Origin of the sequence: Neorhizobium galegae (assembly GCF_021391675.1) — a bacterium.
Classification (GTDB): domain Bacteria; phylum Pseudomonadota; class Alphaproteobacteria; order Rhizobiales; family Rhizobiaceae; genus Neorhizobium; species Neorhizobium galegae_B.
In genome coordinates this window covers 181,093-294,364 of sequence record NZ_CP090095.1, presented here as the reverse complement: position 1 = coordinate 294,364, position 113,272 = coordinate 181,093, and the positions used below count along the sequence as shown (strand labels likewise).

The 113,272-nt window shown below is 62.9% G+C and carries 105 protein-coding genes, 1 tRNA gene, 1 other RNA gene and 1 pseudogene (1 of these 108 cut by a window edge); 55 read left to right on the top strand and 53 right to left on the bottom strand.

Going from position 1 to position 113,272, the window contains the following annotated elements; translation table 11 throughout:
• From LZK81_RS01370 to LZK81_RS01350, 5 genes are all read right to left on the bottom strand, one after another.
• Window positions 1–87 carry the 5' end (the start) of an EVE domain-containing protein gene (locus LZK81_RS01370; protein ID WP_233954960.1) on the bottom strand. The gene continues 348 nt to the left of window position 1, outside the view, so only the first 87 of its 435 coding nucleotides appear in the window; the start codon lies at window positions 85–87; its stop codon lies off the left edge, out of view.
• An 11-nt stretch (window positions 88–98) separates the two neighbouring features.
• Entirely contained in the window at window positions 99–470 is a 372-nt protein-coding gene (locus tag LZK81_RS01365) for a VOC family protein (protein ID WP_233954959.1), read from the bottom strand.
• A gap of 70 nt (window positions 471–540) precedes the next feature.
• A complete protein-coding gene (locus LZK81_RS01360) occupies window positions 541–1,236 on the bottom strand; it encodes a helix-turn-helix transcriptional regulator (RefSeq protein ID WP_233954958.1) in 696 nt (231 codons plus the stop codon).
• A 115-nt stretch (window positions 1,237–1,351) separates the two neighbouring features.
• Window positions 1,352–2,329, bottom strand: a complete 978-nt coding sequence (gene nudC, locus LZK81_RS01355; RefSeq protein WP_233954957.1) for an NAD(+) diphosphatase — start codon at window positions 2,327–2,329, stop codon at window positions 1,352–1,354.
• Window positions 2,326–2,733 carry an HIT family protein gene (locus LZK81_RS01350; RefSeq protein WP_046609409.1) on the bottom strand — a complete coding sequence of 136 codons (408 nt, stop codon included), beginning with the start codon at window positions 2,731–2,733 and terminating at the stop codon, window positions 2,326–2,328. The genes nudC and LZK81_RS01350 overlap by 4 nt, the downstream gene beginning before the upstream one ends.
• An 86-nt stretch (window positions 2,734–2,819) precedes the next feature.
• On the opposite strand from LZK81_RS01350, the gene ffs reads away from it, so the two are divergent.
• From ffs to LZK81_RS01330, 4 genes are all read left to right on the top strand, one after another.
• Window positions 2,820–2,916: signal recognition particle sRNA small type (gene ffs, locus LZK81_RS01345), an RNA gene on the top strand.
• A gap of 86 nt (window positions 2,917–3,002) precedes the next feature.
• Window positions 3,003–4,889: a DNA polymerase III subunit gamma/tau gene (locus LZK81_RS01340; RefSeq protein ID WP_233954956.1), complete on the top strand. Its 1,887-nt coding sequence runs from the start codon at window positions 3,003–3,005 to the stop codon at window positions 4,887–4,889.
• 17 nt (window positions 4,890–4,906) lie between these two features.
• On the top strand, window positions 4,907–5,230 hold the full coding sequence (locus LZK81_RS01335) for a YbaB/EbfC family nucleoid-associated protein (RefSeq protein WP_046602891.1): 324 nt from the start codon (window positions 4,907–4,909) through the stop codon (window positions 5,228–5,230).
• Window positions 5,231–5,259: 29 nt separating this feature from the next.
• Window positions 5,260–5,871 (top strand): LysE family translocator, encoded by a 612-nt coding sequence (locus LZK81_RS01330; protein ID WP_046602890.1) that lies wholly within the window; start codon window positions 5,260–5,262, stop codon window positions 5,869–5,871.
• Here the strand turns inward: LZK81_RS01330 and LZK81_RS01325 are convergent.
• Complete coding sequence (locus LZK81_RS01325) at window positions 5,868–6,479, bottom strand: MOSC domain-containing protein (RefSeq protein WP_233954955.1); 612 nt, start codon at window positions 6,477–6,479, stop codon at window positions 5,868–5,870. The two genes, LZK81_RS01330 and LZK81_RS01325, sit on opposite strands and share 4 nt — an antisense overlap.
• 52 nt (window positions 6,480–6,531) lie before the next feature.
• Here LZK81_RS01325 and recR point away from each other — a divergent pair, with 52 nt between their 5' ends.
• Together recR and LZK81_RS01315 are read left to right on the top strand one after the other, a co-directional pair.
• Window positions 6,532–7,137: a recombination mediator RecR gene (gene recR, locus LZK81_RS01320; RefSeq protein WP_046602888.1), complete on the top strand. Its 606-nt coding sequence runs from the start codon at window positions 6,532–6,534 to the stop codon at window positions 7,135–7,137.
• A gap of 196 nt (window positions 7,138–7,333) precedes the next feature.
• Window positions 7,334–8,566: a lytic murein transglycosylase gene (locus tag LZK81_RS01315; RefSeq protein ID WP_233956420.1), complete on the top strand. Its 1,233-nt coding sequence runs from the start codon at window positions 7,334–7,336 to the stop codon at window positions 8,564–8,566.
• Here the strand turns inward: LZK81_RS01315 and LZK81_RS01310 are convergent, their stop codons facing one another.
• Window positions 8,567–10,198: an MFS transporter gene (locus LZK81_RS01310; RefSeq protein ID WP_233954954.1), complete on the bottom strand. Its 1,632-nt coding sequence runs from the start codon at window positions 10,196–10,198 to the stop codon at window positions 8,567–8,569.
• Between the two features lie 241 nt (window positions 10,199–10,439).
• On the opposite strand from LZK81_RS01310, the gene rimP reads away from it, so the two are divergent.
• The 10 genes from rimP (at window position 10,440) to LZK81_RS01260 (ending at window position 21,686) form a co-directional block, all read left to right on the top strand.
• Window positions 10,440–11,030 (top strand): ribosome maturation factor RimP, encoded by a 591-nt coding sequence (gene rimP / locus LZK81_RS01305; protein ID WP_038592094.1) that lies wholly within the window; start codon window positions 10,440–10,442, stop codon window positions 11,028–11,030.
• A gap of 67 nt (window positions 11,031–11,097) precedes the next feature.
• Window positions 11,098–12,714, top strand: coding sequence for a transcription termination factor NusA (gene nusA, locus LZK81_RS01300; RefSeq protein WP_046625423.1), 1,617 nt, complete (start codon window positions 11,098–11,100; stop codon window positions 12,712–12,714).
• Complete coding sequence (locus LZK81_RS01295) at window positions 12,711–13,415, top strand: RNA-binding protein (protein ID WP_038547893.1); 705 nt, start codon at window positions 12,711–12,713, stop codon at window positions 13,413–13,415. The genes nusA and LZK81_RS01295 overlap by 4 nt, the downstream gene beginning before the upstream one ends.
• Before the next feature lie 100 nt (window positions 13,416–13,515).
• Window positions 13,516–16,326: a translation initiation factor IF-2 gene (gene infB, locus LZK81_RS01290; RefSeq protein ID WP_233954953.1), complete on the top strand. Its 2,811-nt coding sequence runs from the start codon at window positions 13,516–13,518 to the stop codon at window positions 16,324–16,326.
• 38 nt (window positions 16,327–16,364) lie between these two features.
• Window positions 16,365–16,790 (top strand): hypothetical protein, encoded by a 426-nt coding sequence (locus tag LZK81_RS01285; protein WP_233954952.1) that lies wholly within the window; start codon window positions 16,365–16,367, stop codon window positions 16,788–16,790.
• Between the two features lie 139 nt (window positions 16,791–16,929).
• Window positions 16,930–17,688, top strand: coding sequence for a 2-dehydro-3-deoxy-D-gluconate 5-dehydrogenase KduD (kduD, locus tag LZK81_RS01280; protein ID WP_046609400.1), 759 nt, complete (start codon window positions 16,930–16,932; stop codon window positions 17,686–17,688).
• A 290-nt stretch (window positions 17,689–17,978) separates the two neighbouring features.
• Complete coding sequence (exbB, locus tag LZK81_RS01275) at window positions 17,979–19,145, top strand: tonB-system energizer ExbB (protein WP_233956418.1); 1,167 nt, start codon at window positions 17,979–17,981, stop codon at window positions 19,143–19,145.
• A gap of 6 nt (window positions 19,146–19,151) precedes the next feature.
• Window positions 19,152–19,658, top strand: a complete 507-nt coding sequence (gene exbD, locus LZK81_RS01270; protein WP_233954951.1) for a TonB system transport protein ExbD — start codon at window positions 19,152–19,154, stop codon at window positions 19,656–19,658.
• Entirely contained in the window at window positions 19,655–20,644 is a 990-nt protein-coding gene (locus tag LZK81_RS01265) for an energy transducer TonB family protein (protein ID WP_233954950.1), read from the top strand. Before exbD ends, LZK81_RS01265 begins: the two co-directional genes overlap by 4 nt.
• Before the next feature lie 52 nt (window positions 20,645–20,696).
• Window positions 20,697–21,686 carry an Ldh family oxidoreductase gene (locus LZK81_RS01260; RefSeq protein ID WP_046609397.1) on the top strand — a complete coding sequence of 330 codons (990 nt, stop codon included), beginning with the start codon at window positions 20,697–20,699 and terminating at the stop codon, window positions 21,684–21,686.
• On the opposite strand, the gene LZK81_RS01255 is transcribed toward LZK81_RS01260, so the two are convergent.
• The 4 genes from LZK81_RS01255 to LZK81_RS01240 all read right to left on the bottom strand — a co-directional run bounded on the left by LZK81_RS01255 (window position 21,683) and on the right by LZK81_RS01240 (window position 25,939).
• The gene (locus tag LZK81_RS01255; RefSeq protein WP_046609396.1) at window positions 21,683–22,954 is read right to left on the bottom strand and encodes an ABC transporter permease; all 1,272 of its coding nucleotides are present in this window, start codon (window positions 22,952–22,954) and stop codon (window positions 21,683–21,685) included. The genes LZK81_RS01260 and LZK81_RS01255 overlap by 4 nt on opposite strands.
• Complete coding sequence (locus LZK81_RS01250) at window positions 22,951–23,640, bottom strand: ABC transporter ATP-binding protein (protein WP_046625674.1); 690 nt, start codon at window positions 23,638–23,640, stop codon at window positions 22,951–22,953. The genes LZK81_RS01255 and LZK81_RS01250 overlap by 4 nt, the downstream gene beginning before the upstream one ends.
• 2 nt (window positions 23,641–23,642) lie before the next feature.
• Entirely contained in the window at window positions 23,643–24,107 is a 465-nt protein-coding gene (locus LZK81_RS01245; protein WP_046625415.1) for a hypothetical protein, read from the bottom strand.
• Window positions 24,108–24,187: 80 nt separating this feature from the next.
• The gene (locus tag LZK81_RS01240; RefSeq protein ID WP_233954949.1) at window positions 24,188–25,939 is read right to left on the bottom strand and encodes an alkaline phosphatase; all 1,752 of its coding nucleotides are present in this window, start codon (window positions 25,937–25,939) and stop codon (window positions 24,188–24,190) included.
• A gap of 472 nt (window positions 25,940–26,411) precedes the next feature.
• Here LZK81_RS01240 and LZK81_RS01235 point away from each other — a divergent pair, with 472 nt between their 5' ends.
• From LZK81_RS01235 to LZK81_RS01225, 3 genes are all read left to right on the top strand, one after another.
• Window positions 26,412–27,035, top strand: coding sequence for a ribonuclease D (locus tag LZK81_RS01235; protein ID WP_046602874.1), 624 nt, complete (start codon window positions 26,412–26,414; stop codon window positions 27,033–27,035).
• 129 nt (window positions 27,036–27,164) lie between these two features.
• Complete coding sequence (locus tag LZK81_RS01230) at window positions 27,165–28,208, top strand: hypothetical protein (RefSeq protein ID WP_233954948.1); 1,044 nt, start codon at window positions 27,165–27,167, stop codon at window positions 28,206–28,208.
• Window positions 28,209–28,507: 299 nt separating this feature from the next.
• Window positions 28,508–30,112: a hypothetical protein gene (locus LZK81_RS01225; RefSeq protein ID WP_233954947.1), complete on the top strand. Its 1,605-nt coding sequence runs from the start codon at window positions 28,508–28,510 to the stop codon at window positions 30,110–30,112.
• Window positions 30,113–30,190: 78 nt separating this feature from the next.
• On the opposite strand, the gene rpsA is transcribed toward LZK81_RS01225, so the two are convergent.
• From rpsA to LZK81_RS01205, 4 genes are all read right to left on the bottom strand, one after another.
• Complete coding sequence (gene rpsA, locus LZK81_RS01220; protein WP_046602871.1) at window positions 30,191–31,897, bottom strand: 30S ribosomal protein S1; 1,707 nt, start codon at window positions 31,895–31,897, stop codon at window positions 30,191–30,193.
• Between the two features lie 144 nt (window positions 31,898–32,041).
• Window positions 32,042–32,692: a (d)CMP kinase gene (gene cmk, locus LZK81_RS01215; protein ID WP_233956416.1), complete on the bottom strand. Its 651-nt coding sequence runs from the start codon at window positions 32,690–32,692 to the stop codon at window positions 32,042–32,044.
• A complete protein-coding gene (locus tag LZK81_RS01210; protein ID WP_233954946.1) occupies window positions 32,682–33,317 on the bottom strand; it encodes a hypothetical protein in 636 nt (211 codons plus the stop codon). The genes cmk and LZK81_RS01210 overlap by 11 nt, the downstream gene beginning before the upstream one ends.
• Window positions 33,314–33,955, bottom strand: a complete 642-nt coding sequence (locus LZK81_RS01205; protein ID WP_046602868.1) for an FMN-binding negative transcriptional regulator — start codon at window positions 33,953–33,955, stop codon at window positions 33,314–33,316. The genes LZK81_RS01210 and LZK81_RS01205 overlap by 4 nt, the downstream gene beginning before the upstream one ends.
• Before the next feature lie 248 nt (window positions 33,956–34,203).
• On the opposite strand from LZK81_RS01205, the gene LZK81_RS01200 reads away from it, so the two are divergent.
• Window positions 34,204–34,593 (top strand): TIGR02300 family protein, encoded by a 390-nt coding sequence (locus LZK81_RS01200; protein WP_037080075.1) that lies wholly within the window; start codon window positions 34,204–34,206, stop codon window positions 34,591–34,593.
• A 169-nt stretch (window positions 34,594–34,762) separates the two neighbouring features.
• Window positions 34,763–34,838, top strand: a tRNA-Ala gene (locus tag LZK81_RS01195).
• 71 nt (window positions 34,839–34,909) lie between these two features.
• On the opposite strand, the gene LZK81_RS01190 is transcribed toward LZK81_RS01195, so the two are convergent.
• The 3 genes from LZK81_RS01190 to LZK81_RS01180 form a co-directional block, all read right to left on the bottom strand.
• Entirely contained in the window at window positions 34,910–35,731 is an 822-nt protein-coding gene (locus tag LZK81_RS01190; RefSeq protein ID WP_233956414.1) for a DMT family transporter, read from the bottom strand.
• A gap of 77 nt (window positions 35,732–35,808) precedes the next feature.
• Complete coding sequence (locus LZK81_RS01185) at window positions 35,809–38,211, bottom strand: PIG-L family deacetylase (protein WP_233954944.1); 2,403 nt, start codon at window positions 38,209–38,211, stop codon at window positions 35,809–35,811.
• An 18-nt stretch (window positions 38,212–38,229) separates the two neighbouring features.
• Entirely contained in the window at window positions 38,230–39,456 is a 1,227-nt protein-coding gene (locus LZK81_RS01180) for an ROK family protein (protein WP_233954942.1), read from the bottom strand.
• Window positions 39,457–39,705: 249 nt separating this feature from the next.
• On the opposite strand from LZK81_RS01180, the gene LZK81_RS01175 reads away from it, so the two are divergent.
• From LZK81_RS01175 to LZK81_RS01150, 6 genes are read left to right on the top strand one after another with little or no spacing between them, the layout of a single operon-like run.
• Window positions 39,706–40,971, top strand: coding sequence for an extracellular solute-binding protein (locus LZK81_RS01175; protein ID WP_233954941.1), 1,266 nt, complete (start codon window positions 39,706–39,708; stop codon window positions 40,969–40,971).
• 15 nt (window positions 40,972–40,986) lie between these two features.
• On the top strand, window positions 40,987–41,940 hold the full coding sequence (locus tag LZK81_RS01170; RefSeq protein WP_233954940.1) for a carbohydrate ABC transporter permease: 954 nt from the start codon (window positions 40,987–40,989) through the stop codon (window positions 41,938–41,940).
• Window positions 41,937–42,779, top strand: a complete 843-nt coding sequence (locus tag LZK81_RS01165; protein WP_046637871.1) for a carbohydrate ABC transporter permease — start codon at window positions 41,937–41,939, stop codon at window positions 42,777–42,779. Before LZK81_RS01170 ends, LZK81_RS01165 begins: the two co-directional genes overlap by 4 nt.
• A 15-nt stretch (window positions 42,780–42,794) precedes the next feature.
• Window positions 42,795–44,309, top strand: coding sequence for an argininosuccinate lyase (gene argH / locus LZK81_RS01160; protein WP_233954939.1), 1,515 nt, complete (start codon window positions 42,795–42,797; stop codon window positions 44,307–44,309).
• Entirely contained in the window at window positions 44,309–45,349 is a 1,041-nt protein-coding gene (locus LZK81_RS01155; protein WP_233954938.1) for an ABC transporter ATP-binding protein, read from the top strand. Before argH ends, LZK81_RS01155 begins: the two co-directional genes overlap by 1 nt.
• Window positions 45,346–46,245: a carbohydrate kinase family protein gene (locus LZK81_RS01150; RefSeq protein WP_233954937.1), complete on the top strand. Its 900-nt coding sequence runs from the start codon at window positions 45,346–45,348 to the stop codon at window positions 46,243–46,245. Before LZK81_RS01155 ends, LZK81_RS01150 begins: the two co-directional genes overlap by 4 nt.
• A gap of 61 nt (window positions 46,246–46,306) precedes the next feature.
• On the opposite strand, the gene LZK81_RS01145 is transcribed toward LZK81_RS01150, so the two are convergent.
• The 6 genes from LZK81_RS01145 to LZK81_RS01120 form a co-directional block, all read right to left on the bottom strand.
• On the bottom strand, window positions 46,307–47,308 hold the full coding sequence (locus LZK81_RS01145; RefSeq protein WP_046602858.1) for an ABC transporter ATP-binding protein: 1,002 nt from the start codon (window positions 47,306–47,308) through the stop codon (window positions 46,307–46,309).
• Between the two features lie 26 nt (window positions 47,309–47,334).
• Window positions 47,335–48,396, bottom strand: coding sequence for a Gfo/Idh/MocA family protein (locus LZK81_RS01140; protein ID WP_233954936.1), 1,062 nt, complete (start codon window positions 48,394–48,396; stop codon window positions 47,335–47,337).
• Between the two features lie 190 nt (window positions 48,397–48,586).
• Window positions 48,587–49,426 (bottom strand): carbohydrate ABC transporter permease, encoded by an 840-nt coding sequence (locus tag LZK81_RS01135; RefSeq protein ID WP_046625399.1) that lies wholly within the window; start codon window positions 49,424–49,426, stop codon window positions 48,587–48,589.
• Window positions 49,427–49,441: 15 nt separating this feature from the next.
• Window positions 49,442–50,392, bottom strand: a complete 951-nt coding sequence (locus LZK81_RS01130) for a carbohydrate ABC transporter permease (RefSeq protein ID WP_046611524.1) — start codon at window positions 50,390–50,392, stop codon at window positions 49,442–49,444.
• 210 nt (window positions 50,393–50,602) lie between these two features.
• Window positions 50,603–51,871, bottom strand: coding sequence for an ABC transporter substrate-binding protein (locus tag LZK81_RS01125; RefSeq protein WP_046602854.1), 1,269 nt, complete (start codon window positions 51,869–51,871; stop codon window positions 50,603–50,605).
• 26 nt (window positions 51,872–51,897) lie between these two features.
• Window positions 51,898–52,812, bottom strand: a complete 915-nt coding sequence (locus LZK81_RS01120; protein ID WP_233954935.1) for an N-acetylmuramic acid 6-phosphate etherase — start codon at window positions 52,810–52,812, stop codon at window positions 51,898–51,900.
• A 208-nt stretch (window positions 52,813–53,020) separates the two neighbouring features.
• Here LZK81_RS01120 and LZK81_RS01115 point away from each other — a divergent pair, with 208 nt between their 5' ends.
• From LZK81_RS01115 to nagA, 4 genes are read left to right on the top strand one after another with little or no spacing between them, the layout of a single operon-like run.
• Complete coding sequence (locus LZK81_RS01115) at window positions 53,021–53,908, top strand: N-acetylglucosamine kinase (protein ID WP_233954934.1); 888 nt, start codon at window positions 53,021–53,023, stop codon at window positions 53,906–53,908.
• Entirely contained in the window at window positions 53,905–54,669 is a 765-nt protein-coding gene (locus LZK81_RS01110) for a GntR family transcriptional regulator (RefSeq protein ID WP_233954933.1), read from the top strand. Before LZK81_RS01115 ends, LZK81_RS01110 begins: the two co-directional genes overlap by 4 nt.
• A 17-nt stretch (window positions 54,670–54,686) precedes the next feature.
• Window positions 54,687–55,718, top strand: a complete 1,032-nt coding sequence (locus tag LZK81_RS01105) for an SIS domain-containing protein (protein WP_233954932.1) — start codon at window positions 54,687–54,689, stop codon at window positions 55,716–55,718.
• The gene (gene nagA / locus LZK81_RS01100) at window positions 55,715–56,875 is read left to right on the top strand and encodes an N-acetylglucosamine-6-phosphate deacetylase (protein ID WP_233954931.1); all 1,161 of its coding nucleotides are present in this window, start codon (window positions 55,715–55,717) and stop codon (window positions 56,873–56,875) included. The genes LZK81_RS01105 and nagA overlap by 4 nt, the downstream gene beginning before the upstream one ends.
• A gap of 2 nt (window positions 56,876–56,877) precedes the next feature.
• Here nagA and LZK81_RS01095 read toward each other — a convergent pair whose 3' ends face one another.
• The 3 genes and pseudogenes from LZK81_RS01095 to LZK81_RS01085 form a co-directional block, all read right to left on the bottom strand.
• Window positions 56,878–58,290, bottom strand: a complete 1,413-nt coding sequence (locus LZK81_RS01095) for a sensor histidine kinase (protein ID WP_233954930.1) — start codon at window positions 58,288–58,290, stop codon at window positions 56,878–56,880.
• Window positions 58,287–58,965, bottom strand: a pseudogene (locus tag LZK81_RS01090) (response regulator transcription factor). Before LZK81_RS01090 ends, LZK81_RS01095 begins: the two are co-directional and overlap by 4 nt.
• 96 nt (window positions 58,966–59,061) lie before the next feature.
• Window positions 59,062–59,571, bottom strand: coding sequence for a DUF1993 domain-containing protein (locus LZK81_RS01085; RefSeq protein WP_046602847.1), 510 nt, complete (start codon window positions 59,569–59,571; stop codon window positions 59,062–59,064).
• 183 nt (window positions 59,572–59,754) lie between these two features.
• Between LZK81_RS01085 and LZK81_RS01080 the strand changes: the two genes are divergently transcribed.
• The 4 genes from LZK81_RS01080 to LZK81_RS01065 all read left to right on the top strand — a co-directional run bounded on the left by LZK81_RS01080 (window position 59,755) and on the right by LZK81_RS01065 (window position 64,038).
• Entirely contained in the window at window positions 59,755–60,825 is a 1,071-nt protein-coding gene (locus LZK81_RS01080) for an ABC transporter substrate-binding protein (RefSeq protein ID WP_046611516.1), read from the top strand.
• Between the two features lie 237 nt (window positions 60,826–61,062).
• Window positions 61,063–62,007, top strand: coding sequence for a Bug family tripartite tricarboxylate transporter substrate binding protein (locus LZK81_RS01075; RefSeq protein WP_046633599.1), 945 nt, complete (start codon window positions 61,063–61,065; stop codon window positions 62,005–62,007).
• On the top strand, window positions 62,004–62,498 hold the full coding sequence (locus tag LZK81_RS01070; RefSeq protein ID WP_046611515.1) for a tripartite tricarboxylate transporter TctB family protein: 495 nt from the start codon (window positions 62,004–62,006) through the stop codon (window positions 62,496–62,498). The genes LZK81_RS01075 and LZK81_RS01070 overlap by 4 nt, the downstream gene beginning before the upstream one ends.
• Window positions 62,499–62,520: 22 nt before the next feature.
• Complete coding sequence (locus LZK81_RS01065) at window positions 62,521–64,038, top strand: tripartite tricarboxylate transporter permease (protein ID WP_046625389.1); 1,518 nt, start codon at window positions 62,521–62,523, stop codon at window positions 64,036–64,038.
• Window positions 64,039–64,086: 48 nt separating this feature from the next.
• Here LZK81_RS01065 and LZK81_RS01060 read toward each other — a convergent pair whose 3' ends face one another.
• The 8 genes from LZK81_RS01060 to LZK81_RS01025 form a co-directional block, all read right to left on the bottom strand.
• Window positions 64,087–65,016 (bottom strand): glutaminase, encoded by a 930-nt coding sequence (locus LZK81_RS01060; protein WP_046602842.1) that lies wholly within the window; start codon window positions 65,014–65,016, stop codon window positions 64,087–64,089.
• Between the two features lie 39 nt (window positions 65,017–65,055).
• Window positions 65,056–65,568: a MarR family winged helix-turn-helix transcriptional regulator gene (locus LZK81_RS01055; RefSeq protein WP_046602841.1), complete on the bottom strand. Its 513-nt coding sequence runs from the start codon at window positions 65,566–65,568 to the stop codon at window positions 65,056–65,058.
• 2 nt (window positions 65,569–65,570) lie between these two features.
• Entirely contained in the window at window positions 65,571–66,254 is a 684-nt protein-coding gene (locus tag LZK81_RS01050) for an ABC transporter ATP-binding protein (protein ID WP_080954406.1), read from the bottom strand.
• Window positions 66,254–67,003 (bottom strand): ABC transporter ATP-binding protein, encoded by a 750-nt coding sequence (locus LZK81_RS01045; protein WP_233954929.1) that lies wholly within the window; start codon window positions 67,001–67,003, stop codon window positions 66,254–66,256. Before LZK81_RS01045 ends, LZK81_RS01050 begins: the two co-directional genes overlap by 1 nt.
• The gene (locus tag LZK81_RS01040) at window positions 66,996–67,973 is read right to left on the bottom strand and encodes a branched-chain amino acid ABC transporter permease (RefSeq protein ID WP_233954928.1); all 978 of its coding nucleotides are present in this window, start codon (window positions 67,971–67,973) and stop codon (window positions 66,996–66,998) included. The genes LZK81_RS01045 and LZK81_RS01040 overlap by 8 nt, the downstream gene beginning before the upstream one ends.
• A gap of 4 nt (window positions 67,974–67,977) precedes the next feature.
• Window positions 67,978–68,901 carry a branched-chain amino acid ABC transporter permease gene (locus LZK81_RS01035; protein WP_233954927.1) on the bottom strand — a complete coding sequence of 308 codons (924 nt, stop codon included), beginning with the start codon at window positions 68,899–68,901 and terminating at the stop codon, window positions 67,978–67,980.
• 9 nt (window positions 68,902–68,910) lie between these two features.
• Window positions 68,911–70,047, bottom strand: a complete 1,137-nt coding sequence (locus tag LZK81_RS01030) for an ABC transporter substrate-binding protein (RefSeq protein WP_233954926.1) — start codon at window positions 70,045–70,047, stop codon at window positions 68,911–68,913.
• A 142-nt stretch (window positions 70,048–70,189) separates the two neighbouring features.
• The gene (locus LZK81_RS01025) at window positions 70,190–71,815 is read right to left on the bottom strand and encodes an AMP-binding protein (RefSeq protein WP_233954924.1); all 1,626 of its coding nucleotides are present in this window, start codon (window positions 71,813–71,815) and stop codon (window positions 70,190–70,192) included.
• Window positions 71,816–72,018: 203 nt separating this feature from the next.
• Between LZK81_RS01025 and LZK81_RS01020 the strand changes: the two genes are divergently transcribed.
• On the top strand, window positions 72,019–72,843 hold the full coding sequence (locus tag LZK81_RS01020) for an alpha/beta hydrolase (RefSeq protein ID WP_046602835.1): 825 nt from the start codon (window positions 72,019–72,021) through the stop codon (window positions 72,841–72,843).
• Here the strand turns inward: LZK81_RS01020 and LZK81_RS01015 are convergent.
• The 4 genes from LZK81_RS01015 to LZK81_RS01000 are packed head-to-tail and all read right to left on the bottom strand — an operon-like array spanning window position 72,840 to window position 76,334.
• Window positions 72,840–73,361, bottom strand: coding sequence for a winged helix DNA-binding protein (locus LZK81_RS01015; protein ID WP_046602834.1), 522 nt, complete (start codon window positions 73,359–73,361; stop codon window positions 72,840–72,842). The genes LZK81_RS01020 and LZK81_RS01015 overlap by 4 nt on opposite strands.
• 56 nt (window positions 73,362–73,417) lie before the next feature.
• Window positions 73,418–74,398, bottom strand: coding sequence for a TRAP transporter substrate-binding protein (locus LZK81_RS01010; protein WP_046602833.1), 981 nt, complete (start codon window positions 74,396–74,398; stop codon window positions 73,418–73,420).
• A gap of 34 nt (window positions 74,399–74,432) precedes the next feature.
• Window positions 74,433–75,746, bottom strand: a complete 1,314-nt coding sequence (locus LZK81_RS01005) for a TRAP transporter large permease (RefSeq protein WP_046611508.1) — start codon at window positions 75,744–75,746, stop codon at window positions 74,433–74,435.
• 3 nt (window positions 75,747–75,749) lie between these two features.
• On the bottom strand, window positions 75,750–76,334 hold the full coding sequence (locus tag LZK81_RS01000; RefSeq protein ID WP_046602831.1) for a TRAP transporter small permease: 585 nt from the start codon (window positions 76,332–76,334) through the stop codon (window positions 75,750–75,752).
• 202 nt (window positions 76,335–76,536) lie between these two features.
• On the opposite strand from LZK81_RS01000, the gene LZK81_RS00995 reads away from it, so the two are divergent.
• The 4 genes from LZK81_RS00995 (at window position 76,537) to LZK81_RS00980 (ending at window position 83,025) form a co-directional block, all read left to right on the top strand.
• A complete protein-coding gene (locus LZK81_RS00995) occupies window positions 76,537–80,163 on the top strand; it encodes a hydantoinase B/oxoprolinase family protein (RefSeq protein WP_233954922.1) in 3,627 nt (1,208 codons plus the stop codon).
• 19 nt (window positions 80,164–80,182) lie between these two features.
• A complete protein-coding gene (locus tag LZK81_RS00990; RefSeq protein ID WP_233954920.1) occupies window positions 80,183–81,391 on the top strand; it encodes a TIGR03862 family flavoprotein in 1,209 nt (402 codons plus the stop codon).
• 110 nt (window positions 81,392–81,501) lie between these two features.
• Window positions 81,502–82,218: a YoaK family protein gene (locus LZK81_RS00985; protein WP_046602828.1), complete on the top strand. Its 717-nt coding sequence runs from the start codon at window positions 81,502–81,504 to the stop codon at window positions 82,216–82,218.
• A gap of 18 nt (window positions 82,219–82,236) precedes the next feature.
• On the top strand, window positions 82,237–83,025 hold the full coding sequence (locus tag LZK81_RS00980) for a YdcF family protein (RefSeq protein ID WP_233954919.1): 789 nt from the start codon (window positions 82,237–82,239) through the stop codon (window positions 83,023–83,025).
• A 17-nt stretch (window positions 83,026–83,042) separates the two neighbouring features.
• On the opposite strand, the gene LZK81_RS00975 is transcribed toward LZK81_RS00980, so the two are convergent.
• Window positions 83,043–83,519 (bottom strand): hypothetical protein, encoded by a 477-nt coding sequence (locus tag LZK81_RS00975; RefSeq protein WP_233954918.1) that lies wholly within the window; start codon window positions 83,517–83,519, stop codon window positions 83,043–83,045.
• A 116-nt stretch (window positions 83,520–83,635) separates the two neighbouring features.
• On the opposite strand from LZK81_RS00975, the gene LZK81_RS00970 reads away from it, so the two are divergent.
• Window positions 83,636–84,292 (top strand): trimeric intracellular cation channel family protein, encoded by a 657-nt coding sequence (locus LZK81_RS00970; RefSeq protein WP_046602825.1) that lies wholly within the window; start codon window positions 83,636–83,638, stop codon window positions 84,290–84,292.
• Between the two features lie 6 nt (window positions 84,293–84,298).
• Here LZK81_RS00970 and irrA read toward each other — a convergent pair whose 3' ends face one another.
• On the bottom strand, window positions 84,299–84,715 hold the full coding sequence (gene irrA / locus LZK81_RS00965) for an iron response transcriptional regulator IrrA (protein ID WP_046603479.1): 417 nt from the start codon (window positions 84,713–84,715) through the stop codon (window positions 84,299–84,301).
• 316 nt (window positions 84,716–85,031) lie between these two features.
• Here irrA and fabA point away from each other — a divergent pair, with 316 nt between their 5' ends.
• Genes fabA through fabI form a run of 3 tightly spaced genes read left to right on the top strand, consistent with a single transcriptional unit; the run spans window position 85,032 to window position 87,629 of the window.
• Window positions 85,032–85,547, top strand: a complete 516-nt coding sequence (gene fabA, locus LZK81_RS00960; protein ID WP_037080143.1) for a 3-hydroxyacyl-[acyl-carrier-protein] dehydratase FabA — start codon at window positions 85,032–85,034, stop codon at window positions 85,545–85,547.
• Between the two features lie 47 nt (window positions 85,548–85,594).
• A complete protein-coding gene (gene fabB, locus LZK81_RS00955; protein ID WP_105440161.1) occupies window positions 85,595–86,818 on the top strand; it encodes a beta-ketoacyl-ACP synthase I in 1,224 nt (407 codons plus the stop codon).
• 4 nt (window positions 86,819–86,822) lie between these two features.
• Window positions 86,823–87,629 (top strand): enoyl-ACP reductase FabI, encoded by an 807-nt coding sequence (fabI, locus tag LZK81_RS00950; RefSeq protein ID WP_046611499.1) that lies wholly within the window; start codon window positions 86,823–86,825, stop codon window positions 87,627–87,629.
• A gap of 3 nt (window positions 87,630–87,632) precedes the next feature.
• Here fabI and LZK81_RS00945 read toward each other — a convergent pair whose 3' ends face one another.
• The 7 genes from LZK81_RS00945 to LZK81_RS00915 form a co-directional block, all read right to left on the bottom strand.
• Window positions 87,633–88,214, bottom strand: a complete 582-nt coding sequence (locus LZK81_RS00945) for a hypothetical protein (RefSeq protein ID WP_233954917.1) — start codon at window positions 88,212–88,214, stop codon at window positions 87,633–87,635.
• 17 nt (window positions 88,215–88,231) lie between these two features.
• A complete protein-coding gene (locus LZK81_RS00940; protein ID WP_233954916.1) occupies window positions 88,232–89,239 on the bottom strand; it encodes a class I SAM-dependent methyltransferase in 1,008 nt (335 codons plus the stop codon).
• A gap of 90 nt (window positions 89,240–89,329) precedes the next feature.
• Entirely contained in the window at window positions 89,330–91,462 is a 2,133-nt protein-coding gene (pnp, locus tag LZK81_RS00935; protein WP_046611496.1) for a polyribonucleotide nucleotidyltransferase, read from the bottom strand.
• A gap of 335 nt (window positions 91,463–91,797) precedes the next feature.
• Window positions 91,798–92,067: a 30S ribosomal protein S15 gene (gene rpsO / locus LZK81_RS00930; RefSeq protein WP_038547700.1), complete on the bottom strand. Its 270-nt coding sequence runs from the start codon at window positions 92,065–92,067 to the stop codon at window positions 91,798–91,800.
• A gap of 151 nt (window positions 92,068–92,218) precedes the next feature.
• Window positions 92,219–93,148, bottom strand: a complete 930-nt coding sequence (gene truB, locus LZK81_RS00925) for a tRNA pseudouridine(55) synthase TruB (protein ID WP_233954915.1) — start codon at window positions 93,146–93,148, stop codon at window positions 92,219–92,221.
• A 12-nt stretch (window positions 93,149–93,160) separates the two neighbouring features.
• Complete coding sequence (rbfA, locus tag LZK81_RS00920) at window positions 93,161–93,568, bottom strand: 30S ribosome-binding factor RbfA (RefSeq protein WP_046602818.1); 408 nt, start codon at window positions 93,566–93,568, stop codon at window positions 93,161–93,163.
• A 176-nt stretch (window positions 93,569–93,744) separates the two neighbouring features.
• Window positions 93,745–95,478 (bottom strand): chemotaxis protein, encoded by a 1,734-nt coding sequence (locus LZK81_RS00915; protein ID WP_233954914.1) that lies wholly within the window; start codon window positions 95,476–95,478, stop codon window positions 93,745–93,747.
• Between the two features lie 335 nt (window positions 95,479–95,813).
• Here LZK81_RS00915 and LZK81_RS00910 point away from each other — a divergent pair, with 335 nt between their 5' ends.
• The 11 genes from LZK81_RS00910 to LZK81_RS00860 all read left to right on the top strand — a co-directional run bounded on the left by LZK81_RS00910 (window position 95,814) and on the right by LZK81_RS00860 (window position 108,166).
• The gene (locus tag LZK81_RS00910; RefSeq protein ID WP_052753441.1) at window positions 95,814–96,143 is read left to right on the top strand and encodes a hypothetical protein; all 330 of its coding nucleotides are present in this window, start codon (window positions 95,814–95,816) and stop codon (window positions 96,141–96,143) included.
• Complete coding sequence (locus tag LZK81_RS00905) at window positions 96,140–96,508, top strand: response regulator (RefSeq protein WP_046625375.1); 369 nt, start codon at window positions 96,140–96,142, stop codon at window positions 96,506–96,508. Before LZK81_RS00910 ends, LZK81_RS00905 begins: the two co-directional genes overlap by 4 nt.
• Complete coding sequence (locus LZK81_RS00900; RefSeq protein WP_046602816.1) at window positions 96,505–98,514, top strand: chemotaxis protein CheA; 2,010 nt, start codon at window positions 96,505–96,507, stop codon at window positions 98,512–98,514. Before LZK81_RS00905 ends, LZK81_RS00900 begins: the two co-directional genes overlap by 4 nt.
• Window positions 98,511–99,026, top strand: a complete 516-nt coding sequence (locus LZK81_RS00895) for a chemotaxis protein CheW (protein ID WP_037080182.1) — start codon at window positions 98,511–98,513, stop codon at window positions 99,024–99,026. The genes LZK81_RS00900 and LZK81_RS00895 overlap by 4 nt, the downstream gene beginning before the upstream one ends.
• Before the next feature lie 24 nt (window positions 99,027–99,050).
• On the top strand, window positions 99,051–100,757 hold the full coding sequence (locus LZK81_RS00890; protein ID WP_233954913.1) for a methyl-accepting chemotaxis protein: 1,707 nt from the start codon (window positions 99,051–99,053) through the stop codon (window positions 100,755–100,757).
• 187 nt (window positions 100,758–100,944) lie between these two features.
• On the top strand, window positions 100,945–102,759 hold the full coding sequence (locus tag LZK81_RS00885; protein ID WP_233954912.1) for a methyl-accepting chemotaxis protein: 1,815 nt from the start codon (window positions 100,945–100,947) through the stop codon (window positions 102,757–102,759).
• A 185-nt stretch (window positions 102,760–102,944) separates the two neighbouring features.
• A complete protein-coding gene (locus LZK81_RS00880) occupies window positions 102,945–104,867 on the top strand; it encodes a HAMP domain-containing methyl-accepting chemotaxis protein (protein WP_233954910.1) in 1,923 nt (640 codons plus the stop codon).
• Window positions 104,867–105,358, top strand: a complete 492-nt coding sequence (locus tag LZK81_RS00875) for a chemotaxis protein CheW (protein ID WP_046602812.1) — start codon at window positions 104,867–104,869, stop codon at window positions 105,356–105,358. The genes LZK81_RS00880 and LZK81_RS00875 overlap by 1 nt, the downstream gene beginning before the upstream one ends.
• A gap of 37 nt (window positions 105,359–105,395) precedes the next feature.
• On the top strand, window positions 105,396–106,259 hold the full coding sequence (locus tag LZK81_RS00870; RefSeq protein ID WP_233954908.1) for a CheR family methyltransferase: 864 nt from the start codon (window positions 105,396–105,398) through the stop codon (window positions 106,257–106,259).
• Window positions 106,260–106,262: 3 nt separating this feature from the next.
• The gene (locus LZK81_RS00865; RefSeq protein ID WP_233954907.1) at window positions 106,263–107,345 is read left to right on the top strand and encodes a protein-glutamate methylesterase/protein-glutamine glutaminase; all 1,083 of its coding nucleotides are present in this window, start codon (window positions 106,263–106,265) and stop codon (window positions 107,343–107,345) included.
• A gap of 116 nt (window positions 107,346–107,461) precedes the next feature.
• Window positions 107,462–108,166 carry a ParA family protein gene (locus LZK81_RS00860; protein WP_046602809.1) on the top strand — a complete coding sequence of 235 codons (705 nt, stop codon included), beginning with the start codon at window positions 107,462–107,464 and terminating at the stop codon, window positions 108,164–108,166.
• Here LZK81_RS00860 and LZK81_RS00855 read toward each other — a convergent pair whose 3' ends face one another.
• From LZK81_RS00855 to LZK81_RS00835, 5 genes are all read right to left on the bottom strand, one after another.
• Window positions 108,167–109,213 carry an NAD(P)-dependent alcohol dehydrogenase gene (locus tag LZK81_RS00855; RefSeq protein ID WP_233954906.1) on the bottom strand — a complete coding sequence of 349 codons (1,047 nt, stop codon included), beginning with the start codon at window positions 109,211–109,213 and terminating at the stop codon, window positions 108,167–108,169.
• 74 nt (window positions 109,214–109,287) lie between these two features.
• Window positions 109,288–110,028, bottom strand: coding sequence for an SDR family oxidoreductase (locus tag LZK81_RS00850; protein WP_233954905.1), 741 nt, complete (start codon window positions 110,026–110,028; stop codon window positions 109,288–109,290).
• Between the two features lie 81 nt (window positions 110,029–110,109).
• Window positions 110,110–110,556 carry an aconitase X swivel domain-containing protein gene (locus LZK81_RS00845; protein WP_046611483.1) on the bottom strand — a complete coding sequence of 149 codons (447 nt, stop codon included), beginning with the start codon at window positions 110,554–110,556 and terminating at the stop codon, window positions 110,110–110,112.
• Window positions 110,556–111,827, bottom strand: coding sequence for an aconitase X (locus LZK81_RS00840; protein ID WP_233954904.1), 1,272 nt, complete (start codon window positions 111,825–111,827; stop codon window positions 110,556–110,558). Before LZK81_RS00840 ends, LZK81_RS00845 begins: the two co-directional genes overlap by 1 nt.
• 10 nt (window positions 111,828–111,837) lie before the next feature.
• Window positions 111,838–113,175 carry an FAD-dependent oxidoreductase gene (locus LZK81_RS00835; RefSeq protein WP_233954903.1) on the bottom strand — a complete coding sequence of 446 codons (1,338 nt, stop codon included), beginning with the start codon at window positions 113,173–113,175 and terminating at the stop codon, window positions 111,838–111,840.
• Window positions 113,176–113,272: the final 97 nt, after the last annotated feature.

The window sequence follows — 113,272 nt, the reverse complement described above, 5'->3', positions numbered from 1 at the left end:
GCACACCTGCATGAAACCGCCGGCCAACCCGCCCCGCACATGGGCGGCGCAGGCGACGGCGATCCAGCACTTCTGCTCGTCGCCCATGACGGCCTCCATCAGTCAGCGCTCATGGAATAGACGCGGAGCCTATGCCCATCGGGATCGGTCACGACGAACGTGTAGCCGAAATCCATCTCGACCGGCGTCTGCAGTACGCGCAGGCCGCGGGCGGACCAGTCGGCATAGATCCTGTCCACGTCGGCGGCAGCGTCATGCCTGAAGCAGATTTCCGTGCCGCCGCACTCACCCCTCACCGACGGTTCAGCCGTGTGGCGCGACCAGAGGCCGAGCTTCATGCCGGTGTTCAGCACGAAGAGTGCAAAGGTCGGGGTTCTTTCCACGGGCTCGGCGCCAAAGAGGGATTGGTAGAAATCGGTGCTGGCGAGCGGATTGTCGACGAAGAGGATGGCGAAATCGGGATGGACCATGTCAGTACTCCTTTTGGTTGGGACTGACCGGAGATTATCGCAGCCTACTGTCAGATAATGGCAGCAGCGTTCATGGCTGGGGCGGAATTCCCTCGGCCTCTCGCCACTCCTTGAGCAGGACCGGCCGGCGGCGCGGATAACGCGTTTCGGTCGAAACCGCGGAGGAAATACGGTCGGTGCGGAAATGCCGGAAGTCCTGCCTAAGCTCGCACCAGGCGATCATGACCCGGACGCTGTCGAAGAAGCCGAGGGCGAATGGCCAGACTTTTCGATGGGTCAGCACTCCTTTTTCGTCTTCATAGGCGAGTTCGAGGATATGTTCGGCGCGGATCGCCCTTCGGATCAGGGCGAGATCGGCTCCGCTCTCGCTTCGCCGCGGCGTGCCGACAAGCAGCGTCGAATTGTCGAGATCCTCTTTGAGGTCCGGCGGCAGGACGGCGGCGATCTTGGCGAGCGCATCGACGGCGCCGGCGGCCAGCCGCGGGTCGGCGGTTTTCGCCACCCAGCGGGAACCGAGCACCAGCGCCTCGATCTCTTCTTGCGAAAACATCATCGGCGGCAGCATGAAGCCGGGCCTGAGCACGTAGCCGAGGCCCGCCTCGCCTTCGATGAAGGCGCCCTGCGCCTGGAGGCTGGCAATATCGCGATAGAGCGTGCGCAGGCTGACGCCGGTCTCGGCGGCGAGTTTCGCGCCGCTGACGGGCTGGCGGTAGCGCCGGAGCGTCTGGAGAAGAGCCAGCAGGCGCTCGGAGCGGGCGACGGTCATTTTGCTGAAACCCTCCGGCCCCATGATAAAGTCGAGCTCGATTCGGCCGGACCGCCCAGCCCTTCGCCTGGGCTCCGGGCGTTCGTCGCTGCAACCGATCCACTGGACCGATTGCTCAGGCTTCGCCTGACCGCTCCTCACCCCACTCGATCCAGTCGCGGAGCAGGCGGTGGGCGATTGCACCCCTGACCGGCGCGAAAAGCGGGGCGTCCGGGCCGGCATCGAGCATGGCGGCGGCCTCGGCGCGTTCGAACCAGCGGACATCGGCCATTTCCTGCGGGTCGATCCTGATCTCGGTGGACTTCGCCTCCGCGTAACAGCCGATCATCAGCGAATGCGGCATCGGCCAGGGCTGCGAGGCATGGTAGCGCACCCGGCCGGTCTCGATGCCGGATTCCTCGAAGGTCTCGCGGCGCACCGCATCCTCGATCGTTTCGCCCGGCTCGACGAAACCGGCGAGGCAGGAATACATGCCCTCCTGGAAATGGTGGCTGCGGCCGAGCAGGCAGCGATCGCGCTCCACGTCGATGGTGAGCATGATCACCACCGGGTCGGTGCGCGGAAAGGTCATGTGCTGGCACTGGGTGCAGACACGCTTGTAGCCGCCGATCCTGGTTTCGGTTGGCGAGCCGCATTTGCCGCAGAATTTGTTGGAGGCATTCCAGTTGAGAAGTGCCACCGCCTGGGCGACCTCGCCTTGCAACTCGCCTTCGATCAGCTGATCGCGGAAGAGGGCGCGGGCCTCGGTCGGCTTGTAGTGGCTTGCCAGTTCTTCCGCCGGGATCAGCATCGGCACGGCGATGCGCGGCTCGCCGGTCTCGTGGTAACCGAGCAGCACGGCGTTGTCGAAATCCGGCTTCAGTTCGGCAAGCTCGTAAGGCGAGAACAGCGGGTCGAGGATCTGGCTGTCGTGCTTCAGGATCAGCCGGCTGCCGGTGAAGGCGAGGATATGGGCGCCTTCCACGGCGAGCGCCTTCTCGACGCAATCGTCCTCACGGTACTCGGCCCGGCGATCCAGCTTGTTGCCGGAAAAAGCCGTCAGCGTGCTCGGTTCGGGATGGGGTGAGTCGGTGTCGAAAAGGGTCGCGGTCATGAAAGGGCTTCAACCAGTTTGTTGAGAAAATCTTGCTTTTGTTGCTCTTCATATGTCACCGGCTGGCCAAAACCCCATATCGGGCCGGGCCAGTTCGGGTCGCCCTCGAACCGGGCGATGACATGGACATGCAGCTGGCGGACGATATTGCCGAGTGCGCCGACATTGATCTTGGTGGCGCCGGTCACCGTCTTCAGGGCAGCGGCCACCCTGTTGACCTCGACCGAGAGCAGCGCCTGTTCGGCGGGCGAAAGATCGAAGATCTCGGTCATGCCGGCGCGTTGCGGCACCATGACCAGCCAGGGCCAGCGGCTGTCGTTCTGGATGCGGAGCTGGCAGAGGGTGAGCACGCTCACAAGATCGGAATCGCGGGTTATCCTCCCGTCCAGTTCGAATTCGCTCAAACTTTCCTCCCTTGTTTTTCTGTTCGATAGCAGTTTTTTACAGGGTTGGCTTGCATTTGGAAGCGTTATTGACGATATGGACGTTGGGAGGTTGGTGGTGGACGAGCCACTCGCCAACCGGGTCAGGTCCGGAAGGAAGCAGCCCTAACGAGCCAGGCACGGGTCGCCGTGCCAGCCTCCCACCCTTTTACTTGTACTACCATCTTGGTCAGCTTCCGGCCCGGTCAAGACCGTGCTCAGGATTGGCCCGCGCAGGCTGGCAGGACTGAATGAGCGATACCGGGCCCACATCTCCAAGCACTCCCGCAGCCAACCCCGCCGCAGGCAGCGGATACCGGGTGCTCGCCCGCAAATACCGTCCCAAGGATTTTTCGGACCTGATGGTCGGCCAGGAGCCGATGGTCCGGACGCTGACCAACGCGTTCGAGACCGGACGCATCGCCCAGGCCTATATGCTGACCGGCGTTCGCGGGGTCGGCAAAACGACGACCGCCCGCATCCTCGCCCGCGCGCTGAACTACAAGACGCCAGACATCGACAAGCCGACCATCGACCTGCGCATCCCCGGCGAACATTGCCAGGCGATCATGGAAGGCCGGCATGTCGACGTGATCGAGATGGACGCCGCCTCGCATACCGGTATCGACGATATCCGCGAGATCATCGAGCAGGTGCGCTACCGCCCGGTCTCGGCGCGCTACAAAGTCTACATCATCGACGAAGTGCACATGCTCTCGACTCAGGCCTTCAACGGCCTGTTGAAGACGCTCGAAGAGCCGCCGGAACATGTGAAGTTCATCTTCGCGACGACCGAAATCCGCAAGGTTCCGATCACCGTGCTGTCGCGCTGCCAGCGGTTCGACCTGCGCCGAATCAGCGCCGCCGATCTGGTCGGCCTGTTCACGACCATCCTGGAAAAGGAAGGCATTCCGGCCGAACCGGAAGCGCTCGCCATGGTCGCACGTGCGGCGGAAGGCTCGGCGCGCGATGGGCTGTCGCTGCTCGACCAGGCAATTGCGCATGGCGGCGGCCAAGTGATCGCGGAGACCGTGCGCGGCATGCTGGGGCTTGCCGACCGCGCCCGCATCGTCGACCTTTTCGAGCATATCGTGCGCGGCGACGTGACGGCTGCCCTTTCGGAATTCACGGCGCAATACGAGGCCGGCGCCAATCCGGTCGTGGTTTTGACCGACCTTGCCGATTTCACCCATCTGACCACCCGTTTCAAATATATCCCTGACGCCGCCAGCGATCCTTCGATCAGCGAAGTGGAGCGCGTGCGCGGCCGCGAATTTGCCGAAGGCGTCGCGGTGAGTACGCTGTCGCGCATCTGGCAGATGCTCCTGAAGGGCATTCCGGAAGTCGAAAATTCCTCGCGCCCGGCGGGTGCGGCCGAAATGGTGCTGATCCGGCTGACGCACGCGGCCCATCTTCCCTCGCCGGAAGATGCTGCCCGAAGGCTTGCCGATTTCAGCAACGGCGACGGCCAGCGGGCACCGGTTCCGAATGGCAGTGGCGGTGGGCGGCCGGTTTCTCCGCCGCAATCGCCAGTGAATGCGCGCGGCACGGAAATGGCGAGCCCGCGCGTTCCTTCCGGCGGTCCGACCGCGATGCTGCAGGCCGTGCCGAATACGACGCCGCGCGAAATGCCCGTCGGCCGCGCGGAAGAACAGCCAGCCGAAAAACCAGTTCCCAAGGTACCCGTCAATTCGATCCAGGATATCGCCGATCTCTGCTCCAAGAACCGCGATCCGCGGCTGAAGGCGCTGCTGCGCAATTTCGTGCGGCTGGTGAAGATCGAGCCGGGCCGGCTGGAGATCAATCTTTCCGGCGAAGCGCCGAAGACCATTGCCGGCGACCTCAAGGCGCGGCTGGAGGAATGGACCGGGATCACGTGGTGGGTGACGCTCAGCAACGAGGCCGGCGAGCCGACGCTGGTCGAATCCGAAAAGAGCGTGCGGGAAGCGCAGTTCACCGACGCCCGCGCCGATCCGGACGTGGCGGCGATCCTTGCCCAGTTCCCCGGCGCCAGGATCACCGACGTGCGCATTCGCGCCAGCGAAGAGGATGAAAGCGAGACCGAGGACCTGCCGGCACCGGCGACCGCGGAATCCGAAGAGGGCGACATCCTGCCCGGCGACGACATCGAACTATAAGAGAAGAGGACAGACAGATGCGCGACATCATGGGCATGATGGGCAAGGTCAAGGAAATGCAGGCCAAGATGGAGCAGATGCAGGCGGAAATCGCCGCTCTCGACGTCGAAGGCACATCCGGCGGCGGGCTGGTGACCGTGCGGCTCAACGGCAAGGGCGACATGCTCGGCCTCAAGATCGATCCGTCCCTGTTCAAGGAAGACGATGTCGAGATCCTCGAAGACCTGATCGTCGCCGCCCACAAGGCCGCCAAGGAGCGCGCCGAGGTGATCGCCGCCGAAAAGACCAAGGAACTGACCGCCGGCCTGCCGATCCCGCCCGGCTTCAAGATGCCGTTCTGATCCTGGTCCGAGGGAATAGGGGAGCTCCGATGACGTTGACGTCACTTCTGGTTTTCGCAGCGGCACTTTTCGTCGCCGCAGGTTCGCCTGGTCCCAGCATAGCCGCGCTCGTGGCGCGCGTTCTGTCCAAGGGTTATCGCGACGTATTGCCGTTTCTCGCGGCGATGTGGGTCGGCGAGGCCATATGGCTTTCGTTTGCGGTCGCAGGCCTTGCCGCCATCGCCGAAAGCTTCCATGCCGTCTTCGTGGCCATCAAGTGGATCGGCGTCGCCTACCTCCTCTATCTCGCTTGGAAGATGTGGTTCACCGAACCTGCCAGCTCCGGCGAAGACCTTCCGGAAAATCGCTCGGTGTTGAAGATGTTTTTCGCCGGCCTCACCGTGACGCTCGGCAACCCGAAGATCATGATGTTCTATGTGGCGCTGCTGCCTTCGATCATCGATCTCGGCGGCGTGACGCTGACCGGCTGGCTGGAACTGGTCGCCGCGATGTTCGTGGTGCTCGTGGTCGTCGATCTTGCCTGGGTGCTGCTTGCCGCCAAGGCCCGCCAGTTCCTGAAGAGCCCCCGGGCCGTGAGGATCGCCAACCGGATTTCGGCCGGCGCCATGGCGAGTGCGGCAGCGGCGATCGCGACCCGCTAGGTCTCGAAAGTAGGCCTCCAGCGGTGGCCTATTGGGGCGGCCAGGAAGCGGGCTCGCTGGGTTTCCGACAGGTTCCTGCCGACGGCCGCCAGCATTTCCGCGATCATGACGCGCTCGCCGGCATAAAGTTGGTGGCGGGCGGGATCGCCAGGCGAGACCATCCCAGACTTGACGACGCGGCAATAGATGCCCGGGCGGGCGGCCCTCACATAGGTCTTCAGGAATTTCGGATCGCCCATCTTCACTGCAAGCGTGTTGCAGGGAGAGCGGGCGCAAGTCGCCTCAAGCACGACTTCGCCTATATGAAAACGGTCGCCGACGGCGACATCGCGGTTGTCGAGACCCTCGACGATCAGGTTCTCGCCGAATGTGCCCGGCGGGAAATCGCGGCCGAGCGCGTCCGCCCACCAGTCCAGCGTCAGCGAGCCCTCAAGCAGGATCGCCTGATCCTCGCCGCCGTGGTGTTTCGTGTTGCGGACCGCATCGCCGACGAGACCGAGGCCGTCGATCATGACGGCGGCATTGACGGCCGACTTGTAGATGCCGGTCTTGAAGCTCTTGCCCGGGAGCCTTTCCGGGCGACCGAGGCAGATGGCGAGAAGTTTCATGAGCGGTCCTTCCGCGATTCCGTTTTTCAAGCATATGGGCTAAAGGGAGAACATGGCAAAGCGAGTCACCGGCCCCGAAATCGAAAAACTCATCCAGCTTCTGGCAAAGGTCCCGGGCCTTGGGCCGCGCTCGGCGCGCCGGGCCGCGCTGCATCTGATCAAGAAGAAGGAACAGCTGCTCGGGCCGCTTTCGGGCGCGATGGGCGAAGCCTATGACAAGGTGAAGATCTGCTCGCGCTGCGGCAATGTCGATACCGTCGATCCCTGCACAGTCTGTACCGATATCCGCCGCGACCAGACGATGCTGATCGTCGTCGAAGACGTCTCCGACCTCTGGGCGCTGGAGCGGACGGGCGCGATGAACACCGCCTATCACGTGCTCGGCGGCACGCTCTCGCCGCTCGACGGCATCGGCCCCGACGACCTCAATATCCGCGGGCTGATCGACCGGGTGAACGAGGGCGTCATCCGCGAGATCATCATCGCGGTCAACGCGACCGTCGAGGGGCAGACCACGGCCCACTATATTACCGACCAGCTTTCGGGCATCGACGTGAAGATCACCAGGCTGGCGCATGGCGTGCCGGTCGGCGGGGAGCTCGATTATCTGGACGAGGGCACACTGACGGCGGCGCTTCGGGCGCGGACGGTGATTTAGCGTTTAAGAGGATCACGATGAGCAAGCTCGCCCCCCTCTGGCCTGCCGGGCATCTCCCCCACAGGTGGGGAGATCGGCAAGACGCGCCGGCATCGGTCCGATCGCAGCGTTCAAGGTGGTCGAGGCGTCGCAACACGTCGATCTCCCCACCTGTGGGGGAGATGCCCGGCAGGGCAGAGGGGGTGCCTTCCGGCACATCGCAGCCTTTCTTTTCCTCATAGCGACAACCCTCCTCCCCCTCCCCGCTCTCGCCCAGAGCCGTCCCGATGTCGAAAAGCAGTTCCAGCGATGGATTGCCGGCGATCTGGGTCCGGTGGCGAGGAAAGCGGGGATTTCCGAGAAGACGCTGAAGACCGCCTTTCAGGGCGTGGCGCTGAACTGGGACCTGCCGGACCTGGTGCCGCCGGGTTCGGAGCCGCCGAAACAGCAGGACCAGAGCCAGGCGGAGTTTTCCTCGCCGGGGGCCTATTTTTCCGAAAAGCGCCTGCAAGGGCTTGCCGCCACCGGCCGCGGGCTTGCCTCCACCTATTCGGCGACGCTGAAGAAGATAGAGGCGGCCTATGGCGTGCCGGGCGAGATCGTCGTCGCCATCTGGGGCCGTGAATCCGGGTTCGGCAAGGCGCGGATGCCCTATTCGGCCGTGCAGGTGCTGGCGACCAAGGCCTTCATGTCGACCCGCAAGGACATGTTCCGTGAAGAGCTGATCGCAGCGCTGAAGATGATCGAGCGGGGTGATGTCGATGCGGCGACAATGAAGGGCTCCTGGGCTGGGGCACTCGGCCAGCCGCAGTTCATGCCGTCGAGCTACCTGAAATATGCCGTCGATTTCGACGGTGACGGTCGTCCCGACATCTGGAACTCGGTGCCGGATGCGCTTGCCTCGATCGCCCACTACCTGCAGAAGGAAGGCTGGCAACGCGGCCGCGACTGGGGGTTCGAAGTGACGATCCCCGCAAAAGTTTCCTGCGCGCAGGAAGGGCCGGATCTCGCCAAGCCCGTCTCGGCCTGGGCTGCGACGGGCATCACCCGCATTTCCGGAAAGGCGTTTCCCGCGGCCGACCTCAAGGCTGATGGCATGATGCTGGTCCCGGCGGGGCGCAACGGGCCGGAATTCGTCGTCACTCCGAATTTCTATGTGATCAAGGAATACAACAACTCGGATCTCTACGCGCTGTTCATCGGCAATCTGGCCGATCGCATCGCGTCGGGCGCAGGACCTTTCCAGGCGCCCTGGGGCGATGTCGGCAAGATGCTGCGCTCCGACGTGCTCGCGATGCAGAAGGCGCTGGTCGCCAAGGGTTATGACGTGGGCAATGTCGATGGCCTGCCGGGTTACAAGACCCGCCGTGCGCTCGGCGACTGGCAGGCAAAGAACGGCCTTGCTCCAACGTGTTTTCCCGATCCGTCGCTCAAGGGAAAAATCAGGTAGTCAGTGGTGCAGGTCGGGCGGCGACTTGTGGAAAATGTCGTCGCTCGGCGGGATCGTCTGACGCTCGATCAACCGGTGGACGCGGGGGCCCTCTTCGCCGCGATGAAGAGTGCGGATCGCGTCCCAGACCTCGGCATCCGCCTGGGTGCGGCGCTGGTTGTGGCGCACGTAGTCGGCCCAGGTGGCGGTGTGATAGGTCTCCGTCCAGATTTCCGGATGTTCCAGATCGCGCATCAGCGCCCATTGCCGCGCGCCATCGCGGATGCGAATCCGGCGTCGCTGCGACATCAGCGCCAGGAACTCCGGCACGTCCTCGTCGGCGATGGTATAGTCCACCAAGGAGACGATCGGTCCGCTGCGCGGCTGCAGGTCGAGGCTCAGCATCGGCACGTTGAAGCGGTTGAGCGGATCGAGATTGGCATCGCTGAACTGCGGCAGCGGCAGGCGCATGCCGACCAGAGCGCCAAGCAACATGACCAGGCTCGACAGCGTCAGCGCGATCGAGACGCCGAACGTATCGGACAGGATACCCCACACCCAGCTGCCGCCGGCAATGCCCCCGAACGTCGCCGTCTGATAGAAGGAAAGGGCGCGGGCGACCACCCATCGCGGCGTCGAAAGCTGCACCGTCGTATTGAACAGCGACAAAGCCAGCACCCAGCAGGCGCCGGGCACGAGGAGGACGATCGCGGTCAGCAGCGTGCTTGAACTCATGGCGATGATCGCGGCACTCGCGGCAAAACCCAGAAAGGACAGGCGGACGATCGATTCGCTCGATAGCTTTTCACGCAGTCGCGAATTGCCCATGGCACCGGCGATCGCGCCGACCCCGAAAGCGCCGAGCATGATGCCGTATGTCAACGGGCCGCCGGAAACGAGATCGCGCGCGACGATCGGCAGAAGCGCCAGGACGGCACTTGCCGAAAGACCGAAGACAAGGCCGCGGAACAGCACATTGAGAATGTTCGGCGACATGAGGACATAGCCGAGACCGGCCGAAAGCGCCCGCATAAGCGTCTCGCGCGGCAGCGCATTGTCGCGGCCTTCCGGTTTCCAGCGGATCAAGGCATAGATCAGGGCGAAATAGCTCATCGAATTGGCAGCGAACGCGGCCGCCGCGCCCGCGGCCGCAACGATCGCTCCGCCGATCGCAGGACCGACGCTGCGGGTGATGTTGAAGCCGACGCTGTTGATCGTCACCGCAGCTGGCAGGACCTCGCGGGGCACCATGTCGCCGACGGACGCCTGCCAGGCCGGGTTGTTGAGCGCAACACCGCAGCCGAGCAAAAAGGTGAATGTCAAAAGCAGCCAGGGCGTCAGGAGGTCGAGATAGGCAAAGAGCGTCAGGGTGATCGAGACGGTGAGCATGAAGAATTGCGCCGTCAGCATCAGGGTGCGGCGGTTGACGTTATCGGCCAGCGCGCCCGCGATCAGCGAAAAGAGCATGATCGGCAACGCCGTCGAGGCCTGGACCAGTGCGACCATGTCTTCGGAATCGGTGATCGAGGTCATCATCCACGCCGCGCCGACGGCCTGGATGAGGCTGCCGAAATTGGAGGCGAGGCTGGCGATCCAGATGGTTCTGAATGTTGGGTGCCTGAAGGGAGCCAGGGTCGATATCCGATCGGGCACTTTGTCCTCGTTCTTTCGTGCGTCGTACCAAACGGTTATAGACCCGGTAGAAGCAAATTCCAGTCGCTGGAGCCCGAGAATATGCGACTCTTGCATTCGGGGGGCTGAAAGCGTATATGCACCCCATATTCTTGATCGTCCGATGAAGAGTGGGCCCCACCGGACCCGCTCTTTTTTGTTAGGCGATCACTGTAACCCAGACATTGGGCCCAGCTATGGGGCAATGATTGCCGGAGAGCTTATGCCGCAAACCGAATACGAGCCGCGGCTCATCATCGAGACCGGGCTTGACCTGAGGGTCGCCGAAATCATCGAGCCCGTCCTGACCGCCATGGACTATCGCCTGGTGCGTGTGAGGATGCTGAACCAGAACGGCGCGACGCTGCAGATCATGGCCGAGCGCAACGACGGCACCATGGATGTCGAGGGCTGCGAAGCCGTATCCGTGGCGATTTCGCCGGTCCTGGATGTAGAAGATCCGATCGATCGGGAGTATCATCTGGAAGTGTCCTCGCCGGGCATCGACCGCCCGATGGTCCGCAAGTCGGATTTTACCCGCTGGCTGAACCATCTGGTCAAATGCGAAACGTCGATCATGATCGACAACCGCAAGCGGTTCCGCGGCAGGATCACCGAAAGCGATGCGGACGGTTTCACGATCGAGCGGGATCAGGTCGCCTATGGCGAGGAACCACGGGTAACGATCCCGTTTTCGGCACTGGCCGAGGCAAAGCTCATTCTGACCGACGATCTGATCCGCGACGCGCTTCGGGCCGACAAGCTCGCCAAGGCGCAGGCCGCGAACCAGAACGAAGAAGCAGAAGACGAATAAACCGAACAGAGACTTGTGCCTTTCCCCAGGAAGGGCCTCATCGTTTGACCTACGGAGACCAACGACAATGGCAGTGAGTGCGAACCGGCTTGAACTTCTGCAGATCGCGGATGCAGTGGCGCGCGAAAAGGTCATCGACCGCGAGATCGTGCTGGCCGCGATGGCCGACGCCATCCAGAAGGCCGCCCGCTCCCGCTACGGTTCGGAAACCAATATCCGCGCCGACATCAATTCCAAGACCGGCGAAATCCGGCTCCAGCGCCTGCTGGAAGTCGTCGATCACGCCGAGGACTACGGCACGCAGATCCCGCTGGCACTGGCGCTCGACCGCAACGTCGATGCCAAGATCGGCGACTTCATCGCCGATCCGCTGCCGCCGATGGATTTCGGCCGCATCGCCGCCCAGTCGGCCAAGCAGGTCATCGTCCAGAAGGTGCGTGAAGCCGAGCGTGATCGCCAGTTCGACGAGTTCAAGGACCGCGTCGGCGAAATCATCAACGGCACCGTCAAGCGCGTCGAATACGGCAACGTCATCGTCGACCTCGGCCGCGGCGAAGGCATCATCCGCCGCGACGAGATGATCCCGCGCGAGAACATGCGCTACGGCGATCGCGTCCGCGCATACGTCTACGATGTCCGTCGCGAACAGCGCGGCCCGCAGATCTTCCTGTCGCGTACCCATCCGCAGTTCATGGTGAAGCTGTTCACCATGGAAGTGCCGGAAATCTACGACGGCATCATCCAGATCAAGTCGGTCGCCCGCGATCCGGGTTCGCGCGCCAAGATCGCCGTCATCTCGAACGATAGCTCGATCGATCCGGTCGGCGCCTGCGTCGGTATGCGCGGTTCGCGCGTCCAGGCGGTCGTCGGCGAATTGCAGGGCGAGAAGATCGACATCATTCCGTGGTCTCAAGATCCGGCGTCGTTCATCGTCAACGCGCTGCAGCCGGCCGAAGTCGCCAAGGTGGTTCTCGACGAGGATGCCGAGCGCATCGAAGTCGTGGTTCCGGACGAGCAGCTGTCGCTTGCCATCGGCCGCCGCGGCCAGAACGTCCGCCTCGCCTCGCAGCTGACCGGCTGGGACATCGACATCATGACGGAAGCCGAAGAGTCGGAGCGCCGCCAGAAGGAATTCAACGAGCGCACCAACCTCTTCATGGACGCCCTCGACGTCGACGAAATGGTCGGCCAGGTGCTGGCTTCGGAAGGTTTTGCCCAGGTCGAGGAACTGGCTTACGTCGATCTCGACGAAATCTCCTCGATCGACGGTTTCGACGAAGACACCGCGACCGAAATCCAGACCCGCGCCCGCGAATATCTGGAGCGGATCGAAGGCGAGATGGACGCCAAGCGCAAGGAACTCGGCGTCGAGGACGAACTGCGCCAGATCAACGGTCTGAACGGCCAGATGCTCGTCGCGCTCGGCGAAGACGGCATCAAGACGATCGAAGACTTTGCCGGCTGCGCCGCCGACGACCTCGTCGGCTGGAGCGAACGCAAGGACGGCGTGACGAAGAAGTTCGAGGGCCTGTTCTCGAAGTTCGACATTTCCCGCGTCGAAGCCGAGAACATGATCGTCCAGGCCCGCCTGTCGGCAGGCTGGATCACCGAAGAAGACCTCGCAAAGGGTGCCCCCGAGCCGGAAGCCGAAGCGGAGGAGGCGGACGCCGTTGAGCAGGAATGATCCCGCTCGCGAATGAGCCGGACCACAATGATGACGGACCTGTCGATGATGACCTGGGCGAGATCGTCGTGAACGACCGTACCTGCATCGTCACCCGTGAGGCGGGATCGCCGGAAACGCTGATCCGCTTCGTGGCTGGCCCGAACGGCCAGGTCGTGCCCGACCTGAAGCGTCAGCTTCCAGGCCGTGGCTGCTGGATCAAGGCTGAACGGTCGCTCGTCGACCGGGCAGTCCAGAAAAAGCTTTTCGCTCGCGCCCTCAAGGCCGAGGCGAAGGCGGATGCGGATCTCGGTGCGCTGGTGGATCGCCTGCTCGCCGCCGATCTCGTCGGCATGATGAACATGGCGCGCAAGGCGAGCCAATTCGTCACCGGCGCGACGAAAGTTGATGCCGCGGTGCGCTCGGGTGCGGCACTTGCAGTGTTCCATGCGGCCGATGCGGCCGCCGACGGAGTGAGAAAAATAGACCAGGCCCGCAAGGCCTGGAAGCTCGGTTCGAATACCGGGGAAGACATTCCGTCCTTTTCGCTCTTCACGAGCGCTGAATTGGACGAAGTGATGGGCCAGAATGCTTTTATCCATGCCTGCGCGCTTGCGGGGCAGGCGGGTGAGGGTGTAGTGAAGCGCGCAAACCTACTTGAACAGTACCGCATGGGCGGTCTGTCCCAGACAAAAGGTGTCGCTGACATGCCGAAACAATGACGCGGTCACCGGCTTTAGCCGGACGCACATCGATATGTACGGATTAAACGACGGGTTCTGATGGCTTCCATCCGTTCCTGTCCGAAGGAACAGGAACGGAATGACCGACAACAAAGACGATAAGACACTGGGCGTAAAGAAGACCCTTACACTGAAGCCATCTGGGATGAGCCAGGGTACCGTCCGCCAGGACATGGGTCGCGGCCGCACCAAGGCCGTCGTCGTCGAGACAGTGAAGCGGCGGCCGACCCGGCCGCTGGATGAAAAGCCTGCAATCACGCCTGCAGCAGCGCCCGCGCCGCGGGTGGTGGAGGCCGTTGCGCAGCCGGTCGCTCCCCAGCGTCCGCCACAGCCGCAGGCGGCTGCTCCCGCGCCGCGCGTCCACCAGCCGGGTTCGCAGAACCAGCGGCCGCAACAGCCGCAGCATGGCCAGCGCCCGCCGCAATCCAATCAGTCGCAGCGCCCGCAGCAGTCCGGCCAGCCGCCGCGTCCGCAATCCAGCCAGCCGCAGCGTCCGCAGCAGCGTCAGGGCGGCGCCGTCCTGCACGATCTGTCCGCAGGCGAGATGGAAGCCCGTCGCCGCGCTCTGATGGAAGCGCAGGCGCGCGAGGTCGTCGAGGCCAAGCAGCGCGCCGAAGACGAGGCACGTCGCCAGGTCGAGGAAGAACGCCGCAAGATCGAGGAAGCCGCCGAGGCTGCCCGCCGTGCTGCCGAACCCAAGGTCGAACCGGTCGAGGCCCCGGCCCCGGCAGAGACACCTGCACCCGCGGTTGCCGAAAAGCCGGCCGAACGCGCCGCTGGCGCCCCTGCCGGCCGTCCGGGCGAAACCCGTCCCCAGGCTCCCCGGCCTGCAGCTCCCGGCGCCGCACCTGCGGCACTGCCGGTTGCCGGTCGCCGCAAGGGCGCCGACGAAGAAGACGAAGATCGCGGCCCGCCGCGTGGCGCACCCGGCCGTGGCCGAGTCCCCGTCGCTGCTCCCGCCAAGGTTCCGGCCCGCCCGAAGACCGAAGACGAACGCCGCCGCGGCAAGCTGACGGTGACCACGGTCAGCACCGACGACGACGGCAATGCCCGTGGCCGTTCGATGGCCGCGACCCGTCGCCGGCAGGAGAAGTTCCGCCGCAGCCAGATGCAGGAAACGCGCGAAAAGGTCATGCGCGAAGTCATCCTGCCTGAAACCATCACCATTCAGGAACTGTCGCAGCGCATGTCCGAACGCGCCGTCGACGTCATCAAGTACCTGATGAAGGAAGGCCAGATGATGAAGCCGGGCGACGTCATCGACGCCGACCTCGCCGAAATCATCGCCGGCGAATTCGGCCATACCGTCAAGCGCGTCTCCGAATCCGACGTCGAAGAAGGCATCTTCAACGTTGCCGACGACGAAGGCGAAATGGTTTCGCGCCCGCCGGTCGTCACCATCATGGGCCACGTCGACCACGGCAAGACCTCGCTGCTCGACGCCATCCGCCATGCGAACGTGGTCTCCGGCGAAGCCGGCGGCATCACCCAGCATATCGGCGCCTATCAGGTGGAACAGAACGGCCAGAAGATCACCTTCATCGACACACCCGGCCACGCCGCCTTCACGGCCATGCGTGCCCGTGGTGCGCAGGCGACGGATATTGCAATCCTGGTGGTCGCAGCCGACGACAGCGTGATGCCGCAGACGATCGAATCCATCTCCCATGCCAAGGCAGCGGGTGTTCCGATCATCGTGGCGATCAACAAGATCGACAAGCACGAAGCCAACCCGGACAAGGTTCGCCAGCAGCTTCTGCAGCACGAAGTGTTCGTGGAATCGCTCGGCGGTGAAGTGCTCGACGTCGAAGTGTCGGCCAAGAACAAGGTCAATCTCGACAAGCTGCTCGAAGCCATCCTGCTGCAGGCCGAAATCCTCGACCTCAAGGCCGATCCGAGCCGGACGGCCGAAGGCATCGTCATCGAAGCCCAACTCGACCGTGGCCGCGGCGCGGTTGCGACCGTGCTCGTCCAGAAGGGCACGCTGAAGCCGGGCCAGATCATCGTCGCCGGCGATCAGTGGGGCCGCGTTCGTGCGCTCGTCAACGACAAGGGCGACCATGTGAAGGAAGCCGGTCCTGCCATGCCGGTCGAGGTGCTCGGTCTTTCCGCCACCCCGGCCGCCGGCGACAGGTTCGCCGTGGTCGAGAGCGAAAGCCGTGCCCGCGAGATTTCCGAATATCGCCAGCGGCTTGCCCGCGACAAGGCGGCTGCCCGCCAGTCCGGACAGCGCGGTTCGCTAGAACAGATGATGAGCCAGCTCCAGAATACCGGCTTGAAGGAATTCCCGCTGGTCATCAAGGGTGACGTGCAGGGTTCGATCGAAGCGATCATCGGCGCACTGGACAAGCTCGGCACCGACGAAGTCCGTGCACGCATCGTTCATTCGGGTGCCGGCGGCATCACCGAATCGGACATCTCGCTTGCCGAGGCATCCAATGCGGCGATCATCGGCTTCAATGTCCGCGCCAACCCGCAGGCACGAACCGCCGCTGAACGCGAAGGTCTCGAAATCCGCTACTACAACATCATCTACGATCTGGTGGATGACGTGAAGCAAGCGATGTCAGGCCTCCTGTCTCCGGAACGTCGCGAAACCTTCATCGGCAATGCCGAGATCCTGGAAGTGTTCAACATCACCAAGGTCGGCAAGGTCGCCGGTTGCCGTGTCGTCGAGGGCAAGGTCGAGCGTGGAGCGGGCGTCCGCCTTATCCGCGACAACGTCGTTGTCCACGAAGGCAAGCTCAAGACGCTCAAGCGCTTCAAGGACGAAGTCAGCGAAGTGCCGATGGGCCAGGAATGCGGCATGGCGTTCGAGAATTACGAAGACATGCGCGCAGGCGACGTCATCGAATGCTTCCGCGTGGAGCATATCACGCGCACGCTGTGACCTCCGGCGAACAGCCCGAACAATTACAGGAGCCGTCCGTGACGTTCGCGGACGGCTCCTGGCATTTTGAGTATGTGATTTCCGATGCGGAACTCGAGGACGGCATCGATCTTGTCGTGCAATACCATTTCGAGAGGCGGCAAAAGCTGATGGGATTGCTGGGGTTTTACGATGCCCTGGCAAAGAGGTTCAGGGAGGCCGGCCCCTCCCCGCTTATCGTTTCGGAAAAACGCGAGATTCGCTCCATCAAGGCTGAATTCGGACCCGATATCATCCGGGCGGAAGGCGACGGCCTGCTGATCGAACTGGGTACCAAACGGCTCAGGAAGTTGATAGCGCTGGGCAACTGGCTGGTTCTTTTCTACGACGGCGGGCATCTGCTTTTGCCCCGGCGAATTTTTCCCGACGACACAACAGCCGAACGCTACATCAGCTATGTTCGTGGCCTGATACGCCGCCGCTAGCGCGCCGCGCATCCAACGCTTTTACCCCGCTTTCGACGTCAACCCGTGACGTGGAAAAAATTTTCAGCTTCTACCGGCGGGCTCGCGACGATAAGCATCTGCGGTATATCTGGATTTTCCGGTTTCTGAGGAGGAAAACATGGCTGTTTCATTCGACCTGACGGGCAAGACGGCGATCGTCACCGGTGCCAATACGGGACTTGGCCAAGCGATATCCGTGGCGCTGGCGCAGGCCGGCGCGGATGTGGCGCTGGTCGGGCGCTCCTCCATGGCCGAAACGGAAGCAGCGGTCAGCGCGGCGGGCGGCCGCAGCCTGTCGATCCAGGCAGACCTTTCGACGCTCGAACCGGTCGATCGGATCATCAGCGAAACGGTCGCATGGACCGGGCGTGCCGATATCCTCGTCAACAATGCCGGGATCATCCGCCGGGCCGACGCGATCGATTTCAGTGAGGCCGACTGGGATGCGGTGATGGACGTGAACCTGAAGACCGTGTTCTTCCTTTCCCAGGCGTTTGCACGCCGGCTGATTGCCGAGGGCAAGGGCGGCAAGATCGTCAACATCGCCTCGCTGCTCTCCTTCCAGGGCGGCATCCGCATCCCTTCCTATACGGCCTCGAAAAGCGGACTTGCCGGCCTGACCCGGCTGCTCGCCTGCGAATGGGCAGGCAAGGGCATCAACGTCAATGCCATTGCGCCCGGCTATTTCTCGACCAACAACACAGAAGCGCTGCGCGACGATCCGGACCGCAACGCGGCGATCCTCAGCCGTATTCCAGCCGGGCACTGGGGCCAGCCGGAAGAGCTCGGCGGAGCCGCAGTATTCCTCGCCTCGCCGGCATCCGACTATGTGCATGGCGTCGTGCTGCCGGTCGATGGCGGCTGGCTGGCGCGCTGAGCGCGTCCAACCGCTTGGTTCCGGGTAACGGAACGCTCATCCCATGCGCGAACGGGGCAATTGCTCTAACACGCATAAATTTGATCGGCATCCCGCAGATTTATTAGTTGCCATTTCTACTCATGTTTATTATCCGGTAGCTGCAACATCGCGAACCCGGCGGCAGTGGCCGGCGGCGTTCCGGTGTCCCGTTTCCGACATTGCCGACCTGCGCCCCGAGCGCTGTCCGCCATGCCGAATAGTCCGGAGTATCGCCTGCCATGCCTGCTGCCCTGAAGCCCGCTTTTTCGATGCGCCAGCCGATCAGGAGCCGGTTACCGATCGCTCTCGCGGCCGTGGTACTGACGGCTTCGGCGGTGATGGCGCAGGCGCCTGCACCGGATACATCGACGCAAGCACCGCCCTCGCCGCAGGCTGCCTCACCTTCCGGCGCACAGCCGACCCAGGCGCCCCCCGCTCCTGCCGCGCAGGCAGCGCCGACAACCTCCCGCACGGCGCCGAACGAGCCGGCAGCCTCGTCGACCGCGGCACCGCCCACCGCGCAGCCGACCAATCCCGCTACCCCGCAGCCGGAAGCTTCCGCCTCGCAACCCGCCGTTTCGACAGGAGCACCGGCGAGCAACACCGCCCAGCCCACGCCTGCCAGCCCGGCCCAAGCACCGACCCAGGCACCGGGGGCACGCCAGCCGATCGACATGTTCACGCAGTTCCTGGAGCCTGAACAGCGTTCGGACCTGCCGCACAACCTTTCGCCCTGGGGCATGTTCATGGCGGCCGACTGGGTCGTCAAAAGCGTGATGATCGGGCTCGCATTCGCTTCACTGATCACCTGGACGGTCTGGCTTGCGAAGACGCTGGAGCTTGCAGGCGCGCGCGCGCGCGCCGCCCGCACACTGAAGGTCATCCGCACCTCCCGCACGCTTTCGGAAGCTGTCGGCGCCACCGGTGGCCGCGGCGGTCCCGCCGCGCTGATGCTGCGGTCCGCGGCAGAAGAAATGCAGCTTTCAGAAGCAGCCCTCGACCATGCCCATGGCGACGGCGTGAAGGAACGGGTCGGCTCGACGCTCTCCCGCATCGAGGCCTATGCCGGCCGGCGCATGTCGCGCGGTACCGGCGTGCTTGCGACGATCGGTTCGACGGCTCCGTTCGTCGGCCTGTTCGGCACGGTCTGGGGTATCATGAACGCCTTCATCGGTATCTCGGAGTCACAGACCACCAACCTCGCCGTCGTTGCGCCCGGCATCGCTGAAGCGCTGCTTGCGACCGCGATCGGCCTCGTTGCGGCCATTCCGGCGGTCGTCATCTACAACGTCTTCGCCCGTTCGATCACCGGCTACCGGCAGCTGCTGGCGGATGCCGCAGCGGGTGTGGAACGGCTGGTGAGCCGCGACCTCGATTTCCGCAAGGTTCCTCCGGGCAGCCGCAAGGCGCCGGTCTCGCTGGTGGCAGGGGGCTGATCAACCATGGCCGGCGGCATCCGCGAACAGCACGGCGACGAGCTTTCCGAAAACCACGAGATCAACGTGACGCCGTTCATCGACGTCATGCTGGTGCTGCTGATCATCTTCATGGTGGCGGCACCGCTGGCGACCGTCGACATCAATGTCGATCTTCCCGCCTCGACCGCAAAGCCCGCCGAACGGCCGGAGGAGCCGCTCTACCTGACGGTGAAGGAAGACCTGAGCCTCAATATCGGCAATGACGCAGTGGGGCGCGAGCAGCTTGCGGCGACCCTCGACCGCGTCACGGAGGGCAAGAAGGACACCCGCGTGTTCCTGCGTGCGGACAAGGCGGTCGATTACGGCCAGTTCATGGAGGTCATGAACCTGCTGCGCGATTCCGGCTACCTCAAGATCGCGCTGGTCGGGCTTGAAACGCTGCCGGCACCGGCGGCTCCGGCCGCGCCGGCGCCCGCCGGAAATGCTCCTGCCGCCGCACCCGCCGTACCGGCAACCGGAGGCAATCCATGAGCCTCGTCGTCTCGCAGACAGGTCCGGGCGGACGCGTCGGCGAGCTGGCGCTGTGGGGCGCTGCCGGACTGCTGATGCTGGCGGTACATTTCGGCGCCGCGGCCTATCTGATGCGCGAACAACCCGAGGTACTCGCCGACAACGCACCGCCTGCAGCGATCATGATCGAACTCGCGCCGGAGCCGGAAGCCGCCAAGACCGAGGAAGAGCAGATCTCTCCTGACATGCAGGAGCAGGAACAGGTGATGAACGAGCAGGCGGAGCCCATCAAGGAACCGCAGCCGGAGCCTGTTGCCGAACCCGTCGAGCAGCCGGTCGAACCGCCGCCGCAGGAAGTCGCCGAACCGGTCGAGCCCGAACCGGTGCAGCCGCCCGTGGTAGAACCGCCACCGGAGCCGGAACCCGAGGTTACCGAAACCGTCCCCGAACCACCGCCGGAACCGATCGAGGAGATCAAGCCGGTCGACGAACAGATGACGGCGGCGCTGGAAAATGTCGAAGTGCCGTTGCCGGCGATGCGGCCTCTGCCGCCACCGGTCGCGGAAAAGCCGCCGGAACAGCCGAAAAAGCCGGAGCCCCGAAAGGAGCCGGTGAAGAAGGTCCAGAAGCCGAAGCAACAGCAGCAGCAGGCCCGTCCGGACATGGCCGAGGCGAAGATCCAGGCCAAACAATCGGACCGCACGGCCGCCAGCCAAAATTCCACGAGCCTCTTCTCTTCGTCGGTCTCGCCGCAGCAGTGGATGACGCGCGTGAGAACGAAGATTGCTCGATACGCCCGCAAATGCCCCGGCAACGGGACCGGCATCGTGACGGTCCGCTTCAGCTTCGACGGCGGCGGCAACATCGGCAGTGTCTCCGTCGCGGGGTCATCAGGCAACGCGTCTATCGACGACTATGTCGCATCGGCTGTCCGGCGTGCTTCGCCTATTCCGGCGCCACCCTCCGGTGTTGCAAGCTCACTCAGCCAGCCGGTAAGATGCGAATAACCGCCTGATTTCCTCGCGGTGTTCGACCCCTGACCTGATCTGGATCTCCAGCATGCACATCACTCTCCCGGAAGCCGAAACGCTCGTTCAGAGCGTATTCGAAACCAATGGCGTTCTTGCCGAGACCGCCCGATCCGTCGCCCATGCGCTCGTGCACGCGGAAGCTGCCGGGCAGTACGGTCATGGCCTCCGCCGCGTTCCCGCCTATATCGGCCAGGCACGCAGCGGCAAGGTGGATGGCAAGGCCAAGGCCGTCGCCACCCGGCCGCGGCCGGCGGTGCTTGTCGTCGATGCGGCATTCGGTTACGCCTATCCGGCCTTCGATATCGCAGTCGCCGAGCTTCCGAAAATCGCCCGGGAACAAGGCATCGCGCTTGGTGCCATCCATCGCTCCCACCATGCGGGCGTCATGGCGCTGACCGTGGAGCGGTTTGCCGAGCAGGGCCTCGTGGCATTGATGTTTGCCAATGCGCCGGCCTCGATGGCCGCCTGGGGCGGCAGGAAGCGGCTGTTCGGCACCAACCCGATCGCCTTTGCGACGCCGGTCGCCGGCGAGGATCCGCTGGTCATCGACCTGGCGCTCTCGACCGTCGCGGCCGGCAAGATCATGGCCGCGCGCCAGAAGGGCGAAAGCATCCCAGAAGGCTGGGCCTTCGACGCCGACGGCAAGCCGACCACCGATCCGCACGCGGCCCACAAGGGCCTGATGGCGCCCTCCGGCGGCGCCAAGGGCGCGGCGCTGGCGCTGATGGTGGAAATCCTCTCGGCGGGCCTGACCGGCTCGAACTTCTCCTACGAGGCAAGCTCGTTCATGGACGAGAAAGGCCCGCCGCCCTCGGTCGGCCAGACGCTTATTGTCATCGATCCTTCCGCAAGCACGGCTTCGGCGGCCGAGCGGATCGCCGAACTCGCGCATGAGATGGCCTCCGAAGAAGGCGTGCGCCTGCCCGGACGGCGCGGCCAGAACGCGCGCCGGAAGGCGATCGAGCAGGGGCTCGATATCGACGACGAGGTTATCTCGGCGATCAAGGCGCTGGTCTAGGCCCGGAGCGCCGCCGCCGGCGACTGGCGGTAGGCGAGAACGGCTGGCACGGCGGACAAGACCGCCGACGCACCAATCAGGATCAGCGCCATGCGCCAATCTTCGCCGGTAAAGCCGACTGGCAGGATGATGCCGCTCTTGACAGTAAACGCGTTGGCGATCAGCCGGGCGGCAGCAAGGCCGGTCAGGAAGCCGAGGCCGATGCCGAGCGTGACCAGCAGGAAGAGCTCGAACCAGACGATTGCAAAAACCGACAGCCGCGGCGCCCCGAAAGCCCGGAGCGCGCCGATCTGGCGCCGACGCTGGCCGATATGGGTGACGGTGACCAGGACCAAGGCTGCCGCCACCAGGCCCTGCGATCCGGCGGCCACGGCGCTCAGCACCATCTTGGCATCGCCGAGCGTTGCATAGAGGCTGGTCAGCACCTCGCCCGGGAAAACCGCGAGCGTATTGCCGTTGCGATATTCCTGGCGGAGCTTGTAGGCATCGGCAATCGTCTTCGGCTTTACCAGGACTGCGGGAAGGCCGGGGGCATCGGAGGCGAAATCCTCGTCGATCGCCGCATCCGCATCGATGGCGCCGTGATGATCGTGATCCTCGTCGGGGTGGTCAGCCGCAGCGACCTCGCCTTCGTGATGCTGTTCATCCTCCTGCTCATGCCCGTGGCCGAGGCCATGGACGTGCCAGACGGCCTGGATCGGCACCAGAATGGCCCGATCCCAGGGCGTTCCCGTCGCCGGCAGCCTGCCGGTCACATGGTACACGACACCCGCATGGGTCTCGCCGCCCATCTGCGCCGTGCCGTGCATGGGCTTGATTTCGGCGCCGACCGGCAGCTTCACGGCCGCCCCGACCACCGCCTCGCCTTCTTTCTCGAACATGCGGCCTGCGGCAAAACCGGAAACGGTGCTCCCGATCAGTGCGCGGGTCGTGCCAACCAAAGGGTAGCCGGCAAAGGAATCGCCGAACCCGACCGGCGCCACCCAGGCGACGCGCGGATCCTTCGAGAGCTTTGCCAACACCCCGCCCGGCATCAGCGGCAACGGTGCCGGTTGCAGGAAGATCGAGGAGAGCACGAGCTGGGTCTCGCTGCCCGCCGCGCCGATGACCAGATCGAACTTGTCGGCGGCGCGGGCGCTGCCGAGCCGCAAGGCGCGTTCCTGCAGCGTGACGGTGACGCCGAGAGCGGTCGCAAGCGCCACGAGAAGCACGACGACGACGGCACCGGCCCAGAGACGGCGCAGATCGGCAAGGATGAAACGGATCATGCGGCCACCTCTTCGCGCAGGTCGTCGGCGACGATGCGGCCGGCGCTGAGCGTGATGCGGCGATCCAGGCGATCGATCAGCCGCTCGTCATGTGAGACGACGATCAGCATGCTTTTCGCCTCTGCCGCCATGTCGAGCAGCAATCGTCCAACCGCCTCGCCCGCCTCCACATCGAGGCTGGCCGTCGGCTCGTCGGCGACGATCACGCCCGGCTTGCGCAGGACCGCGCGGGCGATCGCGACCCGCTGCATCTCGCCGCGTGACATGGTCTCGATCTTCTGGTCCGGACGGGAAAGGCCCACATCCTTGAGGAGATCGTGCGCACGCGCGATCAGCGCCGCATCGGCGACACGCGCCAGCCGCGCCGGCAGAAGCACGTTTTCGACGGCCGAGAGGCCAGGGAAAAGATGAAAATCCTGCATGACGAGGCCGACATGTTCGGCCCGCCAGCGGTCGCGCGCCGTTTCGGACAACCGGCTGATATCCTCGCCGCTCCAGACGACCTTTCCGGAGGTGGGGCGTTCGAGCCCGGTAATGACATTGATGAAAGTGCTCTTGCCGGAGCCAGAACCGCCGGTGACGGCAACGCGCTCGCCCGCTGCGATCACCAGGAAATCGACCAGCAAAACCGGGCTGCCGAGGCCGGGGAACGATTTTCCCAGACCGTCGAGATGCAGGGAAAGCATGGTCATGCAGCCTGATACGCCGCGTCTCGGATCCTCAGAAGGCTGACAAATCCGGTCTCGGGATCCTTCCAGGAGCCAACCTCAAGGGTGCCGCGCACTTCGATCGTTTCGTTCGCCTGGGTGAATGTCTGCTTGCGGTGAAGATAGATGACAATGATGTTGTCGGGCCAGTCCGCGTCGGAGGAGCAGAAGGGGCAAAGCGCCATCGGCACTTCGGTCAGCACGAAGAAAGCGGCCTCGGCCTTCAGCGGCGGCGCCATGAAACCGCGGATCGCCACGTCCCGGCCAGCCAGCTTCTTCACCTTGTCGGAAAATTCGAGGCCCAGAACGCCGTACTTGCCATAGAGTTCGTTAAAACCAAGGTCATCGGCAGCGACAGCGGATCGGGCTGCCGCAAGCAGCGGAGCGGCGGCTGCGAGGCCCAGCAAGCTGCGCCGGCTGAAACCCCGGGGAAAGCGCTTTTCCATGAAACCTCCTGAAACGGTGTTCCCGGCCAAGTCTCGGCCGGGAGCGTTGTTTTACCACGAGTGGGGCCGGCAGCCAGACCTTAGTTGGTCTGCTTGCTGCCGAGGGCGAAGGTATCGGCGAGCACCTTGTAGATGTCGCTTTGTTCCATATAGCCCTTGAAACCTTCCGAACCGGGTCCGGCCGCCTGCAAGACGACGTCATCAACCGAGTGTACGCCGCTGTCGCCGCTTTTCGGGATATTGCCCTGAACGAAGACCGCGCCGGGGACATTCTTGTACTGTTCGTTGACGACATATTCCTTCTTCTCGTTCTGGATGGCCGGAACGAACGGGCCATCCATCTTCGGGCGGAAGGTTTCATAGTGGTCGGGGCCGTTGTTGGCGGCGAGGAACAGGCGGCGCGAGACGTCGATCTTGTCCGGATAACCGTCGCCGTTTTCGTCCTTGTAGTTCGGGAAGCCGGCTTCCGCATAGATGCCGACCTTTTCGCGCATCTCGGTGCCCGGCTTTTCGTCGTCAACCGTGCCGATGATGGAAACGCCATGGGTATGGTCGCCGGTGACGACGATCAGCGTGTCGGGGTTGGCCTTCTGGAACTCGCGGGCAAGGCCGATCGCCTTGTCGAATTCGATGGTATCGACGACGGCGCGGTCCCAGTCGAGCGGATGGGACATCTTGTCGATCGAGGAGGCTTCGACCATCAGGAAGAAGCCGTCCTGATCCTTGGAAAGGCGATCAAGAGCAACCTTGGTCATCGCGACCAGACCCGGCTGGTTCGGATACTTTTCGACGGTACCCTTCTTCAGGAACTCGCGGTCGAGCGTTACGTCCAGATTGCCGGGATGGAACAGGCCGAGCAGCAGCCCATTGGCGTTTGCGCTGGCGGCAAGTTCGTTCTTGTCGGTGGCCAGCGTGTAACCGGCATCCTTGAAGAGGTTGATAAAGTCCTTGTCGTCCTTGCGCTTCGAACCGGCAGTCGCCTGCGGCAGGAAGTAAGCGGAACCGCCGCCGAGCACGACTTCCGGCTTCACGTCGAGAAGCATGCCGACGACATCTGCCTTGTCGTTGCGGTTGCGGGTGTGGGCAACGACGGCAGCCGGGGTGGCGTCTTCGATTTCGGACGTAGCGACGATACCGATCGATTTGCCGGTCTGGCGGCGGAGGGCTTCGGCGATCGTTTCGACCCTCGGATCGTCCAACGGGTCCGGAGTCCGGTCGGCGTAGACGCCAATCGCGTTCACGGCGGTCTTGTGACCGGTCATGTAGGCGGACATCGTGTTGGCCGAGTCGGTGTTGATCGCGTTGGTGGCCGAGGTGCCGACGAAAGCCATGCGGTCGAGGTCGTCCATGGCGAGGCGGGCGTTTGCCTTGCCTTCGGTCATCCCCTTGGACATGATGCGGGCAGCGGTGCGGTGGGCGACCGACAGCCCGTCGCCGAGCAGGAAGATGACGTTCTTGGCCTTCGGGGCAGCGCTCGTGCCGTAGACGTTCCAGGTGACGGTCCTGGTCTCGGAACCGGCCGAAATCTCGACCTTGTAATCGCCGGCATTGGCGAGCGTCAGGCCACGCAGGATGACGGCAGAACCGAGGAGCTTGTCCTTGTTCTTTTCTTCCGCGACGAACTGGACTTCCTTGCCGAGAACGCTCTTGTAGTCCTGGCCGTTGACGGTGATCTTGACGTCTTCCGGCTTTACGACCGAGGTGAACTCAACCTTGAAGTCGAAGGGGGAGCCGGCGAGGATCGTGGCGCGATCCAGCGGATATACGGTGGCGGCTTGGGCGGCCCCGGCAAGCACGGTCGAAACGACCAGGGCGGCAAAAATCTTGCGCATAGTAACCTCACGAAAAATTCAAAGGGAAGGCGAGGTTCGTATATCGGCGGTGCGTGACACACACGTGACGCCAGCCCGGCTGCCGTGAGTCAAACCGCAATGTCTTGAAGGGGGAAATCCTGCTCCAGAAACGGAAAAAGCCTGGCGCGGGAGGAGGGTGCGCCAGGCTTTAAACTTGATCGACAACTGGGAGGAGGAGGATGTTGTCGATCCGTATCGAGCAACACTGGGAGGAGGAGTGCGTCGCTCGATGAGCAAAGATATAGGCTAATCGTTTAATCACGCCAACCCATCCTGCCGCAATGCAGCAATGCGCTGAACGCAGAGCTGAGCAAATGCCCGGGACTGATCCGATCGCTCAATGGAGCCTTTTCGGCCCCTGCTGCGCCGTCCCCTCAAGATCACCATATCGCTCGGGAAAAACGTGGTTTATAGCGAGTTCCGGCAGACAGACGGACGGACGGAGACGGACATGGCAGAGATCAGGTATCACGAAGGCGATATTCCGGCAGCGGATGCGGCGCGTTATACGGGGGCGATCGCCATCGATACGGAAACCCTGGGCCTCGTGCCCCGCCGCGACCGGCTTTGCGTCGTGCAGCTTTCGCCCGGGGACGGTTCCGCCGACGTGATCCGCATCGCTGCCGGGCAGAACGAGGCTCCAAACCTCGTCGCCATGCTTGCCGATCCGACGCGCCAGAAGATCTTCCACTACGGCCGCTTCGATATCGCCGTTCTCTTCCATACGTTCGGCGTGACCACGACGCCGGTGTTCTGCACCAAGATCGCCTCGCGGCTGACCCGCACCTACACGGACCGGCATGGACTGAAGGACAATCTGAAGGAAATGCTGGATGTCGACGTTTCCAAGGCGCAGCAGCAATCCGACTGGGCAGCCGAGGTCCTTTCGCCGGCGCAGCTGGAGTATGCGGCGTCCGACGTGCTGCACCTGCATGCACTGCGCGACAAGCTGAGCTACCGCCTGGTCCGCGACAGGCGTGCCGACCTTGCCCAGGCCTGCTTCGAATTCCTGCCGACGCGGGCGAAGCTGGACCTGCTGGGCTGGGAAGAGGCCGATATCTTCGCCCATAGCTGACGTCCGAAGAGACTCCGCCCGAATATGAGAAAGAGCGGCATAACCTCTAGCTGTCCGGTAACGTTCCGTTAACTGTTCGAATCTAGTTTTGCCCGCGGTATACCTCTCGACGAGACCGGATTTCGGGCCATGTTGCTTCCTACCCAGCAGACTTATGGGCTTGCCGCGACCAACATGATGCAGTCGATGCTCGACAGCATCGAGGAGCAGCGCAAGAAGGACGAAGAACAGCGGACCGGCAAGAAGAGCGACCCGGTTACCGAAGCCCGTATCAGCGCCAGCGAAGACGCCCGGCGCGCCCGCGACAAGATCACCTCCGCCCTTTTCGGCGTCACCAAGACAGACCCCAACGAGCTGAAGATCGAGCTCGTCGACCGGCTGGCTGCCAAACTCGGCATCGATACCGACGAAGCGCGCTCGTCCTACAAGCTCGGAAAGGCGCTGGAAGACGCGCTGAAAGAGATGATGCCGGACGAGATCGGCGAACTCGTCGAAGATCTCGGCCTCGAAGACATCAGCATCTCTATGGATACGCTGCTCTCGGCGATCAAGAACCCTTACGGCGACGACAACCAGCGCCTGATGGACGGCCTCAACCGGAAGGCCAATGGCGGCAAGCTCGACACGGAAGTCGAACGCGTCGTGCAAAGGCTGGAGGATGTCGCCGATCCGAAGACGCTCGAAGAGCTGAAGCTCGGTCCGCAGGGCTACGATCCGACCCGTGTCGAAGATGCCGAAACGCGCGCCGAGCGCCGGGCCGACATCGAGGCGGCCGAAGCCGGCAAGAAACTCGAAGACGTCCAGAAGGTCCAGGACGTCATCGAAAAGAAGAATGACAAGGCGAATGCCGAACCGGCTGCCGATGGCGCAACCGACACGGCATCCGTGGACGATACAGCGCTACTGGCCCTGTTTGCCGCAGCCGCCGAACAGGTCGCCAGTTCCGATACGAGCGAGGCTGCCGACAGCCTCGTTTCCGAGGATAGCTCCAGCAAGGACGAAGCCTCCGACGCCGTCCTGGCGGAAAACGACGCGCCTACCAATGAAATGGCGGCGAATGCGATCGAGGAGCTCGCAGCCGATAACGCCGAGAAGTCCTATGCCGACATCGTGCCGGTGCGAGTGGACGAAATCGGGATTTATGAATTGTTGAAGAAGAAGTTGGCTGCGTAATCCTGCAATAACCCCCAGTTCCACCCTCATCTGCATCGGAATGGATCATTTTCGCTGAGCTGTCGGCGAAAGGTGGAAGTCGTTAGCGAGTTGTTAACCTTTTTGCACCACAGTCATATCTGTGTATCGGCACTGGCGACGCCATGAGGCGTTCCGGTCGCAACGCCGCTCGTTGCGAAAAGACAAGAATCCGTTCAGCCGAGCTGTCCTATCGTCTCTATCAGACATTGGAGCGGACGATGCTGCCCCCGGTTCGTACCAGTTCATTCGTTGACTATCAGACACCTTCGCAGCAACCGATGCTGCGTCAACGGATCGACGTGGCCAATACCGCGGCGAACAGCGGGTTGATCGCTTCCTCGCCGATGTCGGCGGGGCGGCTGGACATTCTCTCGCTTTCGGCTCAGCTCCAGCTCGCCCAGGGTTTTTCCATCTTCGCCGAAACAATCGGCAGGCTGATCAAGGTCCCTCGCCGCGAAGGCGAGGCATTGGCGGATTATGCCCAGCGCCTTTCAGAGGCGGTCAAGGCGATGAACCCGGCCGAAAAGGCGGCCCTCGAGCGCACGCTCAACCAGCTCGTCAAGGGCATTTCTCTGCGCCTGCTCACCGAAATCCTCAACAATCCGGCAGGTCCCGAAGCTGCCCGCGTCGCCATACAGCTGGAGACCGCGCAGCTGCTCGAGCGCGATCTCGTGGCAAAGGCCGTCGTCAGCTCCTACCGGCAGAATGCCGGGGCGGAACAGGTGCCGAGCATCTTGCCGCAGCCGGCGAATGCGGCGCCATCAGCATCCAGCCAGCCTTCCGTGCCTACGGCCGAGGCCGAGGGCCAAGCCGCGCAGCCCGGCGAGGAAACTGCTGTCGACGGAGCGTCGCCTGAGACTATGGCCGCGGAGGCGACTATACCGGATCCGGATGCACCGCGGGTTTCGACGGCAACTTTGAGCGCCACTCCAGGCCCGACCATGCTTTCGGCGGAAGCCGAGGCCTCGCCGACGGCAACCGACACCAATGCATCGCAGATGAGCGCCGAGAACGATCTAGACGCGGCATCTGCGTCGATATCCGCGCAGGAAGCGGCCGAATTCCCGGAGAGCGGGACGCCGGAAATTGCAGCCGCCCGGGCCGACGAAACAGCGGAGGGCCCATCCGCAACGCGCCCGGAGGACGGCCGGCAAACCGCAAGCACCGCCGCGGGCGATCGGCGCATGTCTCAACCCGTCTTTTACGACGGCCCGGCCCTGGCTCGGCTTTCCCAGCGCGGCCTCGAACAGCAGAACGGCGTTCACGGACCGAACGCAGAGAAGCTGGCGAACGGGGCCACGACCACATGGCTCGCGGAGGTGCTTGCCGAGGCCACCAGCGAATTTCTCGACGGCCTGCCGGTCGCGGCAAGGCAATTGCCCGAACAGCAGGCGCTGCTGCAGCTGACCGACAAGGAGCTTTTCGGAAAATCCGCCATTCAGGCGAACGAGGCGGCAAGTGCCGCCGCGACGAAATCCGTGCCGCCAGCCACCGGCGAGCCGGCCAGCACCGGTTCAACGGGCAGCACGACCGGTCCTTCCGCAAGCGCAAGCACCCAAGCCACGGGCGCGACGGAGCTCGCCGAACAGCTCGCTCTCCCGATCGCCATGCCGCATGCCTTTCGCGAAGGTGTTGCCCTGCCCTATGTCGCCTATCCGCCGGAAGAACGCGAGCGGGACCCCGAGGAGCGCAAGACCAAGGCGATTTCGGAGACCGACGAAGACGGCGAACAGCAGCATTCGGCCGGCGAGCAGGCGTTCGGCGAAGAGCGTCCGGACGGGGACCACGCCCAGGACGACGAGGGCGACGACGCTTCGAAGGAAGCCGCCGAAGATGCCGACCGGGCCAACGATCTCTATTGGCGCATGGCCGGCTGGACGTAATTCGATCCATAAAAACTGCGCATGAAAAAACCGCCGGACTTGCATCCGGCGGTTTTTCTATTCTCAAGGAAGCTTCGATTACTCGTTGCTGCCGCGGTTCTTCAGAGCCGCACCAAGGATGTCGCCGAGCGAAGCGCCGCTATCGGACGAACCGAACTGAGCAACTGCTTCCTTCTCTTCTGCGATCTCGAGAGCCTTGATCGACAGCATGACCTTGCGGTCCTTCTTGGAGAAGTTGACGACGCGGGCATCGAAGACCTGGCCGACCGAGAAACGCTCCGGACGCTGATCGTCACGATCGCGTGCCAGGTCGTTGCGGCGGATGAACGAGGTGATGTCTTCGTGGTTGACGAGACGAACCTCTACACCACCGTCGTTGACGGCGATGACTTCGCACGAGACGACGGCATTCTTGCGCAGTTCGCCGGAAGCGGCGGCTTCACCGACCGAGTCCTTGCCGAGCTGCTTGATGCCGAGCGAGATGCGCTCCTTGTCGACGTCCACATCGAGAACGACAGCCTTGACGACGTCGCCCTTGTTGAACTCCTCGATGACCTGCTCGCCCGGACGGTTCCAGTCGAGGTCGGAGAGGTGGACCATGCCGTCAACATCGCCTTCGAGGCCGATGAACAGGCCGAATTCGGTTTTGTTCTTGACTTCGCCTTCGACTTCAGTGCCGGCCGGATGCGAGTAGGCAAATGCCTGCCACGGATTTTCGAGCGTCTGCTTCAGGCCAAGCGAGATACGGCGCTTGGACGGATCGACTTCGAGAACGACCACGTCAACATCCTGCGTCGTGGACAGGATCTTGCCGGGATGAACGTTCTTCTTGGTCCAGGACATTTCGGAAATGTGGATGAGGCCTTCGATGCCCGGCTCCAGCTCGACGAACGCACCGTAGTCGGTGATGTTCGTGACGGTACCGGAAATCTTCTTGCCGACCGGGTACTTGGCGGCAATGCCATCCCACGGATCCGACTCGAGCTGCTTCATGCCGAGCGAGATGCGGTGGGTTTCCTGGTTGATGCGGATGATCTGTACCTTGACCTGCTGGCCGATGGACAGGATTTCCGACGGATGGTTCACACGGCGCCATGCCATGTCGGTGACGTGCAGGAGGCCGTCGATGCCGCCGAGGTCAACGAACGCACCGTAATCGGTGATGTTCTTGACGACGCCGTCAACAACCTGGCCTTCTTCGAGGTTCTGAACGATTTCAGAACGCTGCTCGGCGCGGGACTCTTCGAGAACCGTACGGCGCGAAACCACGATATTGCCGCGACGCTTGTCCATCTTGAGGATTTCGAAGGGCTGCGGGTTGTGCATGAGCGGGGTGACGTCGCGGATCGGACGGATGTCGACCTGGCTACGCGGCAGGAAGGCGACGGCGCCGTCGAGATCGACGGTGAAGCCACCCTTGACCTGGTTGAAGATGACGCCTTCAACGCGCTCGCCAGCTTCGAACTTGAGTTCGAGCTTGACCCAGCTTTCTTCGCGGCGAGCCTTTTCGCGCGACAGAACTGCTTCGCCAAGCGCGTTTTCGATGCGCTCGACATAAACTTCGACTTCGTCGCCGACCTTCAGCGAACCGTCCTTGCCCTTGGCGCCGAATTCCTTGAGCGCGATGCGGCCTTCGACCTTGAGGCCGACGTCAACGACGGCCATGTCCTTTTCGATCGCGGTGACGCGACCCTTGGTGACGTAGCCTTCAGCCAGATCGTTGGTAGCGAAGGATTCTTCGAGGAGGGCTGCGAAGTCCTCCCGCGTGGGGTTAGATACTGCCATGAAATCTCCTGAGGTACCCTATACGGGCCCATACAGCGCCGGTGGTTCGTGTTGCACATGCCCAATGTTCAGGTCCGCCTCCCTCATCGGAATTATCCGGGGGAGGCAATCCGGCGCGGGGACCGAACCTCGGGCTATTCTATTCTAATGCGATTGTCTCTTCAGGGCGGCGTCGATGATGGTCTTCGCTGCCCGAAACGCGGCCTCTATACTCATTTCCGAGGTATCAAGCAAGTGCGCATCGTCGGCGGGCTTCAGAGGGCTGTCGGACCGGCCCATGTCGCGTTCGTCGCGTTTCTTCACGTCGGCAAAGATCGCACCGTAATCCGCCTCGCCGCCCTTGCCGACGATCTCGTCGTAACGGCGCCTTGCCCTCACATCCGCCGACGCGGTGACATAGAGCTTCACTGGAGCATCGGGACAGACGACCGTGCCGATATCGCGGCCGTCGAGCACCGTTCCCGGCCGCCTCAGGGAAAAGGCGCGCTGCGCCTCGACCAGAGCCCGGCGGACGGACGGCATGACCGCGATCTTCGAGGCCGCCTCGCCGATCGCATGGGCGGACAATATATTGCGATCGAGGCCGGCGAGTTCGACCTCACGCGCCATCTTCCCGGCGACCTCTTCATCATCGAGCGGCAAGCCTGCATCGAGCAGCGCCTTGGCGGTGGCGCGATAGGTCAGCCCCGTATCCAGATGATGAAAGCCGTAGGCGTCGGCGATCAGCCGCGACAGCGTGCCCTTGCCGGCGGCTGCGGGACCGTCGATGGCGATGGTGAAAGTGCTAGTCATCAGTGATCCGCTGTGTCCCTTTGCAAAATCGGCGCCATAGCTCGGCGGTGGCGCGATAAGTCAGATAGATCAATGGCATCAGCACAATCAAGCCACTTAGAGGTCCTGAAACATACCGGCCGCGTAATTGGCTGGGGTCCGGCCCCAGCGAGGACAGCCGGACAATATCCCAGGTCATCCAGATATCGAAAACCGGCGCGACGATTGCCAGGAGCGCCAGAAGTCCTGACGAAAAGCGGCGGCAGACGATCTCCGTGACACGCGCCATCGACCCGAGTTCAATGTCGATGGACGCTTTCTCAGCAGCCTCGACAATCCTCTCTTTTAAACGATGGGCGTTACCAGCCAGTACGACATTGACGGCCATGAGACAAAAAATGATCACCAGACCGCCTGCAGCGCTATTGCCGGCGTGCCACCATCGGCCGTTGCCAAACACCACTAGGATGAATGTCGCAAACATGCTGCAAAAAGCAATCATGCGGGCGCGGGAAATAGAGGCGTGGTCCGACTTCGAAATCAGCACGGCCGGCGTGCCCGCGGCTGGTTTGAAAATGATCCCGCCTTCGCCATCCTCCTGCCAATCCCTGCCGCGCCCGGCGCCCTCCGTCCGAACGCCGCCGGTCATGCTTCCCGCATCGCCCCATACTGGCGGACGAGATCCGCCATATCGCCTTGGCCCGGCATTTCATCGAGGCCCGCCGCGACACCTTCCCGGTCCCCGACCGGACGGTTCTGGCTGACCTTCCACTTGCCTTCGATCTCGGCGATCTCGATTTCGATGCCGACGATGCCCTTCAATTGCGCGCGGATGAAATCGTCGGGTGCATCTGTGACGGCCCAGGGCATGGCGCGCTGCCCTTCGTGCTGGCTGGTGATGGCGCTGATCTGCGACAACAGCCAATCCGCGTCCTCGACGATGCGGGCCGGGCCTCTTGCCTGGACGATCGCATAGTTCCAGGTCGGCACGACCTTTCCGGTCTCGCGCTTGGTCTGGTACCAGGAGGGTGTGACATAGGAATCCGCGCCCTGGAAGACGGCGAGAACCGATGATCCGTCGCGAATGTCCTTCCACTGGCCGTTGGCGCGGGCCAGATGCAGGCGCAGCGTTCCTTTTGCCGAGGCTTCGGCATCCAACTGAAACGGCACAGGATTGGCAAGCAGGCCGGAATTGCCGGATGTGACCAGCAGACCTAGCGGATGGGCATGGATCAGCTCGTGCTGGGTTCCGAGATCCTCTTCGCGAAAATGCGGCGGCTGGTACATGCTTTCAACCTCTTTCGGCATCCACCCAAAGCAACAGTGGTTCTACCCGCTGCGGTGGAAATTTTCCCGTCGTGACTAACATAAAGCCTGCGATCGGTCATCGTTTTCCGCCTTATGCGGCTCATGAAAAGTTTGTCTTTGACATCAAAGAGCGCAGGCCTTATGGGGACCGGCTTAGATTTTCACCCTATAAAGCCGCGATCCAAGCGGCGCGCCGAACTATTCGGCCATCCCATGAGGCTCTGACTGTGGCAAAAGCGGAACTCGGAACCAAGCGAACCGACCCCGATACCGGCAAGAAATTCTACGACCTGAACCGCGATCCGGTCGTTTCCCCCTATTCCGGCAAATCCTGGCCGCTGTCCTTCTTTGAGGAGCACAGCGCCGCCAAGAAGATGGAACAGGCCGAGGAGGAGGACGTCCAGGAAGTCGATACCGAAAATCCGGAAGTCGAACTCGTATCGCTCGAAGAGGGCGACGAGGCCGCCAGCGGCGACGATATCCCGGATATCGGCGATGACGACGATGTCGATATCGGCGATGACGACGACGATACCTTCCTGGAAGCCGACGAAGATGAAGACGACGACGACATGTCCGGCATCATCGGCGTGACCGGCGACGACGACGAAGTCTGATCCGATTTTCAAGTTAACGCCCGGCAATTCAATAAAAATTGCCGGGCGGACAAAATACGGCTTGCACTCTCCGTAAACCGGAAGTAATAAGCCGCCACTCCAACGGGGCAGCGCTCAACAAGCGTCCCGCGGGAGTTCCCAGGACCGGAAAATACCGGACCACCCTGATGGGGCTATAGCTCAGCTGGGAGAGCGCTTGCATGGCATGCAAGAGGTCAGCGGTTCGATCCCGCTTAGCTCCACCAATTTTTCTCTGAACATGTAGAATTTGAACGCCCGGGCCGGAACGCCTGCTCGCGTTCGCGCTATCTCCCCATCAAAGTCGGGCGCGGCCGCGACGCCGGTCGAGCCAGGCGGCCCCCTGGAGTGCGGCGAGGATGATGAGCACGCCGATCACCACCCTCACCTCGGGCACCTCGTCGAAGAAGATGTAGCCGGTGACAGTCACGAAAACGATCGAGAGGTAACCGACGGGGGCGAGCACGCTGGCATCGGCGATCCGATAGGCGCGCAGGAAACAATATTGTCCGAGCTGGGCGAGGAAGCCGATACCGAGCAGCGGGATCCAGTCGAAGGGCATGACCGGCTGCCAGGTAAGGACCGCGGGCACGGCGGTGATGACCGCGAGGCCGACCGTGTAGAAGACCATCATCACGGTGGTGTTCTCGTCCTTCAGCGCCCGGGTCTGGATGATCGCCAGCGAACCGAAGACGACCGAGACCAGCACCACCAGAACCTCGATATCGAAACTCGACGTACCGGGCGCCATGACGATCAGCACACCGATGAAGGCGAAGCCGGCGCCGAGCCAGCGGATGCGGCTCACCGTTTCGCCGAGCATGGCGACCGCCATGGCCATGGTGATCAGCGGCCGGGAGAAGCCGACCGCATTGACCATGGCGAGCGGCAGCATGGTGATGGCGAGAAAATTGCTTGTGAGAGCAATCGCGTTGCAGGAGATGCGGAAGATGTTGCGCCACGGGTGTTTGACGCGGCGCATCTCGGCGCGGTGCCGCCAGATCAGCGGCAGGATGAACAACAGCCCGATCATCGCCCGAATGAAGACGAGCTGGAAGGCCGGATAGGTCGCCCCTTGCGCCTTCACCAGCGCCGTCATGCCGCCGGAGACCAGCGTCATGTCGAGAAGCAGCCAGCCGATGCCGGTGCGGGCGTTCGAGGCCCGCTCGGCTTCCGGCTCTGGCGTTGCCTCCGTGCTCACGCCGGCTGCACGAGGTTCGCCATTAGCCGGAAGGCGCCGGGAACGAGCTTGTCGAGCTGGTGGTGCAGCACGAGGCTGGTATGAGTGTGGCGGCCCCTTCCGACGGCGGCGGAGATCAGCGCGCCCTTGAGCGGCTGTTCGTTGGCGTCGTGCATGGCCAGCAGCGGCTCGTAGACGTCATCCCAGCGGGAGACGAAATAGAGGCCGCGCTCCTTGTCCCATCCCTGCCAGTCTTCCGTGCCGATAACGTTCGGCCCCTTGAGGAGGACATGGTCGGGCGCAAGCACGGTGACCTCGGCGCTCGGATCGGTAACCCGCCAGCGCAGCGAAGGCGAGCCGATCTCGACGCGGCGGACAGGGGTTTCGTTCGGGTCCCAGCCATCGGTCGGACGGTGATACAGGGTCACGAGGTGGCCGCCCTCTTCGACGAAGCGGTGCAGGCGCTCGGTGGCGGCGGCAAGATCCTTGCGGATGCCGAAGGCGAAGATGCCGACGACGATCGTGGTGAAGCGCGACAGATCGCCAGAGAGTGCCTGTGCGTCGAGTTCGGTGACGTCGAGGCCCATGCGGGCAAGCCACAGGCCGACGCGATCGGCACCGCCGCCGACATAGCCGATCCGCGCGCCCTCGGGCAGCTTGAGGTCAACCGACAGGATTTTCAGCGTCGCGGGGGCGCGAAAACTGGTGCGGCCGATATGCCGGTAGGCGATCGGCGTGACCTGGAAGGCCGGGTGACCGTCGATCTGGGGTTCGAGCTCGACGAGGCCGGGCTTGGCCGCATCGGTCGGAGAAGCGATCCAGCCGCCATCGGTCTTTTTCATCACCCAGCCGGCAGGCGTCTTGAAGGAGACCGGCGCGTTGACGCCGGAGACATTGGCCTTGATCGGCCATTCCGTCTGTTTCGTGCCGAGGGGCACGAGCAGCGCATCCGGCAGCAGGGTCAGCGACTGGGCGGGCGTTACCGCAAACGGCTCTTCGAGATCGAAAGTGCCGGAGACCGTACGGCCCCCGATTTCTGCCGAGACTTTTACATGCGCGTGGCCGTTGCCGCCGAGCGCCGACCAGGCGGGCAGATAGAGGCCCGAGAGCGGCGCATCCAATGCTGCCGTCAGCGCGAATACGCGGTCGTTTGCGAGCGACTGGACGGAGGACGAGACGCCGGCCGGGAGAACCGGGGCGACATCGACCTTGTGGTTCGAAGCGCCTTCGCCGAGTTCGACGGTGAGCGTCGCAGCGCCGCCGGGGGAGATGACGGAGGGATCGGCATAGGCGCGTTCGAAGATCGCCGCGGCATCGAGAATGGCGGCATCGACTTCCGTCTGCTTGCGGGCGATGCGGTGGCCCTGCAGGGTCGCAAACTCTTCCGGTGCGGCGGAGGTTACGATGTCCAGCCAGCCGGCGGCCTCGGTCAGCGCCCTGATGATCGCATCGCGGTCCGGGAAGGCCGTGCAGGCCACGGCAATGGCGGCGTCCGCGCGGCGAAGGGCCTCCGCCACATTGGCGGGCAGGCCAGCGAAACCGGCAAGGATGGTCAGCGATGCCGGCAGGTCCTCGAGCACCGACTGCTCGGATTTCGAGCGCGTGGCGGAGAGCTTCAGGTGCAGCTGCCAGTCCTTTTCCGGGCGTTTCGGCCAGTGCCCCATGCCCTGGGAGGCATGGTAATAGCGCGACCATTCGCCGATCCGGTCATAGTCCGCGCCGGTGGCCGGATCGCGGCCCTTGGCCAGAACCGTGACCGTCGTATCCGGCGGCGGCACTTCGTCGTCATAGGTATCGCCGCCGCCGGACCAGGCCGGCAGGTAATATTTGGCGACCTTCCAGGGCTTCAGGCCTTCGGTGAAATGTTCCGGATAGGCATTGGGGTCGGCCGCGAGCGTAATCGCCGTCTCGGCGGCCCGCGTCATGGCGCGGTGATGGCCGTGCTGGCCGGGCACGTCGAGGAAGGTCGGGATGACGATGTCCGGGCGTTCCATGCGGTAGGCGCGCACTAGCCGCTCGATGGTGCGGGCCTCGCCCCAGCGGGTGAAGGTGGCGTCGCCATCCTTGGAGAAGCCGAAATCGTGGACCGGGTCGGTGGGGCCGTGGCCGAGCCAGGAGACGTCGCTGTCGATCGCCCGGGCTGCCTCTTCCAGCTCGCGGGAACGGATGACGCCGAGCGGGCCGAGACGTTCGGGACCGAGCGCATTCTGGCCGCCCTCGCCGCGCGTCGAGCAGGCGATGATGACGCGCATGCCGAGGCCAAGGCGGAACCAGGCGAGCATGCCGTTCTGCTCGTCGTCGGGATGGGCGCCGGTGTTCATCATCGTGACCGTCGACTTCAGCCGCGTCAGCTTGCGATGGAGCCGGACGAGCGAGGGATCGGCCATCTGCCGTTCGATGCGTTCGCGGGCGGTCAGCATGAAAGGTTCTCCAATCGGTCAGGCAGGAATGTCGGCAGGCGCGGCAAGCGAGGTCTCCAGCTTGGGCGTCACCATGTCGAAAAGCGGAAGGGCGGCAGCGCCGAGTGCGGCGGTCAATTGCCCCGTCTGGCCGCGCAGCACGCGTGGCAGATCACGTTGCCTGCGGCTGGCGACAGAGGTCGGCAGGTTGCCCATGCGGGCGACGATGTCCTCGATAATGGCATCCGGCAACGCGCCGCCGAGGATGACGGTCTGCGGATCGAGGATGTTTTCGAGCATGGCGACCATCGGGCCGAGATAGGTCGCCGCCTCGTCGATCCATTCCTCGACGACCGGATGGCGGTCGGCGTGCAGCTTTTCGAGATCGGAAAACTCGGTCTCGGAAATACCGACGCAGCTCAGTTTTTCCCGCAGCACATAGGCGGAAACATAGCCTTCCAGGCAGCCGAGCTGGCCGCAGGAGGGACAAGGCCTGCCCTTAGGCACAACGGTGACATGGCCGATTTCACCGGCATTGCCGAAGGCGCCGCGATAGGGGGCGCCATCCTGGATGATGCCGAGGCCGATACCGACGCCGAAATAGATCATGCAGAAATTGGAGATCGCCAGACCCGCGCCGAACAGCCGCTCGCCGACGGCCGCCGCCGTCGCGTCGTTTTCGACGATCACCGCATGGCCGCAGGCTTCGCTGAGCGCCTGGGCGGCATCGAGGCCAGCCCAGCCCGGCAGCGTCGTCGGGCCGACCGAGGTCATGCCGTCGATCTCGAACGGACCCGGCATGACGACGCCGGTGCCGAGAAGCTTTGTGCCGAGCAGTTCGGTGACGGCGGCAAGCTCGGCTGCGAAAGCGGGCAGGATATGCCCCGGAGTGGTATCCTTGAGCGGCGTGATGCGCTTTGCCCGGAGCCCGCCGGAGAGATCGAGCGCCACCGTCACCATGTGATCGGCGGCGATTTCGACGCCGATGGTGGCGCCGCCTTCCGGGTTGACAGCAAACTGGATCGGCGGCTGGCCGCGGCCGGATTTCAGCCGGCCCATCTCCATCAGCAGGCCCTCGCCGGCGAGTTCGTCGACGATATTGGCGACCGCCTGGGGGGTCAGCTGGGTGAGCTTGGCAATATGGGCGCGGCCAAGCGAACCGTGGCGGCGCACCACATCCAGCACGACGCGGCGATTGTGCTCGCGGCTCCGTTCGGGGTTCTTGCCGATAGCCACCGGGTGTGTGCCGATCGTGTGTATGGTCATCTCGCCCACCTTAGGTTGGCAGAATTCATAACGCCGGAAAACGGCATCCCGCAATAGAATAATTCAAGTAAATTATCTTATTGACAAACGACCTCACTCAGGAAAGCGTAAGGGGAGGGCTGAGGCAAAGCGCCGCAGCGCTTGGAAGGGAGGTTCGTCTCCCGAAAACCAATAAACGCGTCGGGCAGCAGGTCGCGTCCGAATGCAGGGAACAATCAGACCCCAAGACCGGTGCACCCGGCGGGGCAAATGGAGGCTCACATGCGCAAGGCAACTTTGTTCGCCGGTCTCGTCGCCGGTTTCAGCACATTCGCATTCAATGCCGCCCAGGCGGTGGAAATCGAATACTGGCAGTATGTCTTCGACACGCGTGTGAAGGCGATGGACCAGCTGATCACCGAGTTCCAGAAGGCCAATCCGGGCATCACGGTCAAGCAGGTCACCTTCCCCTATGCCGACTACCAGACGCGCGTGATCGCCGCCAACATGGCCGGCAATGGTCCCGACGTCATGCAGCTCTTCTACGGCTGGCTCGACAAGTTCGTGGCCGGCGGCCTTCTCGCCCCGCTGCCGAAGGACGCATTCCCGCATGCCAAGATCGAAAGCGACTTCTTCCCGATCGTCAAGGCGATGAAGCGTGGCGACGACTATTACGGCCTGCCGACCGCCGTGCGCTCGCTCGCCCTGTTCTACAACAAGAAGCTCTTCACCGAGGCCGGCCTCGACCCGAACAACCCGCCGAAGACGCTCGACGAATACGTGGCCGCAGCCCAGAAGATCGCCAAGCGCGACGCTTCCGGCAACCTCATCGTCGAAGGTTCGACGCTCGACATGGGCGGCCAGGACCACCAGTGGTGGCGTGAAGTGCTGATCCGCCAGTTCGGCGGCGTTCCCTACACCGACAACGACCAGAAGGTCGCCTATAACAGCGAAGCCGGCGTCAAGGCCCTGAAGTTTTACACCAGCCTGCAGCTCGAAAAGAAGATCGGCGCGGCCGGCTTCATGGACGAAGGCCAGGCGGCCTTCCGCGGCGGCAAGGCCGGCATGACCATCGACGGCACCTTCCGGCTCGGCGCCTTCAAGAGCATCAAGGACTTCGAATGGGGCGTGACCGAACTGCCGGCCAATGCTCAAGGCGTGCGCTCCAACTATGCCAGCTATTTCGCCAACGGCATCAGCGCCAAGGCGAAGGGCGAGGAGCTCGAAGCCTCGAAGAAGTTCCTGGCCTACATCACCTCGCCGGCCGCCATGGACATCTGGCTGAAGACCGTCGGCGAGCTGCCAGCGCTTCGCGCGGCCGCCCTGACGGAAGCGAACCTGAAGGACCCGATCTACGCGCCGTTCCTGAAGGGTCTGGAATACGCTCACACCACGCTCTTCATGGATGAGCAGGGCCAGCGCCAGAACGCCATCGACATGGCAAACCGCGTGCTGCTGCAGGGTCAGTCCGTCGAGGATTCGATCAAGCAGGCCGCCGCGGCCGAGCAGGAAATCATCGACTCGGCCAAGCCGTAAGATACGGAGCCGGTCATGGCAGCGATTGAGCAGCAGGGGGCGGCGTCCGGCCGCCCCGGCGGATCCTCAGGGACATCCTTTGCGGACCGCTTTTCGATGCGGACACGGCGCCTCGTCTGGGTCTGGAGTTTCCTTGCCCTGCCGATCCTCTTCTACGCGATTATCCGCTTCTATCCGACGTTCCAGGCCTTCTACCTGTCGTTCACCAACTGGGACCTGCTGCGGCCGGCGAAATTCATCGGGTTCGCCAACTATATCAAGCTCTTCAAGGACCCGCAGTTCTGGAAGGTGTTCAAGAACACGTTCACCTACCTGATCATCGGCACGCCGATCAGCCTCGTCGCCGCCTTCACGATCGCCTTCTTCCTCGATCGCGTCCGCTTCATGCACAATTTCATCCGGGCTCTGTATTTCCTGCCCTTCCTGACCACGGCTGCGGCGATGGCCTGGGTCTGGCGCTGGTTCTACCAGCCGCCGCCGATCGGCGTCATCAACGACGTGTTCGGCATGCTTGGCATTCCGCAGCAGCCGTTCATCCGCTCGACCGACCAGGCGCTGTTTTCGATCATGGCGACGGCGATCTGGGCCGGCCTCGGCTTCCAGATCATCATCTTCATGGCGGGTCTGCGCGCCATTCCGGGTACGTTCTACGAGGCGGCCCGCATCGACGGGCTCGGCGAATGGGCGATTCTCCGCAAGATCACCCTGCCGCTCCTGAAGCCGACTACCGTCTTCCTCGTGGTGTTCTCGTCGATCGGCTTCCTGCGCATCTTCGACCAGGTCTACAACATGACCACCAACGATCCCGGCGGACCGCTCGGATCGACCAAGCCGCTGGTTCTGATGATCTACCAGACCGCCTTCAACTCCTATGCGATGGGTTACGCGGCGGCGCAGACGGTGGTGCTGTTCACCATCCTGCTGATCGTTTCGCTGCTGCAGCTCTGGATCCTGAGGGAAAAGAAATGAGCGAAGCCACTCGCCTCAGCCACGGCAAAGTCCGCCCCGGCCTGATCGTCACCTGGACCGTGCTGTTCATCGGCGGCCTGATCATGGTCTCGCCGCTCGCCTTCATGTTCTCGACGTCGCTGAAGACGGCCGACCAGATCTACGACCTGCGCCTGATACCCGCCGCGCCGACGCTTGCGAATTACATCGCGGTGCTTGCCGACGGGCGGTTCATGCGCTGGTTCTTCAATTCGACGCTGATCGCCGTTCTCGTCACCGTGTCGAACTGCTTCTTCGACAGTCTGGTCGGTTATACGCTCGCCAAGTTCGAGTTCCGCGGCCGCTATTTCATCTTCCTGGCGATCCTCTCGACGCTGATGATCCCGACCGAGATGCTGGTCATCCCGTGGTACCTGATGTCGAGCCAGCTCGGCTGGCTGGACAGCTACTGGGGCATCATGTTCCCCGGCATGATGACGGCCTTCGGTACCTTCCTGATGAAGCAGTTCTTCGAAACCGTGCCGAACGACTTCATCGAGGCGGCGCGCGTCGACGGGCTCAACGAATTCCAGATCTGGTGGAAAGTGGCGCTGCCCTTGGTGACGCCGGCGCTTTCGGCGCTCGCGATCTTCACCTTCCTCGGCAACTGGACGGCGTTCTTCTGGCCGCTGATCGTCACCACCAGCAAGGAACTCTATACGCTGCCGGTCGGGCTTTCGAGCTTTGCGGTCGAGCAGTCCATCCAGTGGGAAATGATCATGACGGGGGCGGCGATCGCCACCCTTCCCACCCTTCTCGTCTTCCTCGTCCTGCAGCGCTACATCGTCCGCGGTGTGATGCTGGCGGGCCTCAAGGGATAATGCAAGGATAAACCCATGGCGGACATCAACCCGCGCCTTTCCGATACCAGCAAGTTCCCCGATCCGGTCTACAAGGAAACCGTGCTGCGGCCACTCTTCGACGGTGCCAAAAGCCATCATGTCGACGGTTTCCGCCGGATCGACCGCGCCCATCTCGTGATGCTGGTCGAGACCGGCATCCTCGACAAGGAGCTCGCGGGCAAGATCGCCGGCGCATTGGAGGCGATCGACACGGAAATCGATCCATCGACGCTCGTTTATACCGGCGAAGTCGAGGATTTCTTCTTCCTGATCGAGAAGGAGCTGAAGGCCCGCATCGGCGTCGATATCGCCGGACGACTGCACACCGCCCGCTCACGTAACGACATTGATCACACGCTGTTCAAGCTCGGCCTGAAGGGCAAGATCGATGCGCTGATGGGCAAGGCCCGCAAGCTGCTGGCCGCGATGGTCGATGCTGCCGAGCGCGAGAAGGCGACGCTGATCGTTGCCTATACGCATGGCCAGCCCGCCCAGCCGACCACGTTCGGGCACTATCTCTCGGCCGCGATCGAGGTGCTGATCCGCGATGTCGAGCGGTTCGCCGAAGCCCGGAAAATCGTCGACCTGTCGCCGATGGGCGCTGCCGCAATCACGACGTCCGGCTTCCCGATCGACCGCGCCCGCGTTGCCGAACTGCTCGGCTTCTCCGCGCCCCTCAGGAATTCCTATTCCTGCATCGCAGCCGTGGACTACACGACCTCGACCTATTCGGCGATCGGGCTGATGTTCCTGCATCTCGGCCGCCTCATCCAGGACTTCCAGTTCTGGACGAGCTTCGAAGTGGGCCAGATCTACGTGCCGAACGCGCTGGTACAGATCTCGTCGATCATGCCGCAGAAGCGCAATCCCGTCCCGATCGAACACCTGCGCCATCTTGCCAGCCAGACGATGGGCCGCGCCCGGACCGTTCTCGACGTGATGCACAACACGCCCTTCACCGACATGAACGACAGCGAAGGCGAGACTCAAGGGATGGGCTACGAGGCCTTTGCCTCCGCCGGCCGCGTGCTCGACCTGCTCGCCGCGCTGATCGCCCAGATCAGCATCGATCCGGAGCGCGTCGACCAGAACATCCGCCGGTCCTGCATCACCATTACCGAGCTTGCCGATTCGCTGGTTCGCATGGAAGGCCTGTCGTTCCGCGAAGCGCATGAGATTGCTGCAGCAACAGCAAAGAGCGTCGTCGCAGCCAAGGGCGACCTGCCGAATGACGGTTACGAACCCTTCCTCAAGGCCTTCGAACATTCGGCGGGCCGCAAGCCTTCGGTCGATCTCCAGAAATTCAAGGAGATCGTCTCGCCCGAGCATTTCGTCGCCGTGCGCGCCCGTTTCGGCGGTCCCGCGCCTGAGCCGATGAAGGCCGCGATATCAGCCTACCGCGACAAGCTGGCCGCCTTCGAGGCGGAAGCGCGCAAGGCTGCGGAGCATGAGGCGAAGGCAGCCGCTGAGTTGAACCAGAAATTCACCGCCCTGACGGGAGCCCGCTGATGGCGACGATCGAACTTGAAAAACTGGTGAAGCGCTACGGCAAAGTCGAGGCCGTCAAGGGCATCGACCTCTCGATCGCCGATGGCGAATTCGTCGTCTTCGTCGGCCCGTCGGGCTGTGGCAAATCGACGACGCTCCGGATGATCGCCGGGCTGGAGGAGATTTCCGGCGGCACGCTGAAGATCGGCTCTGAAGTGGTCAACGAGCGCGAGCCGAAGCAGCGCAACATCGCCATGGTGTTCCAGAACTATGCGATCTATCCGCATATGACCGTGCGCCAGAACATCGGTTTCGGGCTTTACACGGCAAAGCTCAGCAAGGCCGAGAAGGACAAGCGGATCGAGGCGGCCGGCAAGATACTCGGCCTCGAAGCCCTGCTCGACCGCCGGCCCGCCGCCCTTTCCGGCGGCCAGCGCCAGCGTGTCGCGATCGGCCGCGCCATGGTGCGCGACCCTTCCGCCTTCCTGTTCGACGAGCCGCTTTCCAACCTCGACGCCCAGCTTCGCGCGCAGATGCGCATCGAGATCAAGCGGCTGCACCAAAAGCTGAAGACCACCACCGTCTATGTCACCCATGACCAGATCGAGGCCATGACCATGGCCGACCGGATCGTGGTGATGAAGGACGGCGTGATCCTGCAGGTCGGCACGCCCTCGGAACTCTACGATGCCCCGGTCGACGTGTTCACCGCCCGCTTCATCGGCAGCCCGTCGATGAACCTCGTGCGCGGCCGCCGGACGGGGTCGGGCGTGGAAATGGCACCCGTCGGCGATATCCTGATCGGCGTGCGCCCGCACGACCTGATCGCCCACGCGACGGTCACCGGCAGCGGCGGTTTCACCGTGACGGGAACGGTCTCGGCCGTCGAACCCTTGGGGCCGGAAACGCTGGTGCACCTGGATGTTGCCGACACTCCGATCATCGCGACCGTGCGCGAAAAATTCGTGCCGACGGTCGGAAGCACGCTCACCTGCGAAGCCGCACCGGGCGACCTCTACCTCTTCGATGCCAGCACAGAGAGATTTCTGGGCCGTTCATGATGACGCATGCAGAGACCAGATCCGCGGTGCTCAGCATCGGGCGGATCTATTGCGACCTGATTTTTACGGGCCTCGACCACCTGCCGGTGCTGGGGCGTGAGATCTATGCCAGCGGCATGGAGATCGCGGCCGGCGGCGGCGCCTTCATCGCGGCCGCCCATCTTGCCCATGCAGGCCGCAAGGTGGCGCTTGCCGCCCGGCTCGGCACGGATTCGCTGTCTTCAGGCGTCGAAGAGCAGATCCGGGACAGCGGTGTCGACCTGCGCTTCATCGAACATGCGGAAGATGCCGGGCCGCAGGTGACGGTCGCGGCCGTGGTCGGCCAGGACCGCGCCTTTCTCACCCGCCGCGCCGGGCCTGCGCTTCCCGCGACGCTCGAAGCGGCTCTCGACTGGGACGAAGTCCGCCACCTGCACATCGCCGAATATGCGACGCTGCACGAGATCCCGGACCTCGTTTCCCGCGCCAGGGAAAAGGGCCTGACCGTCTCGCTCGATCCGAGTTGGGATGCGACGCTGATCTATGACCGCGGCCTGCTGCGGGCTTGCGAGGGCGTTGACCTGTTCCTGCCCAATCTCGAAGAGGCCGAAGCGATCACCGGGTCGGCCGATCCCGAAGTCGCGCTCGCCAAGCTGTCGCTCGCCTTTCCGCTCGTCCTCCTGAAGGGTGGTGCCGAAGGCGCCTGGCTGATGTCGAACGGGCGGATGCTGCATGCGCCGGCGGAAACCGTGCCGGTGATCGATACGACCGGCGCCGGCGATGCCTGCAATGCCGGCTTCATCGATGCCTGGCTGAACGAGGCGTCGGAAGAAGCCTGCCTCAGGGCAGGTATCCGCTTCGGCAGCCGCGCTGTCCAGGCGGCCGGCGGCGCCAAGCTGCTTGCCAGCAACGATTAAAGCAATTCCAGGAAAAGTGCGTAGCGGTTTTCCGTCCGGAATTGCGAATGAATGAAGCCCTTCAGACGATCGCCCGGTCGTTGGCGTCGAAGCGGTGCAGGCTCGCCCTGTCCGGCGTCGCGAACACCACGTCGTCGGGCGCATAGGCATGTTCGCCGAACAGGCGGACGGTCAGAAGGCCGGTCGCCTCCGTTTCCAGATAAACGATCGTGTCGGCGCCGAGATGTTCGACATGGATGACCTTGCCCTTCCAGTCGCCGCTTTCGCGCGACAGGGCGACATGTTCCGGGCGAACGCCGATCGTCTTGGCGCCCGATTGGCTGAGCTTCTCCGCCGGGATGAAGTTCATCTGCGGCGAGCCGATGAAGCCGGCGACGAAGACGTTGGCCGGCTTGTTATAGAGCTCCATCGGCGAGCCGATCTGCTCGATCGCGCCGGCATTCAGCACGACGATCTTGTCGGCGAGCGTCATCGCCTCGACCTGGTCGTGGGTGACGTAGATCATCGTCGCCTTCAGGCGCCGATGCAGGCCGGCGATCTCCAGGCGGGTCTGGACGCGCAGCGCCGCATCGAGGTTCGACAGCGGCTCGTCGAACAGGAACAGTTTCGGTTCGCGGACGATGGCGCGGCCGATCGCAACGCGCTGGCGCTGGCCGCCAGAAAGCTCGGCCGGGCGGCGGGCGAGATAGGGATCGAGCGACAGCATGCCGGACGCCTTGGCGACACGGGTGTCGATTTCGGCCTTTTCGGTGCCGGCCTGCTTCAGGCCGAGGCCCATATTATCCTTGACCGTCAGGTGCGGATAAAGCGCGTAGGACTGAAAGACCATGGCGATGCCGCGCTTGGCGGGCGGTGTGGTCGCCATTTCCTGGCCGTCGATGCGGATCGAACCGGACGTGGCATCCTCGAGGCCGGCGATCACCCGCAGCAGCGTGGACTTGCCGCAGCCGGAGGGGCCGACGAAGATCACGAACTCGCCGTCCTGGACCTCCAGGTCGATGCCCTTCAGCACCTCGTTGCTGCCGAAGGCCTTGCGGATGGATTTCAGTTGAAGCGAACCCAAGGGCGTTTTCCTTAAAAACTAGGCTTTTACAGGCGGACGGGCGCGCCGGTGCGCACGCTCTCATCCGCCGCGAGGCAGATGCGCAGCGACTGGACGGCGTCGTCCATGTGCCGCGTGAGATCGATATTTTCGCGGATGGCTTTCAGCACATAGGCCTGTTCGAGATCGCAGAGTTTCTGATGATCCGGCTCGCCGGTCATGGCGAGATCCTCGTCGCGCCGCACGAACTGGCCGTCGGCGCCGGTTTCGGCCGAATGGACGCGGATGACCGAGGTCTTGGTGTGCGTATCGATATCGTCGGACTTCGCCTTGGTGTCGACGAGGATCGAGACCGAACCCTTGGGCGACATGACGTCCTTCACGAAAAAGGCCATTTCCGACATCATCGGGCCCCAGCCGGCCTCGTACCAGCCGACCGAACCGTCCTCGAACAGGACCTGCATATGGCCGTAATTGTACATGTCCGGCGCGACCTCGTCGGTCATGCGCAGGCCCATGCCGCGCACTTCGACGGCTTTCGCATCGGTGATCTGGCACCAGACGTCGACATAATGCACCCCGCAATCGACGATCGGCGAGGTGGTCTGCATCAGCGCCTTGTGGACGTCCCATTTGGCGCCCGAGGACTGCTGGTTGAGGTTCATGCGGAAAACGTAGGGTGGTCCGAGTTTTCGCGCTTCGGCGATCAGCCGCATCCAGGAGGGGTGATGGCGGAGGATATAGCCGACGATGAGCTTCCTCTCGTGCTTCTTCGCAGCCGCGACGACGCGTTCGGCATCGGCAACCGTAGTCGCCAGCGGCTTTTCGACGAAGACGTCGCAGCCGGCCTCGAAGGCCATGACTGCATAGTCGGCGTGGGTATCGGAATAGGTGTTGATCGAGCAGAGATCCGGCCTGGTCTCGTTCAGCGCCTGCTCGAAATCGGAAAACATCGGATAGGCCTCTAGCCCGGCCGGCAGGTCGCGCTGCGAGCGGTTGACGAGGCCGACGATCTCGAAACCCGGGTTGTTGTGATAGGCGACCGCGTGGCTCTTGCCCATGTTGCCGAGGCCGGCGACGAGGACGCGGATGGGGCGGGTGGAGGTCATTTATTTGTCTCCTTGTTTGAGACGGTGTGCTGGGTGGCCCCCTCATCCGCCTGCCGGCACCTTCTCCCCGCTGGGGAGAAGAGGATATGCCGCGGCGTCGCTATTCCCTCCTCTCCCCTTGGGGAGAGGGTGGCCGAGCGGAGCGGAGGCCGGGTGAGGGGGTGCGCCCTCTCCTCAAATGCAAGAACCATCACTTCACCGCCCCCGACGTAATCCCCCGGATCAGTTGCCGCGAGAAGATGACGTAGAGAACCATGACCGGCAGGATCGCCAGCGACAGGGCCGAGAGCACCGCGTTCCAGTTGGTGACGAACTGGCCGATGAACATCTGGGCGCCCAGGGTCACCGTCTTGGTGGCCTCGCCGGGCGCGAGGATCAGCGGGAACCAGAGGTCGTTCCAGATCGGGATCATGGTGAAGACCGCGACCGTCGCCATGGCGGGGCGCACCAGCGGCAGGACGAGGCGGAAGAAGATTGCGTATTCCGAGAGCCCATCAATGCGGCCGGCGCTCTTCAGGTCGTCGGAGACGGTGCGCATGAATTCCGACAGGATGAAGATCGCCAGCGGCAACCCTTGAGCCGTATAGACCAGGATCAGCGAGGTCAGCGTGTTGACGAGGCCGGCGGCGACCATGCCCTGCAGGATCGCCACGGTGCCTAATCGAATCGGGATCATGATGCCGAGCGCGAGGTAGAGCCCCATCAGCGTGTTGCCGCGAAACCGGTATTCGGACAGCGCGAAGGCCGCCATGGCGCCGAACAGCAGGACGAGCGCGATCGAGACGACGGTGACGATCAGGCTGTTCTGGAAATAACCGACGAAATTGCCCTGGCTCAGCACCGTCTCGTAACCGATCAGGCTGAAGGTCGAGGGGGTCGGCAGGGCCATCGGCTCGCGGAAGATCGCGTTGCGGTTCTTGAACGAGTTGACCAGCGTCAGGAAGACCGGAAACAGCGCCACCAACGTATAGGCGATCAACGCCAGGTGGATGAAGGCGGCACGGACGGGGGCGGAGCGGGCTTTCGACATGTCTTGCGCTCCCTTTTAGAACTGGTAACGGCGCATGCGCCGCTGGATGACGAAAAGATAGAGTGCCACGCCAGCGAGGATGATCAGGAACATCACCGCGGCAATCGTCGCGCCCATGGAGCGGTCGCCCATCTGGTTCTGGAAGCCGAAGAAGGTCCGGTAGAGCAGCGTGCCAAGAATGTCGGTCGAGCCGTTCGGGCCGGCAAGCGCGCCCTGAACCGTGTAGACCAGGTCGAAGGCGTTGAAATTGCCGACGAAGGTCAGGACCGAGACGATGCCGATCGAGGGCAGGATGAGCGGCAGCTTGATCTTCCAGAACTGGCTCCAGCCGGTAATGCCGTCGCATTCGGCGGCTTCCAGCACTTCGTCCGGGATGTTGAGCAGCGCCGCATAGATCAGCATCATCGGAATGCCGACATATTGCCAGACGGAGATCAGCGAGACGGCGATCAGCGCGGTTTCGGCCTTGCCGAGCCAGGGTGCAAAGGCCCATTTCAAACCGACCAGATCCATCAGGCTCGGCGCGATGCCCCAGATCGGCGACAGGATCAGCTTCCAGATGAAGCCGACGATGACGAAGGACAGCAGCGTCGGCACGAAGATCGCCGAGCGGTAGAAGGCCGCGAACCGCAGGCCGGGCAGCGACAGCATGGCGGCAATCGCGATGCCGACCGGGTTCTGCACCAGCATATGGATGATGAAGAAGATGACGTTGTTGCGCAGCGCGTTCCAGAAATCGGCGGAAAGGCGCGGATCCCCGAACAGGGTCTGGAAATTGCGGAAGCCCACGAAGGCGAGCTGGCCTTCGACCATGTTGAAGAGCGACAGACGCAGCGTCTCGATCAGCGGCAGGATCATCACCGCGGTATAGACGAGGAAGGCCGGCGCCAGGAAAACGGCGATATGCCAGCGGGTGGGGCGTTTCACCGGCACCGTTTCGATATCGGCAATTTCGGTATCGCTCATGGTTTTGGGTTCCGGTGGTTTGTATTTTCAGAATGACTTCATAGCGGTGCCCCTCATCCGCCTGCCGGCACCTTCTCCCCGTCTCGACGGGGGAAGGGATATGCCGCACCGTTTCCGTGCTTCAAAGGCATCGTGGGGCAAGTCCCCTCTCCCCGCAAGCGGGGAGAGGGTTAGGGTGAGGGGCAGTCTTTGATCGCCAGAGGCGGAGGCTTACTTCGCCGGCTTGTACCAGCTGTCGAGGCCCTTCTGGGTCTCGGCGCCGGCCTGTTCCGGGGTTTCCGTGCCGTTGATGACATTGGCCGAGACGCGCCACATTTCGAGGTCGAGGTTCGGCTGGCCGCGGCCGACGATGGCAGCGCTCGGGCGGATCGTCGGCTTGCAGGTCTGGCGCCAGGAGACGAATTCCTGCGCCAGGTCGTCCTTCATCTTCACCGGCGTCGAGTTCAGGCTGAAGAAGCCCGGCAGGGCGTTGGCGTAGATCTCAGCAAATTCCGGCGAGGCGACCCAGGCGAGGAATTTTTTCGCGGCTTCCGGGTTCTTACCCTTGGCGTTGAGGCCGACGCCGATATCGTTATGGTCGGAAATGTAGCAGGTATCGCCGGCCTTCTTGACCGGCGGCGGGAAGGCGCCCATTTCGAAATCTGCGGCCGCCTTGAAGTTGGAGATTTCCCAGGAACCGGCCGGATAGATGGCCGCACGGCCGAGCGTGAAGAGGTTCTGGCTGTCCGGATAGGTCTGGGCTTCGAAACCGTCGCCGAGATAGGGCTTCCACTTCGCGAGCGCCTTGTAGGGCTCGACCCAGTCGGCATCGGTCAGCTTCTCCTTGCCTGATATCAGCGACTTCCGGCCGTCCTCGCCCTTCCAGTAGTTCGGACCGATGTTGTAGTAGCCCATGGTAGCGGCTTCCCACTGGTCCTTGGTGCCCATGGCGAGCGGGATGTACTTGCCACCCTTCTTGAACTTGTCGAGTATGGCGAAGAATTCATCCTCGGTCTTCGGTACCTGCACGCCGGCCTCCTGGAAGGCCTTCTTGTTGTAGATGAAGCCGTGGATGACGGACGCGATCGGCACGCAGAAAGTCGTCTTGCCGTCATCCGTGGTCCAGGCAGACTTGGCGGTGTCCGAGAAGTTGGAAATGCCCGGCAGGTCGCTCAGCGAGGCGAGCTGGCCCTTCTGGAACATGGCGAGCGACAGGTCGAACGGACGGCAGGTGATGAGGTCGCCCGCGGTACCAGCTTCGAGCTTGGCGTTGACGGCGGAATTGTATTCCGTCGGGGCCATCGGCGCGAAGGTTACCTTGATGCCCGGGTTCTTGGCTTCGAAGGCGGGAATGATCTTCTGCTGCCAGATCGGCAGGTCGTCATTGCGCCAGCTCTCGATGGTGAGCGTGGCGGTCTGTGCGGAAGCTCCGGTGGCAACAAAGCCCGCCGGTGCGAGTACGGTCGTGGCAAAAAGAATGCTTTTCAATATGCGTGTCATGATGTTCTCCCTTTTATATGCGCCTTTCAGGCGCGCTTCATGGAACTCTTGGACGCCTGCAATTCGGCAAGTGCCGTGCGCAGCACATCGTCCGAACGGGCAAGCAAAGTCTTCGCGGCTTCCACATCGGCCGCGCCGGCTGCGAGCAGGACCGCGACCTTGACAGAACCTTCCGAGGCCTCGACCCAGTCACGGGCCACGTCGAAACCGATGCCGGCGATATCGGCCACCATACGGGCAGCGCGGGCACGCAGCTTGCCGTTATCGGCGCGCAGATTGACCATATGGCCGTCATGCACGTGGCCGAGTTTGACGGCAGTCAGCGTCGACAGCATGTTGAAGGCGATCTTCTGGGCGGTCGCGGCACCCATGCGGGTAGAACCGGCGACGACTTCCGGCGGCGTTTCGAGCAGGATCGCCACATCGGCACCTTCGAACAGCTTTGTACCGGCATTGTTGGCCATCGCCACGAGTTTCGCGCCCCGGCGTTTCGCGGTTTCGGCTATGGCGACCGTGTAGGGGGTCGAACCGCTCGCGGACACGCAGATGACGCAATCCGCCGCCTCGATGATAGCGGCGTCCCGCTCGCCGAGAGACGCATCGTCTTCGGGACCGCCGGGCAGGTCAGCTACGTCGGGAAGACCGCCGGCAAACAGGATGGCGATCCGCTCGGGCGGGATGCCGTAGGTGCCGGGGAGCTCCATCGCATCTGCCATCGCTACGAGGCCCGCACTGCCGGCGCCGGCATAGATCACCTTGCCGCCGGATTTCAAAGCTGCAGCGACAAGATCGGCGGCCTTGGCGATTGCTGGAATGGCTTGATCGACAACCTTGGCAGCCACCTGCTGGCCGGATGCGAGAAGCGCAAGGATTTCGGCGGGCGAGAGCATATCGAGCCCTTCCGCTTTCCCATGTCTCGCTTCGGTGGCAGTTGTGCTCATCCGGTTTCTCCCTCTAGTCCAAAATGATGCCAAAAAAATACCAATTGTCCAGAAGGAAAATTAACTTTTATGAACAGATCGATAAGCTCAGCAGAAATTATTGAAAATAATGAAGCAATTTCAAATATATGAAACCTGCTGTTTGAGATTTTTGAAATCACGCTTGGTTATTGGTACTTTTTTGGTATTATCGTCTGCGGAGGTACCCATGGCGGCCTATTTTATCGGAATCGATGGCGGTGGAACGAGTTGCCGTGCGGCATTGGCTGACGGAAATGGCACCATCCTTGGCCGCGGCAAGAGCGGCGCCTCCAATATCCTGACCGATCCCGACACGGCCCTGAAACATATCGCCGAGGCCTCGCGCCTCGCTTTCGCCGAAGCCGGGCTGGAGCCTGAGCTTTCCGCCACCTCCGCCGTTCTCGGTCTTGCCGGCAACAATGTCGGCGATGCGGTGAGTTATGTGCAGGCGCGGCTGCCCTTCAAGCGGTCAGATATCGTGTCAGACGGAGTCATCGCGCTGCAGGGCGCAATCGGCGACGAGGACGGGGCGATCGGCATTGTCGGCACCGGCACGGTCTATATCGCCCGGCATCAGGGCAGGCTTCATTCGGTCGCGGGCTGGGGTTTCCAGGTGAGCGATCTCGGCAGTGGCGCGCGGCTCGGCCAGCTCGCGCTGCAGGAGAGCCTGCTCGCCTATGACAATATCCACCCGATGACCGGTCTGTCCAAGGCCATTCTCGCCGAGTTCGACAACAATCCGGAAAAGGTCGTCGATTTCGCACGGCTGGCGAAACCTGGTGATTTCGGGCGTCATACTCCAAAGGTGTTCGAATTTGCGCGGCAGAGTGACGAGGCGGCGATACGTATCCTCAAGAGCGGGGCAACCGGCATCGACGAGGCTCTCGATGCGGTCAACGGGATCACCAAGGGAAAAGGCCGGCTCTGCCTGCTCGGCGGTCTTGCCCCTCTCTATCCCGAATATCTGGCCGAACGGCACCGCGCCCGACTTTCCGAACCGCTTGCCGATGCGCTGACCGGCGCGGTGGCGCTTGCGGTCCAAACCTATGGGGCGCGGGCGGAGCTACGCGCATGAATCACATGCTCGCCGCCATCCTGCCGCTCGACGGCCTGCAATCGGCCGGCACCGGGCCGCTTTACCGCAAGCTGCGCCAGAGCCTCGAGGAGGCTATCCGCACCGGCAAGCTCGGCCATGGCGACGCCCTGCCGGCCGAGCGCGATCTTGCCGACTATGCCAATGTCAGCCGCGTCACGGTGCGCAAGGCCGTCGACGATCTGGTCAAGGACGGGTTGCTGACCCGCAGGCACGGTTCCGGCACGTTCGTGGTCAAGCCGATGTCGCGTGTCGAGCAGCCGCTGACCCGGCTCACCTCGTTTACCGAGGACATGGCGCGGCGCGGCCTGGTGACGCGATCCGAGTGGCTGGAACGCGGGCTTTTCCACCCCTCCCCCGAAGAGATGATGATGCTGGGCCTCGCGCCCGGGGAAAAGGTCGCGCGTCTCGGCCGCCTGCGCCTCGGCAACGACATGCCGCTCGCGATCGAGCGGGCCAGCATTTCCGCCGATTTCCTGCCCGATCCTTCCGTGGTGACCAATTCGCTCTATGCCGAACTTGGAAAAAAGGATGCCCGGCCGGTGCGCGCCATACAGCGGATATCCGCCTGCAATATGAAGAACCCGGATGCCGGGCTGCTGGCCGTGCCGATCGGCTCCGCCGGCCTTTCGATCGAGCGTGTTTCCTATCTGGCATCCGGCCGGGTGGTGGAGCTCACCCGCTCGCTCTATCGCGGCGATGCCTATGATTTCGTGGCCGAGCTCTCGCTTGGCGAAAACTGACCTTCGAGGACGATGTTATGCTGACCAATATGACGAACATGCGCAAAGAGATCGACGAGATACCGGAAGCGACGGCACGTCTGCTCGACGGTTCGGCGGCCGAGCTTGCCGCTGCCGGCCGTGCGCTGCGCGAAAGGGACCCGGCCTTCCTGATCACCATCGCGCGCGGCTCCTCCGACCATGCTGCGACCTTCATAAAATACGCCGTCGAACTGACCGCCGGCCGGCCGGTCGCCTCGCTCGGGCCGTCGCTCGCCTCGATCTACGGTGCCAAGCTGAAGCTCGACGGCGGTGCGGCGATCGCCATTTCGCAGTCCGGCAAGAGCCCGGATATCGTCGCGATGGCTGAGGCCGCGACCAAGGCCGGTGCCGTCACCGTGGCGCTAACCAATACGCTGCCCTCGCCGATCGCCACCGCTTCGGCCTATGCCGTCAACATCAATGCCGGGCCGGAACTCGCCGTTGCGGCCACCAAGTCGTTCGTCAACTCGATCGTTGCCGGCCTTGCGCTGCTGTCGGAATGGGTCGGTGACGAGGCGCTGAAAGTCGCCATCCGCGACCTGCCGGGGCATTTCGAAAAGGCAGTCAAGCTTGACTGGAGCGAGCTTGCACACGAGCTGGGCGATGCGGAATCCCTCTACATGCTCGGCCGCGGCCCGGCACTGGCGATCGCCAGCGAGGCCGCGCTGAAGTTCAAGGAAACCTCCAACATGCATGCCGAGGCCTATTCGGCGGCGGAAGTGCTGCATGGGCCTGTCGCGCTGGTCGAAAAGCGGTTCCCGGTCGTCACCTTCGCGGCCCGCGATGCGGCGGAAGGCTCCGCCGTCGAGATCGCCGACAGCCTCTCAGTCAAGGGCGCACTCGCCTTTGCGACCTCCGACGAGGTCAAGGACGCCCGCAAGCTGCCTTTCGTGGCGACCGGCCATCCGATCACCGATGCGCTGACGCTCATTCTGCCCTTCTACGGTTTCGTCGAAGCCTGGTCGCGCGCCAAGGGCTTCAACCCGGATGCGCCTGTCGCACTCAAGAAGGTGACCGAGACGCTATGAGTACGCGAAAGGCCATTACCGGCGCCCGCATTTTCGACGGCACTTTATGGCACGAGGATGCCGCGCTGGTTTTTGCGGGCGGCAAGATCGAAGCTATCCAGTCCACGTCCAAGCTGCCGGACAGCATCGAGCGGATCGATGCCGGCGGCGGGCTGATCGTGCCCGGCTTCATCGACCTGCAGGTGAATGGCGGCGGCGGCGTGCTGCTAAACGAGGAGCCGACGGTGGCGGGTCTTAGACAGATCTGCGCCGCGCATGCCAAGTTCGGCACGACGGCGCTGTTGCCGACGCTGATCACAGACACCTACGAGATCACGTCCCGGACGGTCGAGGCCGGCAAGCAGGCGAAGGCCGAAGACGTGCCGGGCTTTCTCGGCCTGCATCTCGAAGGCCCGCATCTTTCGGTGGCGCGCAAGGGTGCGCATGATCCCAAGCTGATCCGGCCGATGGAGGAGAAGGACATCGAACTGATGCTCTCCTGCAGAGGGGTGTTCGATGCGATGATGATCACAGTCGCGCCGGAAAACGTGACGGTTGAACAGGCGGCACAGCTGGCGCAGGCTGGCTTCATGGTGAGCCTCGGCCATACCGACACGACCTACGAGACCGCAAAGACCTACGCCGAGGCGGGTGTTCGCACCGTCACCCATCTCTTCAATGCCATGAGCCCGCTCGGCCACCGCCAGCCCGGCGTCGTCGGCGCTGCACTCGATATCGGCTCGCTCTATGTCGGGATCATCGCTGACGGCATCCATGTCCATCCGGCTGCGATGGGCGTGGCGCTGCGTTCGAAAAACGGACCGGGCAAGATCTTCATCGTCACCGACGCGATGTCGACCATCGGCACCGACATGAAGAGCTTCACCCTGAACGGCCGCGAGATCCTGCGGCAGGACGGCCGCCTGACGCTTGCCGACGGCACACTCGCCGGCGCCGATATCGACATGATCTCGTCGGTCCGGTTTGCCCATGAGGCGCTCGACCTGCCGATCGAGGAGGCGTTGCGCATGGCATCCGCCTATCCGGCGGAAGCGGCCTATCTTGCCGACTGCAAGGGCGCGCTGAAGCCCGGATTTGATGCAGATTTCGTGCTCCTCACCAACGAGCTTAGCATGAAGAGCACCTGGATCGGCGGGGCGAAGGTGCATCAGGAGTAGGCTTAGCCGGCTACCGGAAACCGTATCTCGACCTTCAGACCCCTGCCCTCGCGACCTCCCGCGAGGGTCATCGTCGCTCCGTGCAGGCGGGCGATCTCCTCGACGATCGGCAGGCCGAGGCCGGTGCCGAGCTTGTCGGAGCGGTCTCCGCGTTCGAAACGCTTCAGCACCGACGCCCGCTTTTCGGGCGGGATGCCCGGGCCGTCGTCTTCCACTTCGAGCACCGCGACGCCGTTTTCCGGTGTGACGCGAACGGTCACCTCGGCGCCTTTTCCCGCATAAAGCAGAGCATTGCCGATCAGGTTCTTCATCAATTCGCCGATCAGCAGCGGTTCGGCGGAGACGATGATCTCCCCCTCTCCCTCAAAGCCCAGATCGATGCCGGCATCGGCGGCGAGCGGGACATTGTCGGCCGTTGCCCCGCGCGCCAGCGCCGTCAGGTCGACAACCTGCATCGAGGCGGAGCGGGTGGCCGCATCGATCTTCGCCATCAGCAGGAGCTGGGCAATAATGCGCTCGGCATCCGCCACCGCCTCGTCCGCCTTGCGGGCGGCTTCCTTCACCTCCGCGAGGTCCGCCCCGCGATCGGCAAGTGCCAGCTGGGTGCGGATGATGGTGAGCGGGGTGCGCAGCTGGTGGCTGGCATTGCCGGTGAAATGCCTCAGCGCCTCCAGTGCGCTTTCGAGCCGAACCATGAAGGAATTGACGGTATCGACAAGGCCCTGCACTTCGTTCGGCACCCGCTCGCTGATCGGGTGAAGATCGTCCGGGCTGCGCTCGGCGATCGCCTCGCTGAAACGGTAGAGCGGCCGAAGCGACAGCGTCACCGCCACCCAGACGATGATCGCGGCGCCGACGATCATGAACAGGAGACGCAGCGCCGAGCGGATCAGGATCGTCTGGGTCAGCTGCTGGCGGGCGATGGTGGTTTCCGCGACGGTCACCGTGAACGGCACGGAATTGATGCCGGTCGAGGCGGAGCGGGCAAGCGCGGCGACGCGGATCGGTTCGCCGCGGAACGTGGCATTCTCGAACGCGGCCGCCTGACCTTCCCGACGCGGGATCGACGGAAGCGTCTGATAGCCGGTGATGAATTTTCCGGGTGGTCCGTCGACGCGGTAGAAGACGCGGTCCTGCGCGGCCGAGGTCAGCATTTCCAAGGCCACATACGGGATGTCGACTTCGAGAGAACCGTCTTCGGCAACGATCACCCGTTCGGCGATCGCCAGCGCGGAGCCGGCCAGCACACGGTCGGACACGTCGTTTGCCGTATCGACCGCCTCGTCCCAGGTATCGACCATGGCGATCGTGCCGATCACCGCCGTCGAGGCGAGAAGCCAGGCGAGCAGACGGCGGCGCAGGGAATAGGCGGCAATCGGCGGGACGGGTTGGGCGCCGTGAGAGACCGATGTCATGCCGTCGGTGCCGTGGTTTCGAGATAATACCCGATGCCGCGAGCGGTCTTCACCGTAAGACCGTGCGGGGCGAGACGCCGGCGCAGGCGGCTCACATACTGCTCGATCGCATTGGCGGACAAGTCGTCGTCGAAGCCGGTCAGCGATGCCATGATCGCGTCCTTGGAGACCACCTTGCCGGCGCGCAGGAAGAGCAGTTCCAGAAGCGCCACTTCCCGTGCTGGCAGATCGAGGGTCACGCCCTGGCTCGAAAAGGTCCGTGAATTCAGGTCGAAGGTGACGCCGCCGTAGTTGACGATCGAGCTCCAGAAGCCCCGCCTGACGGCGCAGCAGCACGCGGATGCGCGCCTCGAATTCCGGGATGTCGAACGGCTTGATCATATAGTCGTCGGCGCCGAGATCGAGCCCCTTCACCCGCTCCTCGGGCGTGCCGCGGGCGGTCAGGATCATCACCGCCGCCTTGTTCGCCCGCGCCCGCATGGCGCGCAGCACGTCAAGCCCGTCCATTTCCGGCAGGTTCAGGTCGAGTATGACGAGATCATAGGTTTCGGCGGCGGCGACAGCCTCGGCGGAAGCGCCGTCGGCGACCGCATCGACGGCATAACCGCTGCCGCGCAGGATCGTCGACAGCCCCTCGGCCAGCGCCTGATTGTCCTCGACCAGAAGAATACGCACGAAATCTCCCCGCTTCCGCAGATGATTATAAACGCGGAAGCGGCGATGTCACGGATGTGGTGATGCCGTGGTTACTTCGATCGTTATCCCAGTCGTTTACTGTGAACGGCCGATGTAGTCCATCTTGCCGATCGGAACACCCTTGTGGCGCAGGATGGCGTAGGCCGTGGTGACGTGGAAATAGAAGTTCGGCAGGGCGAAGCCTAGCACATAGCTCTTGCCGGTGAACTTGGTCTCGCCGCTGCGGGTCTTCAGGATCACCTCGGCGTCTTCGCGGTCCGCCATGCTGGCGGGATCGACGCTGTTGAGGAATGCCACGGTCTTTTCGATGCGGGCATGCAGGTCGGCGAAGGTGACTTCGTCATCGGCCATCGGGATGTTCTCGATCTGCCCGACGCGGACAGGCACGAATTTGGCGCTGTCGCTGGCGCGCTGGATCTGGGCGGTCAGCGGGTACATGTCGTGGACCAGCCGGGTTTCCAGCAGTTCCTTGTGGGCAATGCCCTTCTCGTCGGCGAAGGCTTCGCCTTTCTTGAGGATTTCCGTGAGGTTGCCGAAAGCGCGGATGAAAACCGGCACCGTGATATCGTAGAGCGTAAGCGACATGGAGCGAAACCTTCGTTGACGGACGGGACGCCGGGGCTTCCGGCGCGAAATGACCGCCCACACGTAATGGCACAGCATCGGAAAACAAGCCGGCAGGCGGTTGCATCGAGCCCCCTGTGGCGGGAATGTTACGGGTCACCCGATCGGCTTGTCGCGGCCGCCGCGGTGGGGCATTGTGGGTTCATGAAAAGGCTGCTTTTCCCACTCCTCTGTCTTGCCTTTTCGCCAGGCCTCGCCGGGGCGGATACGACGCTGTTCAAGGCGCTCTCCGGGCGTGACGATGCGCCCATGCTGACGGTCTATTCTTCGCTCGACGAGCCGCTCGCCAAGCCGATGATAGCCGGCTTCCAGACGGCCAATCCGGATGTGGCGGTGCGATACGAGGACATGCTGACGGGCGAGATCTACGACCGGATCGTGCGCGAAACCGATGCCGGCAACAAGACGGCCGACTTCGCCTTCTCCTCCGCCATGGACCTGCAGGTGAAGCTTGCCAATGATGGCTACGCCCAGCGCAGCGACCTGCCGATGAGCGGTCAATGGCCGGGCTGGGCCAACTGGCGCAATACCGCCTATGCGCTGACCTTCGAACCGGCCGTGTTCGTCTATCACAAGCCGAGTTTCAAGGATTCCTCCCCGCCCTCGACCCGGGCGGAACTGGTGGAGTTCCTGCAGAAGCGGGGCGATGCGGTCTACGGCCGGATCGGTACCTACGACATCGAGCGTTCCGGCGTCGGTTTCCTGTTCATGGCACGCGACCAGGAGCAGTTCGGCGATATCTGGTCCGTGATCCGGGCGATGGGTGCGGCGGGCGTGAAACTTTATTCGACCAGCCAGGCGATCCTGGAACGCGTTGCCGACGGGCGGTTCCTGCTCGGCTACAACATTCTCGGCTCCTATGCCGCAGACTGGGCTTCCCGTCATCCGGATGTCGGCATCGTGCTGCCGAAGGACTATACGGTGGTGATGTCGCGCATCGGCCTGGTGCCGCAGGCCGCCGCCGCTCCAGATCTCGGCAAGCGTTATCTCGAATTCTTCATGTCGAAGGAAGGCCAGACGATCATGGCCCGCGAACTGCAGATCCCGGCCGTCAGCCCCGAAGTCGCCGGCAATAACACAGCGACGACATTGCGGGAGATGCTTGGCGGACAATTGAAGCCGGTGCCGGTCAGCCTCGGGTTGATGGTCTATCTCGACCAGGTGAAGCGGGCACGGCTGATTTCCCGCTGGAATGAGGTCCTCAGGCTGCAATAGTCACAAAATTCGGCGGCGGCGGGTGGAAACCCCTTGCCAAATCGCAAGTCCAGGGAAGATGTCAGGTTAATGTCAGCTTCATATGCTGGCTTAGGGCATTCGGCCCCCATTTGGAGGTGGGGACCCGATTGACGATGGGAGGACATCGGCCAGGCGGTTCTCGCTTGCCAAACCCTCTCCCTCGTTCCGCCAACAAACATATCGCGTCGGATTACGACGCCAACGGAGGATCGACCCTTGAAACATTTCTTCCTTGCTTCCCTTCTCGCGGGCGCAATCGCACTTCCGGCCGCCGCGGCCGACTACTCGATCATGGCTCCCGCAGCGCCGGGCGGCGGCTGGGACCAGACCGCCCGCACCATGCAGACGGCTTTGCAGACCGAGAAGATCTCCGGCAAGGTTCAGGTCATGAACGTTCCGGGCGCCGGCGGCACGATCGGCATCGCCCAGTTCGCCAGCCAGCAGAAGGGCAATGCAAACGCCCTGATGGTCGGCGGTTACGTCATGGTCGGCGCCATCCTGACCAACAAGTCGCCGGTCACCCTGAAGGACGTCACACCGATCGCCCGCCTCACCGGCGAATACGAAGTGATCGTCGTACCGGCAGCTTCCGAGATCAAGACTGTTGCCGACCTTGTCGCCAAGCTGAAGGCAAATCCGGGCGCGGTTTCCTGGGGCGGTGGTTCGGCCGGCGGTACGGACCACATCACGGCGGGTCTGATCGCAAAGGCTGCCGGCGTCGATCCCACGAAGGTCAACTACATCGCGTTTTCCGGCGGCGGTGAAGCACTCGCCGCCATCCTCGGCGGCCAAGTCACGGCCGGCATCTCGTCCTATGGCGAGTTCGAATCGCAGGTCAAGGCCGGCGCGTTGCGTCTGCTCGCCATCTCCTCCGAAAAGAAGCTCGAAGGCATCAATGCCCCGACGCTGAAGGAATCCGGTCTTGACGTCGTGATCCAGAACTGGCGCATGGTCGCCGCCGCTCCGGGCCTTACCCCCGAGCAGAAGAAGGCCGTGACCGCCGACGTCGAAAAGCTCGTCAAGTCCAAGACCTGGCAGGACAGCCTGAAGACCAAGGGCTGGATCGACACCTATCTCTCCGGTCCGGAATTCGACGCGCAGCTTGCCAAGGACATTGCCGCGACTGAGACCATCCTGAAGGACATCGGACTGGTTAAATGAGCCTCGACAACAACAAAACGACCACCGAACAGCGCCGCCCCGATTGGGCGGCGCTTGTTATTGCCGCCATCCTCGTCGCCGTCGCTGCCGTTATCTTCCTGGACGTCGACCGGCTGCGGGATATGGGCGGTTATAGCCAGGTCGGGCCGGCCACCGTTCCCAACTGGATCGCCTTTGCACTGATCGGGCTTGCGATCTGGACCGTCTTCGCCGCGTTTCGCCGCGACTTTCCGGCGCGCGAAAAACAGGAACTTGGACCTGTTGCGTGGGTCGTCGCCGGCCTGCTGGCGCAGATGATCCTCATTCGGATCGCCGGTTTCTCGATCGCCACGGGCACGCTGTTCGGCCTCGCCGCGGCAGGTTTCGGCGCCCGCAAACTGTGGATCAGCATTCCGATCGGCATCGTCGTCTGTCTTGGCATCTGGTGGCTGTTTGCCGGCGTTCTGCAACTTTCGCTTCCGGCAGGCCCGCTGGAACACCTGATCCAGTGATGCGACCCTCGAGAGTAAGATTATGAGCACATTCGAATTCCTTCTCCAGGGGCTCGCATCGGCAATGGAGCCGATGAACCTCTTCTATGCGCTGATCGGCGTGACGCTCGGCACCATGGTCGGCGTGCTTCCGGGCATCGGTCCGGCGACGACCGTCGCCCTGCTTCTGCCGGTCACCTACCAGCTCGATGCGACCGGCTCGCTGATCATGTTCGCCGGCATCTATTACGGCGGCATGTATGGCGGTTCGACGACGTCGATCCTCTTGAACACGCCGGGCGAAAGCGCCTCGATCGTCACCGCGCTCGAAGGCAACAAGATGGCCCGGGCGGGACGCGGCGGCCCGGCACTGGCGACGGCGGCGATCGGTTCGTTCGTTGCCGGCCTGATCGCGACGCTCGCGCTTGCCTTCATCGCGCCCTACATCGTCAAGCTGGCGCTGGTCTTCGGTCCGCGCGAATATTTCGCGCTGATGGTTCTCGCCTTCGTCACCGTCTCCTCCGCCTTCGGCAATTCGACGTTGCGCGGCCTCACCTCGCTCTTCATCGGACTTGCCCTCTCGCTCGTCGGCATCGACCAGCTGACCGGCCAGAACCGGCTCTCCTTCGGCGTTCCGGACCTGCTCGACGGTATCGAAGTGACCACCATGGCGGTCGCCATGTTCGCGATCGGCGAGACGCTTTACATCGCCGCCCAGGGCGAAGCGGCACCGGACAAGATCGAAGCGATCCGGGGCTCGGTCTGGATGACGGCACAGGATTGGAAGCGTTCCTGGAAAGCCTGGCTGCGCGGCACCGTGATCGGCTTCCCGATCGGCGCGATGCCGGCCGGCGGCGCCGAAATCGGCACCTTCCTGTCCTATGCGACGGAGAAGCGCCTTTCCAAGCACCCGGAAGAATTCGGCAATGGCGCGATCGAAGGCGTGGCCGGTCCGGAAGCCGCCAACAATGCGTCCGCAGCCGGCACGCTCGTGCCGCTCCTGACCCTCGGCCTGCCGACCTCGGCGACCGCGGCGATCATGCTCGCCGGCTTCCAGCAATACGGCCTGCAGCCCGGTCCGCTGCTGTTTGCGACCAACCCGCAGCTCGTCTGGGGTCTGATCGCCTCGCTTTTGATCGCCAACCTGATGCTACTCGTCCTCAACCTGCCGCTGGTCGGCCTGTGGGTGAAGTTGCTGACTATTCCCAAGCCGTGGCTCTATGCGGGCATCCTGGTGTTTGCGACGCTCGGCACGATCGGCGCCAATCCCTCGGTGTTCGAACTCGGCATGCTGCTGGTCTTCGGGCTCATCGCCTACATCATGCGCGTCTTCGATTATCCGATCGCGCCTGTCATCGTCGGCCTCATTCTCGGGCCGCTTGCCGAACAGCAGCTCCGCCGCGCGCTCGCCATCAGCCAGGGTGACGTGACGGTGCTGTTCACCTCGCCGATCGCAGCCGTGCTGCTGAGCGTGGCAGCGCTTGCCCTCATCCTTCCCCTCGTCCTGCGTGCACGCGGACGCGGCGATGCTCTTTCGCAGATGGCAGCCAGCGAAGACTGATCATAACGCTGCCAACAGACTGAAAGCCCGGCTTCGGCCGGGCTTTTTTTATTGCCCGAACACCGACCAGCCCGTTCTGGTAGCCAACATTTCGAGCGCCAGCGAACCCAGCAGCGAATTGCCGTTGTGGTTGAGACCCGGCGACCAGACGGCGACGGACGCCTTGCCCGGCGCGACTGCCATGATGCCGCCACCAACGCCGCTCTTGCCGGGCAGGCCGACGCGGTAGGCGAAATCGCCGGATCCATCGTAATGGCCGCAGGTCAGCATCAGCGCATTGATGCGCCTTGCCCGCTGCTTCGAGACCACGGTGTGCCCTGTCAGCGGATTGCGGCCCGATGCGGCGAGGAAAAGGGCCGACTTGGCGAGCTGGGTGCAGGTCATCGCCAGCGCGCAGTGGTGGAAATAGACGCCGAGGACATGTTCGACGGGATGGTCGAGCTTGCCGAAGGAGCGCATGAAATTGGCAAGCGCGAAATTGCGGAAACCCGTCGCCTGTTCCGACTTCGCCACTTCCGGGTCGATGGCGATCGAATCGTCATCCGCCAGGTAACGCACAAAACGGACGATCTCCCCGATCGCCTCGCGCGGCGTGTGTCCGGCAAGCACGAGATCGCTGACGGCGATGGCGCCGGCATTGATGAACGGATTACGCGGCTTGCCTTCCTCGTGCTCGAGCTGGACGATCGAATTGAAGGCGGAGCCGGACGGTTCGCGCCCGACGCGGTTCCAGGTGGTCTCCCCGTGCTTGCCGAGCGCCAGCGTCAGCGTGAAGACCTTCGAGACGCTCTGGATCGAGAAGGGCTCGTCGCAATCGCCAGCCTTGAAGACCTGGCCGTCGACACCGATGATCGCCATTCCGAACTTCTTCGGATCGACATGGGCGAGCTGCGGGATGTAGTCGGCCACCTTGCCTTCGCCCAGACGCGGCGTCAGCTTCGCGTGGATCTCGTCGACGATCGCCTGCAGGTCTGCCATCTCTTAACCCCGAATTGTTGCGCCCGGAGACGAGCCTTACTATTCGAAGGCGCTGCCGGAAAGATGGTTGCTGGCGGAAGCCTTCACCGCGCCGATCTCCGACCACAGTGAGGCGACCATCGCCGGGTCCACATCGGCCATGATATCGCGCAGCCAGCCTTCGTGGGCGGCTGCCATGGCGACAAAAAGCTCGGTACCGGCGGGCGTCAGCTTGGCGACGGTGACGCGGCGGTCCCCGTCCGGCGTGACCCGCTGCACGAAACCGTCCGTCTCCAGCCGCTCCACCAGGCCGGTCACGTTGCCGTTCGTCACCATGGTGCGCTTGGAAAGCTCGCCGAGCCTCAAGCCGTCCGCCTCGCGATAGAGCTGCGCCATCAGATCGAACTGGGGAAGCGTCGCGCCGAACTCGGTGCGGAGCCGGCGGCGGATTTCGGTGGTGATCAGCTTGGTGGTGGAAAGCATGCGCAGCCAGAGCCGCGTCTCAGGCTTGTTCTTCCCATGCGGGCCATGGGCGATCAGTTCCAGGTCGGCGCTTGCCGCTTCTGCTTCCATGCCTATACCCCGAGATATCGATCCTGCAATTCCGTCGTCAGGTCCGCGGGCCTGCCGCTCCAGGCGCTTCTTCCGTTTTCCAGGATGACACAGCGGTCCGCAACCGGCAAAAGCTCCGAAAGCGTCTTATCCACCACGAGGATCGACAAACCCTCGGCTTTCAGCCGCCGGATCGCCTTCCAGATGTCCTGGCGGATGACCGGGGCAAGGCCTTCGGTCGCCTCGTCGAGAATGAGAAGGCGTGGATTGGTCATCAGGGCGCGGCCGATCGCCAGCATCTGCTGCTCGCCGCCGGACAGCGATCTTGCCATTTGCGCATGACGCTCCTCAAGCCGGGGGAAGAGCTCGTTGACGCGCTCCAGCGTCCATTGACCGGGCCGTGCGGCAGCGACCAGATTTTCATGGACGGTGAGGTTCGGGAAGCAACGGCGGCCTTCCGGCACCAGGCCGATGCCGAGCTTGGCGACATGATGCGGCCGCTTGCCCTTCGTATCCGTGCCGCCGATCTTCACGCCACCGGCGCGGGGCGGGTTGAGATTGCAGATGGCGCGGATGGTGGTCGTCTTGCCCATGCCGTTGCGGCCCATCAGGGCGACGGCCTCGCCTTCCGCGACCGACAGGTCGACGCCGAAGAGGGCCTGGCTGGCGCCGTAGAATGCTTCGATCTTGGTGACATCGAGCAGCATCAGGCGTGATCTCCGAGATAGGCGGTGCGCACGGTCGGGTCGCGGCGAATTTCCTCGACAGTCCCCGTCGCGATGATGCGGCCGTAGACGAGCACCGAAATCCGGTCGGCGAGCGCGAAGACGGCGTCCATATCGTGCTCGACCAGCAGGATCGGCGCTTCATGCCGCAGCGTATCGAGGAAACGGGTCAGCGATTTCGAACCTTCCGGCCCCATGCCGGCCATCGGTTCATCCAGCAGGAAGGCTTTCGAACCGAGCGCCAGCGCCATGGCGATTTCGAGCTGCCGGCGTTCGCCATGGGAAAGCTCGGCGGCCGGAATGCGGGCGCGGGCCGTCAGGCCGACACGTTCCAGCATGGCCATCGCCGTGTCGATCAGTGACTTGTCGCGCATGACGGGCTTGAAGAAACGGAAGCTCGAGCCTTGCTTCGCCTGAACCGCCAGCATGACATTGCGCAGGCCGGAGAAATCCGGCGCGATCGACGAGACCTGGAAGGTGCGGCCGAGGCCAAGCCGAGCACGGTCGGCAACCCCCAGCGAGCCGATATCCTGCCCGGCAAAACGCACCGTGCCGCTATCCTGCCGAAGCGTGCCGCAGATCTGGTGGATGAGCGTCGACTTGCCGGCGCCGTTCGGGCCGATCAGGGCATGGATCTCGCCAGGGCGAAGATCGAGCGTCACGCCGTCGGTTGCCCGGAGCGCGCCGAAATTCTTGATGAGGTTGGAGATCTGGAGAACCGGCTCAACCATGTTTGGCCTTTCCGGCAAGCAGGCCCAGAAGACCACCGCGCGCAAACAGCACGACGGCGAGCAGGATGAGGCCTAGGAAGAACTGCCAGCGCTCAGTGAGGCCACCGAGCGCAAATTCGAAGATCACGTAGAGTGCAGCACCTGCGAGCGGCCCGAACAGCCGGCCGGTGCCGCCGAGGATGATCAGCACGATCAGTTCGCCCGACATATGCCACGACAGCATGGACGGACTGACGAAGCGGTTGAGATCGGCAAACAGCGCGCCGGCGAGGCCGGTGACTGCCGCCGAGATCGCAAAGGCGGTGAGCCGAATCCGGTAGGGCTGAATGCCGACGGTCGCGACACGCACCTCGTTCTGCCGCGCCGCCTGCAGCGCCGTGCCGAAACGCGAGGCGCGGATCAGCGCAAAAAGGCCGAGCGCCAGCAGCAGGACGACGTAGCAGATCAGGAAGAAGGTCAACGGCCGCATGGTGTTGACGCCCGGAAACTGGTTGCGGACGAGGATCGACAACCCGTCCTCACCGCCATAGGCGGGCCAGGAGATCGCGAAATAATAGACCATCTGCGCAAAGGCGAGCGTGATCATGATGAAGTAGACGCCCGAGGTGCGCAGGCTGATCGCGCCGATCGCCAGGCCGACGAGGCCGGAAAGGATTACCGCGACGATCCAGATCACCCACATCTGCTTCGAGCCGGAAAGGCCAAACAGCAGTGGATCGCCGGAAAAGGCGTGAGCCGCCAAAATGCCGGCCACATACCCGCCGATGCCGAAGAAGGCCGCGTGGCCGAAGGAGACGAGACCGCCGAGACCGAGCGCCAGATTGAGGCCGGTGGCGGCGAGCGCGAGGATGGCGATGCGGGTCGCAAGCGTGACGTAGAACGGCTGACCGAACGCGTTCGCCGCGAAGGGCACGGCGAGCAGCAGGGCCGCCAGACTGAGGTTGATGAGGTTTTCACGGGTCACGATCATGATCTCACGCATGGGCCGCGGGGAAGAGGCCGCGCGGCTTTACCGCAAGAATGACCGCCATGACGATATAGATCAGCATCGAGGCCGCCGCGCCGCCGATCATGCCGGCCTGCGCCGGGGCGACGAACAGCGCCAGGATCTTCGGAGCCAAGAAACGCCCCATCGTATCGGTGACCCCGACCAGCAGCGCACCGAGAAGTGCGCCCTTGATCGAGCCGATGCCGCCGATGACGATGACGACGAACGCGAGGATCAGCACCGGCTCGCCCATGCCGACCTGCACCGACTGCAGCGCACCGACCATGGCCCCGGCAAGGCCCGCCAGGGCCGCGCCGAGCGCGAAGACGACGGTATAGAGTGTGCGGATATCGACGCCGAGCGCGCCGATCATCTCGCGGTCGCTTTCGCCGGCACGGATGCGCATGCCGAGACGGGTCCGGGAGATCAGCAGATAGAGGCCGAAGGCGACGATCGCGCCGGCAAGGATGATCGCCAGGCGATAGACAGGATATTCCGTGCCGCCCGGCAGCGCGACGGCGCCCTGCAGAAGCGGCGGGATATCGAGATAGAGCGGGAAGGAACCGAACAGCCAGCGCGTGCCTTCCGAAAACATCAAGATCAGCGCAAATGTGGCGAGCACCTGGTCGAGGTGATCGCGGTCGTAGAGCCTGCGGATCACCACGAGTTCGACGATCGCGCCGGCGGCGGCCGCCGCGACGAGGCTGGCGATCAGGCCGATCCAGAACGAGCCGGTCCACGCCGCCACGGTGGCGCAGGCGAATGCGCCGACCATGTAGAGCGAGCCGTGAGCGAGGTTGATCAGGCCCATGACGCCGAAGATCAGCGTCAGCCCGGCAGCCATGAGAAACAACATGACGCCGAGCTGCAGGCCGTTGAGCAACTGCTCGAGAGCAAGTGCCAAAGTCACAGTCAGGCCTTAGATCTTGCAGTCTTTGGCATAGGCATCGCCGTGGTCGGCGAAGATCTTCTCCACCGTCTTGTTGGTGATGACGCCGTTCTGCTTCACCACTTCCGTCAGGTAGATGTCCTGGATCGGATGCTGGTTGGTGTTGAACTTGAATTTTCCACGCGGCGACTGGATGTCTGCCTTGCGAAGTTCTGCGCCGAAGGCATCGGCGTTCTTGACGCTTGCCTTGGAAGCAGCCGACAGGATGAGCTGGGCTGCGTCATAGGCCTGGACGGCATAGATGGACGGCAGGCGGTTATATTCCTTCTGGAAGTCCGCCAGGAACTTCTTGCTCGCGGCGTTGTCGAAGTCCGGGGCCCACTGGCCGGACGCCTTGGCGCCGACCGCCGCATCGCCGATGGCCGGCAGAACGTCCTGGCTGAAGGAGAAGCCCGGGCCCATGACCGGGATTTTGACGCCCGACTGAGCGAACTGCTTCATGAAGGCGATGCCCATGCCGCCGGGCAGGAAGGTGAAGATGCCATCAGCGCCGGAAGCGCGCATCTGGGCGATTTCGGCAGCGTAGTCGGTCTGGCCGACCTGGGTGTAGACTTCGGCTGCAAGCTGGCCCTTGTAATAACGCTTGAAACCGGTCAGCGAATCCTTGCCGGCCGGATAGTTCGGGGCGAGGATGAACATCTTCTTGTAGCCCTTGTTGGCATATTCGCCCATGGCTTCATGAAGATTGTCGTTCTGGTAGGCGGCGTTGAAATAAAGCTTGTTGCAGTTGGCGCCGGCAAGCGCTGCAGGCGCAGCATTGGTCGAGACGTAGAACTTGCCCTGGGCCACCGCACTCGGAGCAACCGCCATCAGCAGGTTCGACCAGACGATGCCGGTCAGGATGTCGACCTGATTGCTCTGGATCATCTTGTCGGCGATCTGAACGGCCAGTTCCGGCTTCTGCGCATCGTCCTCGGTGACGACGGTGACGTCCTTGTTGCCGGAATTCTTGATCGCCAGCATGAAGCCGTCGCGCGTGTCGATGCCGAGGCCGGCCCCACCGCCCGAAAGCGTGGTGATCATGCCGATTTTCAGCGGCTCGGCGAAAGCCATGCCGGTGGTGCTCATGCTCAGCGCCAGCGTGGCTGCAGCAAGCATTTTCTTCATGTGACGAACTCCCGTTTGTTTTTGTGTTGTTCCCGATGCCTTCGACGGACTTGGACATCCGCCGGGTCTTCTTTGTCTTCCACATTTGCGTGGAAACTTCCACTCTACATGTCAGGCGAAATTCGACCGCTGATCACCATGGTTAAGCTGAGGGCTTCTGCTTCAGCCGGAAGCGCTGGATCTTGCCGGATTCTGTCTTCGGCAGGGCGTCGGCGAACACGATCGAACGCGGATATTTGTAGGGGGCGATCACCGCCTTGACGTGATCCTGCAGGATCTTGACCATCAGTTCGCCAGCCTCGGCGCCCTTTACCAGCACCACATGCGCCTCGACGATCGTCCCGCGCGCCTCGTCCGACACGCCGATCACGGCGCATTCAAGCACTGCCTCGTGCTTGAGGAGGGCTGCCTCCACCTCGGGACCGGCGATGTTGTAGCCGGCCGAAACGATCATGTCGTCGGAGCGGGCTGCGAAGTGGAAATAACCGTCCTCGTCCTCGACGAAACTGTCGCCGGTCAGGTTCCAGCCGTCTTTGACGTAGTCCTTCTGGCGGTCGTCGGCGAGGTAGCGGCAGCCGATCGGCCCCTTGACCGCCAGCTTGCCGATCGTGCCGCGCGGCACTTCGTTCATGTCGTCGTCGACGACGATCGCCTCGTAGCCGGTGAGCGGCTTGCCGGTGCAGGCCGGCCTGGAATCGCCGAGACGGTTCGAGATGAAGATATGCAGCATCTCGGTCGCGCCGATGCCGTCGAGGATCGGCTTGCCGGTTTTTTTCACCCATTCGTCGAAGACAGGACCTGGCAGCGTCTCGCCGGCGGAAACCGCAATGCGCAGGGACGACAGGTCGGCACCGGCATCCATCGCCGCGAGCATGGCGCGATAAGCGGTCGGCGCGGTGAAGCTGATCGTCGCCTTGTAGGTCTCGATGATCTCGATCATCTTCGCGGGCGTCGCCTGTTCCAGGAGGGTCGCAGCTGCGCCGAAACGCAAAGGGAAGACCGCAAGGCCGCCGAGGCCGAAGGTGAAGGCGAGCGGTGGGGAACCGACGAACACGTCGTCCGGCGTCACATCCAGCACTTCCTTCGCGTAGGCATCGGCGATGATCAAGATATCGCGGTGGAAATGCATGGTCGCCTTCGGCACGCCGGTGGAACCCGACGTGAAGCCGAGCAGGGCGACGTCGTCGCGGCCGGTCTTCACCGCTTCGAAACGCACCGGCTTGTTGAGGGCCGCACGATCGAGCTCGGCATCATGGTTGGCGGTGCCGTCAAAACCGATCACCTGTTTCAGGAACCGGCTTTCCTTGGCGCAGGCGACCAGTTCGTCCATCAGCCGCGTATCGCAGAGCGCGATGGAGATTTCCGCCTTGTCTATGATCTTGGCGAGCTCGCCGGAGCGCAGCATCGGCATCGTATTGACGACCACCGCGCCGGCCTTCGTCGCGGCCAGCCAGCAGGCGACCATGGCCGGGTTGTTGGCGGAACGGATCAACACCCGGTTGCCGGGCTTCAGGCCGTAATCCTCGGTCAGCGCCTGGGCGATGCGGTTCGTCCAGTCGGACAATTCCTTGTAGGTGCGGCGGCGGCCGTTGCCGATGAGCGCGGTGTTGTCGCCGAAGCCGCGCTCGACCATGCGGTCGGTGAGTTCGACGCCCGCATTCATCCATTCCGGATAATCGAAGCCATCAAGCCTGATTTCCGGCCACTGATCCGGCGGCGGAAGATTGTCGCGGGCAAACGTATCCAGATGGCCTGACGGTCCCAGCATATTTTCGTTCCCAAGCGTTTTTTATATAGCGGCTTTTTGCCTTTCGCCCAGAAAAGCACTGCTTTCCCTCGGTTGCAAGAGAGAAAGTTTAAGTTTGTAATAATTTTTCCTCCGACGATTTTTGAAGCTGTGACGGGCTTCCAAGCGAGCTGATGCGGTGACAGTATGACGTTCGAAATCAAGCGGATCGAAGGAAATTGAAGATGCGTCATCGGATCAGCGACTGGGACAATGCCTATGCCAACGGCATCAATATTCCCCAGGGCGACCGCTGGCCGGCAGCATGGGTGGAGCCGGCGCGGCTTTATCGCGAGGCGCTCGCCACAGCCGGCCGCGCCAGGCTCGGCCTTTCCTACGGCGAAAAGCCGCGCAACCGCTTCGACCTTTTCCTGCCCGAAACCGATCCGGCCGGTCTCGTGGTTTTCGTCCACGGCGGCTTCTGGATCGGTCTCGACAACAGCTACTGGTCGCAGTTCGCCAAGGGTTCGGTGGAGCGCGGATATGCCGTCGCCATGCCAATGTACACGTTGGCCCCGGAAAACCGCATTTCAGGCATCACGGCGGAAATCGGCAAGGCGATCGAGGCTGCTGCAAAGGACGTAGCGGGACCGATCCGGCTGATCGGCCATTCGGCGGGCGGCCATCTGGTGACGCGGATGATCTCGGCCACGTCACCGCTTCCGGAGGCCGTGCGCAGCCGCATCGTCAACACGGTCTCGCTTTCCGGCGTGCATGACCTGCGGCCGATCATGAAGACCAAGATGAACGAAAAGCAGCGGATCGACGCCGAAGAAGCCTACCGGGAAAGCCCAGCCCTTTTGGAGCCGCTTGCCGGCGCTCGGGTGACCTGCTGGGTGGGGGCCGGCGAGCGTGCCGAGTTCATCCGTCAGAACGCGCTACTGGCCAGCATCTGGAAGGGGCTAGGCGCCGAGACGGAGGCCGTCGAGGAGCCGGACAGGCATCACTTCACCATCCTCGACGGTATGGAGGATCCCGCCCACCCGTTGATGGATGCGCTGTTTTCCTAAAGCGATGCGGCGGCGCGGGCCGCCTGGTCGTAGTGGCCGGACAGCGCGCGCAAGCGGGCCGCCATGGCCGACAGGGTTTCTCCCGAAACCTCGGTGGCCAGCACCGACTTGACCAGCAGCTCCTCGCGCACCGCCGCATAACGCTTGCAGGCCTCGGCGCCAGCTTCCGTCACCATGACCAGCTTTTCCTTGCCGCGGCGGCCGGATTTGATCAGCTTCAGTCGCTCGAGTTTCTTCAGCGCGTAGGTCACCACATGCGTGTCCTCGATGTTGAGGACTAGCGCGATATCGGCAAGCGTCTTTGCCTTGTTGCGGCTGTTGATGTTGTGCAGGACGAGGATATCGATCGGTGAGAGATCCAGCACGCCGGCAGCCGACATGCACCTGACCATCCAGCGGCTGAAGGCGTGGTTCAGCATGATCATGCCGAACTCGATCTCCGACAGCGCCGGCAAAGCCCCGCTCGCCAGGTGCCCGGAGGATACGATCGGGCCGAATTCACTCTTTTCCGATGACATGATTTCTCCTCCGAGTGCGAGCGCGCCGCAGGCGGATGCCTGCGGCGCCTCTCAAATCACATCTTCTTGTAGGCGTCCAGAATGGCGGCGCCGTCGGCACCAGCCTTCTTCGACCAGTCTTCGGTCAGCTTGGCGCCGACATCGGCCAGGCCCTTCTTGAGATCGGCACTCGGTTCGAGAACCTTCATGCCGTTCTTCTTGAGGGTTTCCATGTAGGCCGAGGTCTTTTCGGCACCGAGCGCCCAGCCCCGGGTCTCTGCGGCAGCGGCGGCATCGGTGACAGCCTTCTGGACGGCCGGATCGAGGCCAGCGAAGGCTGCCTTGTTGACGAAGATGACGTTCTTCGGGATCCAGGCCTGGGTGTCGTAGTAGTGGGTCAGCGATTCCCAGATCTTGCTATCGACGCCGGTGGCGCTCGAGGTCATCAGGCCGTCGATGACGCCGGTTGCGAGAGCCTGCGGCAGTTCGGCCGCCTGGACAGTGACCGGCTGGGCGCCGACCAGATCGGCGATGCGCGACGTGCCGACGTTATAGGCGCGCCATTTCAGGCCCTTGAGGTCGGCGGTGCTGTTGACGTCCTTCTTGGTGAAAATGCCCTGCGGCGGCCACGGCGTCGCATAGAGGAGCTTGAGGCCCTGGGCGTCGAGCGCCTTCTCGATCGCCGGCTTGGACGCGGCGTAGAGCTTCTTGGACGCATCGAAGCTGGTTGCCAGGAACGGCACGACGTCGATGCCGAAGACCGGGTTTTCGTTCTCGTGCAGCGAGATCAGCACTTCGCCGGCCTGGGCCTGGCCGGTCTGGACGGCACGCTTGATGTCCGGAGCCTTGAAGAGCGAGGCGCTCGGATGAACGGTGATCTTCAGCTTGCCGCCCGAGGCCGTTTCCACGTCCTTGGCGAACTGCATCAGGTTCTCGACATGGTAGTTCGCCGGCGGATAGGCCGACGGCAGGACCCAGGCGGTCTGGGCGAGAGCAGCGCCGGAAGCCGCCAGAAGCGCTGCGCCAGCAAGGCCCGAGCGAACGAGAGTAGAGATCATTTTCCTCATATCAGTTCCCTTTTTCTTTCTCTGATTAACCCGGGAATGCCATTTTCGGCAGAACCATCACGATTTCCGGGAAGACCGTGATGATGGCGACAGTCGCCACAAGCAGGAAGAAGAACGGCAGCGAGGCGCGGGCGACGGTCAGGCTGTCGCGGCCGCTCATCGTCTGCAGCACGAAGAGGTTGAAGCCGACCGGCGGCGAGACTTCCGCCATCTCGACGATCAACACCAGGAAGATGCCGAACCAGACGAGATCGAAACCGGCATGCTCGATCATCGGCAGGACCACGACCGTGGTGAGCACGATCATCGACAGCCCGTCGAGCGCTGCGCCGAGCAGGATATACATGACCGTCAGTACAGCGATCAGCGCGTAGGGGCTGAGGTTGAAGCTGTCGACCCAGGCGGCGAGCGCGTTGGGAATGCCGGTATAGCCCATGGCGATCGACATGAAGCCGGCGCCGGTGAGGATCAGCATGATCATGCAGGTAAGCCGCGTGGCGCCCATGACGCTGTCCCAGAAGGCTTTCATCGTCAGCGTCCGCGACCAGGCGGCGATGGCAAGCGAACCGAGCACGCCCCAGGCCGCACACTCCGTCGCCGTCGCCCAGCCCAGAATGAGGGTCGCGAAGACGAGCACGATGAGCAGCGTGACAGGGATGAGGTTGGCCGATTCCTTGAGCTTCTCCATGAAGCTCATCTTCGGCGGTGCGGGCGGCTGCTTGTCCGGGTTCAGAAGCGACCAGATTATGATATAGCCGGAATAGAGCACCATGACGATGATGCTCGGCAGGAAGCCGGCGAGGAAGATCTGGATGATCGAGACATTTGCCGCGACAGCATAGACGACCATGGTGATCGACGGCGGGATGAGGATGCCGAGCGTGCCGGCGCCGGCGAGCGAACCGAGGCTGACCATCTCGTCATAGCCGCGTTTCTTGAGTTCCGGCAGGGCGATCTTGGCGATCATGGCGGTGGTGGCGGCCGACGAGCCCGAGATCGAGCCGAACAGGCCGCAGCCAATCACGTTGACATGCATCAGGCGGCCGGGCAGCCAGCCGAGCCAGGGAGCCAAACCGCGGAACATCTCTTCCGAAAGCCGTGTCCTGAACAGGATTTCTCCCATCCAGACGAACAGAGGCAGGGCCGCGAGCGACCAGGATGCGCCGCCGCTCCAGGAATTGGTGGCGAGCACGGCGCCGATCGGAATGCCTGGAACGAAGAGCATGGCGATAAAGCCGCAGATCAGCAGCGAAATGCCGATCCACACACCGCCGGCCAGCAGCGCCAGAAGGGCGACAAGAACGACGCCGGCGATTTCAACGAGTTCGATCGTGCTCATGGATCACGCCCCGCTCTGCATGGCGCGCTCGATGACTTCCTCGGCCGTTTGCGGCTCCGGTTTCTCATAGCGCGGCGAACCGCCGAACAGGACATGGAGGAGTTCGTCGACGAAGGCGATGGCGAGGATGATCAAGCCGCCGCAGAAGCCGAGCTGCGGAATCCACAAGGGCACTGCGATGACGCCCTGGGACAGGTCGTTGAACTGCCAGGAGGTCTTCGTCATGTCATAGGCGAACCAGGCGAAATAAACCGCGGCGGCAGTGCCCGTGGCCAAGGCAACAATTTCGATGACCTGCCGCAGACGGCCCTTGAAACGCTCGATCAGCAATCCGACACGGATCATCTCGCCGGAGCGGAACGTGTGGGCGAGGCCGAGGAAGGCGCTTGCAGCCATGCACCAGGAGGCGAAATCGTCACCGGACGGCACGTCGATATCGAGCGGGCGCCCGGCCGAGAGCCCCAGCATGATCAGGAAAATGGCGACCAGAAAAAGCCCGGCGAGATAACCGGAAAACAGATAGAGTCCATCCAGCACCTTCCGGAGCCAATCCGGGAATATGCTGTGGCGGGGATCAACGGAGGACATGGATGGCCCTCCCGTTACAGGATCTTGAAAACGGCATGGTCGGCTCCCCTCGGTTGCCGGTTATCCGGGTGGAGCTCTTGGCGGCTTCCTGCCCGTTCAGCGAGCATGATGCTTCAATGTGCATTTTCCTGTCAACTAATCATTGACGTTTTATCGACGAAATGTTTTCGTTAGGCATCAATTTCTATTTGAGGGGCGAAACATGACCGAGGCTAAGTGGGATTTCTGGATCGATCGCGGCGGCACGTTCACCGACATCGTCGGCCGAAAGCCGGATGGATCGCTCGTCGCCCATAAGGTCCTGTCCGAAAATCCGGAAGCCTACCGCGACGCCGCCGTACAAGGGATCCGTGAGCTTCTCGGCGTGCCCGCCGGCGCCGCCATCCCCGCCGATGCGATCGGCGCTGTGAAGATGGGTACGACGGTCGCCACCAATGCGCTGCTGGAGCGCAAGGGCGAGCGCACGCTGCTCGTGACGACCCGCGGCTTCCGGGATGCGCTCGCGATCGGCTATCAGGCCCGCGCCGACATCTTTGCCAAGAAGATCATCAAGCCGGAGCTGCTCTACAAGCACGTGGTCGAGGTGGACGAGCGGGTCCGCGCCGACGGCACGATCGAGGCGGCACCGGACGAAGAGACGATCCGCGGTCAGTTGCAGGAGCAGCATGACGCCGGCTTCCGCGCCGTCGCGATCGTCTTGATGCATGCCTACCGCTTCCCGGCGCATGAGCAGCTGATTGCGCATATCGCACGCGACATCGGCTTTACCCAGGTTTCCGTCAGCCACGAGGTCTCGCCGCTGATCAAGCTGGTCGGTCGCGGCGACACGACTGTGGTCGACGCCTATCTGTCGCCGATCCTGCGCCGCTACGTGGAGCAGGTTGCCGGCGAGCTCGGGACCGGGCTCGACGTCGCCGACAATCGGGGCGCGCAGCTGATGTTCATGCAGTCCTCGGGCGGATTGACTGCGGCACGGCTGTTCCAGGGCAAGGATGCGATCCTGTCCGGCCCGGCCGGCGGCGTGGTCGGAGCAGTCGAGACTTCGCGGTTGGCGGGCTTCAACCGGATGATCGGCTTCGACATGGGCGGCACGTCGACCGACGTTTCGCATTATGACGGCGAACTGGAGCGTTCGTTCGAAACCGAGGTGGCGGGTGTTCGCATGCGCGCGCCGATGATGTCGATCCACACGGTTGCCGCCGGTGGCGGTTCGATCCTGCATTTCGAGAATGGCCGTTTTCGCGTCGGCCCGGATTCCGCCGGCGCCAATCCCGGCCCCAAAGCCTATCGCCGCGGCGGGCCGCTGACCGTGACCGACGCAAACGTCATGCTCGGCAAGCTCTCGCCAAAACTCTTCCCGGCGATCTTCGGCCCCAACCGCGACCAGCCGCTCGATGCGGATGCCGTGCGGGTCGCCTTCGAGGACATGGCCAAGGTGATCGGCGACGGCCGTTCGCCGGAAGAAGTGGCCGACGGCTTCCTGGCGATCGCCGTCGAGAACATGGCGAATGCGGTCAAGAAGATCAGCGTCCAGCGCGGTTACGACGTCACTCACTATGTGCTGACCTGCTTCGGCGGCGCCGGCGGCCAGCACGCCTGCCTGACGGCCGACGCGCTCGGCATCTCGACCGTGATGATCCATCCGTTCTCGGGCATCCTTTCCGCCTATGGCATGGGGCTGGCGGATATCCGCGCCACCCGCCAGCGCACGGTATCGCACGAGCTTGCGGCCGCGCTGGAGACGCTTGGGGCCACCCAGGACGACCTGACCGCCAGCGTGCTGGAGGAGATGGCCTCGCAGGGCGTGACTGCCTCCGAAACCGAGGTGCTGCACCGCGCCCACCTTCGCTATCAAGGCACCGATACGACACTGCCCGTAACTCTGGCCGATGCGGCAGAGATGACCGTCGCCTTCGAGACGGCGCACAAGAAGCAGTTCGGCTTCATCTTCGAAAACCGCGAGATCATTTTCGAGGCCTATGAAGTCGAGGCGATCGGCGGCGGCGCCGATTCCGACGAGCCGGAATCCGAGATCGACGACGCCAAGCCTTTCGCGGCGGAAGAAACGAAATTCTTCTCCGGCGGCGCATGGCGGGAAGCGCCGGTCTATCGCCGCGCCGATATCAAGCCGGGCTCGCGCGCAAATGGCCCCTGCCTGATCGTCGAGCCGCATCAGACGATCGTCGTGGAAGACGGCTGGGCGTTCGAGATTACCCGGCTGAACCACGTCGTGCTGAAGCGCATTGCGGAACTTTCCCGCGCCAGGCCGATCGGCACCCAAGCCGATCCGGTGCTGCTCGAAGTGTTCAACAATCTCTTCATGTCGATCGCCGAACAGATGGGCGTGACGCTGCAGAACACCGCGTCTTCGGTCAACATCAAGGAACGGCTGGATTTCTCCTGCGCCGTCTTCGATGCGGACGGCGCGCTGGTGGCGAACGCCCCGCATATGCCGGTGCATCTCGGCTCCATGGACCGCTCGGTCGAAAGCGTCATCGCCCAAAACCAGGGCAAGATCCGTCCCGGCGACGTGTTTGCGCTGAACGCCCCCTATAACGGCGGCACGCACCTGCCGGACATCACCGTCGTCACGCCGGTCTTTGATGCACAGGGCCAGAACATCCTGTTCTACGTCGCCTCGCGCGGCCATCATGCCGATGTCGGCGGTACCGCGCCGGGTTCGATGACGCCGCTTGCGACCACCGTGGACGAGGAAGGCGTGCTGTTCGACAACGTGCTGCTCGTCGATCGCGGCCGGTTCGACGAGGCCGGCATCACCGATCTCCTCTCCAACCACCCCTACCCTGCCCGCAACGTCGCCCAGAACGTCGCCGACCTGCGCGCCCAGATCGCCGCCAACGAAAAGGGCGTGCACGAGATGCGCAAGATGATCGCGCAGTTCGGGCTCGACGTGGTGCAGGCCTATATGGGCCATGTGCAGGACAATGCGGAAGAGAGTGTGCGCCGGGTCATCGAGAAGCTCGGAAATTCCGAGTTCTCGTATCCGACAGACCAGGGCAGCGTGATCAATGTGAAAATCACCGTCGACAAGGCCACGCGCGAGGCGACTGTCGATTTCACCGGAACGAGTCCGCAAAAGAAGAACAATTTCAACGCGCCGGAACCGGTAACCCGGGCCGCGGTGCTCTATGTCTTCCGCGTCATGGTCGAAAGCTCCATTCCGATGAATGCGGGATGCCTGCGGCCGATCCGGATCATCGTGCCTGAGGGTTCGATGCTGAAGCCGCAATATCCGGCGGCAGTCGTTGCCGGCAATGTCGAGACCAGCCAACATGTGACCAATGCGCTGTTCGGTGCGCTCGGTGCCATGGCTGCAAGCCAGGGCTCGATGAACAATCTCACCTTCGGCAATGCGACCTACCAGTATTACGAGACGCTGTGCTCCGGCTCGCCGGCCGGCGTGTTCAACGACGGGACCGGTTTCGAGGGCACGGATGCGGTGCATGTGCACATGACCAACTCCCGCCTCACCGATCCGGAAATCCTGGAAACCCGTTATCCGGTGCTGCTCGAGGATTTCCACATCCGCGAAAACTCCGGCGGCGGAGGCAGGTTCTCGGCCGGCAACGGCACGAAGCGCACCATCCGCTTCCTCGAGAAGATGGATTGCGCCATCCTCTCCTCGCACCGGACGATCAGGCCGCACGGGCTTGCCAGCGGCGAAACCGGCGAGCTTGGCAAAACCACGGTGCGGCGCCTCGACGGCACGCTCGAAGAGCTTGGCGGCTGCGCCCAGACGATCATCGAGGCGGGCGAGGCTGTGACCGTTCAGACACCGACGGCCGGGGGCTATGGCAAAGCGGAGTGATCTGCCTTAACCGGGAGGCATGACAAAGCAGATCGCGATCATCGGCGGCGGCCCGGCGGGCCTGATGGCGGCGGAGGTTCTCTCCGCTGCCGGCCATGCCGTGGCAGTGTATGAAGCGATGCCGACCTTCGGGCGAAAATTTCTGCTCGCCGGCAAGTCCGGGCTGAACATCACCCATTCGGAAGACTTTTCAAAGTTCACGGAGCGATTCGGAAGCGCTTCCGCGCGCCTGCGCCCTGCCCTCGGCGTATTCACGCCGGACGACGTGCAGGCCTGGGCAGCGGGTCTCGGCACGGAAACCTTCGTGGGGACCTCCGGCCGGGTGTTTCCGACAGTCATGAAGGCCTCGCCGCTGTTGCGCGCCTGGCTGCGGCGGTTGGAGGCACAGGGCGTAAAGCTCAAGGCAAGGCACCGCTGGGTGGGGTTTGCCGAAAACGGGTATCGGTTCGAAACGCCGGAAGGGCCGATCACCGTCCAGCCGGATGCTGCTCTCCTGGCACTCGGCGGCGGCAGCTGGCCGCGGCTTGGCTCGGATGCCGCCTGGGTGCCATGGCTGAGAGACAAAGGCATCGTCATCGCCGATCTGCGGCCTGCCAATTGCGGTTTCGACGTCGCCTGGAGCGAGGCGTTTCGCGAGCGTTTTGCCGGCGAGCCGCTGAAATCTGTTTCGACCACGTCCGACGCCGGCACGTTCCAGGGCGAATTCGTGGTCTCGAAACACGGGATCGAGGGCAGCCTGGTCTATGCCCATTCCGCAGCGCTCCGGGACCGGCTCTTCTCGCAAGGCCAAGCGGCATTGGCCGTCGATCTCGCACCCGGCCGCACGCTGGAGCGACTTAGCCGCGACCTTGCCCGGCAAGATGCCAAGGCGAGTTTCTCCAACCGCCTGCGCAAGGGAGCAGCGCTGGAGGGCGTGAAGACCGCTCTGCTTCGCGAACTTGTTCCGGACGCCAACCGCATGTCCCCGAAGGAACTGGCGAGGCTGATCAAGTCTCTGCAGGTCCCGGTTCTCCGTCCGCGGCCGATTGCGGAAGCGATCTCGTCCGCCGGCGGCATCGCCTGGAGCAATCTCGATGAGAACTACATGCTGAAACCGCTTCCCGGCCTGTTTGCCGCCGGGGAAATGCTCGACTGGGAGGCGCCGACGGGCGGCTACCTGCTAACCGCCTGCCTTGCGACGGGCCGCTCTGCTGCCCGAGGCGTCGAGGCGTGGCTGGGCTCGCAATAGGACTCGCTTCGGCGTTCGATTTGCGATTTCTTTCCTAGTTATCCGACATTGTCCTGGATCAACGCCTCGGGGCGTGATTCGCGCAGATTTACGCGGAGGAAAGGACCTCCATGACCAGGGAAAGACGAAGACGCATCATCCGCAGACGGCGGACCGTAACGGGTCTTGCGCTCGTTGCCGCGATTTCCTTCGTGGCGGGCATGACGGATGCGGTGGGGCTGCTGCTCTCGGGCGACTTCGTGTCCTTCATGACCGGCAACACGACCCGCGCGGCAATCTCCTTTGCCGACGGCGACTATAGCCATGCGATCATCCTCTTCATCGCGCTTTGGGTCTTTATCCTCGGCAACGCGCTCGGCATCGTGCTTGCCTATACGGTTTCGGCGCGCCGCACCTTCGTCGTGCTATCGGGCGTTTCACTCCTGCTGGCCGCGGCTTCCATCGTTCCCACGGCCGGTTATCCGCGGCTTCAATTCTATCTGATCGTGCTGTCGATGGGCATGATCAACGCGACGGTCGAGCATATCGAAGGGCTGCCGATCGGCCTCACCTATGTGACCGGCGCGCTTTCCCGTTTCGGCCGGGGCATCGGCCGCTGGCTGATCGGCGACCGCAACCCGACCGGCTGGCTGATCCAGACGGTGCCCTGGACCGGAATGGCATGCGGTGCCGTGACCGGCGCTTTTTTGACGAAATATGCTGGCAGCCATGCGCTCTGGATCGTTTCGGTTCTGGCCCTTGCGGTGGCATTGGCGACGGCGCTTCTGCCGCGCCCGCTGCACCTGCACTTCCAGCAGCCGATCGTCTCCGCCCGCCGCCGCGCCTGATCGTTTCGAAAGTCTTTGATGTTCCTGCTTTCCAAGCTCTTCTGGGTGTTTGCCCAGCCTCTCTCGATTGCTTTCCTGCTCGCGGCTCTCGCCACATGTCTGGTCTTCGTTGGCTGGCGCAGGCTCGGCGGCCTCTCGGCGCTGCTTGCCACGCTGGTGCTGTTCGTGACGCTTTTCACGACAACGGGTGCGGTAGCGCTGCAGGTGTTGGAGGACCGCATTCCAAAGCCGGGCCAGGAGCCGCAGGCGGTTTCCTGCATGATCGTGCTGGGTGGCGTGCTCGAAAACGAGGTGACGACCGCGCGTGGCGGCATAGAGCTCAACCAGGCTGCCGACCGGTTCGTGGAGGCGCTGCGGCTCGCCCGCAATCATCCGCAAGCGCGCATCCTGATATCAGGCGGCGACGGCTCGATCAGCGGTGCCTACGAAGGCGAGGCGCAGGCTTCGGAACGGTTGTTTTCCGCCTTCGGCATCCCGGCGGATCGGCTGGTGAAGGAGGACGCGTCCCGCACGACCTATGAGAATACGGTGAATACGGCCGGGCTTCTCAGGGCTCAGGGGCTCGACAACTGCCTGCTGATTACCTCGGCCTTCCATATGCCGCGCTCGATGGGCCTGTTCCGGGCGGCCGGGATAACGGTCACGCCGTGGCCGGTCGATTACCGCACCAGCGGCATCGTCCGTCTGTCGCTGGATTTCACCCAGCCGGCGCTGAATGCGCAGCTGACGACGACTGCCGCCCGCGAGTGGATGAGCCTGACTGCCTATTATCTCACCGGGCGGATCGGCGGGATCTTTCCGGGATGAGCCATGTCCAGGCCCTTTTATTTCTTCGACAGGATATTGAAATCAAGGCCGCGCACCCTGACGCGCATTTCGCAGGGCGCGGCGTCGGTGCGACCGCAGAAGCGGGGATGCATCGTCAATTCAAAAACCATGTTGCCGAAGTACTGAACGAAATCGTATTTATAAAGCTGGGCGGTGGCGACCATCACGTAGCCGCCTTCCTTGATCTGGACATAAAAATTGTAGCGGCAGCCTTCACTGGCGCAGCGTGGTCCCTTGACCCCGTCGCAGGTTACTTCGGATTGATTGGAAACGAGGTCGATCATGCCGTCGTTGTTGATGTCGAAGCGCTTGATGAAGGCCGACCCGAAATCGACGGTCTTGCATTCCTTGCGGAAGTAATCCCTCTCGTAGATTTCCGGATCGCTGAAACGCTGTGGCTGCTGAGCGAGAGCAAGTGTTGGCGCAAACACCAGGACGAGCGCCTGCACAACAATGATCAAGAGCTTTTTCACTGGCGGACCTCTGCAAATTCATCTGTTCACGGCGCGCGTCGAAGGATGACGCACGCAACGATCGGCGGTTATGCTAACGGCCTGCACTTGCGCGACGCTGGATCACAAGGTCTGACATGTCACTGCTGACGATCCTCGACTACGCCGGCATCGCACTTTTTGCGGCGACCGGCGCGCTGGCGGCCTCGCGAAAACAACTCGACCTCGTCGGCTTCCTGTTTTTCGCGGCAGTCACCGGGCTCGGCGGTGGCACGCTCAGAGACATCATCCTCGGACGAATGCCGGTCTTCTGGGTGCTCGATCCCACCTATATCCTGATCTGCGTGATTGCCGGTGCTTTCGTCTTCTGCACGGCCCATCGGGTCGAATGGCGCTATCGCCTGCTGATCTGGTTCGATGCGGTCGGGCTTGCCGCCTATAGCGTGCTCGGCGCGGCAAAAGGGCTTGCCGCCACGGGATCACCGACAATCGCGATCGTCACCGGGGCGCTGACGGCTGCCTTCGGCGGCATCCTGCGCGATCTTCTCGCCAACGAGCCCTCGGTACTGCTGAGGCCGGAAATCTACATCACCGCCGCACTCGCGGGGGCCTGCGGGTTTACCGCGGCAAATGCACTCGGCCTGCCGCTCTATGCGAGTTCTGGGCTAGGCGCGGCTCTTGCTTTCGGCCTGCGAGGCGGCGCAATCCACTATGGCTGGACATTGCCGCGCTACAAGCCGCGGGCCGGACGGGACCAGGACGAAGCCATGAGGGGCAAGAAAGGGAAAGAGTAGGAGCCGTCAGCTTTTCTTTTCGCGCAGGCGGATGATCACGTCCACATGGGCAATTTCCATGCCTTCCGGAGGTTCCGGAAGGTTGTCGATGTGAAGATTGCTGACCGGGATGTCGAGCACCTCGTTGCGGCCCTCGACGAAGAAGTGATGGTGGTCGGAAATATTGGTGTCGAAATAGGTCCTGGCGCTTTCAACCGCGAGCACCCGGATGAGACCGGCTTCAGTGAACTGATGCAAGGTATTGTAGACGGTTGCGAGCGAAACCGGGACGCCGGCGAAGGTGGCTTCCTCGTGCAGTTCCTCGACAGTCAGGTGGCGGTCACCCTTGGCGAACAGCAGATCGGCAAGCGCAACGCGCTGCCGCGTCGGACGCAGGCCGCAATGGCGCAGTCTCGTCTCGATGTCCGTCATGGCTTCTGCCATATTGCCCGTCAACTCCTGCCGTTTCACGCCCATATCAGGTATCTTGACTTTCCGATATAACTTTTACGGAGGGTAGTTTCAATAGTTTCCGGAGGATACCTGTCGCGAGAGCGCCAAAAACGCGCAATTTCGCTACAAGCCTCTGGTTTGCGCCTTTCGCTTCCTATATGCGGACCAGAACAAACGCATGTTCCAGTGGCTCGGCTGCCATCCCCAGGCGGAGCGCAAGTTCATCGTTACGCTTCAATTCCGACCGATCTTGCACTAAAGCTGCTGAAACAAAAGGTCTAAGGTTCAACGGGGGGAACGGAAATTTATGGCACCCAGGCAGTCCAGCTTCTCTTACGAAGAACTTCTCTCTTGCGCCCATGGCGAGCTGTTCGGACCCGGCAATGCGCAGCTTCCGCTGCCGCCGATGTTGATGGTCCACCGCATCACCGACATTTCAGAAACGGGCGGAGCGTTCGACAAGGGTTATCTTCGCGCCGAATACGACGTTAAGCCCGACGACTGGTATTTCCCCTGCCATTTCGAAGGCAATCCCATCATGCCGGGCTGCCTTGGCCTTGACGGCATGTGGCAATTGACCGGCTTTTTCCTCGGCTGGCTTGGCGAACCCGGACGCGGCATGGCCTTGTCGACCGGCGAAGTGAAGTTCAAGGGCATGATACGCCCGGACACCAAGCTGCTCGAGTATGGCATCGACTTCAAGCGCGTCATGCGCGGTCGTCTGGTGCTTGGCACCGCTGATGGCTGGCTCAAGGCGGATGGCGAAACCATTTACCAGGCGACAGACCTTCGTGTAGGCCTGTCGAAGGAAAAGGCCGCCTGATCCTGCTTCGCGGCCAAAGAAGAACAAGCAGAAAAGGTTTTGATGAGATGAGACGGGTAGTTGTAACGGGTCTCGGTATCGTATCCTCGATCGGAAGCGACGCCGCCGAAGTCACCGAATCCTTGCGTCAGGCGAAGTCCGGCATTTCCTTCTCTCCCGATTTCGCCGAGCACGGCTTCAAGTGCCAGGTCTGGGGCAGGCCGACGCTCGATCCGACCGAACTGGTCGATCGCCGCGCCATGCGCTTCCTCAGCCAGGGCGGCGCCTGGAACCATGTCGCCATGAAACAGGCGATCGCCGATTCCGGCCTTGAAGACAAGGATATCGGCGAGAACGAACGCACCGGCATCATCATGGGTTCGGGCGGCCCCTCCACCCGCACGCTTATCGAAGCCGCCGAGATTACCATCAAGAACAACAGCCCGAAGCGTATCGGCCCGTTCGCCGTGCCGAAAGCGATGTCGTCCACGGCATCCGCGACGCTTGCCACCTGGTTCAAGATCCACGGCGTCAACTATTCGATCTCGTCCGCCTGCTCGACATCCGCGCACTGCATCGGCAATGCCGCCGAGATGATCCAGTGGGGCAAGCAGGACGTGATGTTCGCCGGCGGCCACGAGGACCTCGACTGGACGATGTCGAACCTGTTCGACGCGATGGGCGCCATGTCCACCAAGTACAACAACGATCCCGACAAGGCCTCGCGCGCCTATGACGTCGACCGCGACGGTTTCGTCATCGCCGGCGGTGCCGGCGTGCTGGTTCTCGAAGAGCTCGAGCATGCGAAAGCTCGCGGCGCCAAGATCTACGCGGAAATCGTCGGTTACGGCGCGACGTCGGATGGCTACGACATGGTCGCCCCGTCGGGCGAAGGCGCGATGCGCTGCATGCGCCAGGCGCTGGCGACCGTAAAGGGCGATGTCGACTACATCAACACCCACGGCACCTCGACCCCGGTCGGGGACAGCAAGGAGATCGGCGCGATCCGCCAGGTCTTCGGGGACAAGATCCCGCATATCCAGTCGACCAAGTCGCTGACCGGCCATTCGCTCGGCGGTGCCGGCGTACAGGAATCGATCTACGGCCTTCTGATGATGCAGGAACGCTTCATCGGCGAAAGCGCGCATATCGAAAACCTGGACCCGGAATTCGAAGGCGTTCCGATCGTGCGCAAGCGCATCGACGACGCCAAGATCGACACGGTCCTTTCCAATTCCTTCGGGTTCGGCGGCACCAACGCCACGCTCGTCTTCCAGCGCTTTAACGGGTAATTCCATGACCGGAATCATGCAGGGGAAACGCGGCCTGATCATGGGGGTCGCCAACAATCACTCTATTGCCTGGGGGATTTCGAAAGCCGTAGCCGCGCAGGGCGCCGAACTCGCCTTCACCTACCAGGGCGACGCGCTTGGCAAGCGGGTGAAGCCGCTCGCAGCCGAGGTCAATTCGGATTTCGTCGTGCCTTGCGATGTCGAGGACATTGCCTCCGTGGACGCGACGTTCGCGGCAATCAAGGAGCGCTGGGGCAAGCTCGATTTCGTGGTGCACGCAATCGGCTTTTCCGACAAGAACGAGCTGAAGGGCCTCTACGCGGACACGACGCGCGACAATTTCAGCCGCACCATGGTGATCTCCTGTTTCTCCTTCACGGAGATCTCCAAGCGCGCAGCCGACCTGATGACCGATGGCGGCGCGATCCTGACGCTGACCTATGGCGGCTCGATGCGGGTGATCCCGAACTACAATGTCATGGGCGTTGCCAAGGCCGCACTTGAAAGCTCGGTGCGCTATCTCGCTGCCGATTACGGCCCTCGCGACATCCGCGTCAACGCGATCTCGGCAGGCCCCGTGCGCACGCTTGCGGGCGCCGGCATTTCCGATGCCCGCGCGATCTATTCCTGGAACCAGAAGAACGCGCCGTTGCGCCGCACGGCGACCATCGAGGATATCGGCGGCTCTGCCCTCTACCTGCTCTCGGACCTTTCCCGCGGCGTAACCGGCGAAATCCACTACGTGGATGCCGGCTACAACATCACGTCGCTGCCGAGCCTCGACCGGCTGCGAAACGCGGATTCGGAGTAAGCCCTATTTGGGGAAGCTTTCGGGAGGCCCGCTGTTCGCGTCGATAACGGTGCGTATGGCGGGCTTCAGATTGTATGGAACGGCTTCCAGCGCCTGAACCGCATCGAGATTGTAGCCACGCTCTTCGATTTCCCTGACGAAGGCGCGTGTCGTCACAAGTGTCATCGGAACCGTTGCTGCTGCCATGAGATTCGGAACGGCGCCGTCCTCATAGAGGACCAGTGCCTCATCCGTATCCTGCGGGTCCATCGTTTCGATGTATTCGCGAATGGCGCGTTCGCCGCTGTTCCTCAGTGCCCGCTTGAGTTTGTCCTGGGCTTCCGACGTTGTGGCGCGTTCCCGCAATGTAGCGATCGCAATGCCCTCCAACGTCTCCGCATGTTCGATCGCCCCATTCATGGACATCATCCAAGCCTGGATTTCCGGCGCATAGGGTTTGGAGAGATCACTGCAGACCTCTTCCTCGATCCGATCTACGATGACGATTCTCCGGTTGGTGAGCCGCATGGCGTCCAGAAGACCGGCCGCCGCCAAGCGGATTAACGGCCCTGCATCGGCAATGACAATCGGATCTCGATCGAGCATATCGCTCCTTCAGCAGCCTATTTCTTCGCCCATAGAACCTTAAAGCGGGCGTTGCGGCAAGTTTCGCCGCTTTCGCGGAAACCTTCCGCCAGGACGGGCTCGTAGGTGAGGCCGCGATTGGCGACCAGCATCAGCCGTCCGCCGTTCTTGAGCGCAGCCGCCGCAGTGCGGATCATCGTCTTGCCAAGTTCCGGATCAGTCGCCTGCGCTTCATGGAAAGGCGGGTTCATGATGACAAGGTCGTATTTTTCCTTCGGCGGCTCAGCGCCGAGATCCTGCCAGTAGAAACGGGCATTGAGGTCCGGGCAGTTGCGCGCGACGTTGCGCTTGGCAAATTCCAGCGCCTGGTAATCGGCCTCGAAGAGATCGATGCGGTTCACCCGCTTCGACTTCTCCGCCAGCATCACCGACAGATAACCCCAGCCGGCGCCGAAGTCGGCTGCGTTGCCGTCGAAATCGGTCGGCAGACGGCCTGCAAGCAGTTCCGAGCCTGCATCCACGCGCTCGTGGGAGAACATGCCGGGGGCCGCCTCGAACCGGGCGTCGATCACCACGGTCGACTTCTTCAACGCCTTGATCGCAGCATCCGCATCGGCGGGCCTGGCGAACCATATCGCGACGCCGTGATATTTCGGGGTGTAGTCGAGTTCGATGCCAAGCTTCAGGAGCGTGTTGCGAAGCGGCTGGATGCCGTCTTCCTTACCGCCGGCCACAATGATCACGCCGCCTGTTCTGACGCGCTCCAGAGCCTCGGCCACGCGGTTCTCGTTCTCGCCGCGATGCTTGCCGCAAAGCACCAGCCCAAAGTCATAACTGTCACCCTCGGCCTCGGGAAAGGCGCCTTCGCTCAAGGCGCGGAACAGAGGCCGAAACGACTGTACTGCGGTGATCTCGGCTGCAAACCCCTCGGGCAAGGCGTTGCCCGCCTCGGCGCCCAGGAAGAGCACACGCTCGCCTTCGCCGGGCATGGGAACCGCCTCGGTATCGAAGGGGTGGAACAGGGTTTTCAGGGCGTCTCGGCTCATGGCTAGTCTCGTGGGTTCGGTCTCGTAACAGCAGATAAACAAAAGGCGCGGAAGAGCTTCCGCGCCTCGATGTCTCGGAAGAAGAAGGCCTTATTCGGCGGCTTCGCCTTCAGCCTTCTTGAGTTCCTGGCCGGTGGCCTGGTCGACGACCTTCATCGACAGGCGAACCTTGCCGCGCTCGTCGAAGCCCATCAGCTTGACCCAGACCTTGTCGCCTTCCTTGACGACGTCCTGGGTCTTGGCAACACGCTCGGAAGCGAGCTGCGAGATGTGCACGAGGCCGTCGCGGGCGCCGAAGAAGTTCACGAAAGCACCGAAGTCGGCGGTCTTGACGACCGTGCCTTCATAGATAGCGCCAACTTCCGGCTCGGCAACGATCGAGTGGATCCACTTGCGGGCCGCTTCGATTTCCTTGCCGGAAGACGAAGCGATCTTGACGGTGCCGTCGTCCTCGATGTTGATCTTGGCGCCGGTCTTTTCGACGATTTCGCGGATGACCTTGCCGCCCGAACCGATGACTTCGCGGATCTTGTCGACCGGGATGTTCATCACTTCGATGCGCGGTGCGAATTCGCCGAGCTGGCCGCGGCTCTCGGTGATGGCATTGGCCATTTCGCCGAGGATGTGCTTGCGACCGCCCTGTGCCTGACCGAGCGCGACCTTCATGATCTCTTCGGTGATGCCGGCGATCTTGATGTCCATCTGCAGCGAGGTGATGCCGTCGGCAGTACCCGCGACCTTGAAGTCCATGTCGCCGAGGTGGTCTTCGTCGCCGAGGATGTCGGAGAGAACTGCGAAGCGTTCACCCTCGAGGATGAGGCCCATGGCGATGCCGGCAACCGGCTTGGCCAGCGGAACGCCGGCGTCCATCAGTGCGAGCGAGGTGCCGCAGACGGTCGCCATCGAAGACGAGCCGTTGGACTCGGTGATTTCGGAAACGACGCGCAGCGTGTAGGGGAACTGCTCGACGGTCGGCAGCATCGGGCGGATGGCGCGCCATGCGAGCTTGCCATGGCCGATTTCGCGGCGGCCCGGGGAGCCCATGCGGCCAGTTTCACCGACCGAGTAGGGAGGGAAGTTGTAATGGAGGAGGAAGCGCTCCTTGTACATGCCCGTCAGGCTGTCGACGTACTGCTCGTCTTCGCCGGTGCCGAGCGTGGCGACAACGATCGCCTGGGTCTCGCCGCGGGTGAAGAGGGCCGAACCGTGGGTGCGCGGCAGGATGCCGACTTCCGAGACGATCGGACGAACGGTTTCAAGGTCGCGGCCGTCGATGCGGCTCTTGGTGTCGAGGATGTTCCAGCGAACGATCTTGGCCTGCAGGTGCTTGAAGACGGCGCCGATGACTTCAGCATTGTACTTCGGCTCGACGCCTTCCGGGAAGAAGTGAGCCTTGACCTTCGCCTTGACGGCGTCGACGGCTGCGTAACGGTCAGCCTTCTGGGTGATCTTGTAGCCTTCGCGAAGCTCGGCTTCGAAATGCTTCAGCATTTCGGCTTCGAGCTCGGAATGGTCTTCCGGTTCGAATTCGCGGGGTTCCTTGGCGGCGACTTCAGCGAGCTTGATGATCGCGTCGATGACCGGCTGGAAACCGCGGTGGCCGAACATGACGGCGCCGAGCATGATGTCTTCGTTGAGTTCCTTGGCTTCGGATTCAACCATCAGGACGGCATCGCCCGTACCGGCGACAATGAGGTCGAGGGTGGACTCGTCCATCTCGTCGAGATGCGGGTTCAGAACGTATTCGCCGTTGATGTAACCGACGCGAGCGCCGCCGACCGGGCCCATGAAGGGAACGCCGGAGAGCGTCAGCGCTGCGGAAGCCGCGACCATCGACAAAACGTCCGGATCGTTCTCAAGGTCGTGCTGCACGACGGTAACGACGACCTGGGTGTCGTTCTTGTAGCCTTCCGGGAAGAGCGGGCGGATCGGGCGGTCGATCAGGCGGGAAACCAGCGTTTCCTTTTCCGACGGGCGGCCTTCGCGCTTGAAATAGCCGCCCGGGATCTTGCCGGCGGCATAGGTCTTTTCCTGGTAGTTGACGGTGAGCGGGAAGAAATCCTGGCCAGGCTTCGGAGCCTTGGCGGAAACGACGGTCGCGAGAACGACGGTCTCGCCGTAGGTCGCGAGAACCGCGCCGTCAGCCTGACGGGCGATCTTGCCCGTTTCCAGTCTCAGCGGGCGGCCTGCCCATTCGATTTCGACGGAATGTGTATTGAACATATGTCTTGTCCTTCAATGCGGGAGCACACGCATCGCCGATATGGGGCGCAGCGCACAGTCGACCGCAATCAATGTGACACATCATGGGCAAGACAACGGGAGGCTTTGCATCACCGGCATCCTGGAAAAGGAGCCGCGGCTAAAGCCCCGAGGGCTTTGGCCGAAAGCATCCGGCAATCCTGCCCCATGACAGGTCAACGGTTTGTTTGGCAGATCCGGCCCATCCGGGTCTGCGGGCAGTCACCACGCGAACTAGGGCGTAGCGCAAACATTTCATCGGACCTTGGCCCGAATAAAGAACCGGCAGGCGCCCCAAGAACGCCCACCGGAAATTTTTAGCGGCGAATACCCAGAGCAGCAATGATCTTGCTGTAACGGGCCTCGTCCTTCTTCTTGAGATAATCAAGAAGCGAGCGACGGGTGGAAACCATGGTCAGAAGACCACGACGCGAGTGGTTGTCCTTCTTGTGATCCTTGAAGTGACCCGTCAGGTTGTTGATGCGTTCCGTTAGGATTGCGACCTGAATTTCCGGAGAACCGGTGTCGCCTTCGACGGTTGCATATTCCTTGATCAGCGCAGTCTTGCGCTCGGCAGTGATCGACATCTTACGATCCTTTCGTAAAGAGGAGAACGAGACGCCAGAAGCCGAGATGTCGTTCAGCTTCGGCCATGAATGCAGTAGGATGCCTATAGGCTCCTGATGCTGGCGCTGCCTATAGACCATTCACGTTGCAATTGGAAGAGGCGTCCGCCGATCAGCCGAACACCCGCTTCGGCCGGAATTCGCCCTGGCCGATCTCGCCGATGGCGATCAGCTTGCCACGTACCGTCGCATAGGCCTCGGCCTCCGCAAGCGGCGCATCGCGGCCGCGCAGGATGACCGGATTGCCCATTTTCAACCTGTGCGCCTGATCGTCGGTGACGGGCAGGTGCGGCAGGCTGGACAGCGCTTCGGCGGTATCGATCAGGAATTCATCGAGCGCCGCCAGGCGTTCGTCTCGGTCCTCGATCTCCTCAAGCGCCACGAGATCGGCGAGCGGCACCATCTTTTCCTCGGCGAACGGTGCGACGAAGGTGCGGCGCAGGTCGGAAATATGACCATAGCAGCCGAGATCGCGGCCGAAATCGCGGGCGAGCGCCCGCACATAGGTGCCCTTGCCGCATTCCACCTCGAAATGCGCCTTGTCCGTATTGACGCCAAGCAGCGTCAACCGGAAGATCTCCACCTCACGCGAGGGGATATCGACTGTTTCGCCGTCGCGAGCTAGGTCATAGGCGCGTTCGCCGGCGATCTTGATGGCCGAGAACTGCGGCGGGATCTGGCTGATCGTGCCGGTATATTTCGGCAGGAGGTCGCGGATCGACTGTTCGTCGGGGCGCGTGTCGGAAGCGGCCGTGACTTCGCCTTCGAGGTCGTCCGTCGAGCGCTCTTCGCCCCAGCTGACGGCGAACTCATAGATCTTGCGGCCATCCATGACGTAGGGCACGGTCTTGGTCGCATCGCCGAGCGCGATCGGCAGCATACCGGAGGCGAGCGGATCGAGCGTACCAGCGTGGCCGGCCTTCTGGGCGTTGAACAGCCACTTGATCTTGGAGACGGCTTCGGTGGAGCCGAAATCGACCGGTTTGTCGAGGATCAGCCAGCCAGAAATCGGGCGGCCCTTTGGTTTGCGGGGTTTTGACATGCGTTCTCTTGATTATTCTTTGTCTTCATTGCCGCCGTCGAGATCCCGCTGGACCTCCGGCGAGCGCAGCAGCTCATCGATCTTCTTGTAATTATCGAAGCTGGTATCGTCGCGGAAGCGGACTTCCGGCATGTATTTCATCTGCCGGAGCTGGCCGCCGATACGGCCGCGAATGTATTTCGCGTTGCGGTTCAGCGCCTCGATGACTGCCGCATGGTCCGGCACGCCGAGCGGTGTCACGTAGGCCGTAGCGACTTTCAGGTCCGTCGACATGCGGACCTCGGACACCGAGATCACGGTCTTCTCGATCAGGTCGTCGCGCACTTCGCCGCGCTGGAGGACCTGGGTTATGGCGGCGCGGACCTGCTCGCCAACGCGAAGCATGCGCTGGGACGGCGCCGAGGATGATGCCTTGGTCATTTTATTTCTCTTCTAGAGCACTTGCGGGGTTCGTCCCGTATTCCAAGCGCTGCGTCAGCAAAGGCGGTCACATGACCCAGGCGCGCCCAAAGGTCAAGGCGCGGCCTTCGCTTTATCTTAACAGGACAGGCTGCCGGATGCAGCCCCCAAACCCGGCTCCCGCAGGTACCGGCCGATCAGAACAGGGCGTCGTCGATATCGTCGTCGGACATGGTGGTCGTGACGGCCGAGGCTTGCACCGGTGGTTCGGTGCCGAGCAGTGCGGCATGCAGTTCGCGTTCGCTCACCATTGTATAGAGGCGGGCAATGCGGCCGCCGACATCGGCAAGCGCTCCTTCGAGACCCGGCGCTTCGAAGACGTCCTTATCGAGCTCCATCTCATTGGCGCAGGAGCGCAGCACCTCGCCGAGTTCAGCATTGAAGTTCAGCCGGGCGAGCGAGATATCCATCTCGCCGACCGCCGTCCTGCTCTGATCGCCGAGCGCCGACATCTGGGCATCCATCCGGTCGCCGACCGAGCGGATGTTTTCAAGCGCGTTTTCCAAACGCTGGTCGAGGCTTTGTTCGCTCTCTTCGCCATGGGCGCTGGTCAGCTTGTTGGCGGCGATTTCAAGCGTCTGGAGTTCGATCAGGATCTTTTCGGCCGTCTCGTCGAGCACCGCGGCGAAGTTCCGCAGTTCGGCGGTCACGACGTTGATCGCCCTGCCTTCCTCACCGATCTTGCCGCAACGGAGGTTGGTGTTGAGCGCCATATAGTGAATGTCGGTGCGCACGACCTTGACTATGCCGATGCCGTCGAGAAGTTCCCGGACCGTATCGCTGGTCGACCGGCTGAGCTCACCGGCGTGGTGGGCAACATCCTCGATTTCGCGCACGGCACCGCGAGCTGCGGCCACGCCGCTCTCGAGCTGCCGGATCGCATTGTCGTTGTCGCCGCTATCGGCGTCGGTCATCGTCGCGCGCAGGGCCTCGATCTGCGACAGATCCGACCGGAAGCTTGCGACGATGGCAACGATCTTTGCGGTATCGCGATCGAAGTCGGAGATGGATTGATTGAGCTGCAACGATACGAGCTTGCGGATGATCAGCGACAGGCTTTCGCGCTGGGCGCCGGTCAGCCTGGCAGCCGCAGGCGACTCCAGATAATCGGAAAGGATGCGCAAGGCCGACTGGCAATGTTCGATGCGCTGGCGGGTGATATCGCCGACCTGCATGGCCGACAGCGTCGAGGCGAGCTTCGATTGGATGCCGCTTGCAACGGTACGTACCCTCGCGGCGCGCTCGACCAGCAGCTTGCGGTGCTTGCCGATCTCCACCGCGCCGTTGGAGAGGCCGACAACGATCTGCGGCACCGTTTGCTCGTAGCTTGCCAGGATCGCCTTTCCCTTGACCATCACCGGTCCAAGACCGTGGCCGAGGGTGCTCAGCTTGCCGGCCAGATCGTTGACCTGGCGCGAGCCCTCCTGGATCCTTGCGAGAATTTCCTCTGCGAAACCGGCGAAATCGGCGATCCCGGCACCGGTGATCTTGGCGGTCACCGCGAAGGTACGCAGATAGCGCAGCGTTTCCTGCATCTCTTCGATCTGGGGCCGGAGCTTGCGCTCTGCGCAGGCGATTTCCTGGAAGCCGACCTGCCTTCCGGATTCGAGCCTGGTCAGGTGCGACAGGCGCTCGACCGTGCTCTTCAGTTCGGCCATCGTGGCGTTTGCCGTTCCTTCATCCAGCGAACCGGTCAACTGGTCGAGAGAGCTGATCAGCTTGTTCAGCACGTCAAGAATCGACAGGAGCGCCGCCCCGCCGTCGAGAAAGCGTTCCTCGATACGCGACCGCGCCGTTTCCATCCGGTCGACCAAGACCAGAACGCCCGTCGAATTGTCTGCGACGTCAAAAATGGGTGCCCTGACAGCCACTTTGCCTCACCTTTCGGGTCCCGCGGGACCTCTGCCTGCTGACGATAACGACGATGAACTCGTCTGTATTGTTTTGGGACGGCTCCACACCAGCAAGTTCGTGGATGGTTCCGTCCTGCGTGAGAGCTACCTTGAGCGACGAGGAGTTAATTCCCGTAGAATACGGCGTTCCCATTGCGACTTGTGGTTAATGTTTCCGCCCCCAGGCAAGGCAAAATACAACCTATCAGTATTGTTTCGCGAAAAGTCGCCATGGCGGATTAACTCGTGATTAATGATCTAAGTCCAAATTTAGCCAGCTATTTCAGCTTTCTCGGAAATATATTGAGGTAAGAATGCCCGCTTCCGCAGTTAAAGAGGATTGTTTTCGCCTGCCGCAGAACCTGACCGTTCGCGCAATCACCATTGTCCAGCAGGAAATGCTGCAATTTCTCGACAAGACTGCTTCCGCAACCATCGAACTCGACGATGACTGCCAAGTGGACATCAGCTTCATACAACTCATGGAAGCGGCCCGCATCTGTGCGGGTACAGCCGGAAAACACATTGCGTTAGCCCGTCCCGCCAGCGGTCCGACGCTCGATGTCCTGACGCGCAGCGGCTTCCTCGAAGGAATGTCCGCTGAAGATCTGAAATTCTGGCTTCATCAAGGGGGAATTCAATGAGCGCCAGCATCCTAACAGTCGACGATTCCGCCAGCATTCGGCTGACGACGCGCGTCGCCCTCAGCAATGCCGGATATCAGATCACCGAGGCAGTCGATGGACTGGACGGCATCGCCAAGCTCAAGGCCAGCCAGTTCGACCTGATCGTCACCGATCTCAACATGCCGAACATGGACGGCCTGACGATGATCCGGGAACTGCGCAAGATGCCGGCTCACATGGGCGTTCCGGTCATCTTCCTGACGACGGAATCCGACAACGACATCAAGCAGGAAGCCAAGGCCGCCGGTGCCACCGGCTGGCTCACCAAGCCATTCGACCCGGAAAGCCTGGTCAAGATCGTCCGAAAGGTACTCGGCAGATGAGCTTTCCCGATCCTATCGCGGTTTTTAGGACAGAAGCGGCCGAGCTTCTGGAACAGATCGAAGCAGGGCTTCTCGACCTGAACGTAAACCTCGGCGACAAGGATCAGGTGGACGCGGTCTTCCGCGGCCTCCATACGTTGAAGGGATCGGGAGCCATGTTCGGCTTCGATGCCCTCGCCGCCTTCACCCATCACTGCGAGACGGCCTTCGACCGCGTCCGCAAGGGCGAGGTTCCGGCAACCCGGGAACTGGTCACCGCAGTTCTGGAAGCCAAGGATCACATGCGTGCCCTGGTCGACACGCCGAATGGCGACCATGAGGCAACGGGCGAAGCGCTTCTCGCCAATCTGCGCGCCGCCGTCGATGGCGCCAACAGCTCGGGTGCTGGCAGCCCCGCCAAGGCTGCACCGGGCCAGAACCATTTCAAGATCCGCTTCAGCCTGCCGCAGAACGCGATGGCAAACGGCACCAATCCGCTGCCGCTTCTCGACGAACTGCGCGAGCTCGGCGAATGCAAGATCGTGGCAGACCGTTCCGCGATCCCATCGCTCGAACTTCTCGCCCCGACGGATCTTTATGTCTCCTGGGAAGTCGAACTCCTGACCACCCAACCGCGTTCGGCAATCGACGACGTGTTCATCTTCGTCATGGACGAAATGCAGCTCGACGTCGTCACGGTAGAGCCTCCGCTTGCCGCAAGGACACCAGCCAAGAGTGCAGCCCCGGTTGCGGAAGCCCTGCCTGCCGCTGCACCCCAGGCCGTTGCAGCCGCACCGGCCGTCCCACCTGCACCGGCCGCTCCGGCACTCGTCGATGCAAAGCAGAAAAAGACCTCCGAAAACGTCCGCGTGCCGGCCGAAAAGCTCGACGAGCTGATGGACCGGGTCGGCGAGCTCGTGATCGCCCAGTCGCGCCTCAGCCAGCTTGCGGGCGGCAGCGGCGATCTGCAGCTGCGGGCCGTCTCGGAAGACGTGGAACGCCTTTCCGGCGAGCTGCGGGATACGATGATGGTGCTGCGCATGGTGCCGGTCACCCAGCTCTTCGGGCGCTTCCGTAGGCTGGTACACGATCTGGCGCATGAAACCGGCAAGACGATCGAGCTGTTGACCGAAGGCGAAACCACGGAAGTCGACAAGAGCGTGATCGAACGCCTTGCCGATCCTCTCGTGCATCTCGTGCGCAACTCCTGCGACCACGGTCTCGAGACACCCGAGGAACGGCGCGCCGCCGGCAAGCCGGAGGCGGGCCACATCCTGCTCTCCGCCCGCCAGCAGGCCGGCGAAGTCATCATCACCATCAAGGACGATGGCCGCGGCATCAACAAGGAGCGGGTGCGGGCCAAGGCGGAATCCTCCGGTCTTATCGCACCCAATGCCAACCTCACCGACCAGGAACTCTATCAGCTGATCTTCCAGCCCGGCTTCTCGACGGCCCAAACGGTCACCAACCTCTCCGGCCGCGGCGTCGGCATGGACGTGGTCAAGCGGACGATCGACGCGCTGCGCGGCACGATCAACGTCACAAGCCACGTCGGCAAGGGTTCCGAGATCTCGCTCGCCATCCCGCTGACGCTCGCGATCATCGACGGACTGCTCGTGCGGGTCGGCGACGGCCGCTATGTCATTCCGCTTTCGGCGGTAGAGGAATGCCTCGAGCTTCCGATCGAAGAAGACATGCGATCACGCGGCCGCAGCTTCATCTCGCTGCGCGACAGCCTGGTGCCGTTCCTCAGGCTTCGCGATCTCTTCCGCACCGGCACCAAACCCGATCCCTTCCAGAAGGTGGTCGTCATCTCGACCGGTTCCGAACGGGTGGGCCTGGTCGTCGACCAGATCATCGGCGACCACCAGACGGTCATCAAGGGAATGTCGAAACTGCACCATGACGTCGCCACCTTCTCGGGTGCGACCATCCTCGGCGACGGGGACGTGGCGCTGATCCTCGACGTCGGCCATCTCGTGGCCGAAGGACAACAACAGGAGGCGCATCTGCGCGCGGCCGGATGAACGAAGCAGTCAGAAAGATCTCCGAAAACCTCTGGGGCGGCCGCGACGAGCTGGAAGTCCTGACATTCGACATCGCCGGCGAGATGTTCGCGCTGGAAGCCGTGAGCGTACAGGAAATTCTCGATCTCCTACCCGAGACCATGGTTCCCGGCGCAAAAGCCTTCGTCGGCAGCGTCATCAACTTCCGCGGCAAGGTCATTCCGCTTGCCGATATCCGGCTTGCATTCGGCATGGAAGCGACCAAGCCGACGATCGACAGCCGGATCATCGTCATCGCGATCAACATCGGCGGCGAGCCTGTTCTTGCAGGTATTCGCACAGACAAAGTGCATGAGGTCACCACGCTGCTCCGCGCCGCCGGCGAACCGCCGCCGAGCGTTGGCATGCGCTGGCGGCCGGATTTCATCGATTGCCTCGTCAAGCGGGGGGCGGAATTCATCATCCTCCCCAATCTCCAGGCGATCTTCTCCGCCCAACACGACCATTCCGCGACCGGGGCTTCCCACGGTTGATCACCCTTTTGATGGACTCAAAAAATGCACGCTTCAATCAAGCTTAAGCTGGCTTCAGCATTCGGTTTCATCATCATCATGCTGCTGGCGACTGCCGCCTACGGCATCCTCAGCCTTGGCAACCTGAACGACACGCTCGAAAATGTGCTGCAGGGGCCGGCCCTGCGTCTGAAACTGGCCCAGAACCTGAACAACGAGCAACTCCAGCAGATCCGTCAGCAGAAGAACCTGCTTCTGGCTGCAAATCCTGGAGAGATGCAGGGATATATCGCAAAGGGCGATGAGGCTCGACGCGCCTTCGAGGAGACACTCAAGGCGGTTGAAGCCCGTGCAACGGAACAGGGCAAGGCCCTGTGGGCGAAGCTTGCCGGCTTCACATCGGAGTTCCGCAAGCAGGACGACCGGATCCGCAACTCCATGCTCGGCGGTGACGCAGCCTCCGCGCTGCACATTTCCAACAATGAGGCCCGCGCTGTCACCAACGACATCGACGCGCTGCTCTCGGATGTGGTCAAGCTCGAGGAGGGCCGCCTCAACGAGGCCGATAAACAAACCGATCTGGATTACGCTCAGACCCGCCTGATCATGATCTCGGTCGCGAGCGCCGCTTTCCTGATCGCCGTGCTGGCCGCCCTCTGGATCGCTCTTTCGATCAACAGGGGTCTGCGCAATGCGGTGACGGCTGTGCAAAACGTCGCCGATGGTGACCTGACCAAGTTTGCCACGATCACCAGCAAGGACGAGATCGGCGAATTGCTCGGCTACGTCAACACGATGATCGAGCGCCTGCGCGGCGTCGTCGGCGATGCGCTCGCCGCATCCGACAACGTCTCTTCAGGCAGCCAGGAGCTTTCTGCGAGCTCCGAACAGCTGAGCCAGGGCGCGACCGAACAGGCGTCTTCTGCCGAAGAAGCGTCCGCCTCGATGGAGCAGATGGCCGCCAACATCAAGCAGAACGCCGACAACGCCGCCCAGACGGAAAAGATCGCCCGCCAGTCGTCGCGTGACGCCGAAGCATCCGGCCAGGCCGTCGGTCGTGCCGTCGGCGCCATGCGCACGATCGCCGAGAAGATCTCGATCGTTCAGGAAATCGCCCGCCAGACCGACCTTCTCGCCCTGAACGCGGCGGTGGAAGCCGCCCGTGCCGGCGAACACGGCAAGGGTTTTGCAGTCGTCGCCTCGGAAGTGCGCAAGCTTGCCGAACGCAGCCAGGCAGCGGCTGCCGAAATCAGCGCCCTTTCCGGCGATACGGTGCAGGTCGCAACGGAAGCCGGCGAAATGCTCAACAAGCTAGTGCCGGACATCCAGAAGACCGCGGAGCTGGTGTCGGAAATCTCCGCCGCCTGCCGTGAGCAGGATATCGGCGCATCCCAGATCAACGAAGCGATCCAGCAGCTCGACAAGGTGACCCAGCAGAATGCCGGCGCCTCCGAAGAGATGTCGGCGACTTCGGAAGAACTCGCCTCGCAGGCCGAAGAACTGCAGGCCTCGATCGCCTTCTTCCGGGTCGATCAGGCCGGCGGCAAAAAGTCGGCCAAGCGGGCTCCGTCTACCGTTGCGGCCCACAAGCCCATTGGCAAGTCGGCCCCGATGCGACGCGCTGCTGGCCAGCCGTCTCACAAGGCCGATCATTCGGTGCTCAGCCAGCAAGCCCGCGCCAAGGGTTTTGCCCTCGACATGTCGATGGGCGGACCGGATGCCGACGACGCGGACTTCCGCGAAAGCGCCTGAGGGAATTGAACCGATCCCGGATTGACAGAAATCCGGGATCGCCTCTCGCATGTAAGCGGGAGAATGTCTGGACGGCCGGACCATCGCAGAAGGGTGAATGTATCGGTCTTCTCGTTTTCAAACGTTTCCGCCCGTTGGGGAGGGAAGCACCTACCGATGCACTTTATTGCCTTGAGGGGATATGGCTATGCGATTTACGATTAAACTAAAACTCGGACTGGCTTTCGGCCTGATGATCTGCCTTCTGGCAGTCACCGCCGGCTACGGAATTTACAGCCTCGCCAACCTCAATTCCGCCATCAGCGCCTTGATCGCCGGTCCGGCATTGCGGCTGGAAACAGCCGAGAATTTATCGGCTACCCAGTTGCGCATTGCGCGCGCGCAGTTGAACCTTGCGACGTCGGAAACGGCAGAGGATATCGACAAGTACATCCAAGCCAGCGACCGCAACCGTAACCTTTTCAACGAGACGCTGAAGAAGCTCCAGGATCTCTCGGCCACGGATGAGGCTCGGAAGGCCTGGGGAGAGGTCGCGACGAAAGCCGAGCGGCTCTTCCGTATCGACGACGCGATCCGGTCGGCGGTACGCAATGGGAATGCCGACCAGGCCCTCATCCTTGCAAAGGGCGACGGTCGCGCCATCATCGACGACATCGAAAAAACGATCCAAGCGCGCGTGGAGGCCAATAAGGACCTGATGGAACAGGCCGACCGCGATACGGATGAGCAATATCAGACGACACGAAACTTCATAATCGGCCTGACGGGTATCGCGCTGGTGATTGCGATCATCGCTGCCCTGTGGATTGCACTCGGCATCGGTAAAGGGCTGCGCAAGATCATGGATGCCGTCGACGCGGTGGCGGTCGGCGATCTCAACCAGGAGATCGAGATCAAGACGAACGATGAAATCAAGGATCTGGTCAACACCCTCAACGTGATGACCGGCAACCTGCGCAACACCGCAACCATCGCCGACCAGATTTCGAACGGCGACCTCACCGTCTCGCCGAAGCCGCTTTCCGACAAGGACACGCTCGGGCTTGCGCTGCAGAGCATGGTGGAACGCCTGCGCGGCGTCGTCGCCGATGCACTTGCGGCGTCGAACAACGTCTCCTCGGGCAGCCAGGAACTTTCGGCAAGCTCGGAACAGCTGAGCCAGGGCGCGACCGAACAGGCCTCGTCGGCCGAAGAAGCGTCCGCTTCGATGGAGCAGATGGCGGCCAACATCAAGCAGAACGCCGATAACGCCGCCCAGACCGAAAAGATCGCCCGTCAATCGTCGAAGGACGCGGAAGCAAGTGGCGAAGCCGTCTCCCGTGCGGTCGGTGCCATGCGCACGATCGCCGAGAAGATCTCGATCGTTCAGGAGATCGCCCGCCAGACCGACCTTCTCGCCCTGAACGCCGCGGTGGAAGCCGCCCGTGCCGGCGAACACGGCAAGGGTTTTGCGGTCGTCGCTTCGGAAGTCCGCAAGCTCGCCGAGCGTTCCCAGGCAGCGGCTGCCGAAATCAGCGCTCTCTCTGGCGAGACGGTGCAGGTCGCAACGGACGCCGGCGAAATGCTCAACAAGCTGGTGCCGGACATCCACAGGACGGCCGAACTGGTCTCGGAAATCTCCGCCGCCTGCCGCGAGCAGGATGTCGGCGCGGCCCAGATCAACGAAGCGATCCAGCAGCTCGACAAGGTGACTCAGCAGAATGCCGGCGCCTCGGAAGAAATGTCGGCGACTTCGGAAGAACTCGCCGCTCAGGCGGAAGAGCTGCAGGCCTCGATCGCCTTCTTCAAGGTCGAACGCGCCAACGGGAAGGCCCGGCCTCAGCTCGGCCCCAAGGTCCACGCAACCGCAAAGCTCGGCGCAAAACAGCCATCGAAGGCTCCTGCGTACCGTCCGGCCGGCCATTCCGTCGCAGCCCAGCAGTCGCGCGCCAAGGGATTTGCCCTCGATCTTTCGATGGGCGGCCCCGATGGTGACGACGACGACTTCCGGGAAAGCGCCTGAGCGATTCCCGACCAATGAGCGGGGCCGCCAGGCGGCCCCGTGATCGCCAGCGTCATTGCGTTGGTGCGAACAACGAAGAAGTTCCTGCCGCCGGCTTATCGGCCTTACGGTCAGGCTTTGTTCGATCGCATCTCAGAAATGTAAGGCAGCTTTATCGGCTTTTTGAAGGAATTGGGGGATTTAAGATGCGGTTTACAATCAAACTGAAATTGGGATTGGCTTTCGCCCTGTTGACGCTGCTGCTGGTCGGCATTGCAGTCTACGGCAGCCTGAGCCTTGGCGGTCTCAACGACGCCAGCATCAAGATGGTCGACGGCCCGGTTCGTCGTCTGGAACTTGCGCTCACGGCCAATGTGAACGAGGTCGATGCGGTGCGCGCCCAGAAAAATGCGCTGCTTGCGACCAATCTCGCGGATGCCGCGAAATTCCACAAGGAAGCGGACGACAACACGGAACTGATGTTCAAGGCCGTTCAGGAAGGGCTTTCGATCGCCTCTCCGGAAGGCAAACCCTATTGGGAGAAGCTGCTGACGATCGGCAAGCTGTTCCAGCAGAAGTCCAACGAATTGCAGGCAATTCAGGCACGCGGTGACCAGGCCGGCGCTCTGGCGCTTTCCATGGGCGATCTGCGCACCATGACTGCCGATATGGGCGAGGCCATCAAGGTTCTCCTCGATATCCAGCGCAAGGGCATGGCAAATACCGAAAAAGCGAACCAGGATCTGTTCGCCTCGACGATGATGGTCTTGAGCGTCGCCTCGATTGCGGCCGTGCTGATCGCCATCGGCGCCGCCTTCTGGATCACGCTCGGCATCAACAACGGTCTCAAGAAGATCGCGTCCGTCGCCAATGCAGTGGCAATCGGCGATCTCAACCAGAAAGTCGAGGTCAAGACCAATGACGAGGTCAAGGATCTGATCGACACCGTTAACGTGATGACCGGCAACCTGCGCAATACGGCGGCGATCGCCGAACGCATCTCGGAAGGCGACCTTGCCGTCGACGTCAAGCCGCTTTCCGACAAGGATACGCTGGGGCTCGCCATGCAGAGCATGGTCACCAACCTGCGCACCACAGCGCATGTCGCCGACCAGATCGCCAATGGTGACCTGACCATTTCGCCGAAGCCGCTCTCCGACAAGGACACGCTCGGGCTTGCGCTGCAGAGCATGGTGGAACGCCTGCGCGGCGTCGTCGCCGATGCACTTGCGGCATCGAACAACGTCTCCTCGGGCAGCCAGGAACTTTCGGCAAGCTCGGAACAGCTGAGCCAGGGCGCGACCGAACAGGCGTCTTCTGCCGAAGAAGCGTCCGCCTCGATGGAGCAGATGGCCGCCAACATCAAGCAGAACGCCGACAACGCCGCCCAGACGGAAAAGATCGCCCGCCAGTCATCCCGGGATGCGGAAAGCTCCGGCCAGGCCGTCGGCCGTGCCGTCTCGGCGATGCGGACGATTGCGGAAAAAATCTCGATCGTTCAGGAGATCGCCCGCCAGACCGACCTTCTCGCCCTGAACGCCGCGGTGGAAGCCGCCCGTGCCGGCGAACACGGCAAGGGTTTTGCGGTCGTCGCCTCGGAAGTCCGCAAGCTTGCCGAACGCAGCCAGGCAGCGGCTGCCGAAATCAGCGCACTTTCCGGCGAGACGGTGCAGGTCGCAACGGACGCCGGCGAAATGCTGAACAAGCTGGTGCCCGCGATCCACAAGACTGCGGAACTCGTCTCGGAAATATCGGCCGCCTGCCGTGAGCAGGATATCGGCGCATCCCAGATCAACGAAGCGATCCAGCAGCTCGACAAGGTGACCCAGCAGAACGCCGGCGCCTCCGAACAGATGTCGGCGACTTCGGAAGAGCTCGCTGCCCAGGCGGAAGAGCTGCAGGCCTCGATCGCGTTCTTCAAGGTCGATCGGGCCGGATCCAAGCAACGGGGTCAGCCGGTTCCGGCCGCCAAGCCAGCAGCGGCCAAATCCAGACCCCAGCCGGCGCCCAAGGCCTATTCGGCCGGTCATTCAGTCAACGCACAACAGGCCCGCGTGAAAGGTTTTGCCCTCGATCTGTCGATGGGCGGCCCGGACGCGGACGATGCCGACTTCAGGGAGAGCGCGTAATGGCAGGCATATCCTCCGAATCCCAATTCGTAACCTTCAGCCTCGGCGATGAGATTTTCGCGGTCCCCGTCGAGGTGGTCCGCGAGATCCTCGACCACGAGGAGCCGTTCAAGATTCCGCACGGCCCGGAATATCTGCTCGGCCTGCGCGATGTGCGCGGGCAGGGCGTGCCGGTAATCGACCTTCGTCTTCGCCTCGGCCTGACGAGGACGGTCAAGACGCCGCATACGCGCATCCTTGTACTCGACGTGCCGGTGGCCGATCGCGTCCTGGTGCTCGGCCTCGTCGCGGACCGCGTCTTCGAAGTGGTGCCGTTCCGCAAGGAACAGATCGAGACGGCGCCGGATATCGGGGTGCGCTGGCGCTCCGACTATATCGCCGGCGTGGTGCGCCGGGAGAGCGGTTTCGTTGTCGTTGTCGACCTTGCACGGCTGTTTTCGGATTCCGGGTCGGCGCTTGCCGATGTTGGGCCGCAGTCCCAGGTCGCATGAGGAATTCGCATAACCGAATAGGTTCTTGTACGGGGGCATGCGCGTGAGTGCAGCAATAAGGAGCCAGCCGCTCGATGATCGGCTGAGCAAGCGCAACTTCGATATGCTTTCGAAGTACATCTACGACTATAGCGGCATCAAGATGCCGCACAGCAAGTTGACCATGCTCGAAGGACGGCTTCGCCGGCGCCTGCGCGTCACGGCCATGCCGACCTTCGACAGTTATTGCGACTACCTCTTCAAGCACGGAGGTATCGAGGCCGAATCGATCTTCCTCATCGATGCGGTGACCACCAACAAGACCGACTTCTTCCGCGAGCCGAAGCATTTCGACTACATGATCCAGGCAGCGTTGCCGGACATCCTGAAAAGCTACCCCGACCGGCGCATCCGCACCTGGAGTTCGGCCTGCTCGACGGGCGCCGAACCCTATACGATGGCCATGGTGCTTTCGGAATTTCTGAGCTCGTCGACGCCGGAACGCGACTATTTCGTGCTTGCGACCGATCTTTCGACCGATGTGCTGCAGAAGGCCCAGCGCGGCATCTATCAGAGCGAGCTCCTGGCACCCGTTCCCGCCGACATGATGAGCAAATATGTCATGCGTTCGTCCGACAGCCGGCGGCAGGAAGTGCGGATTTCGCCAAAACTGCGTTCCCGCGTCGGTTTCGCCCGGCTGAACCTGATGGACGAGGCCTATCCCATCGGCGACCTGATGCACATGATCTTCTGCCGCAACGTGCTGATCTATTTCGACAAGCCGACGCAGCAGCACGTGCTGTCCCGCCTTTGCCAGGCCCTTCTTCCCGGAGGTTATCTGTTCATCGGTCATTCGGAAACCGTGACCGGCTTCGACCTGCCGATCCGTCAGGTGGCAAATACTGTGTTCAAGCGAGTATGAACCATGAGCGGCAAAATTCGCGTTCTGATCATTGATGACTCCGCCAGTGTCCGCCAGACCCTGACAGCCGTCCTGTCGGCGGATCCGGACATCGAAGTCATAGGCGCGGCCAGCGATCCCTTCATGGCGGCGCGAAAGTTGCGCGAGGAAATCCCCGACGTCATCACGCTCGATGTGGAAATGCCGCAGATGGACGGCATCACCTTCCTGCGCAAGCTGATGGTGCAGCATCCGATCCCGGTGGTGATGTGCTCGTCGCTAACCGAAAGCGGCTCGGAAACGCTGATGCAGGCGCTCGAAGCCGGCGCGGTCGATATCATCCTGAAGCCGAAGATCGGTGCGGCCGACTATCTCGCGGAGGCCGCGGAGCAGATCCGCACAGTGGTCAAGGGGGCCGCGCGCGCCCGCGTCGGCCGGTTGCGCCCGTCACGCATTTCCGAAGGCGGAACGACCGCCAAGCTGACGGCCGACGCGGTGCTTCCGCCTCCCAGGGCCGGAGCCATGGCGAAGACCACGGAAATGGTCGTCTGCGTCGGCGCCTCGACCGGCGGAACCGAAGCTCTGCGCGAGCTTCTCGAAGCCATGCCGGCCAATTCTCCAGGCATGGTCATCGTCCAGCACATGCCGGAAAAATTCACCGCCGCCTTCGCCAAACGGCTCAACAGCCTCTGCGAAGTCGAGGTCAAGGAGGCGGCCGACGGCGATCCGGTGCTGCGTGGCCACGTGCTGATCGCCCCCGGCGACAAGCATATCCTGCTCGAACGGCGCGGCGCGCGTTACGAGGTTTCGATCCGCTCGGGCCCGCTGGTCAGCCGCCATCGTCCGTCCGTCGACGTGCTGTTCCGGTCCGCCGCACGCTCGGCCGGCGGCAATGCCATGGGCGTGATCATGACCGGCATGGGCGACGACGGCGCCCGCGGCATGAACGAGATGCATCAGGCGGGCGCCTATACGGTGGCCCAGGACGAAGCGTCGTCCGTGGTGTTCGGCATGCCCAAGGAAGCCATCGCCCATGGCGGCGTCGACAAGGTCGTTTCGCTCGAACAGATCGCCCGGGAAATCCTCGCCGCCGATCGCCGGCGGTAAGATCTGGCAACGGATTTTTCACGGCCCGTTAACCATGTTTGGCAAGAATGGGGCAACGCATCATGAGGGTGCGGTGAGAGAGCAATCTTACGCTCGTAGCCGGACAGGGACCCAAGATGCCAGTCATTACCTTTGCCAACACCAAGGGCGGAGCGGGCAAGACCACCGCCGTACTCCTGCTTGCAACCGAACTCGTTGAGCAAGGCTACCGCGTCACCATCCTAGACGCCGATCCGCAATACTGGATCACCCGCTGGCACATGCTCTCGCCGCACAACGACAAGCTCAACGTCATCTCCTACGTGACACAGGCCTCGATCGACCGGCACATTTCCGAGAACCGCCACAAGACCGATTATTTCGTGCTCGACCTGCCCGGCGCCCAAAGCCCGCTGCTCGCCAAGGCGATCGGCCTTTCGGACCACGTGCTGATCCCGATCCAGGGCTGCGCCATGGATGCCCAGGGCGGCGCAAACGTGCTGGAACTGCTGCGCTACCTTGAAGAAAAGGCCAATCTCCGCGTGCCGCATTCGGTCGTTCTGACCCGCGTCAACTCGATGGTGACGACCCGTGCCCTGCTTGCGGTGAAGATGCTGCTGGCCGAACGCAAGGTCGAAGTGCTCGACACTCCGATCATCGAACGCGCTGCCTTTCGCGACATCTTCGATCTCGGCGGCACGCTCTACACGATGGACGAAAACCGCATCAGCAATCTCGACAAGGCCCGGCAGAACGCCCGCCTGTTCGCGCTCGAAATGCTCCGCCGCGTGCCGCTCCACAAGCCGGCCTCGCTGTCGAAGCGCTTCGTCCGCGCCGCCTGATCAGGCTTTGCCGTTCATCAGGATCTGCAGCTTGACGTCGGACGGATGTCCGGCGACGGCCCGCTCGAAGGCCTTGATCGAATCCTTGAAATCGAAGACGCCGGTGATCAGCGGCTTCAGGTCGACCTTGCCGGACGCGATCAGTTCCAGCGCCCGGTCGAAGATGTTGGCGTAGCGGAACACGGTCTCAAAGCGAACTTCCTTGGAGATGGCGCTCGATACGTCCAACGGCACCGGCTCGACCGGCAGGCCGACCAGCACCAAGGCACCGCCGGGCCGCACCAGGTCCAACATGCCGGCATAGGCTCTCGGACTGCCGCTCGCCTCGAACACGACATCCGCACCCCAGCCGCCGGTCGCTTCGGCGATGACTTCGGCAAACGGCCGTTCGGTGATGTTGACGGGAATGACGCCCGGGTACTGGCCGGCGATCTTCAGCTTGTCGGGGCTCAGATCCGAGATGAAGACGCGGGCGCAGCCGCCCGCGAGTGCCGCCAACGCCACCATGATTCCAATCGGGCCGGCACCGATCACCGCGCCGACATCGCCGGGCTGGATACGGGCGCGGCTGGCGGCCTGCATGCCGATCGCGAACGGCTCCACCATGGCGCCTTCGGCAAAGGAGACATTGTCCGGCAGCTTGTAGGTGAAGGCGGCAGGGTGAATGACTTCCGGAGTCAGCACCCCGTGGACCGGCGGCGTCGCCCAGAAACGGACGTCCGGATCGACGTTGTAGAGACCGAGCTTGGAGGCGCGTGACGACAGGTTCGGTACGCCCGGCTCCATGCAGACGCGGTCACCGACCTTCAAGGCCTTCACCTCGCTGCCGACCTCGACGACGATGCCCGCCGCCTCGTGACCGAGCACCATCGGCTCGCGCAGGACAAAGGGACCGATTGCGCCGTGGGTGTAATAATGGACGTCGCTGCCGCAAACACCGACCGTATCGATGGCGATCTTCACGTCGCCCGGCCCAACCTCGGTCGGAAGATCGATCTCCCTTAACGCGAGAACGCCTTTTTTCTCGAGCACCAGTGCCTGCTGCATGCGATGTTTCCTTCCGATCATCTTCTTACGCTGGCCGAGTTTCCGGGCGAGATCAAGGCAGCCATCGACCGCTTTCAGCCGCGGCCGGCATAAGGCATGCCGTTTGCCATCACCGTCATGAACAGGACATTGGCTTCCAGCGGCAATCCATCCATGTAGAGCACCGCATCAGCCACGTGCTTGGTATCCATGACCGGCTCCACAGCAGTCGTGAGGTCCGCCTGCAACGCCCCTTCCTTCATCCGCACCGTCATCGGCGTATCGGCATTGCCGATATCCACCTGGCCGCAGACGATGTTCAGCGCGCGCCCGTCGAGCGCGATCTGGCGTGTTAGCCCGGTAATGGCATGTTTGGTGGCGGTGTAGGCGGCCTGGAAAGGACGCGGCACGTGCGCCGAGATCGAACCGTTGTTGATGATCCGCCCGCCGCCGGGGTTTTGCCGCCGCATGATTCCGAAGGCCGCGCGGGCGCAATAGAAGGCGCCGTTGAGGTTGAGGTCGATGACGGCCCGCCAGGTTTCGAGCGGCAACTCGTCGATCGGAACGGCCGGCGTGCCGCGGCCGGCATTGTTGAACAGAAGGTCCAGCCGGCCATAGGCCGCTTGCGTCGCCGCAAACAACGCGTCGACGGCGGCCGGATCGGTGACATCCGTCGGCACGACGAGCGACTCCCCGCCGGCAAGTTCCGCCGTGCCCCGCAGCTCGCTCTCGCGCCGGCCGGCAAGCACGGTCCTATAGCCTGCTTTCAAAAGCCCGAGGGCCACGGCCCTGCCAACGCCCGAGCCCGCACCGGTTACGATCGCTACTTTCGACATGTCTGCCTCCCACCTGTGATGGTAGACCTTATAGTCGGCAGTCGGCCCAGCCGTCGAGTGGCATGCTTGCCGGAGAGAATATCACGTCCGAGATTTCTTGGTCACGGTCACGGTGCCGGCATCGGCATCGACCACGACCCAGTCACCGGTCTCGATCACCGAAAGCGGGTCCTGATCGAGTTCGGTGATCGCCGGAACGCGGGTGACGACGGCGCCGAGCGCGATCTTGGTGGTCATCCGCGTAAAGATCATCGCCGCTGGCTGGACACCGTTCAATCGCGTCATATGGAAATAGGCCGACCAGCCCGACGAGCCCTTGGCACCGGGAAAGACAAGGATCTTGCCGGCGAACGAGACGCCGCGCATTTCGTGCCGGCGCTCAATGACCGTGCCGGTGCGTTCGTTGATGCCGCCCCAGCCGGAGATTGTCTCCGTCGTGACCAACGCCTCGCCCTCGGCGCGGCCGGCCACCACCTTGCGGCCCTTGAGTTCGATCGTCTCGGGTTTGGCTTCCGTCGAAATATCCATCAGACCCTCCCGTTCCACTGGCCGGTCAAGGCGGCATCGACGCAATCGCTGACCGAGCCGAACCAGCCCTGTACGCCGGTTATCGCCGGCAGGTAATGCGCCTGCTTGGCGGAATCCGTGGCGATGACCTTGGTTCCCGCCGGCAGACGGCGGGAAATGGCGGGACAGGTGTCGCTCATGACAACACCGCCGGCATCGCGGATGACGTCGATATAACCGTTGCGCTCGGCGACCTGTTTGATCGCGCGCGGTGTATGCACCCAGAGCTGCACGTCCGAATGGATCTTCCTGTTCTCCAGCATGTGGGCGATCAGCGCCATCTGGTCGATGGAATTGTGCGGACAGCCGAGCATGATGAAATCGACCTTCTTTTCGGTCGAGCTTTGCAGCTTCTCATAGGTCTCGCGCCGCTCCTTCGCACCATAACTGAACGTGCCCTTCACCTGGCGGCCACCGAAGGCTTCCTCGATCGAATCCGCTTCCGGCGTGATGCCGGGGATATGGTACATCTCGACCCCGCCCGACGACGCGGCGGCTGCGCCAAAATGCTTGAGCTTGATGAGATCGGGCTGTCGGCCGGTGCCCTTCAGCACCGGGATTTCCTCGCCGATCACTTCGCCGATGTAGTAACCGAGCAGACCCCAATCCATCATGTCGTCGACCTCGATATCGAGCTCGACCAGATGGGTGCCACGGCGGTTTTCGGTGATGTGGAAACCCCAATAGGGAATGCGGCCGGTGAGTGCCGCAGCGCCGGTGCTTTCCTTGCCCTCGACATTGGTGCGGGCGCCGAGCACGGAGTTGCAGTAGATGACTGCGGACGATTCCATCCAGGCGCAATGCTCGCCTTTCACCGGCACGTTGCCGACCTGATAGGGCGTGCAGGTGGCGAACATGTTGACGCCGCGCCGCCCCAGGTATTTCTCGTTGGCGCGCTGCATGTCGACCAGCGACTTGTCGACGCCCTGGAGTTCCCAGTTGTCATTGTCGATGCCGGTGATCAGCTGGCAGGTATGCGCCACCATATGCGGCACGTCGACCACCTCGTCGCTGTCGAGGTTCAGCTCGGAATAGACGTGCTCCATGCCCTTTTCGGCAATCGCCTGCACCGAGGGGGTCGAGGCGTTGAAGGCGCCGGCGACATTGTTGGTCTCAATCAGCCGTTCGGCGCCGAGCGCTTCGCCGTAGCGGACGAGCAGGTCCATGGCGCGCGCCTTGGCGCGGCCGTGCTCGCCGTCATACATGGCCTTTTCGTGATCCGTCAGGTTCATCGCGTCCTCCTCACGATGCGGCTCGCGTTTCCGCACCTGTCCACCGATAATGCTTCTTTTCGACGTTGTCGGAAACCCGCTCGCGCAGCGCATCGCGATCGATCTGGTGCACACTGCCGGTTCCGGCAAGGTCGAGCGCGTTGGCGGCGGCCATGCCCATGGCGATGCAGGGGCCCATGACGCGGATGCTCGAAAGCGCTGCCGAATCCGCATCGACGCAGCGCCCGGCGGCGGCGACGTTGTCGCATTCGTCCGGCGTTAGGCTGCCGAGCGGGATGTAATGGGCATGTTGCTCGTCAAACGTGATCCAGTGGTGGCCGTCGCCGTGATCGTGCAGCTCGATCGGCCAGGCGGTGCGGGCGACCGCGTCGTCGAACTTGGTGCCGGCCTTGATCTCGTCGACGGTCAGGTGATGGCTGCCGGCGATCCAGCGGGTCTGGCGGATGCCCGGCAGGCCAAAGGAGCGGATGCGGGCATTGCCGAAGCATTCCGGGAACTCCGTTTTCAGGAATTCCACGGCGCGGGCCGCCTGGTCCTTGCCTTCGAGCGCCTTCTTCGAGGCCTCGACCGGATCAAGCGGGGTTTCCACATGGGTCATGTTCATGGCGGCGATGCCGCGGCCGGGAATGGTGAAACCAAGGCCTTCGCGGCGCAACAGGCCGTAGTTTGCGGCCTTTTCCTTCATCCGGTCGCCGATCTCGTAGCGGGTCGGCTGCTTGGCTTCGTCGATGTTTTCCAGCACCACCATCTGGGTGCCGAAGACGCCGCCCTTTTCCGGCTGGCGGCAGGCAAAACCGGCCTGCCAGACGAGCGCCGCATCGCCGCTCGCCTCCACCCAGCCGGTCGCCTCGATCGAGACGCCGCCATAGCGGGTCATGAAATCGGTCTGGACGACGCGCCGGCCTTCCACATGCACGTCGAGGATCTGCGCACCGAGCACGACCTCGATGCCGGCGTCGAGCACGCTTTGCTCCATCCAGCGGCCGAGGACGACCTCGTCGTAATAGACAACCGTCGTGTTCGGGCCGTGGCGGTAATAGATCGACCGGTCCTGGCTTTCGAGATGGGCCAGCAGCTTGTCGGCGACGCCATAGGTGAACTGATAGCCGTGCGTGCCGTTCGAAAACAGGCCGCAGAACGTGGCGATGATCGAGTTGACCGCCTGTCCGCCGAGCGCCGCCTGGCCATCGACGATGACGACCTTGCGGCCAAGCCTGGCGGCTTCCAGCGCTGCGGAAATCCCGGCGATGCCGGCGCCGACGACGCAGATATCCGCCTTGAGCTTGCGGAACGGCGTCGACTTTTCGCGCCTGACGATCCGCGTTTCCCTGCTCAGCGTTTCCGCCATGGAAGCCTCCCACTATAGTACCGCGCCCTCCCGGCGCCTTGGGAATGATCGTAGCCCAAGCCGCCCCGCCTTGAACCCGGCAAGTGATGCGATCAGC

Excerpts from the sequence above, each read along its gene's own strand:
- LZK81_RS01365 (WP_233954959.1), bottom strand. The coding sequence starts at position 470 with ATGGTCCATCCCGATTTCGCCATCCTCTTCGTCGACAATCCGCTCGCC.
- LZK81_RS01360 (WP_233954958.1), bottom strand. The coding sequence starts at position 1,236 with ATGACCGTCGCCCGCTCCGAGCGCCTGCTGGCTCTTCTCCAGACGCTC.
- nudC (WP_233954957.1), bottom strand. The coding sequence starts at position 2,329 with ATGACCGCGACCCTTTTCGACACCGACTCACCCCATCCCGAACCGAGC.
- LZK81_RS01340 (WP_233954956.1), top strand. The coding sequence starts at position 3,003 with ATGAGCGATACCGGGCCCACATCTCCAAGCACTCCCGCAGCCAACCCC.
- LZK81_RS01335 (WP_046602891.1), top strand. The coding sequence starts at position 4,907 with ATGCGCGACATCATGGGCATGATGGGCAAGGTCAAGGAAATGCAGGCC.
- LZK81_RS01330 (WP_046602890.1), top strand. The coding sequence starts at position 5,260 with ATGACGTTGACGTCACTTCTGGTTTTCGCAGCGGCACTTTTCGTCGCC.
- LZK81_RS01325 (WP_233954955.1), bottom strand. The coding sequence starts at position 6,479 with ATGAAACTTCTCGCCATCTGCCTCGGTCGCCCGGAAAGGCTCCCGGGC.
- recR (WP_046602888.1), top strand. The coding sequence starts at position 6,532 with ATGGCAAAGCGAGTCACCGGCCCCGAAATCGAAAAACTCATCCAGCTT.
- rimP (WP_038592094.1), top strand. The coding sequence starts at position 10,440 with ATGCCGCAAACCGAATACGAGCCGCGGCTCATCATCGAGACCGGGCTT.
- nusA (WP_046625423.1), top strand. The coding sequence starts at position 11,098 with ATGGCAGTGAGTGCGAACCGGCTTGAACTTCTGCAGATCGCGGATGCA.
- LZK81_RS01295 (WP_038547893.1), top strand. The coding sequence starts at position 12,711 with ATGATCCCGCTCGCGAATGAGCCGGACCACAATGATGACGGACCTGTC.
- infB (WP_233954953.1), top strand. The coding sequence starts at position 13,516 with ATGACCGACAACAAAGACGATAAGACACTGGGCGTAAAGAAGACCCTT.
- kduD (WP_046609400.1), top strand. The coding sequence starts at position 16,930 with ATGGCTGTTTCATTCGACCTGACGGGCAAGACGGCGATCGTCACCGGT.
- exbB (WP_233956418.1), top strand. The coding sequence starts at position 17,979 with ATGCGCCAGCCGATCAGGAGCCGGTTACCGATCGCTCTCGCGGCCGTG.
- exbD (WP_233954951.1), top strand. The coding sequence starts at position 19,152 with ATGGCCGGCGGCATCCGCGAACAGCACGGCGACGAGCTTTCCGAAAAC.
- LZK81_RS01265 (WP_233954950.1), top strand. The coding sequence starts at position 19,655 with ATGAGCCTCGTCGTCTCGCAGACAGGTCCGGGCGGACGCGTCGGCGAG.
- LZK81_RS01260 (WP_046609397.1), top strand. The coding sequence starts at position 20,697 with ATGCACATCACTCTCCCGGAAGCCGAAACGCTCGTTCAGAGCGTATTC.
- LZK81_RS01255 (WP_046609396.1), bottom strand. The coding sequence starts at position 22,954 with ATGATCCGTTTCATCCTTGCCGATCTGCGCCGTCTCTGGGCCGGTGCC.
- LZK81_RS01250 (WP_046625674.1), bottom strand. The coding sequence starts at position 23,640 with ATGCTTTCCCTGCATCTCGACGGTCTGGGAAAATCGTTCCCCGGCCTC.
- LZK81_RS01245 (WP_046625415.1), bottom strand. The coding sequence starts at position 24,107 with ATGGAAAAGCGCTTTCCCCGGGGTTTCAGCCGGCGCAGCTTGCTGGGC.
- LZK81_RS01240 (WP_233954949.1), bottom strand. The coding sequence starts at position 25,939 with ATGCGCAAGATTTTTGCCGCCCTGGTCGTTTCGACCGTGCTTGCCGGG.
- LZK81_RS01235 (WP_046602874.1), top strand. The coding sequence starts at position 26,412 with ATGGCAGAGATCAGGTATCACGAAGGCGATATTCCGGCAGCGGATGCG.
- LZK81_RS01230 (WP_233954948.1), top strand. The coding sequence starts at position 27,165 with ATGTTGCTTCCTACCCAGCAGACTTATGGGCTTGCCGCGACCAACATG.
- LZK81_RS01225 (WP_233954947.1), top strand. The coding sequence starts at position 28,508 with ATGCTGCGTCAACGGATCGACGTGGCCAATACCGCGGCGAACAGCGGG.
- rpsA (WP_046602871.1), bottom strand. The coding sequence starts at position 31,897 with ATGGCAGTATCTAACCCCACGCGGGAGGACTTCGCAGCCCTCCTCGAA.
- LZK81_RS01210 (WP_233954946.1), bottom strand. The coding sequence starts at position 33,317 with ATGACCGGCGGCGTTCGGACGGAGGGCGCCGGGCGCGGCAGGGATTGG.
- LZK81_RS01205 (WP_046602868.1), bottom strand. The coding sequence starts at position 33,955 with ATGTACCAGCCGCCGCATTTTCGCGAAGAGGATCTCGGAACCCAGCAC.
- LZK81_RS01190 (WP_233956414.1), bottom strand. The coding sequence starts at position 35,731 with ATGACGCTGGTCTCCGGCGGCATGACGGCGCTGGTGAAGGCGCAAGGG.
- LZK81_RS01185 (WP_233954944.1), bottom strand. The coding sequence starts at position 38,211 with ATGCTGACCGCCCGCGAACGCATCGAACGGCAGATGGCCGATCCCTCG.
- LZK81_RS01180 (WP_233954942.1), bottom strand. The coding sequence starts at position 39,456 with ATGACCATACACACGATCGGCACACACCCGGTGGCTATCGGCAAGAAC.
- LZK81_RS01175 (WP_233954941.1), top strand. The coding sequence starts at position 39,706 with ATGGAGGCTCACATGCGCAAGGCAACTTTGTTCGCCGGTCTCGTCGCC.
- LZK81_RS01170 (WP_233954940.1), top strand. The coding sequence starts at position 40,987 with ATGGCAGCGATTGAGCAGCAGGGGGCGGCGTCCGGCCGCCCCGGCGGA.
- LZK81_RS01165 (WP_046637871.1), top strand. The coding sequence starts at position 41,937 with ATGAGCGAAGCCACTCGCCTCAGCCACGGCAAAGTCCGCCCCGGCCTG.
- argH (WP_233954939.1), top strand. The coding sequence starts at position 42,795 with ATGGCGGACATCAACCCGCGCCTTTCCGATACCAGCAAGTTCCCCGAT.
- LZK81_RS01155 (WP_233954938.1), top strand. The coding sequence starts at position 44,309 with ATGGCGACGATCGAACTTGAAAAACTGGTGAAGCGCTACGGCAAAGTC.
- LZK81_RS01150 (WP_233954937.1), top strand. The coding sequence starts at position 45,346 with ATGATGACGCATGCAGAGACCAGATCCGCGGTGCTCAGCATCGGGCGG.
- LZK81_RS01140 (WP_233954936.1), bottom strand. The coding sequence starts at position 48,396 with ATGACCTCCACCCGCCCCATCCGCGTCCTCGTCGCCGGCCTCGGCAAC.
- LZK81_RS01135 (WP_046625399.1), bottom strand. The coding sequence starts at position 49,426 with ATGTCGAAAGCCCGCTCCGCCCCCGTCCGTGCCGCCTTCATCCACCTG.
- LZK81_RS01130 (WP_046611524.1), bottom strand. The coding sequence starts at position 50,392 with ATGAGCGATACCGAAATTGCCGATATCGAAACGGTGCCGGTGAAACGC.
- LZK81_RS01125 (WP_046602854.1), bottom strand. The coding sequence starts at position 51,871 with ATGACACGCATATTGAAAAGCATTCTTTTTGCCACGACCGTACTCGCA.
- LZK81_RS01120 (WP_233954935.1), bottom strand. The coding sequence starts at position 52,812 with ATGAGCACAACTGCCACCGAAGCGAGACATGGGAAAGCGGAAGGGCTC.
- LZK81_RS01115 (WP_233954934.1), top strand. The coding sequence starts at position 53,021 with ATGGCGGCCTATTTTATCGGAATCGATGGCGGTGGAACGAGTTGCCGT.
- LZK81_RS01110 (WP_233954933.1), top strand. The coding sequence starts at position 53,905 with ATGAATCACATGCTCGCCGCCATCCTGCCGCTCGACGGCCTGCAATCG.
- LZK81_RS01105 (WP_233954932.1), top strand. The coding sequence starts at position 54,687 with ATGCTGACCAATATGACGAACATGCGCAAAGAGATCGACGAGATACCG.
- nagA (WP_233954931.1), top strand. The coding sequence starts at position 55,715 with ATGAGTACGCGAAAGGCCATTACCGGCGCCCGCATTTTCGACGGCACT.
- LZK81_RS01095 (WP_233954930.1), bottom strand. The coding sequence starts at position 58,290 with ATGACATCGGTCTCTCACGGCGCCCAACCCGTCCCGCCGATTGCCGCC.
- LZK81_RS01085 (WP_046602847.1), bottom strand. The coding sequence starts at position 59,571 with ATGTCGCTTACGCTCTACGATATCACGGTGCCGGTTTTCATCCGCGCT.
- LZK81_RS01080 (WP_046611516.1), top strand. The coding sequence starts at position 59,755 with ATGAAAAGGCTGCTTTTCCCACTCCTCTGTCTTGCCTTTTCGCCAGGC.
- LZK81_RS01070 (WP_046611515.1), top strand. The coding sequence starts at position 62,004 with ATGAGCCTCGACAACAACAAAACGACCACCGAACAGCGCCGCCCCGAT.
- LZK81_RS01065 (WP_046625389.1), top strand. The coding sequence starts at position 62,521 with ATGAGCACATTCGAATTCCTTCTCCAGGGGCTCGCATCGGCAATGGAG.
- LZK81_RS01060 (WP_046602842.1), bottom strand. The coding sequence starts at position 65,016 with ATGGCAGACCTGCAGGCGATCGTCGACGAGATCCACGCGAAGCTGACG.
- LZK81_RS01055 (WP_046602841.1), bottom strand. The coding sequence starts at position 65,568 with ATGGAAGCAGAAGCGGCAAGCGCCGACCTGGAACTGATCGCCCATGGC.
- LZK81_RS01050 (WP_080954406.1), bottom strand. The coding sequence starts at position 66,254 with ATGCTGCTCGATGTCACCAAGATCGAAGCATTCTACGGCGCCAGCCAG.
- LZK81_RS01045 (WP_233954929.1), bottom strand. The coding sequence starts at position 67,003 with ATGGTTGAGCCGGTTCTCCAGATCTCCAACCTCATCAAGAATTTCGGC.
- LZK81_RS01040 (WP_233954928.1), bottom strand. The coding sequence starts at position 67,973 with ATGATCGTGACCCGTGAAAACCTCATCAACCTCAGTCTGGCGGCCCTG.
- LZK81_RS01030 (WP_233954926.1), bottom strand. The coding sequence starts at position 70,047 with ATGAAGAAAATGCTTGCTGCAGCCACGCTGGCGCTGAGCATGAGCACC.
- LZK81_RS01025 (WP_233954924.1), bottom strand. The coding sequence starts at position 71,815 with ATGCTGGGACCGTCAGGCCATCTGGATACGTTTGCCCGCGACAATCTT.
- LZK81_RS01020 (WP_046602835.1), top strand. The coding sequence starts at position 72,019 with ATGCGTCATCGGATCAGCGACTGGGACAATGCCTATGCCAACGGCATC.
- LZK81_RS01015 (WP_046602834.1), bottom strand. The coding sequence starts at position 73,361 with ATGTCATCGGAAAAGAGTGAATTCGGCCCGATCGTATCCTCCGGGCAC.
- LZK81_RS01010 (WP_046602833.1), bottom strand. The coding sequence starts at position 74,398 with ATGATCTCTACTCTCGTTCGCTCGGGCCTTGCTGGCGCAGCGCTTCTG.
- LZK81_RS01005 (WP_046611508.1), bottom strand. The coding sequence starts at position 75,746 with ATGAGCACGATCGAACTCGTTGAAATCGCCGGCGTCGTTCTTGTCGCC.
- LZK81_RS01000 (WP_046602831.1), bottom strand. The coding sequence starts at position 76,334 with ATGTCCTCCGTTGATCCCCGCCACAGCATATTCCCGGATTGGCTCCGG.
- LZK81_RS00995 (WP_233954922.1), top strand. The coding sequence starts at position 76,537 with ATGACCGAGGCTAAGTGGGATTTCTGGATCGATCGCGGCGGCACGTTC.
- LZK81_RS00990 (WP_233954920.1), top strand. The coding sequence starts at position 80,183 with ATGACAAAGCAGATCGCGATCATCGGCGGCGGCCCGGCGGGCCTGATG.
- LZK81_RS00985 (WP_046602828.1), top strand. The coding sequence starts at position 81,502 with ATGACCAGGGAAAGACGAAGACGCATCATCCGCAGACGGCGGACCGTA.
- LZK81_RS00980 (WP_233954919.1), top strand. The coding sequence starts at position 82,237 with ATGTTCCTGCTTTCCAAGCTCTTCTGGGTGTTTGCCCAGCCTCTCTCG.
- LZK81_RS00970 (WP_046602825.1), top strand. The coding sequence starts at position 83,636 with ATGTCACTGCTGACGATCCTCGACTACGCCGGCATCGCACTTTTTGCG.
- irrA (WP_046603479.1), bottom strand. The coding sequence starts at position 84,715 with ATGGCAGAAGCCATGACGGACATCGAGACGAGACTGCGCCATTGCGGC.
- fabA (WP_037080143.1), top strand. The coding sequence starts at position 85,032 with ATGGCACCCAGGCAGTCCAGCTTCTCTTACGAAGAACTTCTCTCTTGC.
- fabB (WP_105440161.1), top strand. The coding sequence starts at position 85,595 with ATGAGACGGGTAGTTGTAACGGGTCTCGGTATCGTATCCTCGATCGGA.
- fabI (WP_046611499.1), top strand. The coding sequence starts at position 86,823 with ATGACCGGAATCATGCAGGGGAAACGCGGCCTGATCATGGGGGTCGCC.
- LZK81_RS00945 (WP_233954917.1), bottom strand. The coding sequence starts at position 88,214 with ATGCTCGATCGAGATCCGATTGTCATTGCCGATGCAGGGCCGTTAATC.
- LZK81_RS00940 (WP_233954916.1), bottom strand. The coding sequence starts at position 89,239 with ATGAGCCGAGACGCCCTGAAAACCCTGTTCCACCCCTTCGATACCGAG.
- pnp (WP_046611496.1), bottom strand. The coding sequence starts at position 91,462 with ATGTTCAATACACATTCCGTCGAAATCGAATGGGCAGGCCGCCCGCTG.
- rpsO (WP_038547700.1), bottom strand. The coding sequence starts at position 92,067 with ATGTCGATCACTGCCGAGCGCAAGACTGCGCTGATCAAGGAATATGCA.
- truB (WP_233954915.1), bottom strand. The coding sequence starts at position 93,148 with ATGTCAAAACCCCGCAAACCAAAGGGCCGCCCGATTTCTGGCTGGCTG.
- rbfA (WP_046602818.1), bottom strand. The coding sequence starts at position 93,568 with ATGACCAAGGCATCATCCTCGGCGCCGTCCCAGCGCATGCTTCGCGTT.
- LZK81_RS00910 (WP_052753441.1), top strand. The coding sequence starts at position 95,814 with ATGCCCGCTTCCGCAGTTAAAGAGGATTGTTTTCGCCTGCCGCAGAAC.
- LZK81_RS00905 (WP_046625375.1), top strand. The coding sequence starts at position 96,140 with ATGAGCGCCAGCATCCTAACAGTCGACGATTCCGCCAGCATTCGGCTG.
- LZK81_RS00900 (WP_046602816.1), top strand. The coding sequence starts at position 96,505 with ATGAGCTTTCCCGATCCTATCGCGGTTTTTAGGACAGAAGCGGCCGAG.
- LZK81_RS00895 (WP_037080182.1), top strand. The coding sequence starts at position 98,511 with ATGAACGAAGCAGTCAGAAAGATCTCCGAAAACCTCTGGGGCGGCCGC.
- LZK81_RS00890 (WP_233954913.1), top strand. The coding sequence starts at position 99,051 with ATGCACGCTTCAATCAAGCTTAAGCTGGCTTCAGCATTCGGTTTCATC.
- LZK81_RS00885 (WP_233954912.1), top strand. The coding sequence starts at position 100,945 with ATGCGATTTACGATTAAACTAAAACTCGGACTGGCTTTCGGCCTGATG.
- LZK81_RS00880 (WP_233954910.1), top strand. The coding sequence starts at position 102,945 with ATGCGGTTTACAATCAAACTGAAATTGGGATTGGCTTTCGCCCTGTTG.
- LZK81_RS00875 (WP_046602812.1), top strand. The coding sequence starts at position 104,867 with ATGGCAGGCATATCCTCCGAATCCCAATTCGTAACCTTCAGCCTCGGC.
- LZK81_RS00870 (WP_233954908.1), top strand. The coding sequence starts at position 105,396 with ATGCGCGTGAGTGCAGCAATAAGGAGCCAGCCGCTCGATGATCGGCTG.
- LZK81_RS00865 (WP_233954907.1), top strand. The coding sequence starts at position 106,263 with ATGAGCGGCAAAATTCGCGTTCTGATCATTGATGACTCCGCCAGTGTC.
- LZK81_RS00860 (WP_046602809.1), top strand. The coding sequence starts at position 107,462 with ATGCCAGTCATTACCTTTGCCAACACCAAGGGCGGAGCGGGCAAGACC.
- LZK81_RS00855 (WP_233954906.1), bottom strand. The coding sequence starts at position 109,213 with ATGCAGCAGGCACTGGTGCTCGAGAAAAAAGGCGTTCTCGCGTTAAGG.
- LZK81_RS00850 (WP_233954905.1), bottom strand. The coding sequence starts at position 110,028 with ATGTCGAAAGTAGCGATCGTAACCGGTGCGGGCTCGGGCGTTGGCAGG.
- LZK81_RS00845 (WP_046611483.1), bottom strand. The coding sequence starts at position 110,556 with ATGGATATTTCGACGGAAGCCAAACCCGAGACGATCGAACTCAAGGGC.
- LZK81_RS00840 (WP_233954904.1), bottom strand. The coding sequence starts at position 111,827 with ATGAACCTGACGGATCACGAAAAGGCCATGTATGACGGCGAGCACGGC.
- LZK81_RS00835 (WP_233954903.1), bottom strand. The coding sequence starts at position 113,175 with ATGGCGGAAACGCTGAGCAGGGAAACGCGGATCGTCAGGCGCGAAAAG.